Source organism: Mesobacillus foraminis, from assembly GCF_004340465.1.
GTDB lineage: Bacteria > Bacillota > Bacilli > Bacillales > Cytobacillaceae > Mesobacillus_B > Mesobacillus_B foraminis.
Genome location: NZ_SLVV01000005.1, coordinates 119,366 through 233,577, shown reverse-complemented (window position 1 = coordinate 233,577; position 114,212 = coordinate 119,366). Strand labels below are relative to the sequence as shown.

Here is a 114,212-nt window from a genome sequence, read left to right as displayed (position 1 = left end):
GAAATTGGGCGAAAAGAGGCCCATTTACTTGTAATTATGGAAAACAGAAAGGTATAGTGGGAATAGGTTCTTATACAAAGGAAAAGATAAAAATATAACCTTTGAAGGAAATACATAAGATGTATTAATCAAAGCTTTGTAGGTAAAACAGATAAACCATTCATTGCCTGCTTAAGGCACCTGAATAAAAAGGAGGACCCATATGGGAGTGATTTCTGAAGCTATAAAAGATATGAAGGGCTATAAGCTTCATATTGTAAAATCGGATAAATACAAAACAAACACAATGGTATGGAAAATGAAGGCGCCTTTATCAAAAGAGTCAGTAACCAAGCGTGCGCTTCTCCCTTATGTCCTGCAGAGCAGTACGGCAAATTATCCCTCAACTGCAGCCTTAAGATCCTACCTGGATGATTTATACGGGGCCAGTATGTTTGTGGATGTATCCAAAAAAGGAGAATATCAAATTATCTCCATCTCAGTAGAAGTTGCAAATGAAAAGTTCTTAAGCGACCAGACTCCGCTCCTAAAAAAGGGACTGGAACTGCTGGCTGAAATTATTAAGAATCCACTTATTAAGAACAATGCGTTTGACGGTGAAACAGTTGAGAAGGAAAAACGCACGTTAAAGCAGCGGATTCATTCTGTTAACGATGATAAAATGCGGTATTCCAGCTTCCGGCTTGTACAGGAAATGTGTTCAGGGGAGCCATATGCCCTACACGCAAATGGGGAGCTGGATCAGGTTGATGACATTTCTGAAGTATCCCTTTTTGAATATTATCAAAAAGCTTTTGCCGAGGATGAGCTGGATCTTTACGTAATCGGGGATGTCTCTCCTGAAGAAGTGGAAACAACAGCTGCTTCCTTGTTTGAGTTCGCAGATCGTGTTCCTCAGGATTCCAATTCACTTGATGGCGTCCGCCGCGAGGAAAAGGTCGTTAAAGAAGAGCAGGATGTCAAGCAAGGCAAGTTAAACATAGGCTATCGCACTCATATAAAGTATGGAGATCCTGATTACTATGCCCTGCAGGTCTTTAATGGGATTTTCGGAGGGTTTTCCCATTCGAAGCTGTTCCACAATGTGAGGGAGAAAGCCAGCCTTGCCTATTATGTTGCTTCCAGGTTAGAAAGCCACAAAGGATTAATGATGGTCATGTCAGGAATTGAATTCAAGAACTTTGAGCTGGCTGTAAACATCATCAAAGAACAGATGGATGCAATGCGTTCAGGCGATTTTACAGATGAAGAAATTGAACAGACTAAGGCCGTCATTGAGAATCAAATGCTGGAGACCCTTGATACGGCCAGAGGGATGGTTGAAATTTTATACCACAATGTAGTATCCAAGATCAATGTTCCTCTTGACCAATGGATGAAGGGGATGCAGGAATCAACAAAGGATGATATCATCGCAGTGGCAAACAAAGTGAACCTTGATACCATCTACTTCTTAACTGGAATGGAGGCTGGGGAATAATGGAGAAAATTGCTTTCGATCAGCTTCAGGAAGAATTGTATTATGAAAAATTAGCTAACGGACTGGATGTATATATCCTTCCAAAGAAAGGTTTTAATAAGACATACGCTACTTTTACAACGAAATACGGTTCAATTGATAATCATTTCATGCCATTTGGGAAGCAGGAATTTGTAAAGGTTCCCGATGGAATTGCCCATTTTCTTGAGCATAAATTGTTCGAAAAAGCAGATGGGGATGTTTTTCAGCAATTCAGCCGTCAGGGAGCGTCTGCCAACGCATTTACATCATTTACAAGAACAGCCTATCTATTTTCAAGTACCTCAAATGTGGAAAGAAACCTTGAGACCCTGATTGATTTCGTACAGGACCCTTATTTTACGGAAAAAACGGTGGAAAAAGAAAAAGGAATTATTGGCCAGGAAATCACCATGTATGATGATAATCCAGATTGGCGTTTATACTTTGGGGTTATTGAGAATATGTATCAAAACCATCCGGTTAAAATCGATATTGCCGGTACAATTGAATCCATATCACATATCACAAAAGATATGCTTTATGAGTGCTATGAAACTTTTTACCATCCGAGCAATATGCTGCTGTTTGTAGTAGGGGCAATTGAGCCAGAAGCCATCATGAACCAAATTAAATCCAACCAGGAGAAAAAGGACTATACAGCAAAGCCCGAAATTCAGCGCCGTTTTGGTCAGGAAATAGAAGAGTCGGCTAAAAAGAAGCAAGTCCTCCAAATGAATGTGCAGACACCGAAATGTTTAGTTGGCATTAAGTCGCCTCCTTCCACTTTGACTGGTTCCGAGATGCTGAAGCAGGAGCTTTCGGTTAACATTTTGCTAGATATTCTCTTTGGGAAAAGTTCCGATCATTATACTGAACTGTATAATGAAGGGTTAATTGATGACTCGTTTTCATATGATTACACCCAGGAACAAGGCTTTGGTTTTGCCATCGTTGGAGGAGATACGCCGGATCCTGAAAAGCTTGGTGAAAAACTCACAGCGATGCTTCTGGATGCCAAACAAGGTTCTATAATCAATGAGGATAATCTGGAAAGGGCCAGAAAAAAGAAAATTGGGGGATTTTTAAGATCCATCAATTCTCCAGAATTTATAGCGAATCAGTTTACACGCTATGCTTTTAATGAAATGGATCTATTTGATGTAGTGCCGATGCTGGAAAAGATCACGGTAAAAGATGTCCAGGAATCCGCAGGAAGCATTATTGATGAAAAACGGTTTACCATTTGCCAAGTGGTCCCAAAAAACAAATAAATGAAGCGCCGGCATGCTGCCGGCGCCATTTTAGTTTAAGTTAAAAAGAGGAGAAAAAGCATGAAGAAATTTATTCTGATCACAGGGGCAAGCGGAGCAATAGGACAGGCCATCGCCTTGAAGCTGGCAGCCGAAGGATTTTCCCTATATGTTCATTACAATCAAAACCACAAGGAAATCCTAAGCCTGCTCTCCCGGCTTGATGTATATAAAGGTGATTATATCCCTATTAAAGCGGATCTTTCCTCCCCATCTGGCTATAAAGAGCTGGCATCTCAGGTTTTCTCTCTTGACGGAATTGTCCACAATGCTGGCCATGCATTATATGGACTCCTCCAGGATGTTGAGGAAGCAGAAGTGGCCAGGTTAATACAAGTACATGTGACTTCACCGCTATTGCTGACTAAATTGCTGCTTCCAAAGCTGATCAGCAAAAAAGCCGGATCGATCGTTGCCATCACCTCCATATGGGGTCAAACCGGAGCGGCAAACGAAGTAGTCTATTCCACGGTTAAGGGTGCTCAAATTTCATTTGTAAAGGCTTTAAGCAAGGAGCTGGCACCCTCTGGAATCAGGGTGAACGGGGTGGCTCCAGGGGCGATTGAAACGCCTATGCTCTCCAGTTTTTCTCCGGATGAATTGGACGCCGTGAAGAATGAGATTCCTGTCGCCCGATTAGGGACTCCTGAAGATATTGCCCATGGAGTTGAATTTCTTTTATCTGAAAAGGCGGACTATATAACAGGGCAGATACTTTCCATTAATGGCGGGTGGCATATTTGATCCTTTGGGTGAAAATTTTTCCCCCTCTGCTCATACATGCATATTTTGAGTACAGGCAATGCAAAATAACTTTGAACACTTTAAAAGGAGGTTCAAAACATGTCTGTATTAGATAACTGGGGACAATGGAAAGACTATCTGGGTGACCGTCTGAACAGAGCCCAGGATGACGGTATGAACAGCAATGTTATTACAGATTTAGCTTATCAGGTAGGAGACTACCTAGCCAGGAATGTCGATCCCAAAAATGAACAAGAGCGCGTTCTTGCTGATCTATGGTCAGTTGCGAACAAAGAAGAACAGCATGCGATTGCCAGCATGATGGTGAAGCTTGTTCAAAATAATGGCACAAGATAATAAAAGCTGGACAAAAGAGGGGCTTGGCCTCTCTTTTTGTTTGCTGCCTTTCCTTTTCATGCTTTTTCTTTCATCTTCTACCAAAATCATTTATTATAGAAGCTAGACAAACGATGAGGTCATTGCGGCACAGGAGCCGCCTCCGCTTTATTATTAAGGAGGGTTTTGATGGAGAAGAAAGAGTGGTATTTAGAATATGAAATACAGAAGAACCGGCCCGGCCTTCTGGGGGACATCTCTTCCTTGCTTGGGATGCTTGCCATCAATATCGTCACGATTAACGGGGTCGACCAAGGCAGGCGGGGACTGCTGATTCTTGCGAAAAATGATGAACAAATTGTCAGGCTGGAGTCAATTTTACATACAATGGACACGATAAAAGTAATAAAGCTTCGTGAGCCGAAGCTCAGGGACCGTTTGGCGGTGAGGCATGGCCGGTATATTCAAAGGGATGCCGATGATAAAAAAACTTTCCGGTTCGTACGCAATGAACTTGGACTACTGGTCGATTTTATGGCAGAATTGTTTAAGCAGGAAGGACATAAGCTGATTGGCATCAGGGGCATGCCGAGGGTTGGAAAGACAGAGTCGGTTGTCGCTGCCAGTGTGTGTGCAAACAAAAGATGGCTGTTTGTATCTTCCACCCTGTTAAAGCAAACAATCCGAAACCAGCTGATCGAAGACGAATACAATGCAGACAATCTGTACATCCTTGACGGGATTGTTTCGACAAGAAGGGCCAATGAGCGGCATTGGCAGCTGGTCAGGGAAATTATGAGAATGCCCGCAGTCAAGGTAGTGGAACATCCGGATATATTTGTTCAGAATACTGAATATACAATCAATGATTTTGATTATATTATTGAACTCCGAAATGATCCGGATGAAGAAATCGTTTATGACGTGGTTCAGCAAAACAATATGTTTGCAGATTCGGATTTCGGTGGATTCGATTTTTAATTAATTGGAAGGTGTTATTGTGACAGAGTTAGGAGTGCGCTTAAAAGAGGAGAGGGAAAACAAAGGTCTGAGCCTTGATGAACTGCAGGATATAACAAAAATTCAGAAGCGGTATCTTGTAGGCATTGAGGAAGGCAACTACACAATGATGCCGGGGAAATTCTATGTCCGTGCATTCATTAAACAATATGCGGAAGCGGTCGGTCTTGATCCGGATGAAATCTTCGACCAATACAAAAATGAAATTCCGACTACTTATAATGAAGATTTGCCGGAGCAGCTTTCCCGTGTACAATCCCGGAAAAACCTTTCCCCGGGAGCTTCCAAAGTATTGGATTTGCTACCAAAGCTTTTGATTGGGATTGTGATCCTTGGTGTCATTGTATTAGTCTGGTACCTCATTGTAAAGAGTGCGGATGATGATGCGAAGAGCCCTGTAAATGAAGGCAACAACCCAGTCAACATTGAAGAAACAAAAAAGGTTGAAGAAACAGAGCCAAAGGATAATGCCAATTCGGACGAGCCTGCTCAAGATGAAAAGGAAGAAGCTGCCGAGGAGCCTGAAAAGCCGGAACAGGAACTGGCTGTCGCGGAAAAGAACGGCATTCAGACTGTTTATGAGTTAAAGAATGCAGAGGCTTTCGAACTGAAGGTGGCCTCAACCGGTGCAAGCTGGGTTGGCATAAGCAACGGCTCCGGAAAGTCGCTGTTCCAGGGAACTTTGGAAAAAGGGAAAACGGAAAGCCAAACCTTTGATTTAACGAATGAATCAGAGGCGACCATTATTGTGGGCTTTGCTCCAGATACTGAAATCTATGTAAATGGGGAGAAGCTTGAATTTGAAAATCCGCCTGCAGACAGTACCAGGCAGGATATTACCATACGCTATACTAAAAGCGAATAATAGTCATCTTCATGGTGGCTATTTTTTCGCTTGTCTTACAAGAGTCTGAAGCCCAAGCATATAGATTGGACACAGCGGCTTAAGCTCATATTTTTGTTGTGGAGGCAATTAAATGAATATACCTAATAAAATCACCATATCCCGCATCATTCTCATCCCAGTGTTTCTGGTGGTTATGCTTGCTCCTTTCAAGTGGGGACAGATTTCCCTGCTCGGAGCGGAAATGCCTGTCACTCATCTTATAGGAGCGCTCATTTTTATTTTTGCTTCTACCACAGACTGGGTTGATGGATATTATGCCCGCAAATACAATCTTGTAACAAATCTGGGCAAGTTCCTGGATCCGCTTGCCGATAAACTGCTCGTATCCGCTGCTCTCATTGTCCTGGTGGAATTGGAACTGGCTGCTTCCTGGATTGTGATCATCATCATTTTCAGGGAATTCGCTGTAACCGGCCTTCGGGCAATCCTTGCAGAGGGTGGAGAAGTGGTTGCAGCAAATATGCTGGGTAAAATTAAAACCTGGGCGCAGATCATTGCCATATCTGCCTTGCTGCTCCACAATATCATTTTTGAAATGATCTCCATTCCTTTTGCTGACATTGCCCTTTGGGTAGCGTTAATTTTCACGGTCTGGTCTGGCTGGGATTACTTTAATAAAAATAAGGGAGTCTTCCAAAACTCGAAATAAACAAGCTATAGAAGCGGGGTAGACGTATGAATGCAGAAATCATTGCAGTAGGATCCGAATTGCTGCTAGGGCAAATTAATAACACGAATGCACGGTACCTATCAGCCCAATTGGCCGGAATTGGTGTAAATGTTTACTACCATACAGTGGTGGGGGACAATCCGGATCGAGTCAAAAAAGCGCTGGAAATTGCCGATAAGCGTTCAGAACTGATTATTTTTACAGGAGGTCTTGGTCCAACAAAGGACGACCTCACAAAGGAAACCATTGCAAAGCACCTTGGGGTGGAGCTGGCGATGGACGAAGACGCAATGAGCTCGATTGAGGCTTACTTCAGCCGCAATAACAGGGTGATGACCGATAATAATAAGAAGCAGGCTTTGGTCCTGAAGGGTTCACAGGTCCTCAAGAATGATAATGGAATGGCACCGGGGATGCTTTACTCGAAAGATTCGCACCATTATATGCTCCTGCCGGGGCCGCCTTTTGAAATGGAGCCCATGTTCGCAGCTTACGGCATTCCGGCAATTATGGCCAAAATGGAACAGCAGGCAAAAATTGTTTCCAGAGTTCTCCGCTTCTTTGGAATCGGGGAAGCAGCTTTGGAGACTAGGCTGGAGGATTTGATCGAAAGTCAAAGCAACCCAACCATTGCCCCGCTCGCTTCTGAATCGGAAGTGACCATCAGACTCACAGCAATGCATGAGTCGGAAGCAGCTGCAATCAGCCTGATCGATGAGATGGAAGCAAAAATAATGGAAAGAGTAGGACATCATCTCTACGGATATGACGATACCTCTCTTATGCTGGAGCTTTCAAAGCTTTTGAAGGCAAAAGGCATGGCGGTAGCTGCTGCTGAAAGTTTGACAGGGGGCATGTTCCAGCAGGAAATGACTTCGCTGCCTGGTGCAAGCGGGCTATTTAAAGGCGGTGTGGTCTGCTATACGAATGAAGCGAAGATCAACATGCTCCAAGTAAAAAAAGAAACAATTGACGAATATGGAGCCGTGAGCGAACAGTGTGCGAGGGAGCTTGCCGAAAATGCTGCCAGGCTGCTGGGTGCTGATATTGGCATTAGCTTTACTGGTGTTGCGGGTCCTGATGAACTCGAAGGACATCCGGCTGGAACTGTGTTCATTGGCATTCATATGAATGGGAAGCCGGCGAGGGTTGAAAAACTTCTCCTATCCGGTTCAAGGGGAATCAACCGGACCAGAGCGGTAAAATACGGATGCCACCTGCTTATCAATAGTCTAAAAGGATAAGAGGCGGTCTATACAGGAAGGCTGATACAAAAGGGCAAGTTGCTTTTGATATCAGTCTTTTTCTTATGCAGGGCGTGCAGTTTTCCAGTATTTATGTAGGAAAGCCAGGGATACTTGTAAATCTGAATAGGAAACACTGTTCTAACTATTCATTTGTTCTCAAATGAATCCTTGGCGTTTGGTTAAAAAAGTCAGACTATCGGGTAAAAGCGGAATATAACGGTGGATTCCACTGGACTTTATTCTAAATGCTGTTTTAAAATTGAGCTTTCTGCCATTAACACCCTGTAAAAAAAACGAATGGATGTTCGACTTTTTACTGTACAAATCACTAGAAAAACGGTATAGTAAGGATAGGTTTTAAATAAGAGTTTTCGTGTCCGGCATTCTATATTTCGGGCATTTGTATATAAAAGGAGGAAATTGAGTGAGTGACCGTCAAGCTGCCTTAGATATGGCGTTGAAGCAGATAGAAAAACAATTTGGTAAAGGCTCAATTATGAAACTGGGGGAGCAGACTGACCGCAAAGTATCTACCTCTCCAAGCGGTTCCCTTGCACTGGATGTTGCACTGGGAATAGGCGGTTATCCGCGAGGCCGTGTAATTGAAATCTATGGACCAGAAAGCTCGGGTAAGACTACTGTTGCCCTCCATGCGATCGCAGAGGTTCAGGCAAAAGGCGGCCAGGCTGCGTTCATTGATGCCGAACATGCTCTTGACCCTGTTTACGCTCAAAAGCTGGGAGTCAACATCGACGAACTATTATTATCTCAGCCGGACACAGGTGAACAGGCACTTGAAATCGCAGAAGCCCTTGTCCGCAGCGGCGCGGTTGATATCCTTATTATCGACTCCGTTGCAGCCCTCGTTCCAAAAGCTGAAATTGAAGGAGAAATGGGAGACTCCCACGTTGGTCTTCAAGCCCGTTTGATGTCTCAGGCCCTTCGTAAGCTTTCTGGTGCCATCAACAAGTCAAAGACGATTGCCATTTTTATTAACCAGATCCGTGAAAAGGTTGGCGTTATGTTTGGTAACCCAGAGACAACTCCGGGTGGACGTGCCCTTAAATTCTATTCAAGTGTCCGTCTTGAAGTGCGCCGTGCCGAGACATTAAAGCAAGGGAACGATATGGTGGGGAACAAGACGAAAATCAAAGTCGTCAAGAACAAGGTTGCTCCTCCATTCCGGGTAGCGGAAGTAGACATTATGTATGGAGAAGGGATTTCTAAAGAAGGTGAAATCATCGACATGGGATCCGACCTGGACATCGTCCAAAAAAGCGGCTCCTGGTACTCCTACAATGATGAAAGGCTTGGGCAAGGACGCGAAAATGCCAAGCTGTTCCTGAAAGAGAATCCTTCTATTCGTCTTGAGATTCAACAAAAAATCCGTGATCACTATAATCTCGATGGAGAGAAGACTATTACGGAAGAAGCTGAGGATGATCAGGAAGAGTTCGAGCTTTCTTAATCTACCAAAAGAGCAAAGCCGCTTTCGGCTTTGCTTTCTTTTTTGCCATAATAATATGTTCATTGTCTTATTCGCCTGAACGGCCATAACATCATTCAAGGGATCCATGTTCTTTTGGCAAAACAATGCTTTTTAATGAAAGAGATGGTCTCTAAGGGGACAAACCCTTGACAATAAAAAATGCCACCTATACAATTAAAATGTATATTTTTACTTTTTATAGTAATAAAACGTTTAAAAGCCTTTGTGCTGTATGTTGATAATGAAACAATATACATGCCGACACTTTAAAAAACGTAACACAAAGTTCATAGCAAGAGGAGGTGAAAATGATGGAATTCACAATAATCATCTCCATTTTGCTTGGCCTAATTATCGGTGCAGTTGTTGGCTATTTTTATCGAAAATCCGTTGCAGAAGCAAAAATAGCAGGGGCAAGAAATGCGGCAGAACAGATTCTTGAGGATGCAAAGCGGGATGCGGAAGCATTGAAGAAGGAATCCCTGCTTGAAGCAAAGGATGACATTCACAAACTTCGCACGGAAGCAGAACGTGAAGTGCGCGAGCGAAGAAATGAACTTCAAAAACAAGAAAACCGTTTACTGCAAAAGGAGGAGAATCTTGACCGGAAGGATGAATCGTTGAATAAACGGGAAATTCTTTTGGAGAAGAAAGATGACTCTCTAAACCAAAGACAACAGCATATTGAACAGAAGGAAAGCAAAGTGGACGATATGGTTCGGGCACAGCAAACTGAGCTGGAACGCATCTCGAGCTTAACGCGTGATGAGGCAAAATCCATCATTTTAGAACGTACGGAGAAAGAGCTTGCTCACGACATCGCTGTCATGATCAAGGAAAACGAAAACAGGGCGAAGGAAGAATCCGACAAGAAGGCAAAAGAATTATTATCTCTTGCCATTCAGCGTTGTGCTGCTGACCATGTTGCTGAAACAACAGTTTCTGTTGTCAACCTTCCTAACGATGAAATGAAAGGCCGAATCATTGGACGTGAGGGACGGAATATCCGGACCCTGGAAACACTGACAGGAATCGACTTGATCATCGACGATACTCCAGAAGCCGTCATTCTTTCCGGTTTCGATCCGATTCGCCGCGAAACGGCAAGATTAGCGCTTGATAAGCTAGTCCAGGATGGAAGGATTCACCCGGCAAGAATTGAGGAAATGGTTGAAAAGGCGAGACGGGAAGTGGATGAGCATATTCGCGAGGTCGGTGAACAAACCACATTTGAAGTGGGTGTACACGGACTTCATCCTGACTTGATTAAAATTCTTGGACGCTTGAAATACCGTACAAGTTACGGCCAAAATGTCCTTAAGCACTCTATGGAGGTTGCTCAGCTTTCAGGATTATTAGCAGCTGAACTCGGCGAGGATGAAACACTGGCGCGCCGTGCAGGGCTTTTGCATGATATTGGGAAAGCCATTGACCATGAAGTGGAAGGAAGCCATGTGGAAATCGGTGTAGAGCTTGCTACCAAGTATAAGGAGCATCCAGTTGTTGTCAACAGCATTGCTTCCCATCATGGGGATTCTGAACCGACTTCTGTCATCGCAGTGCTGGTCGCTGCAGCAGATGCTTTATCGGCTGCCAGACCAGGGGCTCGCAGTGAGGCGCTTGAGAACTATATTCGACGCCTTGAAAGACTTGAGGAAATCTCTGAATCCTATGAGGGCGTTGATAAATCCTTTGCCATCCAGGCAGGACGGGAAATCCGGATTATGGTTAAACCTGATCAGATTGATGACCTGCAGGCACATCGCCTTGCCCGCGACATCAGGAAGAAGATTGAAGAGGAACTGGATTATCCAGGCCATATAAAAGTTACTGTCATCCGTGAGACGAGGGCAGTTGAATACGCAAAATAAAGCGGTGCTCATGCACCGCTTTTTATGTTTGGACTTCCTGCGGGTATAGAGAAGATAAAAGTAACAAAAGAATAAGATGAAGATACATATGGTTTTTTGACAGATTTGCCCGACACCAGAGTGGAGGGCCATTATTAATAGACTAAATCATAGAATGGGAATGGAATGACATGAGAATTTTATTTATCGGGGATGTTGTTGGTTCTCCTGGCAGAGATATGGTGAAGGAGTATCTACCAAAGCTGAAGGAGAAATACAGGCCGACGATTACAATCATTAATGGAGAAAATGCCGCCAGCGGAAAAGGGATAAACGAAAAGATTTACCGCAGTTTCCTGGAATGGGGGGCCCAGGCTGTTACACTGGGCAATCATGCGTGGGATAAAAAAGAAATATTTGATTTTATAGACTCAGCCAAATACCTTGTCAGACCGGCGAACCTGCCTCCCGAGGTACCAGGAAAAGGCATAGCTTATCTAAAAGTAAATCAGGATGAAGTAGCCGTGATCAATCTTCAGGGCCGAACGTTCCTTCCGGCCATTGACTGCCCGTTTAAAAAAGCGGATGAACTCATATCTGAGGCAAGGGAACGCACTCCGATTATCTTCGTTGACTTTCACGCGGAGGCAACCAGTGAAAAGCTCGCAATGGGCTGGTATTTGGATGGCCGGGTAACCGCAGTGATTGGCACTCATACTCACGTTCAGACCGCGGACAACCGTATCCTGCCAGAAGGTACTGCCTATTTAACTGACGCAGGAATGACGGGGCCCTATGATGGAATCCTTGGAGTCCAGCGGGAAGCTGTTCTGAAACGTTTCCTGACTTCACTGCCGGTTAGGTTTGAGGTTACCGAAGGCGGCCGCAACCAGCTGTCCGGGGCAATAATTGACCTGGATAACAAAACGGGGAAGGCCAAAAAGATTGAACGAGTGCTGATCAATGACGATCATCCATTTTATGGCTAGATCCTAATCAACTTCTCTTTTTTTTTACTGCCTGGGCATATACGGTACACTGCCTGAATATAGTAGCAGTGGAACCACTTATTCCTGAATGTAATTGTCACATTCGCCCGGGGATAAAATAAGGAGGAGCTAGGTATGGAAATATTAAAAGTTTCAGCAAAATCTAATCCTAATTCTGTAGCTGGTGCGCTTGCAGGGGTTCTGCGTGAAAGAGGCGCGGCAGAAATCCAGGCAATCGGTGCGGGTGCATTGAATCAAGCCGTCAAGGCAGTAGCGATCGCAAGAGGGTTTGTAGCGCCTAGCGGAGTGGATTTGATTTGCATTCCAGCATTTACCGATATTCTAATCGACGGCGAGGAACGGACAGCCATAAAGTTGATTATCGAACCAAGGTAAATAGGTAAAAGAAGACACAACAAGAGAAGCCCAATACCCATCTGCCCTTAGCCTGGCAGATGGGTTTTCCTTTTTCTCCGGGCCCATTTCCGGGGGCAATTTTCTATATAAATATAACAACTTAAGACTGGGAAGTGAATTGTACCTTTGCGGGAACAAGTGGGAGAATACCGTGAAATCATGGTGTACGAACCACTGAATAAGGATCCTCTTTCCCCATAAGTTTTTACAAAATGTAAAATATATAAATATTCATATTTTAGCCACTATTTTGTCTCAAAGGGTTGCATTTTTATGTACATAGGTCTAGAATTGAAAGCGTTTAGTACCCCTAAGTAGTTGATTTTAAGCCGGAAATTTGTTAATTAGATAATTTCCAGTGAATTACTTGGAATTGTGCTAAAATTTACAAAGAATATAATTACATATTTTTTAACGTACCTAAAGGGGTGTAAGAGATGATCAATCAACTTTCGTGGAAAGTTGGAGGACAGCAGGGAGAAGGAATAGAAAGCACTGGAGAAATTTTTTCGATTGCCCTTAACAGACTGGGCTATTATTTGTACGGTTACCGGCACTTTTCATCACGCATTAAAGGCGGGCATACGAATAACAAAATTCGTGTGAGCACAACGCAAGTGCGTTCCATTTCTGATGACCTGGATATCTTAGTTGCGTTCGACCAAGAGACCATTGATGTAAACTATAAAGAGCTTCACAGCAAGGGTGTAATAATGGCCGACTCTAAATTTGATCCGAAGAAACCAGAGGATACACAAGCTGGTTTGTATGCGGTTCCATTTACGGAGATTGCCACTGAGCTCGGCACATCCTTGATGAAGAACATGGTTGCAATCGGGGCAACAAGTGCTGTCCTGGATCTCGACATCCAGGTTTTTGAGGAAGTGGTCCAGGAAATCTTTGGACGGAAAGGCCAGCAGGTTGTTGATAAAAATATGGAAGCCATTAAATCAGGCTATGAATATATGAAAGAAAAGCTGGGCTCTAATGTAGGAGCCATGCAGCTAGAAAAAGCAGATGGCCAGCAGCGCTTATTTATGATTGGAAATGATGCCATTGCTCTGGGGGCACTTGCAGGGGGCTGCCGTTTCATGGCTGCGTATCCTATCACACCTGCTTCCGAGATTATGGAATATTTGATCAAGAAGCTGCCTGCAGTCGGAGGAACAGTCATTCAAACGGAAGATGAAATCGCCGCAGTCACCATGGCGATTGGTGCAAATTATGGCGGAGTCAGAGCATTGACCGCTTCAGCCGGTCCTGGGTTATCCCTTAAAATGGAAGCGATTGGCCTTTCTGGCATCACCGAAACTCCTTTAGTCATTGTCGATACACAGCGTGGAGGTCCTTCAACAGGCCTTCCGACAAAGCAGGAACAATCAGACCTTATGGCCATGATCTATGGTACCCATGGGGAGATTCCAAAGATTGTCATGGCACCAAGTACGGTACAGGAAGCCTTTTATGATACTGCTGAAGCATTCAACCTGGCTGAGGAATATCAATGTCCGGTCATCGTCCTTTCCGATCTTCAGCTTTCATTAGGAAAACAGACAGTTGAACCACTTGAGTTTGACAAGGTTGAAATTCGCAGGGGCAAGCTGCAGTCCGGGGATCTCCCTGAAATCGAAGGCAAAGGCTACTTCAAACGCTATGAAGTAACAGCAGACGGGGTTTCTCCTCGTGTTATCCCGGGAATGAAGAACGGAATACACCACGTTACAGGAGTAGAGCACGAAGAAACTGGGAAACCGTCAGAATCGGCCGCTAACCGGATTGCCCAAATGGATAAGCGTTTCCGCAAAATCAGCAATTTAAAATTCGATACCCCGGTCCATAAGAACGCTCCGCATGAGGAGGCAGATTTGCTGATTGTTGGATTTAACTCAACAAGAGGTGCGATTGAGGAAGCGATGGGACGCCTGGAGCAGGACGGATTGAAAGTGAACCATGCACAAATTCGATTAATCCACCCATTCCCGGCTGACGAGCTTCTGCCTTTAGTAGCATCGGCGAAGAAAGTTGCCGTTATCGAAAACAATGCTACGGGACAGCTGGCAAATATCATGAAGATGAACGTCGGACATCACGGCAAGATCACCAAAATCTTAAAATACGACGGGAATCCATTCTTGCCTCATGAAATTCACTCGAAATGCAAGGAGTTGTTCTAAATGGCCACATTTAAAGACTTTCGAAATAATGTTAAACCCAACTGGTGCCCTGGCTGCGGAGACTTCTCTGTACAGGCAGCCATGCAGAGGGCCGCTGCCAATGTAGGACTTGAGCCTGAACAACTGGCAGTTGTTTCCGGAATTGGCTGTTCTGGGCGTATTTCGGGATACATCAACTCATATGGATTCCACGGGATTCACGGCCGTGCGCTTCCAATTGCGCAAGGAGTAAAAATGGCAAACCGTGACCTCACCGTCATTGCTTCCGGCGGGGATGGGGATGGCTTCGCTATTGGAATGGGGCATACCATTCATGCCATTCGCCGGAATATCGATATTACCTATATTGTAATGGATAACCAAATTTACGGTCTGACAAAAGGACAGACTTCTCCGCGGTCAGCGGCAGGCTTCAAGACGAAATCCACTCCGCAGGGTTCCATCGAGCAAGCAATTTCCCCGATGGAAATGGCACTTACAGCAGGTGCCACTTTTGTCGCACAGAGCTTTTCAACCGATCTGAAAGATTTGACCGCTTTAATAGAAGCAGGCATTAAACATAAAGGATTTTCATTGATAAATGTATTCAGTCCTTGTGTAACTTATAATAAAGTGAACACATACGACTGGTTTAAAGAAAACCTCACAAAATTAAGTGAAGTTGAAGGCTATGATTCTTCCAGCCGTGAACTGGCAATGCAGACGCTTATGAAGCATGATGGTTTAGTAACTGGTCTTATTTACCAGAACACGGAGCGCAAATCGTATCAGGAACTAATCAGTGGCTATTCCGAAACGCCTTTAGCCCATGCGGACCTGTCACTCGACCAGAAATTCTTCGATAAGCTGACAGCAGAATTTGTTTAATTGATCCCCCAGCTCATATTGAACAGCACCCCATTTGTTAGACACTCTCTAACAAATGGAGATGCAGTTCAATGGCTGGGATTTTTTATTTAGACTCTTTATTTTGGTATAATAATAATTTGGGATCAAAAGGCTATTGTTCATGTTATTTGATATTGAAGAGTGAGATATTCCATTGTTTGTAAGGCCTTTAGGGGTTATAATTAGTAATTGTATGTTTACTATTTCTAAAAATTAAAGATATGTGTTTAACGATTGAAAGGAGCAATACGGTATGAATGAAAAACAACGGCTGGAAAGTCAGCAAGTACAGACTGCAAACCCTTCGGACAAAAAATCCGCCAAGGATTACAGCAAGTACTTCGAAACTGTTTTTACACCGCCATCCTTGAAAGATGCGAAAAAGCGCGGCAAAGAAGAGGTCCAGTACCATGATGATTTCGAAATCGATGAAGAATTCCGCGGGATGGGCAATGGCCGGAAGTTCTATATCAGAACATATGGCTGCCAGATGAATGAGCATGATACAGAAGTCATGGCCGGCATTTTTATGGCCTTGGGCTATGAACCGACAGATACGGTTGAGGATGCTAATGTTATCCTGTTAAACACCTGTGCGATTCGTGAAAATGCAGAAAACAAGGTGTTCGGTGAACTTGGCCATCTTAAGCATTTAAAAAAGGACAAACCTGATCTATTGCTGGGTGTTTGCGGTTGTATGTCGCAGGAAGAATCGGTTGTAAATAAAATTCTTAAAACTTATCAGCAAGTAGATATAATCTTTGGAACTCACAATATCCATCGTTTGCCAAATATCCTGAAGGAAGCTTATATGTCCAAGGAGATGGTCATCGAAGTTTGGTCCAAAGAAGGGGATGTCATCGAGAACCTTCCGAAGGTACGCCGCGGAAACATCAAGGGCTGGGTTAACATCATGTATGGCTGCGACAAATTCTGTACGTACTGCATCGTGCCATACACACGCGGTAAGGAACGAAGCCGCCGTCCTGAAGAAATCATCCAGGAGGTTCGCCAGCTGGCTGCCCAGGGATATCAGGAAATTACTCTGCTCGGACAAAACGTAAATGCGTACGGCAAGGATTTTACTGACCAAAAGTACGGACTGGGCGATTTAATGGATGAAATCCGTAAAATTGACATTCCGAGAATCCGTTTTACTACAAGCCATCCTCGTGATTTTGATGATCATTTAATTGAAGTGCTTTCAAAAGGCGGCAATCTGATGGATCATATCCATCTTCCGGTCCAGTCCGGATCTACCGATGTACTGAAAATCATGGCACGGAAATATACACGCGAGCAATACCTTGAGCTAGTCAGAAAAATTAAGGCAGCCATCCCTAACGTGTCTTTCACGACCGATATCATTGTCGGGTATCCAAATGAAACGGAAGAGCAGTTTGAAGAAACTCTTTCTTTATACAGGGAAGTAGGCTTTGAATCAGCGTATACCTTCATTTATTCACCAAGGGAAGGCACTCCTGCAGCGAAGATGGTCGACAACGTGCCAATGGAGGTCAAAAAAGACCGCCTTCAGCGTCTGAATGCGGTTGTAAACGAGCTTTCCGCGCAAGCCTTGAAAAAATACGAAGGACAAATCGTAGAAGTATTGGTTGAGGGTGAAAGCAAGAACAATCCGGATGTTCTTTCAGGCTATACAAGCAAAAGCAAGCTTGTTAATTTCACAGGTCCTAAAACAGCAATTGGCAAAATTGTAAAAGTGAAAGTCAAGGATGCAAAAACATGGTCATTAAACGGGGAAATGATTGAAGAACAACAACCAGCAGAGGTGAAATAGGATGGCAAATTATACTAAAGATGACATTATTGCACGGGCAAAAGATCTTGCACGCATGATCGCTGAAACAGAAGAAGTTGATTTCTTCAAGCGTGCCGAAGCACAGATTCATGGAAATGAAAAGGTCAGCATGCTGATTTCTTCTATTAAAGGGCTGCAAAAACAAGCGGTGAATTTCCAGCATTACGGGAAGTCTGAGGCTCTGAAGAAAACCGAGGATAAAATTGCCAGGCTTGAGCAGGAGCTGGATGAAATTCCGGTCGTTCAGGAATTCAAGCAATCGCAGCTTGAGGTCAATGAATTGCTGCAGATCATTGCATCAACCATTTCCAATACAGTAACAGATGAAGTTATCGAATCTACTGGCGGAGATGTCCTCCGTGGGGAAACAGGTGCATCCCTGGCTAAAGGACATAGCTGCAGCCACTAGGACTGAAAGGGTTCGGAATGATCAATTCCGGACCTTTTTTTGATTGGGCAAAGTTCCCGATTAAAGTTAAGGCCATTTTCCCTGAGTCGCCGTTTTTTTTCGTTAGAAGTGGAGGGACTTGAACTCAGCAACCAGTTTTACAGATGGATAAAAAAACTGATATGCAGCCCCGAAACCATCCAATTGGCTTTATCCCAGAGTGCATGGAATTTTTTTTATAGAAAATATAAACCAAAATGCGCCCTCCGGAACCTTTCATCCTTATGGGCATATCATGTTGTATGCCTTTGAATTACCTAGGGATTGGGCGAAAAAATCATCGCACACTAGTCTACTGTCCCGCATAGGATGAATTGAAAATGATTGAGGAGGGTTCGCTCGCAATGGGAGATTACAGAGAGATTATTACGAAAGCCGTCGTAGCGAAAGGACGGAAGTTTACTCAGTCCAATCATACGATCAACCCAGGGCATCAACCGAGCAGTATTCTTGGCTGCTGGGTAATAAACCACAAATATAAAGCTAAAAAGTCAGGAAAAACAGTTGAAGTCACTGGTTCTTATGACATCAACACATGGCACTCCTTTGATGATAATACAAGAACTGAAGTTGTTACCGAGAAAGTAACCTATTCAGATGTCATCAAATTAAAGTATCGCGACCCGGATGCATTGGATGATCAGGAAGTAATGGTCCAGGTTCTTCAGCAGCCTAACTGCATCGAAGCAGTGATTTCTCCGAACGGCAACAAAATTATTGTTCATGTTGAGAGAGAATTCATGACAGAGGTAATTGGCGAAACAAAAGTGTGCGTTGCCGTCAACCCTGATGGATGCGATTGTGATGATGAAGAGTGGGGCTTAGAAGTCGATGACGAAGAGTTCGAGGAACTAAATCCTGACTTCCTGTTTGGAAGCGAAGAGGAATAACAGAGAACTAGGAAGGTAGTGCTTCCTAGTTTTTTTTAATTTAAGGCTTTGCCTCTAAATGCAGTTATTTTAGCACAGACGGAAGACTCCAGAGGGGAAGAGGATTGAAGGGCCCTCCTCTGGCGCATCAAGATTCAAAATAGCTCCGGGCGCTGGTCAAAATGCCTGGAGCAGAGTTTGCCACTAGTATAAAGAGCTTTCTCTAATAAGGCCAGGTATAAGCGTCCTCACCCGGCCTCCTAGCTGAACAACAGCAGCCTGAAGCAAAAAGGAACCAAAGCCATTGAAATGCCAGAAAACAATAAATATCGAATCGCTTTTCTTTTGGCAAGAAGAAAATCATGGTCTTCTCGAAACCTTTTGGTTAAAGGGTGCGAAAAAGTCACCTTTTCCCAAATCATGGACAGCCAGGAATGCAGCATGATGATAAAACCGGCTAAAACAGCTCCTTTTAACCAGTAGGGGGGAACGAACATCAGGGCAGCCGCAGTGACGGACACCAGCTGGAGAAAGCTGGACCAATGCTGGGAATTCCTTAAAAATATTTTAAGAAAAAGCTCTAGAAACCCGTTTTCAGGGGTCCTGTCTTTATAGAGCCGTTTAGACTTTTTGAACAGAAATGGCCGGGACCGGGAAGTAACAGGTATTTTTTCAACCTCCGGAGAAAAGGTGAAAATGAAATGGATGTATTTGTTCCTTTCTCTCTTTTCAAGGAGCTGTTCCTCTTCAAACCTTGCTATCTTTGACAGCAGCGGAATGTGAAGGATAAAAGAAATTCCCGAAAACAGGATTCCCGCCAAAATGATGACTGGGTACATTTTGGCTTCCCATGCGAGGAAAACAAGCTGGATCATCCAGCTGCCAGCAATAAAAGAAAAGAAGCAGGCCAGTCCTCTTGCCAGTTTGCCGTTGATTGAACCCAGCCTGTATTTATTTGCCATGATCAGCCATTTTAGAAGAGAGAACGTGATGAAGAAGGCTAATATTTGATCATAGGCAAGATGATAGGTGTAACGGAAAAAGGGCATCAGCAGGATGGAAAGCAGTCCGATTCCCGAGCTTTGCAGCACAAGGGAGTATATATAGCCTGCCTTTTTTAGTCCAATGAACAAAGCAGGATGCTTAATCAGAAACACCTTGTCAGCTTCCAGTATAAAAGTGCGATAGTTTCCCATCCAGGCTGCGAAATAGCCAGAATAGAAAAGAATGAGTAATGGCAAATCTTCAATCCACCCGGGCTGCTCCAGCCACCATGAACGGTAGATGAAGCTAAAGATGACCAGTCCGGGGAGAAGAAGGTAAACGATGATGGTCCAGTCGAAAATGGAACGCAGCACGCCATATTGGAATTTCACTTCCTGAGACCACCGGTGAAAAAACAAACTACTCATGTTCCAGCCCCTTCCGCTATCATATGAAAACAATCATATAAAGAGCCATTAGGCAGCTTGCATTGCTCGCGAATTTCTTCTAATGTTCCCTGTGCGGCCATTTCCCCTTTATTCACCATCACAAAACGATCACATACTTTTTGTGCTGTATCCAGCACGTGGGTGGACATCAGGATGCCCGCTCCCCTCTCCCGCTCCTTTTCAATGGAGGCTAAAAAGAGCTTCATGGCATTGGGGTCCAGTCCGATAAATGGTTCATCGATTATGTAAATGGAAGGTTTTACAATAAGCGAAAGAATCAGCATCGCATTTTTCTGCATCCCCTTGGAGTATGTGCTTGGGAGCTGGTGGGCGTATTCTGAAAGCTTATAAACTTCTAAAAGCATCCCTGCATGGTTTTTATATTCTTTGTCATTTAAACCTTCAACAGCTGCAACAAAATCTAGATGCTCCCAAAGGGTCAGTTCATCATAGAAAATTGGACGCTCCGGGACATAGGAATAGGTGCTGCCTTTCTTGAACGTGATACTCCCTTCCATGAATGACATCAATCCCAGTATTGATTTGATTGTCGTACTTTTCCCAGCTCCGTTCGGTCCGATCAGTCCAATAAGCTCGCCGGGCTGAATGGAGAAGTCAATATTTCTTATGGCCGGTTTATTTTCTTCATATCCAGCGTTAGAGATAGCAGTTGTCAGCAGTTTCATCTGTTGCCCTCCTTTTGGATATATACGAATATGGAAGACATTGGTTACAAAAATCAGGAATCTATTTTATCAATTTTTGGCAGACTTGTGCTCCTTGTAAATCGATCTTTGTCTCAAAATGAATAAAAAAATTATGTTATAATAGATTTTTAGATGGAAGTCGAAACACATGATTCTGGAGGATTTATATGGCAGCTTATACGCCTATGATAAAACAATACCTGCAAATTAAGGCAGACTACCAAGATGCCTTTTTATTTTTTCGTCTCGGAGATTTTTATGAGATGTTTTTTGAGGATGCGATCAAAGCATCACAAGAGCTGGAAATCACATTGACGGGCAAGGCCGGGGGCGGAGAAGAGCGCATACCGATGTGCGGCGTCCCTTATCATTCAGCCCCGGGCTATATTGAACAATTAATTCAAAAAGGGTACAAGGTAGCCATATGTGAACAGACCGAAGATCCCAAAGCAGCAAAAGGAGTCGTCAAACGGGAAGTCGTCCAGCTGATTACGCCTGGCACTGTAATGGAAGGCCGCGGACTGAATGAAAAAGAAAATAACTTCATTGCAACGATCTCTGTATTTGAAGATGGTACGTATGGATTTGCCTGCAGTGACCTTTCAACCGGGGAAAGCCGGCTGACGATGCTGGCTGGCAGCTTTGACGAGGTTCTGAACGAACTCTCTCTTTCAGGTTCGAAGGAGGTTGTACTGGATTCTTCCACAACAGAAGAGATTCGCAAAAGATTGGCTGAACGATCCGTCATCGCCATCTCCCTTGAAGATCATACGGAAATAAAGGCGGAGCACCAATCACTTATAGCAGGGGTTGCAGGAGAAAAAGAGCGCATTACGGCAGCAAGACTATTTAATTATCTGCACCGGACACAAAAACGCAGTCTAGATCATCTGCAGCCAGTTTCGATTTATGAAACCCAGCAATATATGAAAATTGATTATTTTTCAAAGCGCAATCTGGAGCTGACGGAGACAATTCGGTCTACGGCCAAAAAAGGATCGCTCCTATGGCTCCTCGATGAAACAAAAACCGCAATGGGTGGCCGGCTGCTCAAGCAATGGATCAACCGCCCATTGATTAAAGTGAGAGAAATCGAACGCCGGCAGGCAATCGTTGAGCTGTTTATGGAGCGTTTCTTTGAACGTCATGAAATCAGAGAACAGCTAAAGGAAGTATATGATCTTGAAAGGCTGGCTGGCCGGGTTGCTTTCGGTAACGTCAATGCGCGGGATCTTGTGCAGCTGAAAAGGTCCCTTCTGCAGGTTCCGGTCTTAAGGCAGACGCTGGAATCCCTGGGAAGCAACGAGACCGATGAGCTTGCTGAACGCCTCGACCCGTGTGAGGAAATGACCGGTTTGCTTGAACAGGCACTGGTTGAGAATCCGCCGGTTTCCGTTAAGGAAGGGAATATCATCCGTGATGGGTATGATGAGAAGCTGGACCAATACCGGGACGCAAGCCGGAACGGCAAAACCTGGATTGCGAGCCTTGAACGCCAGGAACGGGAAAAGACAGGAATCAAGTCTTTAAAAATCGGATACAACCGGATTTTTGGCTATTATATCGAAGTGACAAGAGCCAATCTTCATCTTCTGAAGGAAGGCCAGTACGAACGGAAGCAGACGCTGTCAAATGCTGAGAGGTTCATCACTCCGGAATTAAAAGAGAAAGAAGATCTAATTCTTGAGGCCGAGGAAAAGATCGTTGAACTTGAATATGATATTTTTGTAAATATAAGAGAAACGGTAAAAGAATATATTCCGAGACTTCAGGCACTGGCCAAGGCGGTAAGCGAGCTTGACGTTTTGGCAAGCTTTGCGGAATTGAGCGAGCAGCGCCGGTACGTTAAGCCTGTCTTTTCAACTGAACGCAAAATCATCCTGAAGGAAGGCAGGCATCCTGTCGTCGAAAAGGTTATGGCTGCACAGGAGTACGTACCGAACGACTGCTATATGGACCGCGAACGGGAGCTGCTGCTCATAACAGGTCCGAATATGTCGGGTAAAAGCACCTATATGAGGCAAATTGCCCTGACAGCCGTGATGGCTCAGGTGGGCTGCTTTGTTCCAGCTTCGGAAGCCATTCTTCCAATCTTTGATCAGGTATTTACAAGGATTGGTGCAGCTGACGATTTGATTTCCGGACAGAGCACCTTCATGGTTGAAATGCTGGAAGCCAACAATGCAATTGCCAATGCTACGGAAAACAGCTTGATTTTATTCGATGAAATTGGCCGTGGAACGTCCACCTATGATGGCATGGCTCTTGCACAGGCGATTATTGAATATATTCATAATCGGATTGGCGCAAAGACCCTTTTCTCGACCCATTACCATGAGTTGACGTCCCTTGATATGGAATTGGATAAGCTGAAAAATATTCATGTTTCTGCAGTTGAACAAAATGGAAAAGTGGTGTTCCTTCATAAAATCAAGGAGGGAGCAGCCGATAAAAGCTACGGAATTCATGTCGCTCAATTAGCTGATCTCCCTCTTGAATTGATTGAACGGGCGGCCGAAATCCTGCAGACCCTGGAAAAGAAAGAGGATTCTCCTCATACAGCTGAACCTGTCCGGAAGGAAGAGGGGGCAGAGGCAAGCCTGACTATCAGGGAAAAAGCAGCTGAGACTGCCTTGGCGCAGCTGTCTTTCTTTGATGAAGTGCCAGTCGCAAAGCCTGCGGCTGCGAGCAAAAAGGAAAAGCGTGTACTCGATAAACTCAATGAGCTAGATATTCTGGATATGACGCCGCTTCAGGCGATGAATGTCCTATATGAACTGCAACGGAAACTCCGAAGCTAAGAATGTACGAAAACAAGGGGTGAAATAACGGATGGGGAAAATAAAACAGCTTGACGATGCATTGTCCAATAAAATTGCAGCAGGTGAGGTCGTTGAACGTCCGGCATCCGTTGTGAAAGAGCTGGTGGAAAATTCGATTGATGCTGGCAGTACGGTAATCGAAATTGACCTTGAAGAAGCGGGGATGACCAAAATCCGCATCACGGACAATGGAGACGGAATTGAAGAAGAGGATGTTTTAGTAGCTTTTCAGCGCCATGCCACAAGCAAAATAAAAGACGAAAACGACCTGTTCCGGATCCGGACGCTTGGATTCCGCGGAGAGGCCTTGCCGAGTATTGCTTCGGTCTCAAGGCTGGAATTGAAGACCTCCACGGGCATGGACGCAGGGACCAGGGTGAGTATTGAAGGAGGCAAGGTTATCACTGTTGAGAAAGCAGACAGCAGGAAGGGAACAGACATTACTGTAATGGATCTGTTTTTCAATACACCGGCACGCCTGAAATATTTAAAGACCATCCATACTGAGCTTGGAAATATTACGGATGTAGTCAACCGCCTTGCCCTTTCACATCCGGATGTTTCATTCCGCCTTGTTCATAATGGCAGGAGGCTTCTGCAGACAACGGGAAATGGAGACGTCCGCCAGGTTCTTGCCGCTATATACGGCATGAATATGATTAAAAGCATGGTTCCGATCGCGGGGGAGTCACTCGATTATAAAATTAACGGATGGGTCACGCTGCCTGAAATAACCCGTGCCTCGAGGAATTATATCTCAACCATGATTAACGGGCGCTTCATCAAGAATTATCCGCTTGTGAAGGCCATCCAGGAAGGCTACCACACCCTGCTTCCAATCGGAAGATATCCCATTGTGCTTCTCGATATCCAAATGGATCCGCTGCTGGTTGATGTCAATGTTCATCCTTCTAAAATGGAAGTGCGTCTAAGCAAGGAGCAGGAATTGAATCAGCTTGTAAGTGAATCCATTAAAAGTGTTTTCAAAACAAAGGTGTTAATTCCGGCAGGCTTTACGACCGCCAAACCAGCAAAGGCAAAAACAGAACAAACCTTTTTTGAGCTCGATCATTTACCGGAAGCGGCTCCTCAGCCAAAACCCGGATATGAAGAGAACTGGGAGGAAACTAAAAGCGGTGAAACGGGACAAGGCCGGGTATCCGAAAGTGAACCAGTTATTCGAAATGAATATGTTCCTCAAACACCAGCTGATCTTGTCAAAGAGTTATCTGCGTTCGGGGCTCCATCGGGAACTGGCGCAGAACATCTCCAGACAGCGGTAGATGTTCGCAGCGGCGGATATGTAAGATCCGAGGATGATAATGAGATCGATTTTACAGAAGAATATTCACAGGATGGCGATCATAGTCACAGGGAGAGTGAAGCTCAAGGTGAGCGGACGCCTTCCTATATTCCGAAAGCCGACACCTCTTCACGAGTGCCGCCTCTTTATCCGATTGGGCAGATGCACGGGACCTACATCCTTGCACAAAACGATAAAGGCTTGTACATCATTGACCAGCATGCAGCACAGGAGAGAATAAAGTATGAATACTTCCGGGAAAAGGTTGGCCAGGTGGAAAGCGAGCTGCAGGACATGCTAGTCCCGCTGACCTTTGAATATTCAGCGGATGAGTGTATCCGGATCAATGAATACCTTTCCGAGCTTGAAAAAGTGGGTGTTTTCCTGGAGCCATTTGGGCATAACAGCTTTATTGTCCGTTCCCATCCCCAATGGCTGCCGCAGGGTGAGGAAAAAGAAACAATCGAAGAAATGATTGAACAGCTGCTTTCCATGAAGAAGGTGGACATTAAAAAGCTGAGGGAAGAAGCGGCCATCCTGATGAGCTGTAAAGGATCCATCAAGGCGAACCGGCATCTTCGGAATGATGAAATTCAATCCCTGCTGGACGAACTGAGAAGGTCCTCCGATCCATTTACCTGTCCGCACGGCCGTCCCATCATCGTCCATTACTCTACCTATGAGATGGAGAAGATGTTTAAACGGGTCATGTAGTCGAAAACAGGATACGTAATAGACTTCGAATGGCCGAGTCATTCATATAGAAGCACCCTTAATCGGGTGCTTTTATTATTATAGTTTTCAATTAAGTTGATAACAAAGGTGCTTTACATTCCATATCGCACTCTTTAAAATGTTATCCTTTCGGGGGATGTGGATCGTTCCCATAACTGTTAGCCTGTTTTATCTGTCCGTTTTTATTATGAATCCGGTGCTCTGTATGGTCCTTTATTGCCTCCTGTCTGCCTCTCTCAACCGCCTCATCTTTAATACTGTGATGGCTAATGGTTTCTCCGCCTTGCTTGTTGTCCCAGCCTCCATTTTTATTTGGAACGGTATGGACTGGCCGCTCTTTATTTGCAGACATAATTCCCCTCCTTTAACAGCATGCTTTATGTCACTTATCCCCTTTTTAAGAGGATAAAAAACGCACCTTGCAGAGCATGCAGGTGCGTTCTCAGTAATAGCTTATTTTGCGACTGGCTGGAGTTTATGGATATATTTTAAGGCCTGTCCAGTCCCGATTGCCACTGATTCCAGCGGGTTTGGTGCGAGGTGGACTGGTACCACGATTACATTGCTTAGCCAATCCTGCATTCCGTTCAGTAATGCTCCGCCGCCGGAAAGGATGACGCCGCGGTCAACAATATCGCCGCTCAGTTCTGCCGGGCAGTCTTCCAGAGTCTTTCTGATTGTTTCCAAGATTTGAAGCAATGATTCTTTCATGCAATCTCTGACTTCGTATGAATTAAGGGTGATTGTGCTTGGCAGCCCTGTAACCAGGTCTCGTCCGCGAACTTCCATTTCCATTTTTTCATGATCAATCAAAGCATAGCCAATCTCCATCTTGATCTTTTCCGCAGTGCGTTCACCGATCAGGACATTATAGGCTTTCCGGACATATTGAATGATATGTTCATCAAGTCGGTCACCGCCGATGCGGATGGAATGGCAGGCGACAACTCCTCCATAGGAAATGATCGCAACTTCTGTTGTACCTCCGCCGATGTCGACGACGACGTTTGCGACAGGCTCATCGACCGGCATACCGGCACCGATGGCCGCAGCGACAGGCTCCTCGATGATATGGACCTTTTTGGCTCCGGCATTCCTTACTGCTTCATGGATGGCACGGCGTTCTGCACTCGTTGCGCCAGAGGGCGTGCAAACCACTACATTTGGCTTGCGAATGGAAAAGCCGCCTTTTTTGGCTGCCTTCTTCATGACTTGCTTTAGCATATCTGTTGTAATATCGAAGTCGGCAATCACGCCATCCTTCAAAGGCCGAATCGCGATAATTTTCTCGGGAGTTTTTCCGATCATTTCTTTTGCATCTGTTCCTACAGCCACGACATTTTTTGTTTCGGTGTCAATGGCCACGACAGATGGCTCATTCAAAGCAATTCCTTTATTCTTACTGTAGACTAATGTATTAGCAGTACCTAAATCGATTCCAATTTCAGTTTGTGATAACATCGTATTCACCCAATTCTCCTAAAATAAGTAATGACTACATATACTTCTATAAAAATTAACACGTTTAAGGGGGTAAAATGTCGTTTGTTATCGAATCGTTACCCAATTGTAAAAACGGTGGAAAATTATATCAAAATCCGGCAGAAGATTGGAATTTATCTAGGGAATAAGGAATAGACGGAGGGAAAGCAGGGAATAATAATTTGATGTTCAACTGCTTTTAAAGGTATGATACGTTACAAGAGGTATAATTAGATTATAAGGTGGAACAGCCGGTGCCGGTTGATGACAAGCCGGGTGCTGAGCGGACAATGATAAAGGCAGTGTGAAAAGTTTGGAACGAAAAGAGAAATTACTGGTGCTGATTGGTCCGACTGCGGTAGGGAAGACGAAGTTAAGCATTGAGCTTGCCAAACAGTTTAATGGAGAAATTATCAGCGGAGATTCGATGCAGATCTATAAAGGAATGGATATTGGCACGGCAAAAGTGACGCCTGAGGAAATGGAAGGAATTCCTCATCATTTAATTGATATTAAATTTCCAGAGGAGCCTTTTTCTGCCGCTGAATTCCAGGAGCTGGTCCGGATGAAAATCACGGAAATCTCCAAGCGGGGAAAATTGCCTATGATTGTGGGCGGCACGGGATTGTACATTCAATCTGTTATCTATGACTATCAATTTACTGAGGCGGCTTCTGACAGTGAATTTCGGAAAGCGCTGGAAGAAACAGCTGCAGAGGGTGGAAGTGAAAAACTCCATGCCCAGCTTAGGAAGGTTGACCCTGAAAGTGCTGAAAGGATTCATCCCAATAACGTCCGGCGTGTGATTAGGGCGCTTGAAGTCTACCACTGCACCGGGAAAACCATGACAGAATACCAGCTGGAACAGGTGCCTGAGCTATTATATGATACATGCATCATTGGTTTGACAATGGAAAGGGCCCTTTTATATGATCGGATCAATCATCGTGTCGATCTTATGATGGAACAGGGATTGCTGGAGGAAGTGGCGTCATTGCACCAAAAAGGGATCAGAAACTGCCAATCCATCCAAGCTATCGGCTATAAAGAGCTGTATGATTATCTTGACGGCAAGGTGGATCTAGATGTAGCAGTAGAGAACCTGAAACAGAATTCCAGGCGTTATGCGAAAAGGCAGCTGACCTGGTTTAGGAACAAAATGAATGTGGAATGGTTTGAAATGATGCCGGAAAAGAAAGTTTATGAAAAAAAATTCGCTGAAATTTCCAGTTTTATTGAAGGAAAGCTCAACATAAAGGCGAATAGTAATACTTAGAGATAAAAAGGAGGACTTGCAATGAAACAAATTAACATTCAAGATCAATATTTAAATCAGCTGCGTAAAGATGGTACCAATGTGACTGTCTTTTTATTAAATGGCTTCCAGCTCCGCGGCCAAATCAAGGGCTTTGATAATTTTACCGTGCTTTTTGAATCGGAAGGAAAGCAGCAGCTTGTCTATAAACATGCTATTTCTACTTTCGCTCCTCAAAAGAATGTCCAAATTGACCTTGACCCTCAACAATAATATATATGTTATGAGAAGTCCGCTTTAAAAGCGGGCTTTTTGTATGCCCTCATTCGTCTCAAAGCTAAAATCCTTTTAATGAATTTCACGCTGATGGAATACATATAGTTAAAGAAGTTATTTACGGCAAGCTGTATAAGGCTGCCGAAGCAGAAAGACCACTGAAGGTTTAAAAGAATAGGCATTTATCACTATAATAGCTTCTTCGCGTATACTGTTTTCGAGAATAGAGGTGAGAAGTCTTGGACCAGCCAATCAGGATGAAAAATAATGGGCAGATCAGCATTGTGCTAAATGCGCAGAAGCGGAAAGCAGAAACGAAGGAACTGCCCGACTTGCCGATGGGCATCAAAACGGTCCCCGCAGAGCATGCAGCTTTAAAGGACATTGAAGAGGAACTGGGAACACTTGTCGGCATGGAAGAAATGAAACGAATGATAAAAGAAATATATGCCTGGATATATGTCAATAAAAAGCGGGAAGAAATGGGCCTGAAAGCAGGCCGCCAAGCTTTGCACATGATGTTCAAAGGGAATCCCGGGACAGGAAAGACCACGGTTGCAAGACTGATCGGCAAATTATTTCAAAGAATGAATGTTCTATCTAAAGGCCATCTTATTGAAGCGGAAAGAGCCGATTTAGTCGGAGAGTATATTGGTCATACCGCCCAGAAGACCCGGGACCTGATTAAGAAGGCTATGGGGGGCATCCTATTTATTGACGAGGCGTATTCATTAGGAAGAGGCGGGGAAAAGGATTTCGGGAAAGAGGCAATTGATACCCTCGTTAAGCATATGGAGGATAAGCAGCATGAGTTCATTCTCATCCTGGCAGGATATTCCCGTGAAATGGAGTATTTCCTTTCTTTAAACCCCGGCCTTCATTCAAGATTCCCTCTTGTGGTGGATTTTCCCGACTACTCAATAGATCAGCTGATGGATATTGGAAAGCGGATGCTGGATGAAAAAGAGTATCATCTTAGCCATGAGGCAGAAAGGAAGCTTCGGGAGCACCTGGCTGCTGTTAAATCAAGCTCGGGATATACAAGCTTTTCAAATGGACGATATGTCCGGAATATCATTGAAAAATCAATCCGTGCACAAGCGATGAGGCTGCTGATGCAAAACCAGTTTGACAGGCATGAGCTCATGACCCTTCGAAGCAACGACCTGATGCTGAATGAGCAGGTAAAATAGATTCCTGAATGACAGATAAAGTTGAAAACAATAAAGATAAAACAAAGCATGAATTCTGAAAGTGGATTCATGTTTTTTATTCGGGCAGAAGGGGAAATTAGTATAGATTTGGTTAACGTGCTGAAGGAATCCTTATTTAGAATTGGAACCTGATATTATTTTGGTTCATGGATATTATTTGGTATGATGGGGTGAGAACCATCAGAAGGGAGGCATTTGCTTGGAACAGAAAACAGTTTCTGAAAAAGCTATTCTCGTAGGGTGTCAAACCATCTTATATGATGATTTGCGATTCCAGTATTCAATGGAAGAATTGGCTTCGCTGACTGAAACAGCCCAGGGCGAAGTATTGATTTCTGTTGTTCAAAAAAGGGACAGAATCCACCCTTCCACCTATATCGGAAAAGGGAAAGTGGAGGAGCTAAAAGCGCTTGTCGACGAAATGGAAGCCGACATTGTGATTTTTAACGATGAGCTATCCCCAAGCCAGATCAGAAATCTCTCCAGGGACCTGGATGTGAGGGTAATAGACAGGACTCAATTGATCTTAGATATCTTTGCCCGCAGAGCAAGATCTAAGGAAGGGAAGCTGCAGGTTGAGCTGGCCCAGCTCCAATATTTGCTCCCTCGCCTTATGGGGCAGGGGACGGCTTTGTCACGTCTTGGTGCCGGAATTGGAACAAGAGGGCCGGGAGAAACGAAGCTGGAATCGGACCGCCGCCATATTCGCCGCCGCATTGATGACATTAAGGGACAGCTGGACGTTATTGTCCAGCACAGGGACCGCTACCGTGAACGCCGCAAAAAAAACAAGGCTTACCAGATTGCGCTGGTCGGCTATACGAATGCGGGAAAGTCGACTATTTTTAACAGACTGACTGAAGCCGATTCTTATGAAGAAAATCAATTGTTTGCGACCCTTGATCCGATGACCAGAAAAGTCATCCTGCCAAGCGGATTTACAGTGCTTTTGACCGATACAGTCGGATTTATCCAGGACTTGCCGACCGCCCTGATTGCCGCTTTCCGTTCGACACTAGAGGAAGTGAAGGAAGCGGATTTAATCCTGCATGTGGTGGATATGTCCAATCAGGACTATTTCTCCCATGAAAAGACGGTCAACAAATTGCTGGAGGACATGGGTGTTGAGCAAATACCCCAGATCACCGTCTATAATAAACGGGATGCCGCCCACCCGGACTTTGTCCCGACAGCAAAAACCGAAACAGCTTTTATCAGTGCCTTTGAAGAAGAGGACAGGGCTGTCCTGAAGCTCAAGATGGAACAGTCCATCATTGAAATGATGGAGCCTTTCCATGTTCTGGTTCCATCGGGTGAAGGAAAACTGCTTTCCCAGCTGAAAAATGAAACGATCCTGAGGGAGCTTTCCTTTGATGAAGAAAAGCAGGGATATATATGCAGGGGATACGCATTAAACGATCACCAGGTCTCTGGGCAACTTAAGAAATACAGAATTTAGAATGGAGCAATCAGCATGTTTACGCAATTACAGTCCGGCGAGAAATTGGAACCTCTGGTAAAAGTGGCAGAGGAACAAATCGCCGGTATACATAAAATGATCGATCAGCGCATTGATGTGAATCAATTCAGAGTTCTGAAGAGCTTTCAAAAGCACCGGGTAAGTGATTCGCACTTTATACCGACAACAGGATATGGGTACGATGATGCTGGAAGGGATACCCTCGAAAAAATCTACGCGGATGTATTTGGGGGAGAAGCCGGATTAGTGAGACCGCAAATTATTTCAGGGACCCATGCGATTTCTATTGCCCTCTTTGGAGTCCTGAGGCCCGGAGATGAACTTTTATATATGACTGGTAAGCCCTATGATACCCTTGAGGAAATTGTGGGAATCAGGGGGACAGGCAATGGATCCCTTAAGGAATTCGGGATTAGCTATCAATCCGTTTCCTTAACAGCAGAAGGCCATATTGACTGGGAAGCTGTTAGAAACGCAATTAAGCCAAATACAAAAATGATCGGGATTCAGCGATCAAAAGGCTATGCTACAAGGCCATCCTTTACCGTCTCGGAAATCAAGGAAATGGTCGCTTTTGTGAAGGAGATAAAGCCTGATGTTGTTGTCTTTGTGGACAATTGCTATGGAGAGTTTGTAGAAGAGCAGGAGCCGTGCCATGCAGGCGCTGACCTGATGGCTGGTTCCCTGATCAAGAACCCCGGCGGCGGAATAGCGAAAACTGGAGGATATATCGTTGGCAGGGAAGACCTGGTTGAAGCCTGTTCCTATCGGATGACATCACCGGGAATTGGTGCCGAAGCAGGTGCCTCCCTCTATTCGCTTCAAGAAATGTATCAAGGTTTCTTCATGGCCCCTCATATAGTGGGACAGGCTTTGAAAGGTGCTGTGTTTACGGCGGCCATGCTCGAACGGCTGGGAATGAATTCGCAGCCTAAATGGGATGCGGACAGGACAGATCTTATACAGTCTGTTCAATTTGATGACCGGGAGAAGATGGTAGCATTCTGCCAGGCGATCCAATTTGCATCGCCGATCAACTCACATGTCACTCCTTATCCCAGCTATATGCCAGGCTACGAAGATGATGTCATCATGGCAGCGGGCACTTTTATTCAGGGGGCAAGTATGGAGCTTACCGCTGATGGGCCGACAAGGCCTCCGTATGTAGCCTATGTCCAGGGTGGGCTGACATATTCCCATGTGAAAATGGCTGTATGCATCGCAATTGATCATTTAATTCAGAAAGGTTTAATTGAGCTAAATTAGGCAATCAACCTATAAGGATACCAAAAAATAGCCTGTGCAAATTTTAAAAAAGTTTTATGTAAGAAAATCTAACATTTAATTGACATGTAAGATAACATTACATATAATAAAATTATCAACAGGGGAGAGGAGGAGAACTCAATGGCCGGAAGTGAAATACGTCGGAACATGCCGCTTTTTTCAATCGGGATTGTAATGCAGCTGACAGATCTGTCCGCCAGGCAAATCCGTTATTATGAAGAGCATGGCTTGATTTCTCCGGCAAGAACTGAAGGCAAAAAACGTCTCTTTTCCTTAAATGACATTGACAAACTACTTGAAATTAAAGACATGATTGATCAAGGCGTCAATCTCGCGGGCATTAAACAAATCTATAACGTGAAGAAACAACAGGCGGCCATGACCGCGGATGAGAAAAAGCAGGCGGAAAAAATGCAAAATGAGCTGTCAGATGCAGAATTGCGCAAGCTGCTCCGAAAAGAGCTGCTCCGTGCGGGACGGTTCAACAGAAATTCCCAGCAGGGGGATCTGACAAGATTCCATTAAAAAAATACTCATTAATACAGGGGGAAGAAGAGCATGGCAAAGTATACAAGAGAAGACATTATTCGTTTATCAAAAGAAGAAAATGTAAAATTCATTCGTTTGCAGTTCACTGATATTCTTGGAACAATCAAAAACGTTGAAATTCCAATCAGCCAGCTAGAAAAAGCGTTAGACAACAAAATGATGTTCGACGGTTCTTCCATCGAAGGTTTTGTTCGTATCGAGGAATCTGATATGTACCTAATTCCCGATTTAAATACATGGGTGGTCTTCCCGTGGACAGCTGAAAAAGGGAAAGTGGCACGCCTGATCTGCGATATCTCCAATCCAGATGGCACTCCATTCCTTGGAGATCCACGCTCAAACCTTCGCCGCATCCTTAAAGAGATGGAAGACATGGGCTTTACAAACTTCAATGTTGGTCCTGAACCAGAATTCTTCCTGTTCAAGCTGGATCAAAAAGGCGAACCAACTCTTGAGCTGAATGACAATGGCGGATATTTTGACCTGGCTCCAACAGACCTTGGCGAAAACTGCCGTCGTGATATCGTTCTTGAACTTGAAGAAATGGGCTTTGAGATTGAAGCGTCCCACCATGAAGTGGCACCGGGCCAGCATGAAATTGATTTTAAATATGCAGATGCCTTAACAGCTTGCGACCAGATCCAAACCTTCAAGCTGGTTGTTAAAACCATTGCACGCAAGCATGGTCTTCATGCTACATTCATGCCAAAACCATTGTTCGGAGTTAACGGTTCTGGTATGCACTGCAACCTTTCATTATTCAAGAACTCTGAAAATGCATTCTATGATACTTCCAATGGCGAATTGGAATTAAGCGAAACAGCTTATCAGTTCATCGCCGGAATCATTAAAAATGCTTCTGCATTCACAGCAGTTACAAACCCGACAGTAAACTCCTACAAGCGTCTTGTACCTGGGTATGAAGCACCTTGTTATGTTGCTTGGTCTGCTAGAAACCGTTCACCATTGATCCGTATTCCTGCATCCCGCGGATTGAGCACACGTGTAGAAGTCCGCAGTGTAGACCCTGCTGCCAACCCATACCTGGCAATGGCTGTGCTTCTGCAAGCAGGACTTGATGGAATCAAGAACAAGCTTACACCTCCAGCGCCAATCGACAGAAACATCTATGTCATGGACAAAGAAGAGCGCGAAGAAGCAGGAATCACTGATCTGCCTGCAACTCTTGCATCTGCCCTTGACCAATTAAAAGCAAACGAAGTTATTTCCGCTGCACTTGGTGAGCATATTCTGGAGCACTTTGTTGAAGCAAAAGAAATTGAGTGGGATATGTTCCGTACACAAGTACATCCATGGGAAAGAGAACAATACATGAGCATGTATTAATTAGTAGGACCCTTGACACTTTCAGGTGTTAAGGGTCTTTTTATTTCTATCTTTTCAATAGCATAATTGTATTTATAATCGTGTGATCATGCATATGTACGTACAAGATACAATTGTTCTAAAACTAAGGGTTATATATAGGGGAATTTATGTGAAACTTAAATTCTTGACAGTTAAGGCTGCATTCTTTTAATCTGGATGTACGTACAATTAGAAAGTCATACTGGATTTTTGGCCGTTCTTAACAAAAGGGGACCTGGTCTGTGACTTTCTGAGAAAAGAATTACATACTTTATCTGGTACGAAAATCTTTTTTTTATTTGGAGGGGATTGTTTTGGCAAAGGTAGCGTTTTTGCTGGCAGGGGGATTTGAGGATTCCGAAATGGTAAATCCTTATGAAGCCATTAAAGAAGCCGGGCATGAGGCAGTGATTGTCGGTTTGGAAAAAGGAATTGACTGTCCTGGAAAACAGGGAACTGTCTCCTATACTGCTGATATAGGTGCATCGGAAGCCAATGCTTCGGAGTTCGACGGAGTTGTCATTCCAGGCGGTGGAGCTCCAGAAGCATTGCGTGTAAATGAGGACGTTGTCCGTTTTGTAAAAGAATTAAATGATCAAGGCAAACTCATTTCGGGTATATGCCACGGGCCGCAAGTGATGATTAGTGCGGATGTATTAAAAGGGAAGGAAGCGACAAGCTATATCGGAATCCGGGACGATGTAAAATTAGCAGGGGCAATCTACAAAGACGAAGAAGTAGTTGTAGGCGATAATATCGTTACATCACGGACTCCTGTGGATGAGCCTGCTTTTATTCGGGAAATACTAGCAAAGCTTTCCTGATGCCTTGCCATTGAATAGGCAAGTTCCTGGTCATTTAAAAGATTAAAAGTCTTTTATTTTCGCAGCTCATCTATATAGCTGGGATACCCTATAGTCATAAAGAAAACCTCGATACGGATATCGAGGTTTTTTGTTTTGGTGCGGATTCCCGGGAATTTCCTGCAAAATCTTCCTTGATTTTTAATTGCCTTTCGGTCAATTCTTAACGGGAATAAAGAATGGGCGATAGCTGGGATCATAATAAGGGAGAGGGTGCGTAAGGTAGAGGCAAAGAAAAATCAAGCATTGAGAAGCTGTTTGAAATGATGGAAGCAATCTTCTGTTTAGATTAAGGCTGTGTACTTTTATTCGTTTTTTCTTCGGGAAGAGGGTCCTGGCAAGAATTTTTCTGTTCTTCACGGATAAATTCAACACCTCTCAGCAAGGCGTCACCTCCAAATCCGGCAATGATGGAGACAAAAATCACCCTTAGAGTAGAATCTGTCCCTGAAGTAACAACCAGAAGCAGGGAAGCGATAGAACCTGTGATAACCTCTTCAAGGAAGCCCAGGTAAATAAATTTTTTTGTCTTTCGGGGTTTTATAATCTTTCCCCGTTTTCGTACATGTGCTGCCAACCCGACGAACCCACCAATAATGATAGCGAAAAGAATGTCCTTTAACATTTTTCCTCACACTCCTAAAGTCGAAAATTTTTGTAAAGCGACCTTAGGTAGATCATGGTGTAATTCTATTATAATAGGAAAGGAAAGGAATGAAAATGTGCTATTTTACCGAATTTTCAATATATTGTAAATAGTACTAAACTATCATAAAAATAGTGAAATTAGAAAAGCAAGCGCCAAGACGCTTGCTTTTCTAGTCCTTAATGCATATGGCGGTATACTCCAATGACTTTTCCAAGGATGGATACGTTTCGTAGAATAATAGGATCCATGGTTGGATTCTCCGGCTGCAGCCTGATGAAATCCTTCTCTTTAAAGAATCTTTTAACTGTTGCTTCGTCCTCTTCCGTCATGGCTACTACAATTTCACCGTTATTGGCAGTCTGCTGCTGTTTCACGATCACATAATCGCCATCAAGGATGCCAGCTTCAATCATACTGTCTCCCATAACCTCAAGCATAAATACCTGCTCGTCAGAAGGAACGAGCCTGTCCGGCAGCGGGAAGTACTCTTCTACGTTTTCAATGGCAGTAATAGGCTGTCCGGCCGTTACCTTACCGACAACAGGGACATTCACAACGTTATATTTGGGTATATGTGTTTCTGCTTCTAATTCAAGAATTTCAATTGCCCGCGGTTTCGTCGGATCACGCCTGATCAGTCCTTTGCTTTCAAGCCGGGCAAGGTGGCCATGTACCGTGGAGCTCGAAGCCAGGCCAACCGCTTCCCCAATTTCGCGCACGGAAGGCGGATACCCTTTTTTCTTGACTTCGTGTTTTATAAATTCAAGGATGTCTTGCTGCCTTTTCGATAATTTTGCCATATTCACGCACCTCATCTTAGAATCTTACTGATATTATAACACGTATGTTCGCATGGTACAAACATAAGTTCGAATATTTGTTGACACAAAACAAATGTTCGATTTATAATAAAAATCATAAAAGCGAACATACATTCTAAGGGGTGCGTTTGAATGAAAAAAATCTGGAACAATTATTCTTATGCTCTTATACTAATTGCGGTAACATTTATTTTTTCAATTCTCTTTGCTGGACAGCTTAAATCCGTTGAAAAAGAATACATAACAGTAACTGTAAAAGAAGGGGACTCGCTGTGGGTCCTTGCAGAAGAACTGGCAGACACCCATAATCAGCCGGTTAATGAATTTGTGGCCTGGATTGAAAAGGAGAACCGGATATCGGATGGGAGAATTTATGCCGGTGACGAGCTCGTCGTGCCGATTGTTCAAACCGAGGATGGTTCCACGGAACTCGCTGGGCTGGATCTGTATGAATAATAGTTAGTCATAGTAAGGAGAAATTATGAAAGCAATCATCTATTGCCGAGTAAGCACCACAAAAGAGACTCAGGAAACTTCGCTGGCCCGGCAGGAAGAAGAACTGTCTGCGCTGGCAGCGCTTAAAGGCTTCGAGATAGAAAAAATCATTAAGGAACAGGCAAGCGGCTACGATTTGGAAAGGGAAGGAATATTGGACCTGCTTTCTACAATCAAAGAGAAAGACATTAAGGCTGTTCTCATTCAGGATGAAACAAGACTTGGCCGGGGAAACGCCAAAATTGCCCTCCTGCACTGCATTGTCAAGGAAGATGTAAAACTGTACAGCATTTCCCATCATGGAGAGCTCCAGCTTTCTGAATCGGATTCAATGGTGCTGCAAATTGTCTCAATGGTGGAAGAATACCAGAGAAAGATCCACAATATCAAAATTAAACGCGGCATGCACCGGGCAATTGAACAAGGCTACCGTCCGGAAAAAAACCTGAAAAATCATGGAGACCATTCTGGAAGAGAGCGGAAGGAAGCACCGATTATGGAAATTGTCAGGCTTCGCGGAAATGGTTTAACATTTGCAGAAATTGCAGCCACTCTTAGAGGGTTTGGATATCAGGTATCTAAAGCGACGGTTCATCGAAGATACCAGGAGTACATCGAGTCACTGAAAGAATAAGGTTCGTTCCTTCCTTTTAATTACTGTGTTTTGGTAGAGGCCCTTCCCTTGTAAATATAGTAGATATTTAGTAATATGGCTTCTATCCGAACATCTAATAAAGGAGCGTTCAAATATGCTTTCTAAAGATAAAATTGCGAGAATCAACGAGTTAGCCAATAAGGCGAAAACCTCTAAACTGACTGAAGAGGAAGCTAAAGAGCAATCTGCTCTAAGGGCTGAGTATCTTCAAACTTTTCGTTCATCCATGCTTAATACTTTGAAAGGCGTTACCATCATGGATCCCGCCGGGAATGATGTGACACCAAGAAAGATTAAGGCAATGAGAAAAAATAACAAACTGCACTGATCATATTTGTATTGAATTTGAGAAGGACTGATAAATTTCAGTCCTTGTTCCCATTTGTCTACGCTTACATTTTCCCGATACATAGAGTGTGTAAGTTTGTGTCAAAATAAATTGAAGGTTTTGCATTTTTTTGTCCTTAATCGATGCAATTTGTTGGATAAAAATGATATTATGGGTGAAGTAAGTCTCAAATAGAAAGGATGTATTTCATGCTCGACAAAATTGATGCTCTCTCAATTGATTCGATTCGTACTCTATCAATAGATGCGATTGAAAAAGCAAACTCTGGACACCCTGGAATGCCAATGGGTGCTGCTCCAATGGCATATACGCTTTGGACGCGCTTTATGAACCACAACCCAAAGAATCCTGAATGGTTCAACCGTGACCGTTTTGTTCTATCAGCAGGTCATGGCTCTATGTTATTATACAGTCTCCTTCATCTTTCTGGATATGGACTCGATCTGGATGAGATCAAACAATTCAGACAGTGGGGAAGCAAAACACCTGGACATCCAGAGTACGGCCATACTGTTGGTGTAGAAGCAACCACGGGTCCTCTTGGACAGGGTGTTGCTATGGCAGTAGGAATGGCAATGGCAGAACGTCATTTAGCAGCCGTTTACAACAAAGACGATTATGAAATTGTTAACCATTTTACATACAGCATATGTGGAGATGGAGACCTGATGGAGGGTGTATCAGCGGAAGCAGCTTCCCTTGCAGCCCATCTAAAGCTAGGTCGACTGGTTGTACTCTATGATTCAAATGATATCTCTTTGGATGGTGAGCTTAACAAATCATTCTCAGAGAGTGTCGAAGGCCGTTTTAAAGCTTATGGCTGGCAATACGTCCGTGTTGAAGACGGAAACAACCTTGAAGAAATCTCCAAGGCAATTGAAGAAGCGAAAACCGATCTTGACCGCCCTACTATGATTGAGGTAAAAACAATCATTGGCTATGGTTCTCCAAACATGGCAGGCAAATCTTCCGTTCACGGGGCTCCACTGGGCGAAGCTGAAATGAAGCTTACAAAAGAAGCCTACAAGTGGACCTTTGATCAAGATTTCCATGTACCGGAAGAGGTTTATGAAAACTTCCAGAAGCAAATCGTGGAAAAAGGCCAAAGCACCGAAAAAGAATGGAACGACCTTTTTGATAACTATAAAAAAGCTTATCCAGAACTGGCATCCCAGCTAGAGTCAGCAATTAAGGGTGAACTTCCTCAAGGTTGGGAAGAAAACCTTCCTGTTTATGAAGAAGGCAAGAGTCTTGCGAGCAGGGCTTCTTCTGGGGAAGCACTTAACGCAGTTGCCCAAAGCCTTCCATATTTCATTGGCGGTTCTGCAGACCTTGCGGGATCCAATAAAACCATGATCAAAGGCACTGGAGATTTCTTCCCGAACTCTTATGAAGGACGCAATATCTGGTTTGGTGTCCGTGAATTCGCAATGGGTGCGGCAATGAACGGTATGGCGCTTCACGGAGGCCTTAAGGTTTTCGGCGGTACGTTCTTTGTTTTCTCGGATTACCTTCGTCCGGCGATCCGCCTTGCAGCTCTAATGGGGCTTCCGGTAACATATGTATTTACACATGACAGCATTGCTGTTGGGGAGGACGGCCCGACTCATGAACCAGTTGAGCAGCTTGCCGCCCTTCGCGCAATGCCTAACCTATCCATTATCCGTCCTGCAGATGGTAATGAAACATCTGCTGCATGGAGATTGGCAGTTGAGTCTAAAGACAAGCCAACCGCTCTTGTTTTAACTCGCCAAAATCTGCCAACGATCAAGGACACTGATAAAAATGCTTACGATGGTGTTTCTCGCGGAGCATATGTGGTTTCCCCTGCGGGAAGCGAAACACCAGATGCCTTGCTGCTAGCTTCAGGTTCTGAAGTAGGGCTAGCTGTCAAAGCACAGGAAGCACTTGCATCTGAAGGCGTTCAGGTATCTGTTGTCAGCATGCCTTCATGGGATCGCTTTGAAGCACAATCCAAGGAATATAAGGAATCAGTCATTCCTAAATCCGTCAAAAAGCGTCTAGGCATTGAAATGGGTTCTTCTCTTGGCTGGCACCGCTATGTTGGTGATGAAGGCGAAGTACTTGCCATTGACCAATTCGGGGCATCTGCACCGGCTGAGAAAATCCTGGCTGAATATGGCTTCTCTGTAGAGAATGTTGTATCTCGCGTCAAGGCTTTATTGCAAAACTAAATAGATAAAAAGGAACGAAGCTCTTGCTTCGTTCCTTTTTTTTGTCTTGCTGTAATTATTTTGCTTCTGCTTCCCATACTAAGTATAAAGAGGAGGTGGAACGATGTTTGAGTACCGAAGGGATATACCGCTGGACCAAGTTTCATATCAGCCTGACAGTGCTTCTGAAGGTGTGCGCCAGGAGGAGAGCACACAGGCGGAAGTATTTGCTTATGATTACAGGAGGGAAATCCCGTTTGCTGGCATGGTGAATTAAGAAGACCAAATAAAAAGCAGTCTAAATGCCATTAAAATGCATTTAAGACTGCTTTTGTATTAATAAAGCCCATAGGGTGTATTTGGCCAGCATCCTTTTTCAAAGGAGAATGGTGCCGCTAGCTGTCAAATTCTGTTTAGAATTCCTTTGCCTGTTGTTTGGCTTTTTCGATTGCGTTTTGTTTGATTTCACCTGCTTTATCCGGTGTAGCAGCCATTCCTTCAACAGCAATGGTCTCGATGGAAGGGACACCCATAAAGCTAAGGATTGCCCTAAGATAACGGTCCCCAAATTCTAATTCCGCTGCAGGACCCTCTGAATAAAATCCGCCTCTAGCTTGAATATGCAGAGCTTTTTTATCTGTCAGCAGACCTACTGGGCCTTCGGCAGTGTATTTGAAAGTCTTTCCAGCAATGGCAATGTTGTCGATATAGGCCTTAAGCATTGGAGGTGCGCTTAGATTCCACATAGGAGTAACGAAAACATACTTGTCCGCTGCTACAAACTGATCCGTTAACTGGCTGATCAAGCTGACCTTCGTTTTTTCTTCCTCATTTAACTCGTCAAACGCCTTCCCTTGCTGCAATTTCCCCCAGCCATTAAAAACATCAGTATCAATGTGGGGAACGGTCATTTTATAGAGGTCAAGGCGAACTACCTCATCATTTGGATGTTCTTCTCTGTAAGCATTGATGAATTCTTCGCCCACAGACAGGCCGAAGGATTCCTGAATTTCCTTTGGGTTAGCTGTTATATACAATACTGTGGCCATACAATCATATCCTTTCTCTTAATCGAATAAGGTTACTATTCCCTGAATTAACTCCTGACATGTTAAAATTTTGTTGACTTTTTTATCTTTCCAATCTTTTTTCGTGACAATAAATGTTCGGAATATTATAATAAAAGAAAGAGATTGACTATTCGACAAAAATAGTGTATAAATTCTGCAGCTTTAGACAACGGACCGAACAAAATTTTTTTATAATAATAAAAAGCTTGTCTAAAGAGGAGGGGATCGAATGAGATCCTATCAACTTTTTTTGATTGAAGAAGAATTTGCCAGCCACTATTTTGGAAGGGAAAGAATGTTTTACCAGCTTTTTCGGGAACACAGTCACTCTATGGGGGAAATCAAGTCGATTATCTCCAGGCAAATTGATTATATTACAAAACCGATTCCTGTCCTCAGGATCCATCAGTTTCTTCATCAACAGATGTCTAAGCTGAAAGGGTTCCGTGCTGAACAGGGAATATATTATTATGTTATGCCTCATTCTAAAAGTACAGCAACATTGAAAGTTCATGATCGGTGGCTTTTGGTGGAATCTCAAGGGAACCATGATGCTGAGACCGTCTTCTTTGAGGTACTCCGGAAATGTGAAACCTCTTTCCTGGCTATGGATGTAAGCGCTGAACGCTGCGGCTGGCTGAAGCCTATAAAGGAAAGAAAATTTGTCTAAAACAGAGGAAAAACTCCCGCAAATATTGTATAATAGCGAATGGTTTAGTACACTGTATGTTAGACAACATGAAGGAGGAAATTGGTTATGTGGATGTATATTCTAGTTGGTATACTGGCACTTTTGGCCGGTGTAGCGCTAGGATTTTTCATTGCTCGCAAATATATGATGAGCTACTTGCAGAAAAATCCGCCGATTAACGAACAAATGCTAAAAATGATGATGATGCAGATGGGTATGAAGCCATCCCAGAAGAAAATCAATCAAATGATGGCAGCTATGAATAAACAGCAAGGTAAATAAAACCCAGTAGTATCAAGGGTTTGACAACTGTTTTAAAGTAATTTTACCGATGAAATTTTCCTTATTTTCGTTAAAATTGGTGAATCTGTCATCGTTATTTTACTCAGAAATGCTTAATTTTTCTTCTTACCTTTAAAAACCCACTTTTTCTGTTGATAAATTCAGCAGGGAAGGTGGGTTTTTTATTGTTTTTAGACGATGTCATGCAAGAATATATCTACCATTGTCTAGCTAAAGGATTTACCAAAAAGACAATGATAAACAAACGTCAGGAACTAAAACAGCTAAAGTCTTTCTTAGAAGAGAAACGAGCAATTACCGAACTAGAAAATATCACAATCCATGATCTTAAGGCGTATGTGAGAACCAAACAAAGTAGTGGATTAAAACCACAATCGATTGTATCAATGTTTAAAATGATAAAGGCATTTTTTTCATGGTGTGAGAAGGAGGAGTATATAAAAGAGAACATAGCAAAAAAAGTGGAAACTCCTAAGCTGCCAAAAAAGATCTTAAAGGGATTTACAATACAGGAAGTCGACAAAATGATAAATTCGTTTACTTATAAGAATTATTTTGAGGCGAGAAATAAAGCGATTATAGCTATGCTCAGTGACTGTGGACTCCGTGCAATGGAAATTCGAGGTTTAAGAACCGTTAATGTTAAGGAAACAACCATTCTTGTCAATGGGAAAGGTAATAAGGAAAGGTATATTTTCATTAGTCCAGCACTCAAGAAGATTCTTATTAAGTATGAACGAATTAAGAAGGAATATTTCAAAGGGAAAACAGTTAGTACAGATTGCTATTTCTTGTCTTATAAGGGTAGTGAGCTCTCACATGTTGGTCTAGATAATGTAATCAAAGAGGCAGGTAGAAGGGCTGGAATTGAAGATAAAAGAGTATCACCTCATACATTTCGCCACTTCTTTTCAGTTCAATGTATCTTAAACGGAATAGATATTTATACCTTATCTAAACTTCTCGGACATTCCGAGTTACAAACAACCCAGACCTATTTACAGTCGCTAGAAGACTTAGAACTTATAAATAAAGCAATGGCTTCGAGCCCATTAATGAATTTGGCTAAATAGGATTTGAAACAATCAGAACGTTATGAACAACTCGAAAGTGAATTATAAAAGGCTCAGAAGGGCTTTTGAACTGTAAATGTACACAAGTAAACGGAATTGTATACAAAAAAAAGACCAGTGTTCGCTGCACTGATCTCACAATGTACATCCAATAAAGGACATACCGTCTATTCGATAAATAAAGTATATTCCATTTGTAAAAAAATTTCAACACAAATGGTTTATTAAGTATACCCAAAAACGGTAAATGTCCTCATCTTTCAGGGGGCTATTTTTTATGGAATCAGGTAAAGTTGAGCAATTTAAACAACAATCTAAATTCGAATCACTTAAGAATTTTAATTCAAATATGGAACAATGGTGGATTGATATTCATCAGAATAAATTGCTAACCAAATCAGAAATAATTGCCCTTAAAAGGCTAATTCGATTTGCTTGTAAGATACCTGGGATCTGCTACGCCAAGATTCAAACAATCGTTGCAGCTACACATGAATTTGATGGTATAGGCATCTCCAGAAGGACGTTTGAGCGCATGTTAACTAAAGTTAAAGACTTAGGTTTAGTTGAAGTAATCAATACTTACAAGGCAAATGGTAAACAATCACACAATGTCTATGTTTTCTTGCCTTATCAGCCTGTCATACCAACCAATGAGAAAATTGACGTAGCTAATAAATCTATTAATCTTTCTAAATCTAGTATTCATGATAAAGAAATACGTACAGAGGGCAAGCCTGTAATTATTCCAGATTGGGTTAATAAAGAGTTTGCTAATTTTGCTACATACTTTTTTCAACCTAATCAAATCGAGGAATTATGGAAAGTAACTTACATTCACTCTAAACAGTTCGCTATACCTTCTAGCAACCTCTCAGAACTGTCCATTAATTCGTTAAAAGTACTTATAAGCAAGATGAAAGGTAAAAGTATTCTTAACCCTATAGGCTTCTTTAATGGCGTTATGAAGCGTAAATTTAAGGCTTATTACATGCGTGAATTATTCGATTCTGTATTTGATACGTAATAAAAAAACTGCCGAAATCATTCAGCAGCATCTTTTTTAACATGTTCAATTATGTCAGAAATATCACAATTTAAGGTTTCACAAATACTATCTAGAGTATCAACATTGATTGACTTGATTTTTTTATCAATCTCTAACTCCTCATTATTAACCCATTGACTTATCGTGTTTGGCCTTATACCAGACTCCTTTGATAACCAGTACATTGTCTTATTTTCTTGTTCTAGTCTTTCCTTTAGCTTAAATCGGATCAATAAAACTCACTCCCAAAAAACTTATTAATAAATTTATTATAACATTATTAATAACGCTTGACGATAATAACTCATGGTGTTAGTATTAACTCAAGAAGTTATTAGTAACGTTACGAGTTAACAGAAGGGAGGGTGAAAGGTGAAGGATGTAAGATTAAAAATTGATCTAGATGGTGAGCAACAAATTGTCATAGGTTATGGAATTGGTAACAATATCTTGTACATTTGCGAAGATAATTTAGTTTGGTTGGTACCTAGTACAATCAAACAAAATGAATTCTATGAAATTAATAAGCGAGTTATCAATTTAGGGAGGGTACAAAAACGTATTACAAACCCAACCCAGTACCTAAATACCATTTCTAATATGCTTCAGTCAATTACCCTGTTTGATTACCTTGTTGATGAGTCATTTGCGTTTAATGTAGATTTTGATTTCAATCTAACCAAGGAGATATAAAAATGATCTGGTTTCTCTTTTCAGTAATCACCTTTATTGTCGGGCTGTTTGTAGGTATGGATAGGTCAGGAGCGCTCAAATAAGATCCCAAAATGGGGAGAGGGGTTTTACATAATGATGAAACTTATGAACGGTAAATTGGTTGTTGATCTAGCTGCTTTTGTCCCGGAGGAAATGAACACTCAAGAATTTAGGAATCAATTTCAATCATATATCCAAGCCTCATTAAAACTAATAATGCCGGACGGTTCAGAGAGAGAATTAGAAATAGGGGAAATTATCAGCGAAGATGTTCAGGCTTATGACATGGAAACTGGTGTAATTATTCAGGTTGCCGATGCTGATTTAACTATATAAACAGTGGGGCTGAAAAGCCCTGCTGATTAATTCATTCAAAATTCAGGAGGTTACATGTAATGTATTCTAAAACAGATAACAGCCATCAAAGTGGTGGTTTAAAAAATTACAAAAAATTGATGGTTGTTACCCATTTCCTTTTAGCATCGGATTTGGAAGATCAATACGTGGACTTCTTAAAGGATCTGTTGAATGAAAATGATCCAGAATGGGCTGATTTTACTGAAGAAATATTAGAGGATATTCAGCTTTATGAAATTACAGATGAGGACATCAAAAATGCACTAAAGGTACCTTGTATTTGCTAAAAATTTTAATCGGGGGAATAGAGAAAATGAATCCAGTAACAATTACACCTTCACAGGATCTTTTAAATGACTTTGCGGCTCAATGTGTAGACTTAAATAAGCAGGCAATTATTCACGCTTTACAAACTATGCCCGGTGATCCCATTTATATCATTGAATCATTTGTATTCAGTATTATTAAAGCCCTTATGGAGAGGAAGAGTAAGTTGGATATTTTGGATGACATTGGTGGAGGAGTTTTTTATAAACTTGCTTCGTTGTTAATCGAATTATTTCAGAAGGATGAAGATATAATAAGGTGCCGTAATTGAGAATAATTCTTATCCAATTTTTCAAAAATCAAAAATTGGAATGAAAACCGAACATTTCAAGGGTAAATTCATAAAATAACGATGTTTTTACCTGAAAATCACTTATTTAGCTATTGTAATTGTTCGTTACAGGTAATATATTGGAAATAAGAAATTATTAAATTATTTACAAATAAAAAAGACCCACTTAAATAAATAAGTGAGCCTTCTAAATTAAAGGGGAAAACTTAAAAAGCATATACGAAAAAGAGGTGCTATTTTTGGGATGGTAGCATCTCAACTTCAATTTGGTTTTATAGACTCGGGGGAGTCTCGTTAGCTATCACTAGCTTGTTTATAATATAGCATCATTGTTAATTAACGTCAATAAAAATCTATGTAAACACGTACTTATACATAGATTGTAAATAATCAAATAACGAAAGGGGTGATGCTTACACGATAAAACAACTGTTTTAAAGGGAATTCGAAGGGAGGAGGATTAAAAATGGAACTAACGAAAAGGAACTTACTATTTGTTTATGATGTTTTATTACATAAGAAAATCCAAAGAGCAGGACATGAACTTCTATGCTCTGCAATTAGTTTAGCAGACCGCAGATTCTGGTTATACCCAAGAACACCAGAGATTGAACAGATAATGCAGGAACATGTTAAGCATAATTAATCAAATAAACTTAAACAAATAACCAACTATACAAGGAGAATGATGTGATGGCAACTGAAACAGAAAGCAAGAAAAAATTACATGTGCAAGTCCCTACATATATTGTAAGAAATGATGGAATCTTTCTTAGTAACAGTGAGTTTGTAATATACGTTCGCCTATGTTTCTTACATTTTAGGAACGCTAAAGAAGATAAAGCAGTACTTGAAATAGATCACAGAGAATTGATGCGCTTATGTCAAATATCAGATACAAGGACACTTAGAAAACGACTTAAGCAACTGCATAAATTAGATTTGATTAAAAACGAAATAGAAAAGTTACCAACAAAAGGTAGATTAAAAATAATATTCAACCCAGATAAACTCGAATCTGATCATTTTACTATGATGTCAACAAGTATATTTACATATTTAGCTAATGGACAAATTGATGAGTATGCATTTAGACAGGTCTTTTATTATAAAAGTCACATTAACACTAAAGAAGATAAAAAGTTCTGCTTTGTTGGCTATGACACATTAGTTGAACGATTAAAAATATCTAAAACTAACATTAAGGCTGCAAACGATAAGTTAAAAAAAGCAAAGTTGGTCAAAATTACAGTACATAAACTTGAGTGGTCAGGTGGATACACTGACGCAAATGAACTTTATTATGAGAAGTTTAACAATCATTATACTGTAGACAATTCCTTGTTTTAATAGCTTTTTTGTCTAAGTACTGAACATGCAGAAGTAGACTTATTTTATGCAGAGGTAAGAGGATGGAAATGCAGAGGTGATGTACTCCTAATGCCGCACACACAGTACAGTATATAAAAGTTAATTAAATATATATATACATAAGATACATTATATACAGTATTTACACTTAGCAAAACGAGTTTGCCAAGTGACATTAAATTTTTATTGTTCAAGTTTAATTTACATAATCAAATTTAATGTATTACATACCATATCAAATTATTAATTTATTAATCAATTAACCATTTAGAGGAGAATGATAATATGGCAAAAGGTCTAGAAAATCAAGTGTATATTTACTCTTTAGGAACATATTCCTTTTTCACGGATGAAGAGAATAAGTTATTTCGCCGTTATCAAACCTTAAAAGGATATAAAAAGTATTTGAGAAATTTAAAAGACAATTTAAAAAATGATGCTTCCCTGAGTAAAAAGGAAATAAGAAGTAAGAAAAAGGATATTAATGCTGAAATTAAACGGGTCATAAATGGCTCAGAAGTTGAAAAAGGGATGGATGAACTAAAGGTTGAATTGTATAAGATGATTGATAATTATAACGGCATTAGAACGCTTAGGGTTGAAGAGCTAAAGAGAAGTAATGTTATCTCTGTTTTTGATTCTGTGTTAACTAGGACGTTAAATTTAGAGATTGATGAAATTTCAGAGGATATTATTGTAATCCAGTCTTACCATGAAAAGGTACTTGAGAACTTGATAAAAGATGGGTTCCTTAATCAAGCAGGACAAAAATACATTTATCTTTCCTCTAGTGCCGGAATGATCCGACAGAAACGTGGAGTATGGATTAAAGAATCATTATGGACTAAGCATCAAGATTCTTTAACCTGTGGACTCTCTGTTGGTGAGATCAACCGTAAAGGTGGGATGAACATCAACAAATTTCTTAGTTATAAATCGCTTATCTTTTCGGCCTCAGAAGAGTTTGAAGGCTTTAATATAAGAAATTGTATAGTTGTTGATGATTTAGAATTAGAAGTTGAGTCTAATGTTGATTACATAAATCGAGATACATACGAGATTGCTGAAAATGTTAAAAAGCCAGTACCAATTACTGCTACAGATGGTTGTGGAATGATTTTACCTTCGGTTTCCGAAAAGAATTTTATGGTACGTCTTCCCTACGTAAAAGGGTTATTAGCAAGCTATGATTTCACTAAGCATGGACGATATATCACGGACATAGATGGAGAAGTAAGGGATGTCATTGCAGAAAACATAAAAATCATCTTTACTAAGTCCCAATGGAAAATGCACGCCTACTTTGACTCATGGAAAGATTATCAATCCCGATTCGAAATGTATAATTGTAAAGCTGCTAAACTTAATGAAGAGGAAGATGAGTTGAATGATGGAAAAATCAGTTATCAGATGCTTCAGAGCTTAACAGATGTCACAGATGATGAATTAAAGGAAATTGCTGTACCTACTTCACATGATATTTTAAGCCTCGGAGAGAGTCAGGAAACGATGTTAAAGGTGCTGGGTGCTACTACCTCAAATAGCCGTAAAGGCAGCCTACAGAAGGCTCTTATGATGTATCCGGAATTATTAAATGACAAGTATTCAAAAGAAACCATTAAAGCTAAGAAAAAGTCATTAGTAAATGAAGCCAGGACAGGAAAACTAAATGTAAATGGTGCTTTTACATTTATTATTCCAGATTTATATAGCTTTTGTGAATATCTCTTTAAAGGGGAAATTAAAGCTTTACTTAGTGAAGATGAAGTATATTGTAAAATGCATGATGAAGGAAGAGTTGCCATTCTAAGGGCTCCTCATTTAAGTCGAGAATGGGGATTGAAAAATAATGTTGATAGAAGCGAACATTTTAAGACTGATGCTTTATACGTTTCAAATGAAAGCTTGCTGTCCAAACTTATTCAATGTGATTGGGATGGTGATCGTGTCTTAGTACTATCTGAACATAAGGATAAAACGCTCTTAGACGTAGCAGAAAGAAATATGCAAAACGATAACATTTTACCTTTGTATTATGAAATGGAAAAAGCAAAAGCTGTTAGTATTGATGACAATAATATTTACTATAGCCTTAAGGCAGCTTTTGATACAAACGGGGCAATCGGAGAAGTTTCAAACAATATAACAAGAGTATGGAATTCTGAAAAAGTTGATCTTGATGTAATCCGTTGGATGTGTATGGAAGTAAACTTTGAGATTGATTTCGCAAAAACTTTATTCCGTTTAACCAGGCCAGAACATATTGATCAAAAGGTTAAAGAGTACGTTAATATGAAGTTACCTTATTTCTTTAAGTACGATAAAAGAAAAAATAAGAAAAAGGGTAAATTGGTAAAAAGAGCATCAACAGAAGAAAAAAACACTAGCACAGTAAACCGACTTGAAGATGTAATACCTACGAAGAATATTTATTTTAGACAAGTGGCAGGTGGCAAGTTTGACTATAAAATGCTTATGCGAAGAAAGAAAGTAAAGTTGGATGATGCCATTATAAATAAGTATGACAGCTTGAATAAAGAGAAAAAGGATTTTATTAAAGTTGAGGATAATAAGAAAAAAGGTAAGCAGTACTTCTATAAACATGTAAAAACAGAATTGCTCAAAATTAACCCGAATCCAACTTACATTACAGATGTATTAATTGAGTATTTATACGGGGTAGAGGATAGCACCTATAAGGATACACTTTGGGGAAGTTTTGGAGAGATTATTGAATATAACTTAGTGAATAATCTCGAAGAAGCATGTGAATGTCAAATTTGTCAAAGTAAATTTAGACAACAAAGAAAAACTCAAGTTACTTGTAGTGAGTCATGTCAAAAAATAAGAGAGAGCAAACAAGCAACAATTAGAAAAAGAAAACAAAGAAATAAGGATATTGCATAAGCGTGACATAATAACAAATAGGCACTGGGAATCTTGATAAATCAAGGTTTCCGGTATTTTTGTATTTTAATAGATAATGGTCTCTTAGGGAAGGAAAAAGAAGCTACTTTATACGAGTAAGGGCAAATTTTTCCCTCTTTCATCATTAAGATGAGTGGTTTGAGGGGATCATTCATCTCTCTTTTTTTAAAAAAGTCTATAAAACCCCTGATTATTAACTTACATGATTATGATATCACCTAAAAAAGATTAATTCAAGTAATAAATGAAAAAAATTTAAAACACCGCATTAGATGCTAATTGAGTGAAGACTGTCTCTCCCCAGTTTTTTATTTGGTTAGCATCTATTGGAGTGTTTTAAGAACGCCATGTCGTGAGACACGCTTCCATAATAATTATTGATGGGAGAGATAAATATTGGGAAGGAAAAGACTTCAACCAAATGTGTTTGTTATCGATACAACAAACCACTTAGTATATATTCATTTATCGGGTAGGCATGGTATGGGGAAAATAGCCTTAACTGATATGAGGAGCTTTAGGAAACATAATATTTCTGCTCATACTTGGAGATGTACAAAGGATTTTTATGTGTATACAGTGATCGAGGGGAAAATGGAGTTTTTACATAGAGTTGTTTCAGGTAATAAAGATCCAGAAATGCACACTGACCATATTAATGGTTCTGAAGGTGAAAAGACATTAGATAATCGTTTTTCAAATTTAAGGATATGTACGAATCAAGAAAATCAAATGAACAGTAAAGTAAGAGCAGATAATAAGACAGGATATAAAAATGTAAATGAACTCAATGGGAAATATCGCTGTATGATTAGGATTGATAAGAAAAAGCAATATTTTGGTTCATTTAACAGTCCCGAAGAGGCTGCTTATTGTTATAACATAGTAATTCCAAGGTTAAGCGATGTTTACCAATTAAATGATATTCCTGAAGATTCCCTAACAGAGGAACAAATGGAGTTAGTACATAATACAGTCGTGCAAAGATTTAATAAGATTAATAGCAAGTATCAATTGATTGTACATAATAAGTTTAATAAGTGGACTGAAAAGGTTAAACGGGAAAGCATTTAATACATACATAAATTTACATTTTGCCTTATAAGTAATATGATTTATTTATGGGGTGAATCATTTGAATGATAAATACATACTGAGTACAAATGAATTAGAGAATGCAATTGATTACTTAGATAAAGCAGCATATTACTTTAACAACAGAGATGATAAGTATTGGTTCAAATGGTTAATGATTTCACTACATGGTGCTTTATACGGGTTTGGTGTATGTGCTGTAAAAGGTATTGTACCTGAGAGAGTACTTGAGATGAGATTAGGAACAAAGAGATTTGAACAAAAGAGAAAAGAAATTATTGATTTCTATAGAAATGATTTGAGGTTTGATCTTGAAGGTAATGAAAAAATTTTAGACAGAACTGTTGAATACAATCTCAGTCAATTATTAAGCATCCACGAAATATTAGAGAAATGCCAAGATGAGTCTATTATGAAGCAAAAATTGAGTAGTAAAACTCTTAAAATTACTGACCTGCAGCAAGAAGCCATAAATCGAATGGTTTCATATAGAAATGATTTTGCACATTTTAAACCAAAAGATATTTCAGTGATTACTGCAAGTGAGGGATGGATTGTTAAAGAAGTTGTTGGTGTAATTAAGTTTCTTGCTCTAGAATCGTGTAATATCCCATACAATAATAATTACTCGCTTCAAAAAGTAGTAAGAATTCTAGAAAAGTTTGATTTGTAAAAAGTCAGAGATAAATAACTGAAACACGCCTGAACCAAGTCTCGTTTGTTTCAGCTACGTCATTTAGTGGTAAAAACATTTCAACAGGATTTGTGAAAAATTAGGAAAGCCTTAAAGGAATATCAGGTTTTTAGTCGAACTGTTACTTTATACCCTTATAATATGACAATTAGTACGGAAAAATCCTACTCAACCTTGATAATTTGCAACTTTTTGGTATAATTTTTTTATATACTCACACGCTAATCCTGTTTAACATTAACTTAAGGGGTGATGTTTGTGGGTGAAAAGGAGAATCGAGATATGGCAACAGCTACTATTTATGACACATTCACATTAAATGAAGATGCAATTAGAAAAATTATTTCATCACCACGGACAAAAATTAAAGAATCTGGAGTTTTTAACGATTTGAAAGTTAGCGAAACAGAAAGATTGGCAAATGCACAACGCATTTTAAATTCTAGAAGAAAATGCAAATAACCAGCTTACAAAGTTTAATTGAAATAAGCAAACAAGATGAGGAAGTAACTGAGTATCTGTCATCTTTTTCAACCAAAAATAATGAAGATGTGGAAAACTTTCTGAAGAATAATGCCATTCCAAATGAAAAAAGGTCGTTAACTAGGACTTTTTTAGTAGTAGATGATGAAAATGATAATGAAATTGTTGGTTATTTTACAATATTAGTTAAGCCTTTTGATATTATCGAAGGCGTTTCTCAAGGATTAAGAAAAAGGTTAACTGAGAATAAAAAAGCCACTGTATTTAATTCAATTCTTATTGCTCAGTTAGGTAGATCTGACAGTTATAAGGGGTTAGTACCTGGAGATATTATTTTACAATTTGCGTTAGAAAACTGTAAATTAATTTATGATTTGTCAGGCTTACGTATAGTCTGTGTAGAGTATGATGATAATCCCTTTTTAAACGATTTCTATTTGAAGAATGATTTTAAGATTCTGCAATTAAATGATAATGGTAAACTACTAGCTTATATAAGATTCTAAAAAGACTTTTACTAATAAATGTGAAAGTCTTTTTACTTTTTGTAGAGGATTTTTAATCCTTTCATTGAATATAATTGTTATTCGTGCTAAGGAGATGAGGAGATGGCTTATTTTGAGGATGAAATCAAGAAAGACTTAGTATTAGGTGAAATATACACTTCAAGAGAAATTAGTAGTTTATTATCATTCTCTAATGTTGTTGTCTTGTGTGAAGATGTGTCATATTTTAACGATACTAGTGATATGAAATTTAAAGTTATAAATAAGACGGAATCATACATACATAGAAATGAGAATCACTCTTATCATTTTTCAAACAATAGATCAAGAGTTTTTACTGTTAAAAGGGTGAAGTAAATCTCGGTTTGAATATTGTATAATCCTTCCAAGGAACGTTTGTTTGTAGTATCATTATTCTTGGGAGGTAAGGTAAATGAAAACAAAAAAATCAACAAGCCTTCAAGAAATTGCAGATCAGTTAGAAGAAAAAAGAAAGCTTGAACAATTGGAAAGTGACAAGAAAAAGGTTTTAGCTTATTTAGAAAAAGTAAAATTGCCTCTAACAGTACTACAAATATCATCTGAAATTAACATTGGGAACATCCAAGTGTTGAAATCCGTTAATTCCCTCATGGACGAACATAAAATAAGGCTTATTGTTCAAAAAGATAAGGATTTAGAAGTAAATCAGCCACATTATTATGTTTCATTTAAATAATTAACTTTTACAGGAATTCCCTTTAAACATGCCGAATGTAATAGGCAGAAGGGAGGGATACATATTATGAAAATGAAATACCACTTTAATAATGGTGAAACCATTACTAATAACAGTTTTAATGGTGTAGATCCAAGACAAACCGCAAACGAAATGTTTGCTGCTTTAGAAGAAATAAAAAGAAGAAATTCTCCAATCGTTTTGACAGAAAACACAACTGGAGAGCAAATTAGAAAAGAAGGTAAGGACTTAGTGTCAATTGAATTTATACTTGAATAAGATTTTACCTTGGGGCACTCATTATTGGGTGTCTTTTTTATTTAACCAATCTACATTGTTGGGAGAGTGTTATTATGACTGATTTACAATTTATCGTTACATTTGTTGCTGCAGAGATTGTTATTTTATAACAGCAACCGATGAATTGAAGAAATGTATGTATTTTTAATAAGTAAATAGTTTAGGGTTTTTTTAAATTCATTTTTAAATTGTGTTTTTGTAATATAAGAAGAAGCCCTAAAAATATGGGCTTCATTCTTTAGATTATTAACCCTTATTTTTTACTCGAATATCATTTACTAAATCATTAATGTAGTTAATAATTATTGCGATTACGGTAAGATCAAGTATCTTACTTAATATAAGTTGAACAACCTCTAATATTCTTAAAGACCTGCTTGTATCAATTTTGTTGAAAATTTCCATTATTTCTCCATTAACAGGTAATGTATAATTTATAACAAAACTCAAATAGGCTGCTTCCCAAAAATTGAGTACAATGTTATATAATGTTGCCAAGATTAATGAATAACATATACCAAAAACAAAAATTGGAATGATAAGTGATAATATAAGACGAGCGAATAATTTTATAAGTGATAAAACTTTCTCGCGAGTATTTTTTGGGTTTTTTAATTCTGACATACTTTTTACTAATCTTAAAAAATAATCGAGCATAAAAAGAATAAATAAAGTAATTACAAAGAATAATAATATAAAAACTATATATTCCTCAATTACTTCGTTGCCAGTAGCTTTGATTAAGTGTTCAACAGCAGATGTTAAACCCCCTGTAAAAACGAGAATAAAGGTAAATACAAATATGATTCTACTTAATAATATTAATGTTAAGGGAGTATCCGGGAACAGGTGGACAAAAAAACTTGGGATTAAAAACAAGCTGCAAATGGCAGTGAAAATAGCGAACCTAGTATAAATGTTATCCGGGATTAGAGGTAGAAGAGCATGTATTATAACGACTACATATCTGTGTTTAATTATTGTCTTAATTATTATTTTAAGTATTTTTTTTATAACCTGCATAAGTGGTTCTAGAAGAAAAGTAATAACAACTACATAAATGAATTGACTCATTATCTTAAGTATTTTTTTTATATGCTTCATAAGTACTCCTTAAAAATCAGCGAAAAGTCACTTTTTTAAGTGGCTTTTTTTATAAACAAATCTTAGGTACCACATAGACGTTTAAAGTTATGTTTATCTTACCAAATATGTAAATAAAATGGTTCGAGAAAAGGGGTGTAAATATTGACTGTATTCCAATTATTTTCCGCATTGATTGTTGCAGAGATTGTTTTATTAATGGCCTATAAATATGGAATAGCTAAGTATAAACAATATAAGAATAAGAAAAATTTAAAGGTAATTGGATCAACTCTTAAAGAAAGGATTACTAAAACTGAGGAAACTCAAAGTTTAGCCAAGGCAATTATAAATGACATGGGAACATTTGAAGTTAAAGATGAAGTTGATATTGAGAAGATTGCTAAAGGAATAAAAGTGGCACTAAAAGCAAGAGGATTAAGGTGAAATTAAACTATTTTAATGTCAGTGTGTAAGGGGTGAAATAGAGGGTGCTTGATGATACTTTGAATAATCAACAACAAGCTGCTGCTCAATTATTAGCACAGGGAACGCTTGAGAAACAAGAGATTGCAAAGAGGGTAGGAATAAGTAGGACAACATTATACCATTATATGAAACAGGCTAAATTTATTGCAGAAGTTGACAGGCTCAAACAAGACTTTAAAACTTTTGGTAAAGGATTAGTTGAGTCAAAATTAACTGATGCTGTGAATGGTTACTGGAAGCTGCTTGAACAGTCTAATAATGACATGGTAAGGGCTAAGGGTTATGAGTTCTTTATTGAGAGATCACTGGGAAAGCTAACGAATAGCCATACAATAAGCACTGAGGTAACTAATATTAAACAGGTTGATGAGGATATTCTAGAAGCTGAGCAGGAACAGTGGGCTAAGGAGTTAGAAGAAGGGGAATAAAACGTTTATTTTATGGTGTATTTTATGCATTATTCCCTGTTCAATCCAGAGAACAAAGGAAAGAACAATGCTGTTAAATCAACGTTTGTTAGATATGTATAAGAATTGTATAACAATACTGAATGTGGGTAGTTGAAGAATGCTGATATATCAACGTTTCTTTAGTTTATATGGTTTACATAATAAATCTTTTCGGTAGTCTAATTTTGTCGAACATGAATTATCTATACACCATTATACATTAGTTGTTTATGGGAAATTCAAGCCGATAACCATTGAAAATTAAGGGTAGGGGTACTTCTAATTTTGGAAAATGGAAAAGTGGGCTAGGGAACCTACATAATTTTTTATAATATTTTTTTAAAGTTTGGAGGTGGTCACTATAAACCAAGCTACTATTGAACTTATCAATACTGAATCGAATCGTAACTTATTACGTAAATATCTCTTCAAAGATTTCGTTAAAAATGGTCTAACTAAAGATAAAGCTATTCAACGTGTTAATCATTTAATGAAACAATATAAGGATGATTTATTTGGTCAAAATAGCCTTGCTTATTCATTAGGTAAACGGTCATTTGAATTCTTCTGCCAATATTACTTACAGGATACTTTTGTTCCTAAAGAAACGAATCAAGCACGTAAACTGGCTCCAATTCATTTTAAAATATGGGATAATCTGCAGTCAATGTTTATAGATGATGCCTTTGACAAACTTGAATTAATCATGCCAAGGGGAGCTGCTAAAACAACTGTATGCGACTTTGCATTATCTGTATGGGCACACTGTTATAAACTATCCATCTATACACTTGTAGCAGGTAAAACTGAACAGGATTCCATTGAATTCATACGTGAAACAAAACGGGCATTTGAAGAAAGTATTTATATTATACATACGTTTGGTGAGTTAATTGATACACGTAAATTTACAGTCAATAAGCTGGAATTGGAATTATCCAATGGTACTAAAATACAGGCCATTTCATCTTCATCTTCTATGCGTGGTAAAAAGTATAATGGTACACGTCCATCATTGATCATTGCAGATGATTACCAGTCTAAAGCAGACGTAATAACCCAAGAGGCAAGGGATAAGAAATACGATACATGGCAGCAAGATAGTGTTTATGCTGGTGATAAGGCGGTTATTCGTCAAGGTAAAAAGGTTAAAATGGCTACAAAATTTATTGTCTTAGGTACAATCTTACATAGGGATTGCTTCATATCACGACTGTTAAAGGATAGCTCATACAAACACATAGTTGAAAAGGCAATCTTAGTTGATGATATAGATGAAATGTTTAATACAGGCTTATGGGCTGAATTTAAAACGATCTATTTCAACTCTAAAGATTCTCATGCTCAAGATAACGGGAAAGAATTTTATTATCAGCATGAACAGGAAATGAAATACCCTGTACTATGGGAAGATAAATATGACTGTCTCGACTTGGCATTAGATTATTACTCCAATCCTACTGCATTTAAGCAGGAAATGATGAATGATGCATCTAAGATTGGTGAAAAAGCATTTCATCAAATTACAACTGTTCCTAGAGCAGATATTGAAGCTGAAAAAGACAATTTTGTTAATACTATCCTTTGTTGTGATCCTGCTGTTGAAACTAAGGCTAATAATGACTTCACTGCATTGTTAGTTGGTTCTAAAAGTGCAAATAACTTTAGATGGATACGTAAGGGTATTGTTAAACGGCTAGATTTTGACCAGTATATTGATAATGTAATTAAGTTACTAAAGGAATTTCCTGATATTAAGGCTATCTGGATTGAGAAAAACACCTTCAACGGTGCTGATGCAAGGGAAATTAGAAACAGAATTTCTGAGGACAGGGAATTATCCAGACGTAATATAGACATCCTTAATGAGCGACAAAATAAGAATAAAGAAGCTAAGATACGTGCCATATCAGGTAAAGTGGATAGTGGCTTTTTTGTGTTTGCTGAAGAAGATAAGGAATTTACTGATCAAATAATGGCTTATGAAGGGGATAAGTATTCATTACATGATGATGCACCCGACGTAACTGCTGAATTTGATAGGTTAATTGATGAAATTGAAGTAATGCAGCCAATGAAGTTATTTGACCGTAACAAGATTGGAGTATAGGGGGTGGGAAATTGGCTACACAAGACTTATTAGAACAATGTCTTAAAGCATTTAGGGAACAACAGGCAAAATATCAAGTCTATAAGAATTATTATGAAGGAAAACATGATATCTTAAAGAACTATAAGTTCTCCGAGAGCAGAGCAAATATGAAAATTGTTGTGAACTGGTTTAAGAAATTCCTACATGATGAATTAGCTTACAGTTTGAATAATCCAGTAAACTACATTGATAAAACTGGTAATGGTAAATACATTGACCGTATTGATACTGATTTCTCTACATGGGAAAAAGTACATAATCACAAGTTAATGCTTAAAGCTAGTACATTTGGTCATGCGTATGAACTAAGGTATTTAAAAGATGGTGTATTTAGTGCAGGGGTATTAACACCACTCAACACCTTTGTTTTAGAAGGTAATGATGTTGATAAAACTGTTCAATTAGCTATGCACTTTTATAAGGAAAATCAATTTTCAGACAAGGAAAAGGTTGATGTTTATTTACCTAATAAAATAGTCCAGCACTATGAGGTTGAAGAAGGAGATAAACTAAAAAATCTTGGTCATAGTGAACATGCTTTCTTAACTGTACCAGTTAAAGTTGTTGAAGCTAATCTGGAACGTATTAGTATGTTGGATGATTTAAAACCACTGATTGATTCCTATAATGAAACACTTAGCAATATGGTCAATGAACTATCTGATTTCCGTATGGCTTTACTTAAACTGGTTGGTACTAAGTTTGAAGGTGAAGATGACGTTGCTTTAATGATTAAACAAGGCGTTATTCAATTAAATACAGGTTCAGATGTAGACTATATAATTAAAAATCTACCTGATCAATTCGCAAATAGCACATTGAAGGAAATTAAGGAAAATATCTATAAACAAGCATCCCAAATAGATACAAATGAAAAAATGCAGAGTAATACAAGTGGTTCAGCCTTACAAGGACGTTTGATTACACTAACTAATAAGTGTGCAACAATACATACCATGCTTGAACAATGTATTAAATCAAGGCTTAAAGATTATTTTTATTTCCTTAATGTAAGTGATGGTATTGTTTATGATTATCGCTTTATTAAGCAGAAATTTACAATGAATGTACCTACTGACATTCTTATGTTGGCAGATGCTTTCTCTAAATTGAAAGATGGTTTTGCTCTGACAACTCTTTATTCATTGTTCCCGTTTGTTGAGAATCCGCAAATGGAATATAAGAAATTCTTAAAGGAACGTGAAGACATGATGGGGAATGAAGAAGACTTAGATGCAATCAAGGTAGATGATCCAGTTGCTTAAATATCTACTGTTAATTAAAACACTACTTGAACAACTGGTAACGGGTAATATTACTGGCCTGTTACAAGTGTTTAAATCCTCTTTAAATACAGTACAAAAGGATATTGCTGCCTTATTAATGCCTTATATGGTTGATGGGAAATTAAACGTTCCTTTGAAACAAAGAGGAAAATTGATTAAGCAACTTGATAAGACATTAAGGGAACAAGCCAATGTAATTGGTAAAAAAGATATTGAGGTAACAAGTAAGATTCTAAATCAGTCTGCAACTGAATCATATTATCGTACTGGTTTCTTGTTAGAAGCAGGATTGGATGAAGCAATTAAACTAAATCCACTAAAAGCAAACGAATTACGTGCAATTGTTAATACTCCAATTCATGAAGATATGTTTTCAGATAGGATATGGAAAAACAAAGCTAAATTAGTTAAACAAGTCAGGTACAGTTTTGAACAAGCAATGATAAATGGGACTGATCCTAGAAAATTGGCTAAAGAGGTTCAACGTACATTCAATGTATCTGCTTATGAGTCCAGGCGATTAATAAACAATGAGGTAGCTAGGGTATCAAGGCAAGCTCAAGATCAAGTGTATGAACAAGCAGGAGTTAAGGAAGTAATGTTCGATGCGACTTTGGACAAGAAAACTAGTCATTTTTGTCGAGAGCATGATGGGCAGTTTTATAAATTTGGTGAGCACCCTAAGATTCCAGAAGAAACACATGTACAATGCAGGTCTGACATTATTCCCATTGTAGATGGATGGAAACCTAGAGTTAAAAGGGAAAACATCAAAAATGAAGATGGGGTTAAACCGATTATTGACTACTCGAACTATAGCCAATGGATGAAAGATAAAGGATTTAACTAAGCACCTATTTTGTAGGTGTTTTTTATTTTAAAAATAATCTTGCACTTCTAGGGCTGATTGGTGTTAGAAGGGCACAGGAGGAAAAACAAAATGGAATTTAAAGAAATTAAAGATTTTATTGAAGCTAACAAAGAAATCAATGATGAGGTGAAAGCATATCTTCAGGGCTTTAAGCAATTTGGCGTTGATGAGGTGTCTAAGTTTGTTGGTGAAAATGAAGAAGGTAAGAAATGGTTTGATTCGCAAAAGGATAAGTTTTTCAGTAAGTCACTTGAGACTTGGAAAACAAATAACCTTGAAAAGATCATTAGTGATGAACTAGCTAAACGTAATCCGTCTGAAACTCCTGAGCAAAAGAGAATCAGGGAACTTGAAGATATGTTCAAACGGATGGAATCAGAGAAAGTTAGGGAGTCATTGAAAAATAAAGCCCTTACCATTGCAAATGAAAAGAAAATTCCTAGTCAAATTCTTGATTTCTTTATTGGTCAAGATGAGGAATCGACTGTTTCTAATTTAGATTTATTTGAAGAAGCTATGCAGGCATTTGTTAAGTTACAAGTCGATGAAAGACTAAAAGGTTCTTATACGCCTCCTGCTGGTGGTCAAGATCCACAAGGTATCACAAAAGAACAGTTTCAAAAAATGGGTTATTTAGAAAGGGTTAAACTTCAACAAGACAACCCTGAATTATATGAAAAACTAACAAAAAACTAACATATTAAAAGGAGATTGAAAAATTATGGCACAAACTAAAGTAGCAAACCTTATTAATCCACAGGTAATGGCAGATATGATTTCTGCAGAACTTCCAAAGAAAATTAAATTCGCACCACTTGCAAGAATTGATACTACTCTTGAAGGACAACCGGGAAATACAATTACTGTTCCTAAATATGCTTACATTGGAGATGCTGAAGATGTGGCAGAAGGTGTAGCAATGGGTACAACTGTACTAACTGCTTCTAGCACTCAAGCTACTGTTAAGAAGGCTGGTAAAGCAGTTGAAATTACTGATGAATCCGTTCTTTCTGGATATGGTGATCCTGTAGGTGAAGCAAATGGTCAACTTCTAAAATCTATTGCGGCTAAAGTGGACAATGATGCTGTTACTGCTCTTGGAAATGCTACACTAACTCATACTGCTGCAAGTGTTATTTCTTACAATAACGTTGTTGATGCTGTTGATAAATTTGCAGAAGAAGACGATGAAGCTAAGATCCTTTTCGTTCACCCACTTCAAAAAGGAACATTGCGTAAAGATCCACAATTCATTGCGAACGTCCCTAATGCTTACATGACTGGTGTTATCGGTGAACTTGCTGGATGCCAGGTTGTTGCTTCAAGTAAAGTTCCTGCAGGTGCTACTACTTACACTAACTTCATTGTTAAAGCTGGTGCATTGGACATTTACCTCAAGCGTGATGTACAAGTTGAAACTGATCGTGACATTCTTGCAAAGACAACTGTTATTTCTGCAGATGAGCATTACACTGCTGTTCTTGCTGATGATAGCAAAGTTGTTAAATTGACTGTAAATAAGTAATTAAAGAATGATTAGAGGGGTTATTATTAACCTCTCTTTTCGTTTTTCTTAGGGGGTATTTTAATGTTATTACGCAGAAGGCATAAGAAAGATGAAGTTAAAACTGAACAGGTAACTAAGAAAGATAAGCCTAAAAAATCTGATAAACCATCCCAGAAGGGGTGATTTAATTGGCTGATGTATTAACTATTTCAGAAGCTAAGGATTTATTAGGAATTACTACAACTAAGCATGATGTTTACCTTGATACAATTATTCCGTTATTTGTTGAGTACATACAAGATTACTGCAATAACAGTTTTATAGACGAGTATGGGCAAGTTGTATTCAAAGGCGGAGCAAAAATTGCTCTAGTCAAAATGATTGAATTTAACATGAATAAATCCGGTATTTCCTCACGTTCATTTGGTGAAGTTTCTTATTCCTATACAACTGACTTTCCACCTTCCATCCTTACTTTGCTTCAACCTTATTCAAGGATTCGATTGTTATGATTGAGTTTCCACATACGATAACATTTGAAAAACAATCTAAAGTTCCTGATGGTGCTGGTGGGAATGTTCTAAATTGGGTAACAGTCAAAACAGTTGATGCTTTTGTTCAACCTATCTCTGGTAATACTCTTTATTTTGCTCAACAAAACCAATCCAAAATTACACATAAAGTCTTCATGGAGTATGATGAAACGATTAATTCAAATCTTAGGATTAAATACGGTAGGAAAGTTTTAACTTTTCATCCTCCTATTGATCAAGGTGGACTTAATGAAATTTTGGTATTGATGTGTGAAAGTGGTGAGTAAATGAAACTTAAAATGAATATTCAAGGTTTGAATGACTTAGTTAAAAACATTCAGGATTATACAACTGAAAAAGAGGATGCGTTAAGCGAAGTTGTCAAAGAAACGGCTTTGAAGATACAGGTATCAGCAAAACAAAGAGCACCAGTGGACAGTGGGCATTTGAAAAGGAATATTGTTGTTCAATTAAATTCTGAAGGAACTAATGCAAAGATTGGTACTTTAGGTAGTGATGTTAAATATGCACCACACGTTGAACATGGTACTAAGAATACACCGGCACAACCTTTCTTATTTCCAAGTTTTGAAGAAGAAAAACCAGAATACTTAAGGAAAATTGCTGACATTTTAGGTGATGTGAAATGAGTAAAAGAAAAACATCCTTATTTCCATTGCAAGATAGCATTTTTGAAAGATTGAATAATGATTCTGCAATTAAAGCTAAAGTTACTGGTGTCTTTGATTCAGTTCCGAAAAATCAGCCATGTCCATACATAGCATTAGGTGAAGATACAGTTAATGACTGGTCAACGAAATTAGAATTTGGTGAGGAAATAACACATACACTTCATGTTTGGTCTGAGTATGACGGTAAAAAAGAAGTTAAGGAAATTATGAGTTTAATATTGGAAGCAATGACTGACCCACTATCTCTTGATGGTGGTTTTTCTGTTGAGATTACTAATCTTGATTTTATGCAAGTCCTAGATGATCCTGATGGAATTTCTAAGCATGGGATTATTCGATTTAGATTTAAAATATTGCAATAGGAGTGATAATGAATGGCTAAAAACGTAAAAATTTTATTGGAAGTAAACACAGGCACTGATGTAGCACCAGTTTGGACTCCAGTAGGAGGTCAAAGGAATGCGAATTTATCAGAAAGTGTTGAGGAATTAGATCTTACTACAGAAGATTCAGAAGGTGCTCAAGAATTTGAAGCAGGTCTTTACAGTGCTGAAATTACATGTGATGGTCTATATGTCCCTACAGCTACTGGTTACACAGCACTGAAAACAGCTTTCCGTAATAAAGAAAAAATTAAAGCCCGTCTTCAAGAGGATGGTCAGCCAACTGAAATGGCAAATTGCATCATTACCTCAATGGAAACTGATGCTCCGTATGATGGTGAATCAACTTACAGCGCAACATTGCGTGTAACAGGAAAAATTGAATCAGTCTAATCCTTAAAAAACAAACCAAAAATGGTTTATTTTACCTTCCTTTGAAGATATAATTTTTTCAGAGGGGGGATAGAATGACAAGGTATATGAGTACTAACATTTTTGGAAAGGAAGAATATTATTGCAATACGTGTAATAAGGACTTATCCAAAAAGGAAATAGACCAATGGTGTTGTATACATTGTAATGACCAGGTAGAAATAGATGCTGGGTTATCGCATACTATTATGAGGAAATTACCTGAAGATGTTACAAAAGATGATATTTATGTATTTCCTAGCGGCGAATTTCATGAGATTTATGAAGTCGGAAAGAAAAAAGGGGAAATATACTATAATATAAAAGGATATCGCCAACACCCACAATACTCTAATGAATGGGTCAATTGCAAATACCAGTAGAATAATGAAGTTTTATTGTTAAATGGTAAATTAAGAGTCCAATTTTGGGCTCTTTTTATTTGAATTTGGGAGGCTATTAGTATGTCAGATATGGCAACGTATAAAAAAGTGAAGATTAATGGTGAAGATCACATTTTAAAATATGGATTTAACGCAATTTCAGACCTTGAAGCATATTACGACAAGGGAATCTGGACAATTATCAATGAAGAGAGAATGGGTTTTAACCTTATTCGTACTATTCTTTGGGCAGGTATGCTCTGGAATAATCCGCAACTAAAGGTACATCATGTTGGTCAATTGCTTGAAAAAGAAATGGAGGAAAATGAAGAGTTTGATTTTACTACAGTTCAACAAACTACACTTGAAGCTCTAATAGAATCCAAAGCAATGAAACTGTTAAGTAAGAAAGCTAAAGGTGACGACCCAAAAAACTAAATATTGGCTTAGATTGGGATTTCATTAAAGAAATTGGTTTTGGTGCTCTCAATCTAAGTCATAAGGAGTTATGGGAATTAACGCCTTCTGAATTTCTTGATTTATATGACGGCTGGAAGTGGCGAGAAGAAAGAAGGATTAATGAAATTAAAGGTATGCATGAATTAAGAATGAGGGAATGTTCAGTCCTTGCGAGTTGGCTAACTGCACCTCATGTTAAGAAGGCATTGAAACCAACTGATTTCTATAATCCTGACAAGAAAGAAAAGGTTAAAACTACTCCTCTTGAAAGTAAACGTGTCCTAGATGAACTGTCGAAGGAAATGGGGGTGGATTAATTGGCTGCTCAAACAATAGCAGATTTACTTGTAGAAATTGGAATTGATACAAGTGGTTTAGAACAAGGTGCAAAAGAAGCAGAAAAAACAGTGCAAGGCATGGGTTCAACAGTATCAGGAATGGCTAAAGAAATGGGCGATAATGTTCAAGGTTTTTCTGATAAGTGGGGCATGATGTCAAATGAAATGAAAACTGCATATACCAGTGCAAAATCCGTACTTGATCCTTTCAAGAAAGACTTGATAGAGGTTGAGTACGGATATTTTAAAATGGCACAAGGTATGAGTACATACAAGGGTAGCACAGATGATTTTATGAGTGCTATTGGTGAAATGGGTAAACGTCAAAAGAAAATTAATGATGAAATGATCAAAAGTAATGACTTCATGAAGCAGAGTTTTATTGAAGGCATTGGGGCAATGATGGCACGAAGTAGTCAGAGTGATAAAATTGCTGCTAACTTTGACAGGATGAATAATCCTCTATACAGAGTGAATAATGGTCTTTTGAAAATTTCTGCTGGTTTAGATGGAATTGCTAAAAAGGGTACACCAGCTTATTTAGCATTGAAACAACTAGGCACTGGTGCAAACATGAAGGATCTTCAAGAGCATATGAGATTGATTAATGGGGGTTTATTACGTTTTCAGTCTTTAGCTTTAGTTGCGGCAGTTGGGGCAGCAATTTTTTATGGTGCTTTACATGAAGGTGCTAAATCAGTTCCCGGTTACACAGAATCATTTGAAGGCATGTTATCTAGCTTGCGTGAAGCGTTTCAGCCAATGGTTGAGGTGTTCGCTGCAGTAATGTCTAAAGTGTATGATTTCATAACTGCTGTAGCAAACTTAATTATTAAATTTAATGAAGCCCATCCAATGTTAGCAAAACTAATACAAGGTTTCTTAATGTTGATTCCTGCACTAATCCTCATTTTATCTCCTCTTGCAATTGGTATTGGACTGTTCGGAGGACTTGCGGCAGCATGGGCAGCACTAGCACCATTAGTAATGCCTTTGGTAACTGGTTTTATGTCAGTTTTTGGAACTGTTCTTTTAGTGGCAGGGGTAATAGCTTTATTAGCTGCAGGGTTTTACTTGCTTTGGACTAGGTGTGAATGGTTCAGAAATGGGTTAATTACTGCATGGGAAATGATAAAATCAGCTACACAAACAGCATGGAATTTCATTCTGAATAGCGTACTATTACCAATCTGGAATGCCATTGTTGCATTTGCTCAACAAATCTTTGGCAAATTCCAACAATTTTGGGCTGAAAATGGTGCTCAAATTATGGAGATTGTTAACACTTATATGACTGCTGTAAAGCAACAGATTCAACAGGGTATGGAATTTATCAAAGGTATTTTCCAAATTGTGTGGCCTATCATTCAGGGAATTGTAAAAATTGCTTGGAACTTAATAAAGACAATAATCAATACAGGTTTAGATATAATTCTTGGACTTATTGATGCAGCAATGTCACTTCTACAAGGGGATTGGCGTGGTGCTTGGGATGCTATAAAGGGTATTGCTGAGGACATTTGGCACAATATTGAATCTTTCTTTGAAAATATTGACCTACTTCAAATTGGTAAAGACATCATTCAAGGATTGATTAACGGTATCGGTTCAATGGCTGGTGCTGTAGCAGACAGAGTTGCTTCAATAGCAAATCTAATTCCAGATGGATTAAAGAGTTTCTTGGGTATTCATTCACCTTCAAGATTGATTCGTGATCAAGTAGGTAAGTGGATTCCATTAGGCTTGGCAGAAGGTATTGACGATAATTCAGGCTCGGTTGAAAAATCAGCAATGAATTTAGCTAAATCAAGTATTCCTTCTGTTTCTGACATTGAAATGGGTGCTAAGCTTACTACAAGAAGTGTAAGTATTCCTGATGAAAATAGGGTTAGTACAATGAATGGAACAGATCCGAATGGTGGAAATACTTTCAACTTTGAGAGGTTACTTGAAGGAGCTATCTTTAATGTTCGTGAAGAAGCAGACATTAAGAAAATAGCTAAAGAATTTTACAATTACTCTAGAATGGCAGCACGTAGTAAAGGGGTGGTAATGCCATGATAACGTTAGACGGATATAAATTAGATCATTTTGGTTTAAGGTTACTAACTGGTCATGAGCATGCTACTCCTGCAACTCGTGATAAAACCTTAGTTATTCCAGGGAAGGATGGAGCATGGGATTTTGGTTCTGAGTTAGATGTCCGTTCATTTAGCTTCCCATTGGCTTTTGTCGAAGAAAATAAAAGTGCCTTACAGAAACGGATTCGTACATTCGTTTCTTTTTTATTTGATTCAAAAGGGAAAACCAGAACATTTAAATTAACTTTTGATTATGAGCCTGAAATATTTTATTATGTCCGATTTTCAGGGCAAATAAGTCCAGAGAGATTGTTTAGAATAGGTCGATTTGAATTACCATTAACAGCTTACGATCCTTATGCTTATGCAGATTTCACTTATAAGCAAGAAGGGATTGTAACTAATACTAGATATGATTCAGGATACTATTATGCCTATGATCCTAATGAAATTTTCTTAAGTTCCGACATGTATACATTTAGCGACCCGATTTCCTTCTTGGAACCTTTTCATGGAAATTATTACGAAAATCCTTCTTCCTTTAAATGGACATATACTAAGCATTTGAGCGGAATACATAATCACTCATTCTATGATACATCCTTCATTGTTGAAGTTAGTGGAAGTGTAGTTTTCCCAAGAATCATAAATCAAACCACTGGTAAAACTTTGTATCTTCCTACAATTAAGAATCAAAAAATGAAGGTTGATACTGGTAAATTTACAGTGAAAATTAACGATAAAAACAAACTCACAGACGTTGAAGGAATAGAGGATTTCCTACTGCAATCAGGTGACAATTCTTTGTTATTTGAATGCTCTGGAACTCCTTCTTGTACAGTGAGTTACAAATGGAAGCATAAATTTATTTAAGTGAGGTGTGAACATGGCAGATGCACCAAAATTAATTGAAAAGGATAATTTGGTTACAGCTTATCCTAAAATAAACGCATCAATAGACAATGCAAATGAAGCATTAAATAAAGCAAGTACAGCAGAGACAAATGCTACCTCTGCTTTAAGTAAATCAAATACAGCTTTGACTCAATCAGGCGAAGCTAAAACAACTGCCAATGGAGTAAAGGACGAGTTTGATAGAGTGGTTGCTGAAGCTGGTTCAAACAATCCCGAAGTAGTTCAAGCACGTGGAACAGCAGTGAATCTTAATGCAAGATTAAATGGTGTTGATTCGCTTTTGGCGGAAACTGCGAAGAAAGAAACTGTTTCAACCACTACTGGCCAACGATGGACTACAACGAAAGAACAAACAATTGTAACTTTAGACAATGAAGGTTATACCGCATTAGTTGCACCGAAGAGTTACAGGAAGAGAATTGTGTTTTACGGTTCATCTACAACTTCCGGATACGGACCTACGGATATATTAAACTCTTATGTAGAGCGTTTAAAAATAAAGTTAGGCGCTTTAGGATTCGATGTTATAAATCGAGGCAAAGGTTCGGATACCACTCAATTAGGAATAGACCGTTTTTTTAAAGATGTGGTTCCTGCTAAACCTGATTTTATAACATTGGCATTCACTATTGGTAACGAAGGGATAACCTCAGCAAAAACAACTGTAGAGAATCTAGCACTATATAAGCAATTCCGGGATAATTATATAAAACTAATTAATATGGCGAGACAAAACGGGATTGTACCTATCGTTTTTACTCAAGCGTTGACAACTCAATATAATGATTTTGTTTATTCTCTAGCATTGAAATTGACTGAGGAAATAAAGGCTATGGGAGTAATGACAGTTGGATGGACAGGGATTACTGATAATCTTAGTAAAAGAGTCATTTCTGGTATGCTAATTGACTCGGTGCATTATAACGATGCAACTCACCTTGAATTAAGTAATGCAATTCCACCAACGCTATTTGATAAGGTGAGGTATAATCAGGTTACTGACTTGAAATCTCCCAACACCCGTAGGTATGCACGGATAGGGGCCTATTTTGTAGGTACCCCCATTTATTACACACCAATGTCAACTACTGACATCACAACATTTTCAATCTTTCTAAGATTTCGTCGACAAGCTGTTGATAACACTTTAGGAACTATATTATCAGTTAATGCAAATAATCGGGTTTATTTTCAAGCGCATGGAGGATTAGCGATTAATTTTACAGGAAGCAATGAGAGTGGAGTAGAAACATTCCTCGACAGCAATAAAACAAAAGCAGATGGAATATGGCATAGTTTAGGCTTAACTTTCAACAATTTCGATAAAAAACTTAGAGTTTATATTGATGGAGTGTTTCAAGTAGAATTAGCTTCCCCGAATGTCTTTGTTGATAAAATTACAATTGGCGGAAGGGGTACCACTACATATACCTCAAGTAATACTGACATTAAAGATTTTGCTTTATACCGTACACGGTTAACTGATAAAGAAATTAAGAAACTGCATGAAGAGGGAGTTTTCACTCAATCAAGCTTGGAAATTTATTCACCCTTTCATGATGATGAATTATTTCCTGGCGGCAATGTAGTAAATTTGGCGTGTACGAGTGTAAATCTTGTTGTTAATGAGCTACAAACTGATATTAGTATAAATAAGGATGCTTAACTTCGTTCTTGGACAAAAAAGCGTAGTAAGCAGTTCAAATAAGATATGTCTTTCTTGGGAAAATAATAATTGAATAACAAAAGAAGACTACTCCTCTCCCCTTGCCTGAGTTTGGAATAAGGTTATAGAGAGTAAAGAGTATAGGGTTCTTTTATTGACTTTTCTGTATCAAAATATTACCATTCATTTTAAAAGGGTGGTATTATTTTGGATATTTTAGATCAATTATCAAAGTCAACTGTAAAAATTCATTGTGACAATAATTCATCTGGAACAGGTTTCTTTTTTAACTTCCATATTAGCGCTAACACTTATGTACCCACAATAATTACAAATAGACATGTTATGGAAAATGTCCGAAGTATTAAATTAGTATTTTCATTAAACGATTATTTTTCTTCGTCACAAAAAATTGTTGAAAAACATGAAATAAATTATACAAATGTTCAAAATCAAGTAATTTACCATAGTGATCCTGATATAGATCTATGCGCTATAAAGATAACTCCCATTCTCCAGTTCCAATTAGATAATAAAATGGATTTCGAGAAAGCTAGTCTTGATATGAGTCATATTCCTAGTGATGAAGTTCTAGAGAATTTAAGGTTTGTAGAAGACGTTCTAATGGTGGGATATCCTAATGGTTTGTCCGATGTCAGAAATAATTTACCAATATTCCGCAAGGGCTTTACTGCGACACATCCCGGAGTAGATTTCGAAGGAAGACCAGAGTGCGTTATTGATATGGCAGTAACTCCTGGGTCAAGTGGTTCTCCTGTATTTATCCATAACTCTAATGGTTACATGGACAGAAAAGGTAATGTAAACATTGGTTCTGAAAGACTAATATTCCTGGGTATAAATAAAGCTGTTTATACAATGAGTACAGTAGGAGAAATTATTGAAATACCTTCCCCAACTAGATTGGTGACAACATCAAATATCGGTATAAATTTAGGGATTATAGTGAAGTCCAAAGCTATTAAAGACTTAGAGAAACAAATTATTGAATTGATACAGAATGAACAATAAAAACAATATACTGATTCAGTTAAGAGCTCACTTGTTGTGAGCTCTTTTATTTTGGAGGTGGAATTATGTCATTAAAAGCTGTAGGTGGAGAAATTAATTCTCAAGTACTTAATGATAATTTTAGTTATCTTGAGAGTAGTAAAATGAATCACCATGGCCTAAAAGAATTTGACATGGCTAATGCACAACAGGTTTATTTATATGACTTAAATTTAGGAATAGGTACTGTTAACCAAACAATATCTGTTGATGAAAATGTCAATGAAATATACGCAACTCAAGCTTACACATTTAGTGGTGATAAAGAGGAGTCTTTTGTAATATCTCGATTAACACTAAACGGAAATCTTTTGGATAGTATGACTGTTAGATTTGGTGGGCATGGTACAACAATTGGATTAGAGCGTGTTGGGGGCACAATGTACATTTGGTCGAATATGTTAAAGGTTGATTCAAATGGGAATCAGGTGACTCAATATCTAACAAGATACCCTTATCGTGGTGGGACAGAAATAAACATAAACAGCAGTAGCGTTGAAAAGTTTACTGAGTTTCCAAACTCAAAAATTTACATGAGTCCTTTTACGGATTCTAAAAACGGTTTAATTGCTTTCCGTCACACAAATACCACTAGTGGAAGTCCAGTAAGTTATGTTGAAGTACGAAAGTTATCAGATGTAAAGGCAAGGATAGAAAATGTTCTTTATCGGTATGATTACCCTTCTTCAATGAATAACCAAGTAATACAGGGAATGTGTTTAGATGGGAATAATCTATATCTAACATTTGGTCAAGTAGCTAATGATTTTACATTGTATCAAATTGACGTAAGTAAAAAGCAAATAGTTGATGTTTTTCAGAATCCTGTTGGTAAAAGTGGTACTAATTCATATGAAGAGGATTTTGGAGAACCTGAAGGACTATTCCTTTACACTGATCCTTATACAGGATATAAAACCTTGCTTTGTGTTGTTGTAACCGATGCAACAGGACGAAGGAGACAGAAATTATTTGCCTTTTCGTCTAATGTTGGAGTAGACAAATTTATAGGTTATGCTGCTGAAAGAACGCAGAATATTAAGCTTACAAGAGATGATGGGAAGTGTCATAGAATAACATCGACAGGCGTTACTGCACTTAAAGATTTAAGGGTTCCCGGTTTGTATTATGCAGCCACAAATGAAGCAGATGCACTCAGTGACTTTCCATCAAGTCGAAAAGGTTTAGCAGGATGGTGGATTACTGTTTCAGGAAAAGATACTGATTCAGGTGTTTATCAAGAACTCACACGTAATTCAAGGGCAACACCTGAGAGGATTTTCAGGACAGTGGGTTCTGATGGAGCTGTTTCTGATTGGATACTCATTTCAGGAACGGTGATTGTATGATAAAAATTTTAAATCAGGAATTAAAACCCTTAGCTATTTTAGAAAATGCATATGGAGTAAGTTATGAGAGGTCTTTCAATGAATTATGGAAAGCCTCTTTTTCTTTGCCTTTAAATGATGAGAAAAACGCAGAGTGTAAGCCATTGAATTATGTGGAAATCACTGATGATTCAAATGATGAATATATTGGCCTTTTTCGAATTATCCCTAAAACCATAAGCAAGGATGAGAGCAATAATAACATTACATATGAATGTGAACATGTACTAGCAACCTTACTGGATAGTTCCTTATTTAAATACCATCAACTTGATAATTTACCTACTAAGGAATCACTTCAATACTTAATGAACAGACAAAAAGAGCAGCATTGGAAGTTAGGGAAAGTTGAAATTACCCGTTATTTTTCTTACAAATGGGAAAATGACAACCTTTTGTCGGCTATTTTTAGCATACCTCAACCATTTGACGTTCAATACCAATGGACTTGGGATACTAAAAGCTATCCTTGGACATTAAATTTAGAGATAGCTGAAGATATAGTGACATGTGAAATAAGGGAAGGTAAAAATCTTAAGGGATTGCAAATTGTTGAAGATCCTATGGGTATATACAATCGAATTTACCCTTTAGGTTATGGTGAAGGGGATAATCAATTAACAATTGAATCAGTTAATAATGGCATCCCTTATGTCGAGGACAAAGCATCAATTGCTGAGTTTGGTGTTAGGGAATACATATGGGCAGATAAACGGTTTGAAGATGCTGCTACACTCAAAGCAAATGCTGTCGCACTTATGAACAAATGGCGTGAAATTATTGTTTCATGGGATGTTTCAGCAGCAGACCTTTCTTCAATCACTGGTGAGGACATTGATAAATTTAAAATGGGTCGAATTGTACGATTAGTTGTACCGAGTGTTGGTAAAACAGTTGATCTTAGGATTATGAAAGATTCAAAGTCCGATATGATAGGTAATCCCGGTGATATCTCGTTAGAAGTAGGTAATAAAACTGATGATTTAGGGGCTACTCAATCAGACATGCAAAGAAGACAACAAATTAATGATCTTTATGCTCAGGGTGCAACTAATATTGATTCACATGATTATAACGATAATGCTGATAAAAATAATCCGGCTACAATTCGGTTTTATTTACCTGAAGAAATGGTTAGGGTAAATAAACTGCTTTTAAGCTTTGAAACTTCTGAATTTAGAACATATGGTAAAGCAACAGAAGGTGGGGGAGCAACTTCAACTACAACTAAAGGTGTGGAGGAACCACGGCCTCTAGCTCTAGTGGTGGAGGAGTAAGCACTTCTACTGCATCAGGTGGAGGTAGTTCACAAACCTCAAGTAGTGGTGGAGGTACAACAGCAACAAGTACATCTGCAAGTCCTGGATTTTACATGTATACGTCGACTCACTTGCCAAATCATGAGTATGATGAACACACTCACGCACTGGAAATCACTGATGAATTAACACACAATCATAGTGTAACGATTCCGAACCATACGCACAGTGTCTCAATTCCGTCACATACGCACAATTTCAGTACGCCTAATCACTCTCATGATGTCACCATCCCTGATCATACACATGACTTTACCCTGCCAGACCACACCCATGAAATACAGCATGGGATTTACAAATTAAATAGAACATCTTCTGCAGTTACAATTAAAGTTGATGGGAATACAGTACCTCATACATCTACTTCAGGTGACAATATTAATTTAATTCCTTATCTAAAGCAGGATAGTGGTGGGAAAGTTGTTCGTGGATGGCATTCAGTTGAAATAACTCCTAATGATCTAGGAAGAATTACAGCTCAAATTACAACTCAGTTCTTCATTCAAAGTAGAGGAGATGGAAATTATTAATGGAATTAAGAATCATTACACACAGTGGAAATGTCTACAATGCAGAAGTGGAAACCTTTGATGCCATTCAGATTAATGACCTCTTAAATGATAATCAAATTAATACTGTAGCTTTTGGAGAGTTAATTTTATCTCGAATTGATGTTAAAGCCGTCATACCAGTTGTACCTACGTTAGAAGTTTTATCAGAAGTTTAAAAAAATATTGCATTCATTTCCAAAAGGATTATACTATATTTACATAATCAGGAAATGGCGGGATTACTTTGAAAAAGTTAATTATATCTGGTGTAGCTGGAGCAGCAATACTTGGTGGAGTACTTTTTAGTCTAGGTGATAAAGAAGCTAGTGTACAAGAAAAGAAACCAGTTGAAAAAATTGAGAAGGTTGAAACGAAGAAAGAAGAAGTGGAAAGTACTCCTGTAGAAAGTGAACCAAAAGAAGTTGTAAAGGTTAATCATCCAACTGAAAGAACTGTTTCAATTCAAGGTATGCCTTGGGATGTTTATAAAGGAACTGATCTAATTGACAAAGTAAATAAAGCTGAGATTGTTTATTTATTTGATGATTGGGATCAATTAGACATTAAATTAAGACAGTTAGCTAGTGATAAAAATGACAAAGATTGGTGGCACACTCAAGTGATGCTTTATCAGGCAAACTTACAAGAATTCTATCCTGATAAGGTTACATTCTTTGAGAAGTTAAAAGAAATTCAGAATGCTATTACTGCAGAGAATTATGAAGCATTACCTAGCTTGTTAGATGAAACGAAAAAATTGAAGAATGAATAAGTGAAAGCTCTGATAATTCAGGGCTTTTTTATTTTGTCTTAAGAAAGTGGGTGCAAAAATGGAAGATCAAATTTTAAGTATGTTTATAAAAGAAGGCGGTTTTGCAATTCTGTTCGTGTGGCTATTGTTTTCGACTATGAGAAACAACAAAGAACGTGAAGCGCAATATCAAGAAACAATTACAAAAAACCAGCAAGTGATTGAAGAACAAGCTAAGGCATTCTCTTCATTATCTAAAGATGTAACTGAAATTAAACAAATCTTGGTCGATAAATAAAGGGGTGGTAAGTAATGGCTAATTGGAGAGAGGACATTATAAAGGTTAATCCGTATAGTCATCCTAATTTTAAATTGTTGTCTGTAAAAGGAATCATTCTACATTACACTGCTAATCCCGGTGCAACAGCAAAGAATCATCAGAAATATTTTAATAACCTTAAAGATAGGTATGCTTCAGCACATATCTTTGTTGATAAGGATGAAGCAATTTTAATCCTTCCACTGGATAAGGTTGCTTATCATGCTAATGACCGTTCGTGTAAAATTGAGAAATTCAAGGCTACTGCATCGTATTACAAAGGTGGAAATGCTAATTTAACTACAATTGCTGTGGAAATGTGCATTGAGAAAGATGGATCAATTCATCCTGATACATTCAATAGGACAGTTAAAGTAGTTACAGATTTATGTAAAAAGTTCAAATTAGATGAGAATGATTTATACATGCACTATCAAGTCACAGGAAAGCCATGTCCTTTACCTTGGGTTAATAAACCAGCAGAGTTCAACAGGTTCAAATCATGCGTAAATAACGCTCTAAAACCTGCTCAAAAGACTTCTGAAGGGGTAAGTAAGGCGGCTGTAAATACCTACAAAATAAAGCCGGGGGATACATTGTGGAGCATTGCAAATGACAATGGTATTACTGTAAATGAACTGAAAGCATTAAATAAAGGTAAGAATCTTGAACCACTTCAAATTGGAGTGGTTTTAAATTTGAAAGAACAAAAAGCTAAAACTGATGCAGTTGGAACAGTTACAGTATTAGTTGATGAGTTATGGTATTACAATAAACCTGACTGGAATGCAAAAGAAGATACAGTTGATAAAGGTACTGTACTTACAGTGGTTGAAACTTTGACTGTTAATGGAAGTAAGATGTACAAATTAAAATCAGGTACATACATAACCTCAAACACTAAATACGTTAGATTTAAAAGTAGATAAGTACATAAAAAAGCCCTTCTCTACAAGGAAGGGCTTAGTGTTATTTTCCTTTATTTTGGGTTTTGTAGCTAGTTATCTTATAGAAAGAAACTTGTGTTCCGTTTTCTATAAGTTTTTTAACAGAGAAAATTACTCTACCACTTTCATTTAAACTAGCTATATGGGCATTTAGTGTATCAACCAGGGGCTCTCCTAAATGACTGAACTTGTAGACTTCTTTCCACTCATCCTGCAAGAAAACCATAGAAAAAGCATTATCGTAAAGAGCATGGCATAAAACGACTTCGGTTAATTTACTGCCTTGATTAGTTGTTTTGTAGGGTGTGTAGTAATTTCCGTATTCATCAGTTACTAAATCAATTAATCCTTGAATATTGTTAACATCTTGATTTGATTTCCAACGTGCTTCTACTTCTTCCATATCCTCTCACCCCTGTTTAAATATTCAATTTTCATTATAGAACATATTTTCGTACAGGTCTATTTTAAACCTAGAGATTTTACTTTTTCTGTTATGTCTTCTTCATCAACAGTAACTTGAACAAATCCTTCATAATTCACTTCACGTTTTATTTCCTGCAGCCATTCATATGCAACCTGCTCTGGTTTTCTTCTCTTTAGTGGAAATGTACCACCTTGAGTTACGATACCGGCAGGAGAGTTATATCTTATCTTTAATGTCACGTTCATACAGATCATCTACCTTACATTCTAATAAGTCGGCTAACAAAAATGCCTTTTTTAACGGGGGATAATTATTGTCGTGAATCCAATTTGAAAGCTGAGTTGGAGTTATTCCTAATTGCTTGGCAATATGTTTTTTCATAAAACCTTTTTCCTCAATTAATTCGCCTATCCTACTTTTCATACTAACACCTCAAGAATATATTCCACATTATAGTACAAATCCCTTTAAAGTCATACTTTGAAAATTATTCAGAAATTTTATGAGTACAAGATAACTTTTTAGTCATATGCCCATACACTCTACTATACGCAATAACATTACAGGGCAAACGCACTAGAGCGAATAGTAACAAAGCCAGTAAATCCCTTACCAATTCTACCTTTGTCGCATTCGTATTCGTGTTCGTTAAGCAAGGGACTATATCTATAGATATACCTAAAGGAGCGTGGTGGGATGCTGTTTGAGATTGTAACTACTGGAAGTATGTTGGGAGTGCTTGGAGCTAGTTATTACAAAAAGAACAATTTGAACAGTGATCATGACAAAATTATAAAAATTGCAGATAATTGTGGACTTTATACAAAGGAAGAAAAAATAAGGCTTTACAGAAGACGATACAACAAAGAAAAGAAATTTACCGAATACGTGTATAAAATTCCACTTGGATTAGAACTTGAAGATTTTCAAGATAAGTATGGAAAGTTTAAAGATGGCTTGAACAATCGAAGTGTAAGGAAAATCAATTTGAAGGATTTTAAAGAGTTGAAGTTAGACAAAACCATACTGAAACAAATTCAAAATATCATTAATAATCGTGAACCAGTCAACAAGGAAATCGAAATGGAATATGACGGTATGTTAATTTTCAGGGTTTTTGATGAAGGCTTGACTAAAGATTTACCTTACACAAAAGAAATGCTGGATAACTGCAAAGGATGGGAAATTCCATTAGGTGTGACTTATAAAGAGTTCGTAAAGCACAATTTTGAAAAGATGCAGATATTAGTCGTTGCAGGTCAAACAAGATACGGTAAAACTGTTTTTCTAAAGAATGTCATTACCAGCTTAATTAACAATCAGCCTGATAATTTAAAACTAACCTTGATTGATTTGAAGGGTGGTCTTGCCTTTAGTCGATATTTAAACTGCAAACAGGTTAATACAGTTGCTAAAAACAGTAAGGAAACACTTGAAGCATTGGAAGCAATTCATACTGAAATGGTTAAAAGACAGGAACATTTCTTATCTAAAGGTTGGGAAGACATAGGGGAAGCTGGATGGACTGAAAGACACTTCGTGATTGTAGATGAAGGTGCTGAAATCAATGGATTTGAAAAGAAGGATCAAGCGGATAGAGCACTTTACTTACTTGGAGAAATCGCACGAATGGGAGCTGGAATTGGCTATCGACTAATATTTGCAACTCAATATCCAACTGCTGATGTATTTCCAAGACAGGTTAAAGCAAATACAAGTGCTGCTTTATGTTTTAGGTTGAAAAATGCAACTCAAAGTATGGTTGTATTGGATACGAAAGGTGCTGAATCATTACCAGTGGGTTTGAAAGGTAGAGCAATTTACCAAACAGATTGTGATAGGTTGGTTCAAACACCACTGATTAAAAATGGTTTTATTGATGGGATTATTAAACCGCACATTGTCATGAAACCAAGGAGTGAAAGTAGTGAACCACAAAACAGTAAAGAGGATACAAAGGCAGGAGAATATACTACTGAGTTTAAAGAAATTTGATTATTTAACCAGGTGGCAAATACAACAGATACATGATTTAAAAAGTGATGCAATGCTCAACGTGTATTAAAAGCAATGGAAGAATATTTAAACGTTTATAAAGATGGTGAAAACATTTATTACCTAAATTCAAAAGGAAGGGAAGCAGTTAATTGTTTAAAGGTAAGAAAAAAGACTACAACTATAGAGCATTACTTAATGAGAAATTACCTATATATTACTTTGGGTTGTCCTGCAAATTGGAGAAATGAAATTCAGATTATCAATGGAAAAGACAAAGATAAAATCATCTGCAGAACTGATGCCTTAATTGATAATAGTGGAGCTTATACAATTATTGAAGTTGATAATGAACAGAAGATGAATGAGAACATAAAGAAAATTGACCGTTACAGGGAGTTAATAAAACGTAAAGCGTTTGGAAGGTTTGCATCAGTACCTAAGTTTATCTGGATTACTAAAACAGAATATAGAAGGAATGAGTTATTAAAGGCTAGTGAGGGTTTAAACGTAACGGTTTATTTACTATCTGATTTTAAAAATAGGGGGAAATAACATCATGTTTAAACGGAATAAGGAGCAAGTTTATTCAATTAAAGAATTCATGTCAGGTAATAAATCATTAACAGTCGAAGTTGAGAAAAATGGTTTTGAATTTAAAGAAGAAGTTAGAGAATCATTAGGTGTTCTTGGTGCTTTAAGTGTCATTCCTTTAACCACAAAACAATTTTTTTCTAGCACACCTGTATTTGCTGCTGAAAATGCTATACCTGTAGTTGCTCCAACAGATGTAATGTACGATAAAATGCTTCATGCTTTTGATCCTCTAATTACAATGATTCAAGCCTTATCTTATCCAGTTGCAATGGTGGTCTGTTTGGGTGGTGCAATAATGGTCATGATTGGTAGAGATAAAGGTTGGGATATGATGCAAGGTGCTGGATTGGGTTATGTGTTAGTTCAAATTTTGCCACTTGTATTAAACATCTTAGTTGATGCTATGAAAGCAGTGTAAGAGAGAAGTTCACAGTGAACCTCACAAAAGGGTGATCTTATGATAGTACGAATTACGTCTAAGTTTGGTGAAGTAAGCTCTATCCATCCTAAACCCCATACCGGAATAGACATTGGCTTAAGTGAAGGAACACCATTCAGAAGCGTTTATAATGGCGTTATTACAAAAGTTTATGATGGTAATGGGGCAATAGGCAAAGGAGTTAAAATACGTTTTGAGGACTCTACAGAAGGTATATATGGTCACATGAATCAGGTCTATGTAAAAGTAGGGGAAACAGTTAAAAACGGTGAAGTAATTGGCTTGTCGGGTAATACAGGGAATTCAACTGGTGGACATTTACACTTTGCTTTGCAGAAAGATGGAGTGTTTATAAATCCAGAATTAATTGTGGATAAAACAGTTAATCACTCTTGGTTTGAAAACTTCATTAATAATGGAAAGGTTGGTCAGGTTGAATACTTTACCTTTAAAGACTGGATACAAGGCAAACTTACGGAAGTTACCCTTAACAATCTCACTGCTTTTATTGAGGATTTGGCTATGGCGTTCCCTATCATCTCCGTTGTTAGCATTGGTGTGTATTGTTTTCTTAACATGTTCAGTAAGAGCATTGCTAAACTTGGTGCAATAGGAAATGGTTTATATGGCATCTTGATTACACAGGGAGTGGTTTAAATGATCGTTAAAACTAAGTATGACATTGAAACCTTTAAATTAAACTATTGTCTATTTGCTGAATGGGATGGAATGAAGTATTACATTACTGTGCCTGATACAAAGAATGATGGAACAATAACCTTTATCCAGTATGAGTCTGGGGAATTTAATATATATAGAAAGAACACGTCTTATTGGTACATTAGAGAGCAGCCATTAAGTAATTTAGACATATGGCATTGCAGGAAGGTGTTAAATGAGTACTTAAAAGATAAAAAGGAGTTTGTACCTGTATAATCTTACAACAATAAAGCCCACCTTTACGTTTGGTGGGCATTTTTTATAAATATTTCTCAGAATAATGATGAATTAGTTGCGTAAATTCTGATTTGTTAATTTCTCTATTATAGTTATTAGGAATAGAGCCGAACTCTTTATTGTTTTTATAGACATAAATTATAGAGTGCGTACTATCAATTTTAAAGTAATATTCGCCTGTAATATAATCGTATTCTTCAAAGGTCATTTCAAACCCACCTTCTTATTTGTTTTATCTATATATAGCTTTCTTTGCTCCCTTAAACTCAACTTCTGATACATCTTTGAAAACTTCTCTCCAAAGGTTAAATACATTGTGATTCTTCCCTTTACCATCCTTGGATAATTTAACAATATGGAATCCATATTCATCGTTGCACCTAGTCATAAATCTCTGACGCTTAACAGAGAAAATGCGACCTGATTTTGTAATTTCGTATAACCCTTTATACCCTGGAACATCTTTGCTGATTTCTTCCATAACTCATTTTGCCCCTTTAATTTATCTAGTTGTTTTAATTATCTTCGTATATTGAATTTTTAACAAGCTGTTATTAGTTATTATTAAATTATTTACATTTAAATATTTTCATAGATTGATGGTATAAAAAGAAACAATTTGGACATTGCTGTTACCACTAATAAAAAGGTGGTATGAGCTTGGGAATGAAGACATGGAGCAAAAAAGAAGATGAAATACTGATTAATAACTTTTCTACAATTAAATGGGAAGAGTTATTAGAAATGTTGCCTGAAAAAACGGAAAAACAGATTTTGAATAGAGCAGATAAATTGTGTTTAACTAGGGAGGATGAATTAATTGAAATTTACTATGATGAAGATAGAGAGGCATGGGTTGAAACATGGGATATATATGCAGCAAAGTTAAAAGGAACAGTTAGTTCTGTTATTCCAGCTAAAAAGGGTACAACTTTTGAAGAGGCAAGAAAGGCTCTTGGAAAACGGATTTGTAAAGCGTTCTTCAAGTTATTTAAACCGAGATATGATTTGTTTCTAAAGGAAGTTGGCTTGGAACACGATAAAGAGATAGCATCAAAGTTCTTTGATATGGAAATGGAACTATTTGCGACCAGCGATGAAAATAAACAGCATGAAATCAAGAAACAATTCATGGAAGAGATAATGGAGATACTTAAGAAGAAATTCCAACCGAATAAAGGAAAAGAAAAATGAATGAACAATTCGTAAGGTGTTTTGATTTATTCGGGACTCATTCCAAATGGTCTATGAATATGCTTTGAATGTTAAAAATTAGAAGCGTGAGCGTAAATTAATCGATAGATTAACCATAAAATCCATTATTTTGGTAGACAGCAATAGCTAAATAAGGTATATTTTTCTTAACAGAATAAGTGGGCGTTTTTAATGTTAAGAACCTTAATCAATCAACGTTTTTCAATGATGATGATGCAGATGGGTATGAAGCCATCACAGAAGAAAATCAATCAAATGATGGCAGCTATGAATAAACAGCAAGGTAAATAATAAAGGACAAGCACTCATCATAGAGTGCTTTTTCTATTATATATGTTTTTACAAATAGTAATTAGGGTATATATTCATTAATATGGTTATTTTTCTATTTCTTTGTTCATGCAATAACAAAATCCCTGTAAAAGAAGGAGAATAGTCACCAATGGTGAATAAATACATATAACGCATTTTAATAGGATAGGAAAGGAGAGGCAATATGATTAGGCGAAAATTGGATATTTCCAGTACTTTCATTCCGAGTTTTGAACAATTGGCAGAATGGGATGGAACCAAATACTATCTGCTTTTAGAGGATGCTATGAACGAAGGTTCGCTCACGATCATGAAGTATAAGGATGGTCATTTTACCTTGCATCGAAAAAATAACCTTTTTTGGGACCTGGATGAACGTTCGATTACAAATGACGAACTCATTGATATCATATGGAAAAATCGAAAGGCAGTAAATCGATTCCTAAAACAAGATAATAAAGTGCTGGTAGTGAGTGGCTGACATGTCACTCTTTTTTTATTGCTGATTTATGTTCCAATAATGGAAGTTTTGTCGCAAATTGTAACATTAATGTAATTTTAGTGTTATTTGACTGTAACCCTTTCCAATTATACTAGGTTTATCATCTAGCAATCGGGGGTAAACAAACTTGTTAAAGAGAATACTAGCAGTGCTTCTACTATTTGCACTGGTAACAACTATTGTACCGTCTCTGGATAAAGCATCTGCCGCTGGAACAAGTTATTATGTAAAAATAGACTCTGGAAGTTTAAATGTAAGAAAAAGTCCATCTACCAAAGCTGCCATTGTGACAAGACTAGCCAAGGGCAAAACAGTAACAGTTTCTTCCCAGTCAAAAGGATGGGCAAAGGTGACTGCGAACGGCAAGAAAGGCTATGTCAGTTCAAAATATATTGCAAAGAAAACGACAACACCTGCGAAAAAAACAACAAAGAAGGCAACAACAACCAATTATCGTACAAAAGCCATCTCGGTTGGCAAAGGCCAGCTCGGTGTTAAATATCGCTGGGGAGGAACGACTCCAAGCGGATTTGATTGCTCCGGATTTGTAGGATATTCCTTCAAGAAAGCTGGAAAATCACTGCCTCGCACTGCCGCTCAAATGTACAATACAGGCACTCGCGTTTCTAAGCCGGCACCAGGAGACTTAATGTTCTATGCAACCAGCGGCGGGAGAAAAGTGACCCACGTTGCGATTTATATCGGAAATGGACAAATCATGCATGCAACTACTTCAAAGGGCGTTGCGATTGACTCTATCAACAATACTTATTGGAAGCCAAGGTTCATCGGGGCTAAAAGAATATAAAAATAAAGGGCAGCTAAGGCTGCTCTTTTTTTGTCTTACTAATTAAGGAAAAGGTCAGTGACTGGCCTTTTTTTATTTCCTCAAAAAATATCTTCCTTATTTTAGTAATATCTGGTAAACTATTGGAGCATTTTAGATACGGTTTCATGGAGGATGGAGTCATGAAAGTATTTTTAGAGTTAATGTGGTTTTTTAAACAAGAGAAAAAAGCGTATTTAACAGGAATCTTTTTGCTGTCATTTGTGGCCTTAATTCAGCTCATCCCCCCGCGGGTCATAGGCTATGTCGTAGATGGCATTGAAACGGGAACGCTGACTGGCATGGGTCTTCTGAAATGGATCATCCTTGTTATCATTGTGGGGCTGGCGATGTACATTCTCCGTTATTACTGGAGAATCCTTATATTTGGATCTGCCGTTAAATTATCGAGGCTCCTGAGAAACCGGCTTTATTCCCATTTCACACGGATGTCCCAGTCCTTTTATCAAAAGCGCAGGACGGGTGACCTTATGGCCCATGCGACGAACGATTTGCAAGCAATCCAGCAGACGGCAGGGGCCGGGGTCCTGACTCTCGTAGACTCACTGGCAACAGGAGGATTCGTCATCATTGCCATGGCCGCAACCATCAGCTGGAAATTAACGCTCATATGCCTTATTCCCATGCCGATCATGGCTATTCTAACAGGCTGGTATGGAGAATTGCTACATGCACGGTTCCATAAAGCCCAAGAAGCCTTTTCAGCCTTGAATGATAAAACACAGGAAAGCATTACGGGAATTAAAGTAATCAAAACCTTTGGGCAGGAACAAGAAGATATAGAAGATTTTCGCAAACAATCAGAGGATGTGGTTGCTAAAAACATATCGGTTGCCAAAGTTGATGCCCTGTTTGATCCAACCATCTCCATTATTATTGGAATTAGTTTCTTCCTGTCAGTTACGTTCGGCTCCCGCCTGGTCATCAATGGTGAACTGACGATTGGCGAGCTTGTTTCCTTCACCACTTACCTTGGCCTGCTGATCTGGCCGATGCTTGCTTTTGGATGGCTGTTCAATATTGTGGAACGGGGAAGGGCCTCGCTGGAGCGGGTCAATCTGCTATTGGAGGAGAAAGTTGAAATCAAAGATGATGGCAGCGCCCTTAATATTGTCCCTGCTGGGGACATTGCATTTGACTTAACTTCATTTGCTTATCCAGGAGAACAGGAACCTGTACTCAAGGATATTCGGTTTTCTCTTCCGCAGGGGGCCACTCTTGGGATTGTCGGCAAAACGGGTGCGGGCAAAACGACCCTGCTCAAACTGTTGATCCGTGAATTTGAGGGGTATGAAGGACAAATTACCATTAACGGCATTCCATTGCAGGAGTATTCATTGGATAAACTTCGTCAAGCAGTCGGCTACGTCCCGCAGGATCACTTCCTTTTTTCTGCCACTGTAGGTGAAAATATTGCCTTTGCAGAGCCGGCAGCACCAGAAAAGGTTATCCAGGAGGCGGCAAAGGTTGCCCGCATCCATGATGATATCCTCCAGTTTTCAGAAGGCTATGACACAGTTGTCGGTGAAAGGGGAGTTTCTTTATCTGGAGGGCAAAAACAGCGAATCTCCATTGCCAGGGCACTTTTGCTGGACCCGGAAATCCTTATTCTTGATGATTCGCTGTCTGCAGTTGATGCGAAAACGGAGGAAGAAATCCTTGGGGCATTGAAGAACAACAGGAAAGGAAAGACGACCATTATCACTGCCCATCGTTTAAGTGCGATACAGCATGCTGATTTGATCCTTGTGCTCGAGGACGGCAAGATTATTGAGCGCGGAACCCATGGACAATTAATGGAGTTTGCCGGATGGTACAAAAATATGTATGTTCACCAGCAGCTGGAAGAATTAGTGGAGCAGGGAGGGTAAAAGGATGAATAAATTACAGTCATTAACAGGAAAGCAGCAGCGGGCTGTGCTAACAAGGCTCCTTCGCTATGCAAAGCCGCACAGTAAAACAATCCTGCTGGCATTTGCCCTCCTGCTGCTTACTACAATCGGAGATGTAACAGGACCAATCCTGGTAAAAATATTCATCGACGATTACCTGGCGCATGGGTCGTTTCCATTTGAGCCATTGCTTCTGCTCGGTTCCGCCTATATGGGCATCCAGATTGTAAATGTTTTAATATCGTATTTTCAGCTATATAAATTCCAGGAAATTGCACTAAAGATCATTCAGCAGCTGCGGATAGATGTCTTTTCAAAAGTGCAGTCACTTGGTTTGCGCTATTTTGATAAGACACCCGCAGGTTCCATCGTTTCAAGGGTGACAAATGATACGGAAGCGATCAAGGATATGTTTGTCAGCGTGATTGCAACTTTTATCCAAAGCTGTTTCTTGCTGATCGGAATCTTCGCAGCGATGTTTTTGCTCAATGTCAAGCTCGCGCTGTTTTGTCTGCTGGTGCTCCCGCTGATCATGGCGATTATGGTTACGTACCGGAAAGTGAGCTCTAAATTTTATCAGGACATGCGTGAACGGCTTAGCCAGTTGAATGCGAAGCTGAGTGAGTCCCTTCAAGGGATGTCCATTATCCAGGTGTTCCGGCAGGAGGAACGGCTGAGGCAGGAGTTTGGAGAAATAAATGAACAGCACTTTCAGGCAGGCATGAGGAATATAAAAGCAGATGGGCTCCTCTTGCGGCCGGCCATTGATCTTGTCTATATATTTGCGCTTGTTATGGTATTAAGTTATTTTGGAATCAGTTCGTTTGAAAATCCAATTGAAATTGGAGTGCTTTATGCCTTCATCAATTATCTGGACCGGTTCTTTGAGCCAGTAAACAATATGATGATGCGCCTCTCCATGTACCAGCAGGCCATTGTAGCTGCATCGAGAGTATTTGACCTTCTGGATGACAAAGAATTGGCACCGGTACAGCCTCTAGACTCGAAGAATGAGATAAAAGAAGGGGAGATTGAAGTCAGGAATCTGAGCTTTTCGTACGACGGAAAGCGGGATGTTCTGAAAAATATAGAATTTACCGTTGGCCAGGGCCAGACCGTAGCGCTGGTCGGGCATACTGGGAGCGGCAAAAGCTCGATTATCAATCTTTTGATGAGGTTTTATGAATTTGACCGCGGTAACATCCTTATAGACGGCATCTCCATAAGAGAGTATTCTGCAGAGGAAATTCGTAAAAAGCTGGGGCTGGTTCTTCAGGATCCATTTTTATTTTACGGGACAATCAAGGAAAACATCCGGCTGCACAATGAGGAATTGACGGATCAGGATATTGAGGAAGCAGCGAGGTTTGTCCAGGCAGATTCCTTCATCGCGAACCTTGAGGGGTGCTATGAACACCAGGTGGTTGAAAGGGGAGCCACATTGTCGAGCGGTCAGCGACAGTTGATTGCCTTTGCAAGAACCATTGCAGCCAACCCCAAAATATTGATCCTAGACGAAGCCACAGCCAATATTGATACAGAAACAGAGGAGGCAATCCAGTCTGCTTTGGCAAAAATGCGCAAGGGCCGAACGACCATTGCGATTGCGCATCGGCTTTCCACCATACAGGATGCCGACTTGATCCTTGTCCTTCATCAAGGTGAAATTGTGGAGAAGGGAACGCATCAGGAACTGCTCACATTAAAGGGGCTATATTATAAGATGTATTTATTGCAAAACGGCTTGGCGGAAGGGCTTAAAGATGTGGTAAGCTAAAAGCGGGCATAAAAAAACAGCTGGCACATGTTGCTACTAGCTGTTTTTTTTAATAAGTATTCACTTTTTTTAAGTATTGGCTGTTATAGGTATTTAATAAGTGGTCAAGTTCCTGGCTGTATCGGATTGCAATCGACGAGGTGAATCCTTTCGTGGATGCCACCTGAATAAGCTCTGCCCGTTTTTTTTCAATTTGATTCATCAATTCTTGTTTCGACATGGCGGCCCTTTCCAGGATCGAGAAATACATCCTTATTATTTAGTAATCATTCAGTTAAAAGGTTTAGTAAAAAATGCAAGCAGACAAACTCTAGTATAAATGAATTTCCAGTATATTTCAAAAGATAATTATTGGGTTTGATGGTTTCCTGCTGGTTTTTAAATTTATTAAGATTAATATTTTGTTCACAGTTCTATTCGTATATTTTTCCAATAAGATTTGTTAGAATGGAAACGAACTGAAGTTAAACAGGAGTTGTTATCATGACAGATGTAAATGTATTGCTGGCGCTGGCTGCGGGCTTTCTTAGCTTCATCTCTCCATGCTGTCTGCCGCTGTATCCCGCATTCCTTTCTTATATTACCGGAATGTCAGTAGGGGAGATCAAGAGTGAAAATGCGATGCTGCAAAAGCGAAGCATGCTTCATACGCTCTTCTTTTTAATCGGGTTTTCATTAATTTTCATTGCTCTAGGGTTTACCACCTCTTTTATCGGAAAGATTTTCAGTGCCTACGATGATTTAATCCGCCAAATCGGCGCGATTTTTATTGTGATATTCGGTTTAATGGTTGTTGGCCTTCTTCAGCCAAAATGGCTGATGTCAGACCGGAGGATCGAGTTTAAGAACAGGCCGTCCGGTTATTTCGGCTCCATCCTGATTGGTATGGCATTTGCGGCAGGCTGGACTCCCTGTACCGGACCGATTTTAGCTTCTGTCATTCTGCTGGCCGGATCAAACCCAGGTTCAGGGATGGTCTATATGATCGCCTATATCCTTGGATTTGCTGTTCCGTTTTTTATCCTTTCCTTCTTCGTCGGGAAAATGCAATGGATCAAAAAGAACAATGCGAAAATCATGAAGGCCGGCGGTTACTTGATGATCATCATGGGGGTTGTCCTGTATTTTGATTGGATGACGAAAATTATTGCCATCGTTTCTCCTTTATTTGGAGGGTTCGTCGGTTTTTAACCATGATAGAGCATTCGAATCGGCTGGAAGTTATTTGGGGGTTCAATGGTTTTTTTTACTAAAAATTTTTACGAATGACCATTTGCGAAAAACGTCACGGGTATTTTTTTGGAGAACGGCTGACCAGGAGGGTCCATATGGCAAGGATTTTAATCGTAGATGATGCAAAATTCATGAGAGTGACGCTAAGGAATATTCTCAAGCAGGCAAACCATGAGATTGTCGGGGAGGCAGAGAATGGCCGTGAAGCTGTGGCGCTGTATCGCCAGCTGCAGCCAGACCTGGTCACAATGGATATTACCATGCCGGAAATGAACGGGCTGGACGCGGTGAGAGAGATCAAGCGGAATCATCCTCAGGCAAAGATTATCATGTGCTCGGCAATGGGGCAGCAGAAGACGATTATTGAAGCCATTGAGGCAGGGGCGAGAGACTACCTTGTCAAACCCTTTGACGAGTCCAGTGTGGTTGATTCAGTTAAAAGTGTGTTAAGATGAGTTCAGAGCCATTTACGGATAAAAATTCCTAAATGGCTTTTCCTTTGCTTTAATCAAGTTTATTATATAAAAGACAGAAGAAATTTACTTACTTTTAAGGGATGAAAGATATGAACTATGTTTTGCTCTCTACGATAGGGGCCATCGGCATGGGGATGCTTGCAATGGTCATCCGCATGAAAGCGGCCAAACGTCCTGCTTCTGCGAAGAAAATTATCCTTCCGCCGATTTTTATGAGCACAGGGGCGTTGATGTTTATATTTCCGGTCTTTCGGGTTCATCCGATGCAAATTGTGGAAGCTCTTGTGGTCGGAATGCTGTTTTCCATCCTGCTAATCAAGACTTCCAAGTTTGAAATCAAAAACCAGGATGTTTATCTGGTCCGTTCGAAAGCCTTTATTTATATTTTGTTTGGACTGCTTGCAGTCAGAGTGGTTGCCAAGCTTGTGCTAAGCAGTTCAATTGATGTCGGGGAACTAAGCGGAATGTTCTGGATTCTTGCGTTCGGGATGATTGTTCCCTGGCGGATAGCGATGTATCTTCAATACAAAAAGCTTCATGACGAACTTAAAGCCACATCTAATACAAGGCTAATTTAAAAAATCCCCTAAATGGGGATTTTTTCATGCAGCCAGCTTGAGCCCGATGGCCGAACTTAATACAATGGCAATAAAGAGGATTCGTTTCCAATCTTTTGATTCTCCAAAAAACAGCATCCCGATGATCGCTCCGCCAGAAGCACCTATTCCGGTCCAGATTGCATAAGCGGTCCCCATTGATACGGTCTCCATCGCATAGGAAAGTAAAACAAAGCTGGCGCCAAATCCGAGGATAAGGAGCAGGAGGGAGTGCCACTTTCTGTCGTTATTGTATTTATTCATCATGGCGACTCCGCCTACTTCACAAAAGCCTGCAATAATTAAAGAGATCCATTCCATTAGGAATCAGCTCCTTCCTCAGTCTTTTCATCGGTCACTAGCTTTAAGCCGATGACTCCCGCCAATAAAAGGATAATCAGCAGAACTTTTTCCAGTTTAAAGGGCTCACCAAAAAAGAGGAAATCTGCCGCAGTCGTTCCTGCTGTTCCCAATCCGACAAAGACAGCATAAACGGTCCCGACAGGAAGACCACGTCCAGCAGTAATTAATCCGTAAAAACTGATGACGATAGACAAAATAGTTCCGGACCACTCCAGAAAGCTGTCCGCATGTTTTAGTCCTATGACCCAGAAGACTTCAAACAAAGCGGCGATTAAAACTTTAATCCAGTTGCGGTTCATATATGTTCACTCCTTAAGCTGTATTATTCCCTGAAAAACAGAAAAACCCGAAAGACCACTGTTTAACAGGTCTCCCGGGCTTTTATCCCTCCGTGTCACAGACAAAGCTGCGAGTTTTCTCTCGGACCAGCCCAGGCATTGCCTGCGGAACCCTAGAAAACATTTTATATGAAGCAATCAGTTTGTAATTATACTAGGTTATCAAAATTTTTCAACCCCCAGGGTCTGCCAATAAAAAAACCGCCCACTCAGGAGCAGCCTTTAAAATAAATGTTCGTATGGTTCAATGCTGATCTTGTTCTCAGACAATTTTTTACGCAGGAATTTATGATCCCGTTTCGGTGTCGCAAGGATGTAGCCGCGGATCACAAGATCCTGGCCAATCTTCGAAACCTTTTCTTTCAGGGCAAGCTCCCCGATCTTCCCGGCAATTTTATGCCTCGCCACATCGCGGAATAACTCCGGCACAGGACTGACCAGATCCTCCAAAAGCTCTTTCTGCTCCTGGGTCCAGAGATGGCGCGTCTCGTTCACATAATGCTCTTCCCAATCCATGTCGGACCTGCCATCCTGTTTCGGCATCTTCTTCAAGAACTTGCGGAACATAAAAAAACCGCCAATGGCCATCAACCCGGCAAACACAAAAATCCACAGCAAAATAAACCACAAAAACCATCCACTGAGCATCTATTTCACCTTCACTATCTAATTTCTCATACCTCATTATAGTATTAACAGGCAGTTTTAGACAACCCCAGATGGCAAGGCGGGAGGACGAAACAGCAAGGTTGATAAAAACAGGATGTCGAAGTATAATAGAGCATGTTCATTTTACGGGGCTGAATGGGGTACTGGTGTCCCCCACGGTCTTCAAAACCGCTTGTGACCTGCGTGCCAGGTCAGGTGGGTTCGATTCCCACGCAGTCCCGCCAAAACCTTCGATAAATGGATGTTAGTAATGAATAAAGTCAATTTTTTATACATATCGGTTGCTTAGGTATTTCTATAATTAAACGAAACGGTCTCGAATCTAATATGTTCATTAAAGCTCGCTTAATATTATTTAAGTGGGCTATTTATGTGGAAAATCCAGTTAATTTATGTAACGTAAATGCTTGATTGATCTCCGATTTTTAAGTAATAAGATATAGTTAGCTTTCTAAATAAACCAAGTCTGGTAAAATTAACTTATGCAAAATGAAGGCGCTTCCTTTAATAAAAAGAGAATTGCTTCTTGTAGGGAGCACTCGTAAATGAGGTTTCATTCAAAATTGAATATGAACTGAAAATTAATTTGGGGAGGTAAGTTAAAATGAAAGCACTATTTATCGGAGGAACAGGAACGATCAGTACGGCCATTACAAAGCAGCTGCTAGAGCAGGGTTGTGAATTGTATTTGTTAAATCGGGGAAATAGAAACAATCAATTGCCAGAGGGCGCCATTATCCTGGAAGCTGATATTAACGATGAAGCATATATAGCTAGTCTAATAGAATCGCATGATTTTGATGTAGTTGCTGACTTCATCGCTTTTGAGCCATCACACCTTGAACGTGACTTCCGCTTGTTTAATGGAAAAACCAAGCAATTTATCTTTATAAGCTCGGCTTCCGCTTATCAAACACCTTTATCCGATTATCGTATAACAGAAGGAACGCCATTAGCTAATCCTTATTGGAAATATTCAAGAAATAAAATCGCTTGTGAAGATTATTTATTAAAGCAGTACCGGGAATATGGGTTTCCTATTACCATCGTAAGGCCAAGTCACACTTATGATAAACGTTCGGTCCCACTTGGGGTACATGGCAGAAAGGGATCATGGCAGGTAATCAAGCGCATGATGGAGAACAAGCCGGTGATCATTCACGGGGATGGGACTTCTCTCTGGACGATGACTCATAATCGTGATTTTGCTAAGGGATTTATTGGGTTAATGGGAAATATACATGCGATTGGCGAGTCCGTACATATAACGTCAGACGAAACCGTCACATGGAACCAAATATATGGAATTATCGCTGATGCCCTTGGAGTAAAATTGAACGCTGTTCATGTTGCTTCTGAATTTTTGGATGCTTGCAGTTCAGAGGATTTTAGAGGCGGCTTAATAGGAGATAAAGCCAATTCTGTCGTTTTTGATAACTCTAAATTAAAGAGACTGGTCCCAGAATTTGTAGCCACAACAAGGCTCGATCAAGGAATTAAAGAGACCTTACAATTCATCATGGCACATCCTGAGTATCAAGTTGAAGATCTAGAATTTGACCTATGGTGTGACCGGGTGATTGAGGCATTACAGGATACCTTAAATCGTCTTAATGGTTAAAAAGGTAAAAGTTCTAATGGAAAAGGGGAGTTATTTAGTAAAAGACTCCCCTTGTTTTTATCTATACGCTTTTCCCTGAATTTTAAAAAACAGTAAAATAAAGCGGAAGGCCAGTTCTAACACTGTTTATAGACGATCCATTATGAATTCAAAAATCATATCCAATAATTCCTGACTCCAGAATGTGCCTTCGTGCGGTCCATTATTAACTTCAATCATATTGGCGTCCGCTCCAGTGTCACACAATTTATGGAACATATTAAGACTTTGCTCATACGGCACTACCTCATCATTATTCCCCTGCACTAGTAAAAATGGCGGATATGTAACTCCTTCTTTTACTTTATAAATTGGGCTCATATCCATGATAACATCCATATTCTCTCTTGGATTTCCACCTGCCAGAGCAATATCGGCTGGAGACGGATTATCTAGACGAGATTCCCGCTTTAACAAATCTGTGGGACCAAAGCAATCCACAACCAACTTAACCCGATCAGAAAAATCGGGATATTCCTCTGTTCGATACTTTGGATCATCACTGGTAAGCCCTGCAAGCAGCGCCAAATTTCCTCCAGAGGAAGTACCCCAGATACCTATCCTATCAGAGTCTATATGAAATTCTTCACTCTTCGATCTCATGAACCGGATGGCTGTTTTCACATCCTGTAAGCATGCTGGCCACGGATAGCCATCTAAACTATTACGGTGTGTGATGGTCGCAATCACATATCCTTTTGCGGCAAGCTGAGAGAGCTGGGGAATTTGGTAATACATATTTGGAAAAGTCCAGCCACTGCCCTGAACGAATATGATGCAAGGATATTTTTCCTGCGAGTCCTCAGGTATCTGTGGAGAAATTATTGTCATCTTCGTACCGACCCGTTCTGCCAGTGAAAAGACGATGTCTGGATAGATCTCTGCCAAGCCCTTCAAAGTCGGATTATCACTTATTTTCTTAATTGCCGGATATGCCATAGCCATTCACCCTCTATTCATTTTTGGTACATTTTAAATTCCTGTATTTATTTTACATCCTTAAAATTAAGACATCTTTTTAAGAAAGCTTTCAATGATTTTAAGCAGTTTCCCTCCTTGTGAAGCATTTCCACCCAGATAGGTAAATGATACACCGATCTCACCATTTATTGTTATTAGCAGCAAGATTCTATGAATAGATCAAGAGGTATTAAAACCGAAATTTTTTTAGTCATGAGTACTGTGAAGGCGCTCTTTTTTTTACGGGAGGCCTAAATGAATTTTCTCTCAGATCTTTATCACTAGAATCTTAGAATAGATCAATAACATATATGAAAAGGTCAATGCAGAAAAGTGGTGAACGTCATAAAATTTAGTTAAATATTTCGAAAACGCTTTATTTATTTAAATCTACTCTTTAAGTTAATGCCTTGTTGGGCAAATTTTTAAGTAAAAGCACCAATTGTGGTAAAAGTAACCTAATTTAATAACATCCAGGGAGTGTAATTCTATGAAGCTAGGATTCAATCCGTATTTACCGTCATGGGAGTATGTCCCTGATGGGGAACCATATGTTTTTAACGATAGAGTGTATGTTTATGGTTCTCATGATCGTTTTAACGGACATGTTTTTTGCCTAAACGATTATGTGTGCTGGTCGGCGCCTGTGGAAAATTTAGGAGATTGGCGGTATGAAGGCACCATATATAAAAAAACAGATGACCCGCTTAATCCTGATGGCAGGATGTGTCTGTATGCACCTGACATCACCGTAGGCCCGGATGGCCGGTATTATCTCTATTATGTGCTTGACAAAGTTCCTGTTGTATCAGTAGCCGTCTGTGATTCGCCGGCAGGCAAATACGAATTTTACGGTTACGTTCGATACCTGGACGGAACACGGTTGGGGGAAAGAGAAGGCGATCAGCCTCAATTCGACCCGGGAGTTTTGACTGAGGGGGAGAAAACCTATTTGTACACTGGCTTTTGTGCAGCAGGCGACAAATCCAGAAAAGGTGCCATGGTGACGGTACTTGGTCCGGATATGCTTACAGTCTTGGAAGAACCAGTTTTTGTTCTGCCAAGTGAGCCATACAGCAAGGGCAGCGGGTTCGAAGGGCATGAGTTTTTTGAAGCGCCGTCCATAAGGAAAATTGGAGATACCTATTATTTGATCTATTCCTCTGTCGCCATGCATGAGCTTTGCTATGCGACTAGCAAACATCCGACAGAAGGCTTTGTCTATCAGGGGGTGATCGTCAGCAATAGCGACCTTCATATCGATACATACAAACCGGCAGACAAACCCATGTACTATGGACATAATAACCATGGAAGCATTGTTGGAATTAATGGGAAATGGTACATCTTTTATCATCGGCATACCAACGGAACAGTTTACAGTCGGCAGGGCTGTGTTGAACAGATTGAATTTCGGGAGGATGGCACCATTCCCCAAGCAGAGATGACATCCTGCGGGCTAAATGAAGGACCATTAGAAGGTCGCGGAGAATATCCGGCTTATGTGGCATGCAATCTATTCTGCAACGAGGAGGAATTATATTCGGGTTCTTACGGTGCATGGATGGACGGACGGTTTCCGAAGATTACACAGGATGGAAAAGACGGGGATGAAGAACCAGGATATATAGCGAATATGAGGGATTCTGCTACAGCCGGTTTTAAATATTTCCAATGCGACGGTATTCGAAAAGTCAAAATCAAGGTGCGTGGGTATGCGAAAGGGACATTTGAAGTCAAAACATCGTGGAACGGGCCGGCCCTCGGAAGAATACCGGTTGAATTTACGAACATATGGACAGAATATTCCGCAGATATTATCATTCCGGACGGGATACAGGCATTGTACTTTACTTATACAGGAATCGGTAACGCGAGTCTCGCTTCTTTTACTTTGAAATAATGGGCAACAATTTCTTTTTTGGTCTCAAGACGCTATTCCCCTTAATACTAAAATCTTCCCTTGATTAATCTAGCCTTACTTGGATCAATCAAGGGGGACAAGTGAAAAGGAAAATTCTATATATGGCAGGCTAACTTTTAAACCATCTTTATTCGCTGGTCTTTAGCAGTTCATCGTGTCGACTGGCAACACGGTTGCGAAACTTGCCTGGAGTATATCCTGTCTTTTGTTTGAATTGTCGGCAAAAGTGTTCTGCATTATTATACCCACAGCGGAATGATATCTCAGCAATTGTATAGGACCCATGCATCAAATATTCTTTTGCTAACCGGATTCGGCTGATAATTACGTCATCAATGCAGGAGATACCAAAAGTGTTTTTATAGAGTGTTTGCAAATAGCCAGGACTAAGGTGGACAAATTCTGACATTTTAGGAACCGTCCAATTGATACTGGGATTCGTATAAATTTCTGTACGAAGTTTTACAAGATTATAATATTGCGGGGAAATTTCAGTCTGGAAGTAAGATTCCAACAGTTTATTAAATAGAATTCTTAATAAATAGTCTATGGATGATTCTTTAAAGTCTTTATTAAAAGAGTGCTCTGTCACAAGCAAGTGAAATAGATGATGGCAATATTCGGGATCACCCAGTGAAAAAGGGATGCCGCGCGGAAGCATCGTTTCAGTAACATAAGGTTCATCGGAATCGAAACGTATCCAGTTATTTATGTATTGTTCAGCACATGCCCGATAATATATTTTCTGATGAGGCTGGTACAATATGGCACTGTGTGCCGGATACTCCTTAATTTCACCATTGACCCAGAAAAGAGCTGGGGTTTTGGTGATAACGAGAAGCCAGCAGTCATGACCTTTAGGAATATCAAAAATAAAACTTTCTGTGTGAGTAGCATCAGTACCTACATAGTAAATATTTGTCATAGTCTCTCCTAAATTTTTATGATGCTTTATAACAAAGGGGAAGATACACTTTTGCATTCCCTATACAATCAAAATTTCACCTGGCAATCTTAGAATATATCCATTATATATTGAAAAATTGTAAAACTTAAAATTTTTTAAGGAATATTCTTATGAGAACGAAAAGAGTCACTATAAAACCTACTGGGAGGATGTTGAATATGGGCCAAAAGGCAAAAATGGTACTTGAAAAGGATTTTAAAATTTCGGAAATTGACAAACGGATATACGGTTCTTTTCTTGAGCATCTGGGACGTGCTGTATACGGAGGGATCTACGAACCTGGTCACCCGCAAGCAGATGAAAATGGTTTCCGCCAAGATGTGATGGAAATGGTAAAAGAGCTGCAGGTTCCCATCATTCGTTACCCCGGCGGTAACTTTGTTTCAGGTTACAACTGGGAGGATGGCGTAGGACCGGTTGAAAAACGGCCGCGCAGGCTTGATTTAGCGTGGCGGACGACTGAAACCAATGAAATTGGTACAAATGAGTTGATGAGTTGGGCTAAATTGGTAAATGCGGAAGTAAACATGGCCGTTAACTTGGGAACACGCGGAATTGATGCAGCAAGAAACCTGGTAGAGTATTGCAACCATCCAGGCGGCTCTTATTATAGTGACTTACGTATTTCCCACGGTTATAAAGAACCCCATAAAATTAAAACATGGTGTTTGGGAAATGAAATGGATGGTCCTTGGCAAATCGGCCATAAAACGGCTGATGAATACGGAAGGCTTGCTTTGGAAACAGCCAAGGCCATGAAGTGGATTGACCCAACAATTGAACTTGTCGCATGCGGAAGCTCAGGCCGCGGCATGCCGACCTTTGCAGATTGGGAAGCAACAGTTCTGGATCACACCTATGATCATGTTGAATTTATTTCGCTTCACCAATATTACGGCAATCGTGACAATGACATCTCCAACTACTTGGCAATGTCCGTTGAAATGGATGACTTCATCCGTTCCGTCATATCGATTGCTGATTATATAAAAGCGAAAAAACGAGGGAAGAAGAATATCAATCTATCTTTTGATGAATGGAATGTTTGGTACCACAGCAATGAAAGTGACAAGAAAATTGAACCTTGGAGCATTGCACCTTCACAGCTGGAAGATCATTATAATTTTGAGGATGCACTGTTGGTTGGATGTATGCTGATTACGTTATTAAAGCATGCTGACCGCATAAAAATAGCTTGTCTTGCCCAATTGATCAACGTGATTGCACCTATTATGACGGAAGAAAATGGGCCAGCCTGGAAGCAGACCATTTTCTATCCATATATGCATGCCTCCGTATATGGACGCGGCGTTTCTCTGAAACCCATTATTTCAAGTCCAAAATACGACAGCAAGGATTTTACGGATGTACCTTATTTAGAATCTGCAGCTGTATATAATGAAGAAAACGAACAGTTAACGATTTTTGCGGTAAACCGCCATTTACAAGAAGGCTTGGAACTAGAGTGCGATATTCGTAATTTTGATGGATATGAGGTTGTGGAGCATATCGTGCTCGAAAACGATGACTTAAAACAAACCAATTCAGCTAAAGGCACACCGGTAGCTCCACACTCAAATGGTAATGCAGTGATGGAGAATGGATTGGTTTCAGCTGTCTTGCCGAAATTATCCTGGAATGTAATCCGGCTTGCAAAACGTAAATCGTCTTGAATTGGTCTTTACGCTGGTTGGAAAATGAGTTAATGAATCGTGTAAATGAATAATTATAAAAAACTGGAGGGTCCAAATGAATAACAGATTACTTGGAAAAACAGGTTTGAAAGTTTCAGAGATTGGATATGGCGCCTGGGGGATAGGAAATACGGGATGGCGGGGAGCAAATGATGAAGAATCCATAAAGGCACTAAATAAAGCAATTGATCTTGGCCTGAATTTTATTGATACAGCCTTAGGTTATGGAAATGGTCACAGTGAGCGCTTGGTTGGACAAGTATTAAGAGAACGCCCGGAAACGATTTATGTATCAACCAAGATTCCTCCGAAAAATTTAAAATGGCCTGCTCCCGCTGGTATTCAAGCAGAAGAAGCATTCCCGGCAGATCATATTATTTCCTGCACGGAAGAGAGCTTGCACAATCTTGGTGTCGATATAATTGATGTTCAACAGTTTCACGTTTGGTCTGACGAATGGGTAAACCAGGGAGACTGGCTTGAAGCGATTGAAAAGCTGAAAAAGCAAGGGAAAATTAAATTTTTTGGTATTTCCATTAATGATCACCAGCCTGAAAATGCCATTAAGCTGATTGAAACAGGCCTCGTTGATACCGTTCAAGTCATCTATAATATTTTTGAGCAAAGCCCGGAAGATAAGCTTTTCCTTGCTTGTGAAAAACATAAGGTCGGTGTTATTGCCCGTGTACCATTGGATGAAGGGGGCCTTACCGGCAAAATTACCCCTGAAAGCACGTTCGAAGAGGGAGATTTTAGGAACCATTATTTTAGAGGGGAAAGAAAACGTGAAGTCTCCAACCGGGTACAAGAAATCGTAACAGATCTTAACATCTCGGTTGAGGATATGGCAGAAACCTCACTAAGATACGTTTTAAGCTCCCCTGCAGTTTCTACCGTTATACCCGGGATGCGTACCATCAGAAATGTCGAAAGAAACTGTCAAGTTGGGGATGGAAAAGGGCTTTCTCAAGAGTCGGTTAAGAAGCTGAAAACCCATAGGTGGATTCGGAATTTCTATCAGGCATAATCTGTTTACCTATAAAAGCGTCTATTGACAGGGCTCCAGCTCTCAATGTCCCGAGGATAGCAATGAAGACCAAATCTACTTATCAGAAGAATGAAGGAGCGGAGCCCTGCAACAAGGGTATGGCTTGAAAGTGTAGCAGTAGATAACATAATAAAGCAATTTTTCAGGTGTATTGCCCATATTTTAAAAACCAGAAATCACAAGGAATATCAGAAAACAAGAAAGCTTAGAAAGATTACAAATGGATGTATAGGTCGAATAAAAAATCTCATTTCAAGGATTATTGCGTTTCCAAAAAAAGGAGGTATCTGTACATAATGAAAAAAACCGCTTATATAACAGGCGCAGACAGAGGGCTGGGGCTTGCTTTGACAAAAGTTTTCCTTGAATCCAATTTTAAAGTTTTCGCCGGACGTTTTATGTCCGATTGGCCTGAGCTTGATGAATTAAAAAAAGAGTATGATGAAGATTTACACATTCTCTCATTAGATGTAACCGATCAACAATCAGTCAATGCAGCTGCTGATTATATAAAAGAACAGGCAGGACAGTTAGATATTCTTATTAATAATGCAGGGATTCTCAAAGACCGATCCGAGGATCTATTCGGAGAGTTTAATTACGAAGACATGATGAAGCTAATCGATACGAATACATTTGGACCATTGCGTGTTTCCAAGTCTGTCGCTCCATTGCTGATAAAAGGAACTAGCAAAATCCTTGCCAATATCTCATCGGAAGCGGCAAGTTTAACCGATTCCTGGAGAGAGAAGGAATATGGCTATTGCATGTCCAAGACCGCATTAAACATGCAATTAACGATCTTACAGAATCAATTAAAAGAGTATGAAATCAAAGTTTTAGCGTTCCATCCGGGTTATGTGAGATCGTATATCTTTGGCGAATTTAATCAGGATGCAACGATTGATGCCATCGAATCTGCAACGGGAATCAGGAACCAAATATTAAAATCTCCAGCGATTGAAGAGCATATGTTCATCGATTATCAAGGGAATAAAATGGCCTGGTGAAGGGTGATACAGCATGGAAATAAAGTCGCATTTTTAGGAGATTACGATGAAATGGCAGCGGTTTCATTAACGAGTCTAGTATTCAATCAACTTAATTCTTATTAAAGGAGATGTTGGGATGTTCACAGGGAAGGTTTTATCTCAAAATGATATTGAACAATTCATTGAACTAGGATGGGTTAAAGTACCCCAAGCTTTTGAGCGAAAGGCCGCATTAAAGGCCCAGGATTATTTGTGGGAACAACTGGAAAATAGAGGGGTTAAAAGATTGGATGAAACAACCTGGACTGAGCCCATGCTACGATTAAATGAAAATTACGATACGGAGGAATTCCGTGCTTGTGATAACGAAAGACTTTCCAATGCCATCGAGGATTTAGTAGGAACAGGTCGCTGGGTCGGCCGTGGCATACCCAATAATTGGGGATGGTGGCCTGTTAATTTTTCAGAAGGTTCCCATCAGGAATGGGACGTGCCAACTAATGGATGGCATTGGGATGGGATCCATTTTAAACATCGCGTAAATAGTCCTGATCAAGGTCTGCTTTGTTTATGTATTTTTTCGGATATTGGTCCCCAGGGTGGAGGTACATTAGTGGCAGAGGGATCACATAAAGTGGTAGCCCGATACTTGGCTGACCAGCAAAATGGTGTCACTCTCGAGGAAGGAATCCAAGCGGTGAATAAAGCTCATGAATGGTTTGGCATCCTTACAGGTCAAGAAGAGACCTCTTCATCAATCAAGGATACAAACCGAATTGATTATTTTATGAATAAAACCGTTAAGGTGGATGGGGCAAACCTAAGAGTCGTCGAAACGATTGCAGAAGCAGGAGATGTATTCCTTTGTCATCCTTTTCTCTATCACTCATCCTCTCAAAATCATTCAGGTATTCCTCGTTTTATGTGCAATCGGACAACTCCGTTAGCGGAGAACTTGAACTTAAGAAGAATAAATGAGAAAGACTATTCACCTCTGGAAATTAGTATTCGGAAGGCCTTGTAAACTCAGGGAAAAGCCCGACTATGTGGTATTCTATCCATTAAAAATAGGCTATTTTTCTTATTTGAATTATTTCACCCTATTATACTAAAGTGCACCACTCAGCTGTATATCGAATGTATGTTGGTTTCATACATTTTAGACCGATTAAAGAAGTGTATTAATTACCCTGGGAGTAAAGCAAAAAGAAAGTAAGAACATACAATGTAGGTAAGGTATCAAGAAGAAAAATGCGAAATGCTAACCTAAGATACAATGAAGATATTAAATCTGGTGGCAATTTTGTACAGTATTGAAGACCTATTTCGGGAATAGGAAAAACAGGCTAATTCAGCCTGTTTTTCATTTTATAATTCCGAATACCGATTATTTGTTCTGTTCGATTCCTAAGGAAACGGTGGCCAATGGAGCTACACCCTCTCCTTCTTCAAGGATAACAAGGAACGTTCCTGGCTTGTCTCCCCTGAAGCTTTCTTCGCTGATAGTGTTCTTTAGCGTCTCGCTCTTATATTGAATGATCTGCTGGTTGGAATTCAGGTCGTTTGTCGTCCTTTCAACTTCCTTTGCATCCTTCGGGATTACCTTCTCGATAAAGGCCATCATCTCTTCTTGTGATTTAGGCCCATCCGGGTTCGACCCGAAATGAAGCTCCATGTTCACCGCCCGGTGGTTTTCGAAGGTGACGATGAGAAAATCTTCCTGGTAATTGGCGATTTCTTCGTCTCCCTCCGGCTCTCCGTATTCTTCGTTAAAGTTTTCCCGCGTGTCCCCAAGGCCAGCTGTTTCGGTAATTCTCTCCTCATCCGGAGGTGGGGCCTCGGTTTCCGCTTTTTGCTCTTCCAGGGATGGATTGGTGACATCCTCATCCTTCACAATCTTCTCCTTGTCCGAATTGCATGCCGACAGGGTCAAGAGAATGGACGCGAGTAACGGAATCGCTAATCGTTTTGCCAATATTCATCATCCTTTCTGAATCTCCCATTAATGTGAAAATACCCTCCTGCCACGAAGATTAATCAGGTGAATGAAAAGAAAATTACTAAAGGGCTTACGAACCACGGCCGGAGGGTTTAATTATGTTTAAAAAACAAAACCCAAGTATTAGATAATACAGTGTTCTCAGCATTATTTTTATAAACCTTTAAGCAAGATGAACACTCAATAAGTCATCGGTAAATGATTCATTCACACAATGTAATTTGATAACGTAATTCACTTTTCCCTAAAAAAGATGTGAATGCTTAGTTATTGTTTATTTATAAATCCATTATTACATTGGATCATTTCTTAAATAGAGGGGTTCGTCAGGTGGCCAGATCTACGGTTCAGGATAGCTTCCAGTTGTAGAGAAAAACTTCCCGTACTCATATGGTTTTTATTTTTGGGCCATTGTATCATGAAATTGTTTATTAAAAATATATACATATTGTGAATTATGTAATTTGAAAGGCGGTACCTTTCATTCGCTAAAATTCTTTATATTTTATGTTTTTAAAAGTAGGCCCATAGGAATTTGAGACCCGTCGAAAGGAGAGGGAATGTAATGAACAAAGACCTCATTGCGGATATATCACACCACCAGCTATCCCATGATATTGACTGGGCCGAAGCGGCCAAAGAGGTGGCATTGATGATCATTCGCGTACAATATGGCTCGAATACAATTGATCGTGAATATAAGAAACATGTGGCGAATTGTAAAAAATACAAGATTCCGTTTGGTCATTACGCCTATGCCCAGTTTGTCAGTGTGGCTGATGCCAGAGTTGAAGCAAAACATTTCCTGGAACGAATTGATAATGATGCGAAGTTCCTGGTACTTGATGTGGAGGAATGTACTACGGGCAAGGATCAGATCGTTCCAGCAACACAGGCGTTTATTGATGTCTGCAAGAAGGCCGGATGGAAAATCGGCCTGTACACCGGACATCACTTTTATAAACCTTACGGGATGGACAGGGTAGCTGCGGATTTTTTGTGGATTCCACGTTACGGCAAGAATGAAGGAAAACGAGATTTAAAGCCTGACTATGACTGTGATTTATGGCAGTACACTGACAGGGGCAGGGTCAACTGGTACGGAGGTAACCTGGATTTAAATCATATTCATAGCCCGAAAACACTTCAATGGTTTATTGGAAAAGAGGAGAATGTTTCAGGACTTCAACTGGAAAAAGAACAAACTTTCTCAAATTACTCAGGCATGGAATCCGTAAAAATGTATAAGGTGAAGCCTGGGGATACATTGGGTGAACTAGCTGTCCGCTTCCATACGACTGTCAGCAAGCTTCAAAAACTGAATGGCATTGCCAATCCTGACAAGATATATGCTGGGCAAAAGTTAAGAGTAAGGTAACATAACTCCAAACAATAATTTAGGATATTAATAATAGTAGAAGAATCACCAGCTTCTCCTTAAGCTGGGCCGGCCCCCCTCCCTATACTATAAGAACAACATTCTGGAAAAAATAAGGCATGTGCCTTCGAGCGTTACCCTCCGCGAGAACGGAGAGTGGGCGTTCCTCCTCTATGTTGACGAGGCATTGTTCGATACCCTTGTAATGGACATCAGGGAATGAGAAAAACCGCGCTACTTGGGCACGGCTTTTTTGGTGGCTTACTTTCTTTTCAACTATCATAATGAGGAATATGATCCCCATTATGAAGCCTAGCAGGTATGTAACAAAGGACTTTGATAATGTAATGTAGATACTAATGGATTGGATTGATATTCTTGTTGATACTTCTTTAGCTTTTATTTTAAAAAAACATAAAAACTAAATTAATGTCTGAAGGGGAGGTTTGCCCATTCAGGAGTTGTAGCACCATTTTAATTCGAAAATAAGTATTCAATCAGATTATCCGCAGCAAAAAACATTATTCGGCGTGTTTGAACTGCAGCATGAATCTTTGCTTTCTTCTCCTTCTACTTCTACTTCTTTGATTTCCACTCCGCAGCACTCAGAATCAGCCTTTTTTCCTGATATCTTTCTAATGAAGTCGAACATTTGGAATTCACCTCCTTTCAAGGACATTTTTCAATTTCCAAGACTTAAGTGATGCCAGCAGTGATGACAGTCTTGCTTAACTATTTTACATGCTGTTTTTTACTTAAATGAGATAGAAAATGAATCCGGAAACGGTGCTCATGGTAATGACAGAAAGGATAAAGGCTATGACTAGCTGCTTTTTGAAAATTGATTTTAATAGAATCACTTCAGGGAGGCTTGCTCCGGCGGATGAGATCATCATAGCCATCACAGGACCAAGGGCCATTCCTTTTAAAATCAATATTTGGGATATTGGGATCATGCTTGAAAGGCGGATATATAACGGGACCCCAACCACGGCTGCAACCGGGATAAGCCACCAGCTATCGTGCCCCATCCATTTTGCGATGAATTCTGAGGGCACCAGTCCGTGAATGGCAGCGCCAATGGCGGCCCCGATCAATAGATAAGGATAAACGCTTTTCATCAGTGACCATGTTTCATTGAGAGCATAAGACCAGTTGAATTTCTGCTTTGAATCATCGTAACCCGTCATGACTACGTTTTTTACATACTTTTGGAATCCTAATTTATCCAGGGTGAACCCGATTGCGATACTAAAAACAGTTGTGGCAATCGTGTAAATCGCTGTTACTTTCCATCCCATGACAACTCCCATTACCGTCAGGATGGTTGGATCGAGAACAGGTGAGGCAAATAAAAAGACCATCGTTATCGAAAAGGGAATCCTGTTCTTCAGCATATTTACAACCACCGGAATAGTGGAGCAGGAACAAAAAGGTGTAATAAAAGCGAAGAAGATAGCAATCATGCTAGCCAGCAGTTTATTGGACTGTGCCAGCTGGATTTCAATTTTTTCATAGGGGATAAATCCCTGAAGCAAGCTGATGATGAATGAAATCAGAACAAACAAGGCAGTCAGTTCAAGCGCAATTCACAAAAAGCTTTCGATAAATTCAAACATTTTGATTTACACCTCCTTTATTAAGCTTCACAAACGCAGACGCAGCATGGGGGTTTATGGTCAGGCAATGGCTGTGGCGCTTTTTCCACTTGCCTATTTTCATAGAACCGCCAAGCACTTTTTGCCCTGTTTTCGATTTCTTTTGCTTCAAACCAAACATAACCTTCACGAAATAACATTTTCAACACTCCTTTATCAAAATAAGTTGATGTATTAATCAAAAAAAATTGATTAAATGGGTAAAAGTTAAACCTAACATGAGCTAGGTCTAAACAGGCAGCAAAGCTCTGGTGATAGCAAATGATTAATTTCTTGTTCGTTGATTTTGTAATAACTCCAGGTTCCCCGGGTTTCTTTCAGGATGAGGCCAGCATCAAGTAATATTTTTAAGTGGTAGGAAAGCTTGGACTGCGGCATCTCGATCATTTCGCTGAGATCGCACACACAGATTTCTCCCTGGCAAAGAAGGTTTAATATATGCAGCCTTTTTTTATCGGCGAGGGCTTTGAATTTACTTTCGTAAGCAGAAAACGTGCTCTCTAATGAAATGTCTTTTAACGGAATGTTATTTTCCAATTGAATTACTCCTTTAATCAAAATTATTTGATGTACTGTATTATATATCCAACATTTCCAAATATGCAACTTATTTAATCAAAAAAAATTGATTTTATAGAGATCGCTTAAGTGAAAGTCTCCAAAAGAAGAGGGGTAAAGTAACTTAAGCATGGCATTCCGAAGCCATTCACGGAAACTGTATCAAAATCGAAGAAAATGGATTTTGGGTATATGTAAAAGGAATAAAAGCTGATTGTACAGAATTAGTTAATATGCTGGCCAATAAACCCAGGACCAATGGAAAGGGAGGTTAGGGAGCATGTATAAAAAAATCCTATTAGCTGCGGATGGTTCTGAGCATAGCAAAAGGGCTGCAGATAATGCGATCAACCTTGCGAGTTGCAACCCCAATTCCAAACTGGAAATCGTCTATGTTGTTGATCATGACAAAGTAAAATCAGAGGTTTTAAGCAATTGGAATTCGGCGGAATATAAAGACAAGCGGAAAGATCGAATGAAGTATGTGGAAAAGATGGCCCAAAAGGCAGGAATCCACTATGAAATTAAAATGCTGCAAGGGGATCCTGGACCTGTCATTGTTGATTACGTGAATAAAAATCGATTTGACCTCGTTGTTATTGGCAGCAGAGGTCTTAACGGGCTTCAGGAATTCGTATTGGGAAGCGTCAGCCACAAAGTCGCTAAACGGGCGAATTGTCCGGTTTTAATTGTTAAGTAAAGGACAGAATACCCTTTCCAAATCTGTCCTTTTTTCAATTGAATAAGGTTCTTTCATGCTTTCAAGAGAGGCTTTTATGCTTGTAAGATGTATAGCACTTTGTCCTGATCGGGATAGTAATATAATGTTGACGAACGTATATAAGCAATTTATTATATAAGCAGTTGATTATTTGATTATATGGAGGTGGAATCATGGAAAAGGACTCCTTGGAGAGTACTGCCAATATTTTAAAGCTTCTGGGCGATAAAACACGGCTCGCCATGATGGGGCTTCTGATTAAGAATGATTGCTGTGTCTGTGAATTTGTGGAAATCTTCAAGATGACCCAGCCAGCCATCAGCCAGCACCTCCGGAAATTAAAGGATGCCGGTTTAGTGAAAGAACAAAGAAGGGGACAATGGATCTTCTACTCCCTGAACCGGGATCACCGTTCTTTCCCATTGGTTCAGGATGTGATAAGGCATATTCCTGACCAGGAGGAGAAGATCATCCAGCTGGAACAGCAAGGTTTACGAATTACATGTAATTAATGGAGGTTCTTATGTTACAAACAGTTTTAGCATCAGCCATCTTTCTGGCGACCCTTGTCCTGGTCATTTGGCAGCCAAAAAACCTTTCAATAGGCTGGTCAGCATGTGGCGGGGCGATTTTAGCGTTGCTTGTCGGAGTGGTTGATCTGCAGGATGTATGGGATGTAACGGGCATTGTCTGGAACGCAACGCTTGCCTTTATTGCCATTATCATCATTTCACTGATCCTGGACGAAATTGGTTTCTTTGAGTGGGCGGCGCTTCATATGGCCAGGGGAGCTAAAGGAAACGGAATTAAAATGTTCGTCTATGTTTCCATCCTGGGAGCGCTTGTGGCTGCCTTTTTTGCGAACGATGGGGCGGCACTGATCCTGACACCAATTGTCCTTGCGATGGTTCGTGCATTGAAGTTTGACGAAAAGATGGTCTTTCCGTTCATCATCGCAAGTGGATTCATTGCCGACACAACCTCGCTTCCGCTTGTTGTCTCCAACCTGGTGAATATTGTATCAGCAGACTTTTTTGGAATTGGTTTTGCCGAATTTGCATCTAGAATGATTGTACCTAACCTCTTCTCATTGGCAGCAAGCATCCTGGTTTTATATCTTTATTTCCGTAAAAGCATTCCGAAAAAGTATGATCTTTCCAACCTGAAAAAACCGGAGGAGGCCATCAAGGATAAAAAGATGTTCTCCCTCTCCTGGATTGTGCTTGGAATCCTGCTAATTGGTTACTTTGCAAGTGAGTTCCTTAATATTCCTGTTTCCTTTATTGCTGGCATTGTGGCGATCTTCTTTCTGTTCATGGCAAGAAGAAGCCGTGCCGTCAATACAAAAACAGTCATCAAAGGCGCGCCATGGGCCATCGTATTTTTCTCCATCGGAATGTATGTAGTGGTCTATGGACTCCGGAATGTCGGACTGACGAATGTTTTGGGAGACCTGATCCAGGTTGCAGCAAATCAGGGATTGTTTGCAGCGACAATTGGTATGGGCTTCATCGCCGCCATTCTATCATCAATCATGAACAATATGCCGACTGTTATGATTGACGCACTGGCGATAGCGGATACTAATACAACCGGAGTGGTAAGAGAGGCACTTGTTTATGCGAATGTGATTGGTTCTGATCTGGGGCCTAAAATTACTCCGATCGGTTCATTGGCGACCCTATTATGGCTTCACGTACTAAGTTTGAAAGGCGTGAAGATTTCTTGGGGAACTTATTTTAAAACTGGCATCGTCCTGACGATTCCTACCCTGTTTATCACATTAGTGGGTCTCTATGTCTGGCTTTTGATTATTTCATAAAATTTAACTTTCAAAGGAGCAATCAACTATGACTAAGAAAACAATCTACTTCCTGTGCACAGGCAATTCTTGCCGAAGCCAAATGGCGGAAGGCTGGGCGAAACAATATCTTGGTGACGAGTGGAATGTAAAAAGTGCCGGACTTGAAGCGCACGGATTAAACCCTAATGCAGTTAAGGCGATGAACGAGGCAGGAATTGATATCTCGAATCAAACCTCAGATGTAATTGACCCGGAAATCCTGAATAATGCCGACCTGGTTGTCACACTTTGCGGTCATGCAGATGACCATTGCCCAACGACTCCGCCACATGTCAAGCGCGAACATTGGGGATTTGATGACCCGGCAAAGGCGGAAGGGACAGAAGAAGAAAAATGGGCCTTTTTCCAGCGTGTTCGGGATGAAATCGGTGACCGCATCAAGACGTTTGCTGAAACTGGAAAGTAAGACGAAACAGCAGGCAGCGGTCTGGTGTCGACGAAAACACACGATGAACTTATATTCTTAACTGTAATGATATCCGTGGACAATCCTTCACAGGAATGAAACAGTGATGGAGGTATTGCCGCACAGTATTTTTCGCATTAAGTTGAGAATTGAAGGGACCGTAAAAACATAATGTAAATGACAGGAACCGCTGGGCTGTGAGGCTCAGCGGTTTTTCGTCGTGCAGCTAGAGTATCGTTATTAAAAGCTGAATCTCTCTATATATAAATTGACACCTGGGGGGAGTTAAACAATCAAAAGGTAATTTTGCCAAGTTCATTCTAAAAGCTAGTAGCCGGGAAAGCCGACTTTTTCTATTCCCTTACAGGGATAACGGAAAAATAAATTCCTGTAGATGGATCGATTTCTGCCTGAATGGAACCTTCAGGTGTTTCAAGGGTAATACTTTCATCCTTTGTGTACCCTGCGTAAACTAAAAAGTCTCTCCCTGAGTGGGTTTTGGTGTCGTAACTGACTTGCCTGATATTGTGCTGGGGATTTTTATCCGTTATTTTTACATATGAATCTGCCCGATACCAGGCATACTTGCCGTTTTCTTCAGCGATGTTCACTGTGGCAATCGCAATTCCGTCTTCATCAGGTACCGGGTCTTTGTAAACGACAAAATGCTCCCCGCCATTTTCCATCTCGCCTAACACATCGGATTGTTTTGCGTCTTCAAGCTTCAAGCCATATTCTATTGCTTCATTATCAGTATCAAACCATTTCAGTTTTTCACTATCCTGTGAAGCGCATCCAGACAGAGCAATAGTTAGCAATAGGATTAGCACCCGCATAAAACTCCTCCTTTTAACATGATTATATCGTACAGTAGATGGTAAAATATACAAATTATTGCTAAAAACTTCAAATAAATGTCACATGTGATCCCTTAGAAAAAGAAGCCAGGCAATATAAATCAGGCTGGAGAAATTTCAGATAGAATCGTTTTGTAAAGTGTTCATCCCCTGATAAAATTAAACCTAAAGCAATCAAAGGAAAGTACCTTCGAATTATACATAGTAAAATGAATTTAAAGATAATTCAGAGAAACGGGTGATATTATGGCGATTTATAAAAGCGGTGAAGAATTAATGAAAGAGGTGAGGGAGACAAAAGGTTTTGGAGACGCTGTTTCTTTTTGGAGCTTAGGACAAGCGGGGATTCTCTTAAAAGGGAAGGAAGAGGATGGGCTCCTCTGTATCGATCCTTATTTAACTAGCAGTATTGAGGAATCGAATCCTGAGACAGAATTTAAGAGGGCATTTCCACCGGTTCTTAATCCGGCCATGCTCCAGGACTTAGACGGTGTACTGGTTACACACGGGCACGACGATCACCTGGACCTATCAACTATTAAAGAGATTGCAAGAGTTTCAGAATCCCAGTTTGGAATCCCGGCGCCCCTTGTCACGTTTGTTCAAGAACACCTCAAAAACAAGGATATTTATTCGGCCAAAGATGGTGAAGTGTTTAAAATTAAAGGGTTCAAGATTACGCCTATCCCTGCTGCCCATACGGAATATGAGAAAGATTCTTCAGGAAATCATTTATTTCTAGGCTACTTAATCGAAGTGAATGGAATTAGAATCTATCACAGCGGGGATACCATCGTTACGCCTGAACTGATAGAAGTAGTAAAAGCGTTCAAGCCTAATGTTGCTTTCTTGCCAATAAATGGCGCAGACTTTTTCCGCACATCACGGGGCATTATTGGAAACATGAATTCAAGAGAAGCAGCGGATTTTGCTGCAGCGGTAGGGGTGGATCTCCTAGTTCCGATTCATTATGATCTGTTTCCGAATAACCGCGAGAATCCGGCTTATTTTGTCGATTACTTATTTCAACACTATCCATGTCAAAAATTCCACATGATGGTTCCAGGTGAACGATTTATTTATCATAAATAATCAATTTTAAATTTTTGACCGGGATGCTGCTATGGATTTTAAAAGTATTTTGTAATTCTTCAGATAACATGCTTGTGGTTGAAAACAATAGAGGAGGAACCGAACCTGTTAGGGGTTAAGACCAAGGATCGGTTCTTTTCTTTTTCAAACAATCACAGGTCACCCCTGGTGAAAATGCTCGTATCAAAACCATGAGGATGTTAACGAAAAACAGAGTGACTCACTGAAGCATTTTGCAGGAACTCCGTCATTACAGGAAAGGTAGTTATGTAACGAACATGTTTTTAACACCACATTATAAGACCATTATCTTCATTAAGCTAATAAAAAAAGGTTTTATTCTATAAATCCCTCCCCAAAAACATCCCTGACATCATGAACTGAGACAAATGCATTCCTGTCAACGGCTGTGATAATTTTTCGAAGCTGGGTGAATTCTTGTTTGTTAATAATAATATACAAGATATTTTTTTCGGTTTTTGTATAATACCCGTAACCGGTTAAGACGGTAACGCCCCTTTTCATTTTATTATTTACCTCGTTTGCTATCTCATCGTATGACTTGGAAATAATCGTAACAGCCCTTTTAGAATTTAAACCAACAATAATAAAGTCTGTTACTTTTGTTCCAATATAAAGCATGACGAGGGTGAACATAAGTCCTACTATTCCAATGATAAAATAAGAAGAAAAAACAACAATTAAATCAAAGAATAGAAGCCCGTAACTTATATTCCATCCGAGGTATTGATTTGTTACTTTGGCTAGTATGGTTGTGCCGGCACTTGTGCCACCTGCACGAAAAATCAATCCTAGTCCTATTCCCGTAAGAATGCCTGCAAAAATACTATTTAAAATTACTTCATCCGAATTAATCGACCATGACTCGGTTAAGTATAATGATAATGAAATGCATGTAACAGCAATAATCGTGTATATAGTTGTGGTTTTGTTTAAAAATTTATATCCAATAACAATTAGCATTCCATTTAAAATAAAACTTGTTATACTAGGGGCCCATCCGAACAGGTGATAAAGAATAATGGAAATACCCGTCACTCCGCCTTCTCCAAAATGATTGGGAATGACAAAAATGTTAACCGATAATCCAAAAAGAAAAGATCCTAATCCAATAAGGAAAATGTCCATTAATGTTTTTTTCATCCTATATAGGTCCTTTCTTTGCCGAGGTTGTTTACTATTTTATTTATTCCATTAAAGAGTCGTTTTCATGAAAAATAATTGCCTCATAATTAGGGCCATTTGCCTGAAAAAAATAATTAAAAATATGGAGTACTTAAAATCAATTGTTTTGATGGGATCTAAGCGGATAATCGGAAAAGGTTTTTAGAGGAACAAAAAGCCCATTTCACTATAAAAATGCCCATTTGACCAATAGTTTCCATTTGACTGCCTCAATAAAACAGAATGAAAGGGGAAACCTAACAGCGTTATTGGGATGTAAAACTTAGCTTTTCAGGGAGCCAAATCATCCTGATATGAAAAATAATGGAAAAGGGGCAAGGCTTGTGAAAGTAGTAGTAACAGGAGCAGCAGGCAAAATTGGCAGGTGGGCTGTCAGGACAATTATGGAAGCCGGTCATGAGGTTATTGCATCAGATAAAAAATTGAGAGAGGAATCAAGATCAAAAAACTTTATTCAAGCTGATCTGCGTGATTATGGCCAGGTATGCCAGCTTTTAAAGGGAAGTGATGCAGTTGTCCACCTTGGGAATATTCCTACCGATGTAAGGAATACTTCTCAGGCGATATTTGAAAATAATATGATGGTTAATTTTAATATCCTTGAGGCTTGTAAAGATTTTAAAATTCCTAAGCTGGTCTGGGCATCGAGTGAAACGGTATTAGGTTATCCTTTTGTTCCCGAAGAACTCAGCTATCTTCCATTAGATGAGGAACACCCAAACAAATTGAAATCATCCTACGCTATGGTAAAACGGTTGACTGAAAACCTTTCAGAAATGTATCACAGTCTTACAAAAGGACAGATTGTTGCTCTGCGCTTTGCAAATATATATGAGCCAGATGAATATGAAAAAATTCCTATCATGCACTGGCACGATGAGAGACAAAAGGATGTTCAAAAGAAAAATGCCTGGGCTTATTGTGATGTTAGGGACGCAGCAATGGCATGCCTTCTTGCAATAGAAAAGAGTAATTTAGGAAATGATATCTTCCATATTACGGCTCCGGATACCATTATGCCTGAACTTAGCAAGGACTTGGTGGATCGGTATTTTCCAAATGTGACGATAAAAAAATCAATAGAAGGCCACGAGACCCTTATGTCAATTGATAAGGCTAAAAAGATCCTAGGATATGAACCGCGATATACATGGCGTAAGGTACTAGATAAAGAAGGCATCACCAAGCCGCTGCCTGAAGATCAGCTTTCTTTATCAAAAACAAATATATAAATTAGCATACAGGTATGAAGGAAATCCTTTTTTCGAAAGATATAAGAGTTTGTGAGACCTTTCTCCCGAATTATTATGAGGGAAATTTAATTTAGGATAATTCAACAGCATTATTTAGTGACACATTATGACCAGAGGATTTTATTAACTTATAAATACACGCTTTTAGCTGCTCATTAGTTGAGCGGCTTTTTTGTATAATCGGGAAAGCGACTATAAGTGTGTACATGTGCGTACATGAGGATCGTTCTTTTGCTTAAAAGGTAAAAGCAGAACGTAGTGATCTCGGGTTTTTTTGGAGGACTTTAAAAAAATATTAGAAATCTGTTGGAAGATAAGATATTAGACATTATAATAGTTGTAAGTACAAGAGGTAATTGTTAAATACATATTATACGTACAAGTTTTGGTGTGGGTGAAAAAGATAAGGCTTACATTATATTATTCTTGCAAGGGAGAGCATACATGAAACGAACCAGCAGAAACATTTCATTTGAGGACCGCCTCATTGCCCAATATCATTTTGATGATCCTGAAAATATCGGCAGGGACAGCTCGGGGCACGGCTATGATGCCCTACCAGAGGGGATCGCTTTACCAACAGTAGAAACTGTAGGCGGAAGATCAGCTGTTACGCTAGCCGGCGGAAACAGCGGCACTTCTTTTATGAAGCTTCCTTCCGGCTTGCTCAAGGATATCAGCGATCATACTGGTATTACCGTTAGTACGTGGGTTTACCTGAAAAAAGGTAC

Annotated in this window: 130 protein-coding genes, 1 tRNA gene, 1 pseudogene and 1 riboswitch (1 of these 133 cut by a window edge); of the genes and pseudogenes, 105 read left to right on the top strand and 27 right to left on the bottom strand. The window is 39.5% G+C overall.

The window, feature by feature from the left end:
- The first annotated feature begins 202 nt into the window (after positions 1 to 202).
- From yfmF to EV146_RS09920, 17 genes are all read left to right on the top strand, one after another.
- Entirely contained in the window at positions 203 to 1,480 is a 1,278-nt protein-coding gene (gene yfmF, locus EV146_RS10000; protein ID WP_132005412.1) for an EF-P 5-aminopentanol modification-associated protein YfmF, read from the top strand.
- Positions 1,480 to 2,772 (top strand): EF-P 5-aminopentanol modification-associated protein YfmH, encoded by a 1,293-nt coding sequence (gene yfmH / locus EV146_RS09995; RefSeq protein ID WP_132005409.1) that lies wholly within the window; start codon positions 1,480 to 1,482, stop codon positions 2,770 to 2,772. The genes yfmF and yfmH overlap by 1 nt, the downstream gene beginning before the upstream one ends.
- A gap of 60 nt (positions 2,773 to 2,832) precedes the next feature.
- The gene (gene ymfI, locus EV146_RS09990) at positions 2,833 to 3,555 is read left to right on the top strand and encodes an elongation factor P 5-aminopentanone reductase (protein WP_121609198.1); all 723 of its coding nucleotides are present in this window, start codon (positions 2,833 to 2,835) and stop codon (positions 3,553 to 3,555) included.
- Between the two features lie 99 nt (positions 3,556 to 3,654).
- A complete protein-coding gene (locus tag EV146_RS09985) occupies positions 3,655 to 3,912 on the top strand; it encodes a DUF3243 domain-containing protein (protein ID WP_121609197.1) in 258 nt (85 codons plus the stop codon).
- Between the two features lie 168 nt (positions 3,913 to 4,080).
- Positions 4,081 to 4,872: a DUF3388 domain-containing protein gene (locus EV146_RS09980; protein ID WP_121609196.1), complete on the top strand. Its 792-nt coding sequence runs from the start codon at positions 4,081 to 4,083 to the stop codon at positions 4,870 to 4,872.
- Between the two features lie 19 nt (positions 4,873 to 4,891).
- A complete protein-coding gene (locus EV146_RS09975) occupies positions 4,892 to 5,776 on the top strand; it encodes a helix-turn-helix domain-containing protein (protein WP_132005406.1) in 885 nt (294 codons plus the stop codon).
- A gap of 112 nt (positions 5,777 to 5,888) precedes the next feature.
- Positions 5,889 to 6,467: a CDP-diacylglycerol--glycerol-3-phosphate 3-phosphatidyltransferase gene (gene pgsA, locus EV146_RS09970; RefSeq protein ID WP_132005403.1), complete on the top strand. Its 579-nt coding sequence runs from the start codon at positions 5,889 to 5,891 to the stop codon at positions 6,465 to 6,467.
- A 26-nt stretch (positions 6,468 to 6,493) separates the two neighbouring features.
- The gene (locus tag EV146_RS09965; protein WP_132005400.1) at positions 6,494 to 7,732 is read left to right on the top strand and encodes a competence/damage-inducible protein A; all 1,239 of its coding nucleotides are present in this window, start codon (positions 6,494 to 6,496) and stop codon (positions 7,730 to 7,732) included.
- A 427-nt stretch (positions 7,733 to 8,159) separates the two neighbouring features.
- Positions 8,160 to 9,203 (top strand): recombinase RecA, encoded by a 1,044-nt coding sequence (gene recA, locus EV146_RS09960; protein WP_121609192.1) that lies wholly within the window; start codon positions 8,160 to 8,162, stop codon positions 9,201 to 9,203.
- Between the two features lie 332 nt (positions 9,204 to 9,535).
- Positions 9,536 to 11,095, top strand: a complete 1,560-nt coding sequence (gene rny, locus EV146_RS09955; RefSeq protein ID WP_121609191.1) for a ribonuclease Y — start codon at positions 9,536 to 9,538, stop codon at positions 11,093 to 11,095.
- Positions 11,096 to 11,265: 170 nt separating this feature from the next.
- A complete protein-coding gene (locus EV146_RS09950) occupies positions 11,266 to 12,063 on the top strand; it encodes a TIGR00282 family metallophosphoesterase (RefSeq protein ID WP_121609190.1) in 798 nt (265 codons plus the stop codon).
- Positions 12,064 to 12,198: 135 nt separating this feature from the next.
- On the top strand, positions 12,199 to 12,459 hold the full coding sequence (gene spoVS / locus EV146_RS09945; RefSeq protein ID WP_029281188.1) for a stage V sporulation protein SpoVS: 261 nt from the start codon (positions 12,199 to 12,201) through the stop codon (positions 12,457 to 12,459).
- Positions 12,460 to 12,917: 458 nt separating this feature from the next.
- The gene (locus EV146_RS09940; RefSeq protein WP_132005397.1) at positions 12,918 to 14,654 is read left to right on the top strand and encodes a 2-oxoacid:acceptor oxidoreductase subunit alpha; all 1,737 of its coding nucleotides are present in this window, start codon (positions 12,918 to 12,920) and stop codon (positions 14,652 to 14,654) included.
- The gene (locus tag EV146_RS09935; protein WP_121609188.1) at positions 14,655 to 15,521 is read left to right on the top strand and encodes a 2-oxoacid:ferredoxin oxidoreductase subunit beta; all 867 of its coding nucleotides are present in this window, start codon (positions 14,655 to 14,657) and stop codon (positions 15,519 to 15,521) included.
- A 274-nt stretch (positions 15,522 to 15,795) separates the two neighbouring features.
- A complete protein-coding gene (gene miaB, locus EV146_RS09930) occupies positions 15,796 to 17,340 on the top strand; it encodes a tRNA (N6-isopentenyl adenosine(37)-C2)-methylthiotransferase MiaB (protein ID WP_132005394.1) in 1,545 nt (514 codons plus the stop codon).
- 1 nt (position 17,341) lies between these two features.
- Positions 17,342 to 17,770, top strand: coding sequence for a YlbF/YmcA family competence regulator (locus EV146_RS09925; protein ID WP_132005391.1), 429 nt, complete (start codon positions 17,342 to 17,344; stop codon positions 17,768 to 17,770).
- Between the two features lie 383 nt (positions 17,771 to 18,153).
- Positions 18,154 to 18,699, top strand: coding sequence for an outer spore coat protein CotE (locus tag EV146_RS09920; protein WP_121609184.1), 546 nt, complete (start codon positions 18,154 to 18,156; stop codon positions 18,697 to 18,699).
- A 239-nt stretch (positions 18,700 to 18,938) separates the two neighbouring features.
- Here EV146_RS09920 and EV146_RS09915 read toward each other — a convergent pair whose 3' ends face one another.
- Both EV146_RS09915 and EV146_RS09910 read right to left on the bottom strand, forming a co-directional pair.
- A complete protein-coding gene (locus EV146_RS09915) occupies positions 18,939 to 20,090 on the bottom strand; it encodes an ABC transporter permease (RefSeq protein ID WP_132005387.1) in 1,152 nt (383 codons plus the stop codon).
- Positions 20,087 to 20,797, bottom strand: a complete 711-nt coding sequence (locus EV146_RS09910) for an ABC transporter ATP-binding protein (RefSeq protein WP_132005384.1) — start codon at positions 20,795 to 20,797, stop codon at positions 20,087 to 20,089. Before EV146_RS09910 ends, EV146_RS09915 begins: the two co-directional genes overlap by 4 nt.
- Positions 20,798 to 20,985: 188 nt before the next feature.
- Here EV146_RS09910 and mutS point away from each other — a divergent pair, with 188 nt between their 5' ends.
- Both mutS and mutL read left to right on the top strand, forming a co-directional pair.
- Entirely contained in the window at positions 20,986 to 23,619 is a 2,634-nt protein-coding gene (gene mutS, locus EV146_RS09905) for a DNA mismatch repair protein MutS (RefSeq protein ID WP_132005381.1), read from the top strand.
- Positions 23,620 to 23,650: 31 nt separating this feature from the next.
- Entirely contained in the window at positions 23,651 to 25,657 is a 2,007-nt protein-coding gene (mutL, locus tag EV146_RS09900) for a DNA mismatch repair endonuclease MutL (RefSeq protein ID WP_132005378.1), read from the top strand.
- A 142-nt stretch (positions 25,658 to 25,799) separates the two neighbouring features.
- Here the strand turns inward: mutL and EV146_RS09895 are convergent, their stop codons facing one another.
- A complete protein-coding gene (locus tag EV146_RS09895; RefSeq protein ID WP_132005375.1) occupies positions 25,800 to 26,030 on the bottom strand; it encodes a DUF2188 domain-containing protein in 231 nt (76 codons plus the stop codon).
- A 101-nt stretch (positions 26,031 to 26,131) separates the two neighbouring features.
- A complete protein-coding gene (gene mreBH, locus EV146_RS09890) occupies positions 26,132 to 27,139 on the bottom strand; it encodes a rod-share determining protein MreBH (RefSeq protein WP_121613718.1) in 1,008 nt (335 codons plus the stop codon).
- Between the two features lie 334 nt (positions 27,140 to 27,473).
- Here mreBH and miaA point away from each other — a divergent pair, with 334 nt between their 5' ends.
- From miaA to EV146_RS09850, 8 genes are all read left to right on the top strand, one after another.
- Positions 27,474 to 28,436, top strand: coding sequence for a tRNA (adenosine(37)-N6)-dimethylallyltransferase MiaA (miaA, locus tag EV146_RS09885; RefSeq protein ID WP_132005371.1), 963 nt, complete (start codon positions 27,474 to 27,476; stop codon positions 28,434 to 28,436).
- 21 nt (positions 28,437 to 28,457) lie between these two features.
- On the top strand, positions 28,458 to 28,688 hold the full coding sequence (gene hfq / locus EV146_RS09880) for an RNA chaperone Hfq (protein WP_121609177.1): 231 nt from the start codon (positions 28,458 to 28,460) through the stop codon (positions 28,686 to 28,688).
- A gap of 242 nt (positions 28,689 to 28,930) precedes the next feature.
- Entirely contained in the window at positions 28,931 to 29,884 is a 954-nt protein-coding gene (spoVK, locus tag EV146_RS09875; protein ID WP_132005368.1) for a stage V sporulation protein K, read from the top strand.
- 220 nt (positions 29,885 to 30,104) lie between these two features.
- On the top strand, positions 30,105 to 31,364 hold the full coding sequence (gene hflX, locus EV146_RS09870; protein WP_132005365.1) for a GTPase HflX: 1,260 nt from the start codon (positions 30,105 to 30,107) through the stop codon (positions 31,362 to 31,364).
- 15 nt (positions 31,365 to 31,379) lie between these two features.
- Complete coding sequence (locus tag EV146_RS09865) at positions 31,380 to 32,651, top strand: methionine gamma-lyase family protein (protein ID WP_132005362.1); 1,272 nt, start codon at positions 31,380 to 31,382, stop codon at positions 32,649 to 32,651.
- Positions 32,652 to 32,792: 141 nt separating this feature from the next.
- On the top strand, positions 32,793 to 33,197 hold the full coding sequence (locus tag EV146_RS09860; protein WP_121609173.1) for a MerR family transcriptional regulator: 405 nt from the start codon (positions 32,793 to 32,795) through the stop codon (positions 33,195 to 33,197).
- Positions 33,198 to 33,230: 33 nt separating this feature from the next.
- Complete coding sequence (gene glnA, locus EV146_RS09855; RefSeq protein WP_132005359.1) at positions 33,231 to 34,568, top strand: type I glutamate--ammonia ligase; 1,338 nt, start codon at positions 33,231 to 33,233, stop codon at positions 34,566 to 34,568.
- A gap of 335 nt (positions 34,569 to 34,903) precedes the next feature.
- Positions 34,904 to 35,413: a type 1 glutamine amidotransferase domain-containing protein gene (locus EV146_RS09850; protein WP_132005356.1), complete on the top strand. Its 510-nt coding sequence runs from the start codon at positions 34,904 to 34,906 to the stop codon at positions 35,411 to 35,413.
- Between the two features lie 328 nt (positions 35,414 to 35,741).
- On the opposite strand, the gene EV146_RS09845 is transcribed toward EV146_RS09850, so the two are convergent.
- Both EV146_RS09845 and lexA read right to left on the bottom strand, forming a co-directional pair.
- Complete coding sequence (locus EV146_RS09845; protein WP_121609170.1) at positions 35,742 to 36,077, bottom strand: DUF4257 domain-containing protein; 336 nt, start codon at positions 36,075 to 36,077, stop codon at positions 35,742 to 35,744.
- A 200-nt stretch (positions 36,078 to 36,277) separates the two neighbouring features.
- Entirely contained in the window at positions 36,278 to 36,901 is a 624-nt protein-coding gene (gene lexA, locus EV146_RS09840) for a transcriptional repressor LexA (RefSeq protein ID WP_121609169.1), read from the bottom strand.
- A 153-nt stretch (positions 36,902 to 37,054) separates the two neighbouring features.
- On the opposite strand from lexA, the gene yneA reads away from it, so the two are divergent.
- The 5 genes from yneA (at position 37,055) to EV146_RS26975 (ending at position 40,872) form a co-directional block, all read left to right on the top strand.
- Entirely contained in the window at positions 37,055 to 37,378 is a 324-nt protein-coding gene (yneA, locus tag EV146_RS09835; RefSeq protein ID WP_132005353.1) for a cell division suppressor protein YneA, read from the top strand.
- A 25-nt stretch (positions 37,379 to 37,403) separates the two neighbouring features.
- Positions 37,404 to 38,051 (top strand): YneB family resolvase-like protein, encoded by a 648-nt coding sequence (locus EV146_RS09830; RefSeq protein WP_132005350.1) that lies wholly within the window; start codon positions 37,404 to 37,406, stop codon positions 38,049 to 38,051.
- Positions 38,052 to 38,166: 115 nt separating this feature from the next.
- Positions 38,167 to 38,400 (top strand): DUF896 domain-containing protein, encoded by a 234-nt coding sequence (locus EV146_RS09825; protein ID WP_132005347.1) that lies wholly within the window; start codon positions 38,167 to 38,169, stop codon positions 38,398 to 38,400.
- Positions 38,401 to 38,609: 209 nt separating this feature from the next.
- Positions 38,610 to 40,616, top strand: a complete 2,007-nt coding sequence (gene tkt, locus EV146_RS09820; RefSeq protein WP_132005344.1) for a transketolase — start codon at positions 38,610 to 38,612, stop codon at positions 40,614 to 40,616.
- 103 nt (positions 40,617 to 40,719) lie between these two features.
- Entirely contained in the window at positions 40,720 to 40,872 is a 153-nt protein-coding gene (locus EV146_RS26975) for a hypothetical protein (RefSeq protein WP_158287069.1), read from the top strand.
- Positions 40,873 to 41,008: 136 nt separating this feature from the next.
- On the opposite strand, the gene EV146_RS09815 is transcribed toward EV146_RS26975, so the two are convergent.
- A complete protein-coding gene (locus tag EV146_RS09815) occupies positions 41,009 to 41,644 on the bottom strand; it encodes an FMN-dependent NADH-azoreductase (RefSeq protein WP_132005341.1) in 636 nt (211 codons plus the stop codon).
- 250 nt (positions 41,645 to 41,894) lie between these two features.
- Here EV146_RS09815 and sirA point away from each other — a divergent pair, with 250 nt between their 5' ends.
- The 4 genes from sirA (at position 41,895) to EV146_RS09795 (ending at position 44,759) form a co-directional block, all read left to right on the top strand.
- Complete coding sequence (gene sirA / locus EV146_RS09810) at positions 41,895 to 42,335, top strand: sporulation inhibitor of replication protein SirA (RefSeq protein ID WP_121609163.1); 441 nt, start codon at positions 41,895 to 41,897, stop codon at positions 42,333 to 42,335.
- 87 nt (positions 42,336 to 42,422) lie between these two features.
- On the top strand, positions 42,423 to 42,638 hold the full coding sequence (locus EV146_RS09805) for a YneF family protein (protein ID WP_371862494.1): 216 nt from the start codon (positions 42,423 to 42,425) through the stop codon (positions 42,636 to 42,638).
- A 185-nt stretch (positions 42,639 to 42,823) separates the two neighbouring features.
- Positions 42,824 to 43,732: a tyrosine-type recombinase/integrase gene (locus EV146_RS09800; protein WP_132005338.1), complete on the top strand. Its 909-nt coding sequence runs from the start codon at positions 42,824 to 42,826 to the stop codon at positions 43,730 to 43,732.
- A 277-nt stretch (positions 43,733 to 44,009) separates the two neighbouring features.
- Positions 44,010 to 44,759, top strand: coding sequence for a hypothetical protein (locus EV146_RS09795; protein ID WP_132005335.1), 750 nt, complete (start codon positions 44,010 to 44,012; stop codon positions 44,757 to 44,759).
- Positions 44,760 to 44,776: 17 nt separating this feature from the next.
- Here the strand turns inward: EV146_RS09795 and EV146_RS09790 are convergent, their stop codons facing one another.
- Entirely contained in the window at positions 44,777 to 45,013 is a 237-nt protein-coding gene (locus EV146_RS09790; protein WP_132005332.1) for a helix-turn-helix domain-containing protein, read from the bottom strand.
- Between the two features lie 139 nt (positions 45,014 to 45,152).
- Here EV146_RS09790 and EV146_RS09785 point away from each other — a divergent pair, with 139 nt between their 5' ends.
- From EV146_RS09785 to EV146_RS09720, 14 genes are all read left to right on the top strand, one after another.
- Complete coding sequence (locus EV146_RS09785) at positions 45,153 to 45,473, top strand: hypothetical protein (RefSeq protein ID WP_132005329.1); 321 nt, start codon at positions 45,153 to 45,155, stop codon at positions 45,471 to 45,473.
- A gap of 114 nt (positions 45,474 to 45,587) precedes the next feature.
- Entirely contained in the window at positions 45,588 to 45,830 is a 243-nt protein-coding gene (locus EV146_RS09780; RefSeq protein ID WP_132005326.1) for a hypothetical protein, read from the top strand.
- A gap of 59 nt (positions 45,831 to 45,889) precedes the next feature.
- Complete coding sequence (locus EV146_RS09775) at positions 45,890 to 46,138, top strand: hypothetical protein (RefSeq protein WP_132005323.1); 249 nt, start codon at positions 45,890 to 45,892, stop codon at positions 46,136 to 46,138.
- A 26-nt stretch (positions 46,139 to 46,164) separates the two neighbouring features.
- Positions 46,165 to 46,449: a hypothetical protein gene (locus EV146_RS09770; RefSeq protein ID WP_132005320.1), complete on the top strand. Its 285-nt coding sequence runs from the start codon at positions 46,165 to 46,167 to the stop codon at positions 46,447 to 46,449.
- 487 nt (positions 46,450 to 46,936) lie between these two features.
- Positions 46,937 to 47,116, top strand: coding sequence for a hypothetical protein (locus tag EV146_RS09765; protein WP_132005317.1), 180 nt, complete (start codon positions 46,937 to 46,939; stop codon positions 47,114 to 47,116).
- A 47-nt stretch (positions 47,117 to 47,163) separates the two neighbouring features.
- Positions 47,164 to 47,820 (top strand): hypothetical protein, encoded by a 657-nt coding sequence (locus tag EV146_RS09760; protein ID WP_132005314.1) that lies wholly within the window; start codon positions 47,164 to 47,166, stop codon positions 47,818 to 47,820.
- Between the two features lie 306 nt (positions 47,821 to 48,126).
- Positions 48,127 to 50,748, top strand: a complete 2,622-nt coding sequence (locus tag EV146_RS09755; protein ID WP_132005311.1) for a hypothetical protein — start codon at positions 48,127 to 48,129, stop codon at positions 50,746 to 50,748.
- 417 nt (positions 50,749 to 51,165) lie between these two features.
- Complete coding sequence (locus EV146_RS09750; protein WP_132005308.1) at positions 51,166 to 51,843, top strand: hypothetical protein; 678 nt, start codon at positions 51,166 to 51,168, stop codon at positions 51,841 to 51,843.
- A gap of 61 nt (positions 51,844 to 51,904) precedes the next feature.
- Positions 51,905 to 52,537: a hypothetical protein gene (locus EV146_RS09745; protein ID WP_132005305.1), complete on the top strand. Its 633-nt coding sequence runs from the start codon at positions 51,905 to 51,907 to the stop codon at positions 52,535 to 52,537.
- A 279-nt stretch (positions 52,538 to 52,816) separates the two neighbouring features.
- A complete protein-coding gene (locus tag EV146_RS09740) occupies positions 52,817 to 53,020 on the top strand; it encodes a hypothetical protein (RefSeq protein WP_132005302.1) in 204 nt (67 codons plus the stop codon).
- Positions 53,011 to 53,547, top strand: coding sequence for a GNAT family acetyltransferase (locus EV146_RS09735; RefSeq protein ID WP_132005299.1), 537 nt, complete (start codon positions 53,011 to 53,013; stop codon positions 53,545 to 53,547). The genes EV146_RS09740 and EV146_RS09735 overlap by 10 nt, the downstream gene beginning before the upstream one ends.
- 102 nt (positions 53,548 to 53,649) lie before the next feature.
- A complete protein-coding gene (locus EV146_RS09730) occupies positions 53,650 to 53,904 on the top strand; it encodes a hypothetical protein (RefSeq protein WP_132005296.1) in 255 nt (84 codons plus the stop codon).
- 76 nt (positions 53,905 to 53,980) lie between these two features.
- Positions 53,981 to 54,265 carry a hypothetical protein gene (locus EV146_RS09725; protein WP_132005293.1) on the top strand — a complete coding sequence of 95 codons (285 nt, stop codon included), beginning with the start codon at positions 53,981 to 53,983 and terminating at the stop codon, positions 54,263 to 54,265.
- Between the two features lie 66 nt (positions 54,266 to 54,331).
- On the top strand, positions 54,332 to 54,544 hold the full coding sequence (locus EV146_RS09720) for a hypothetical protein (RefSeq protein WP_132005290.1): 213 nt from the start codon (positions 54,332 to 54,334) through the stop codon (positions 54,542 to 54,544).
- A gap of 267 nt (positions 54,545 to 54,811) precedes the next feature.
- Here EV146_RS09720 and EV146_RS09715 read toward each other — a convergent pair whose 3' ends face one another.
- Entirely contained in the window at positions 54,812 to 55,669 is an 858-nt protein-coding gene (locus EV146_RS09715; RefSeq protein WP_132005286.1) for a hypothetical protein, read from the bottom strand.
- Between the two features lie 144 nt (positions 55,670 to 55,813).
- Here EV146_RS09715 and EV146_RS09710 point away from each other — a divergent pair, with 144 nt between their 5' ends.
- From EV146_RS09710 to EV146_RS09595, 26 genes are all read left to right on the top strand, one after another.
- Positions 55,814 to 56,095 (top strand): hypothetical protein, encoded by a 282-nt coding sequence (locus EV146_RS09710; RefSeq protein WP_132005283.1) that lies wholly within the window; start codon positions 55,814 to 55,816, stop codon positions 56,093 to 56,095.
- 44 nt (positions 56,096 to 56,139) lie between these two features.
- Positions 56,140 to 56,565, top strand: coding sequence for a phBC6A51 family helix-turn-helix protein (locus EV146_RS09705; RefSeq protein WP_132005280.1), 426 nt, complete (start codon positions 56,140 to 56,142; stop codon positions 56,563 to 56,565).
- A gap of 367 nt (positions 56,566 to 56,932) precedes the next feature.
- A complete protein-coding gene (locus tag EV146_RS09700) occupies positions 56,933 to 58,696 on the top strand; it encodes a hypothetical protein (RefSeq protein ID WP_132005277.1) in 1,764 nt (587 codons plus the stop codon).
- Between the two features lie 11 nt (positions 58,697 to 58,707).
- Positions 58,708 to 60,003, top strand: a complete 1,296-nt coding sequence (locus EV146_RS09695) for a phage portal protein (protein ID WP_158287068.1) — start codon at positions 58,708 to 58,710, stop codon at positions 60,001 to 60,003.
- Entirely contained in the window at positions 59,987 to 60,874 is an 888-nt protein-coding gene (locus EV146_RS09690) for a minor capsid protein (RefSeq protein ID WP_132005271.1), read from the top strand. Before EV146_RS09695 ends, EV146_RS09690 begins: the two co-directional genes overlap by 17 nt.
- A gap of 90 nt (positions 60,875 to 60,964) precedes the next feature.
- Complete coding sequence (locus EV146_RS09685; protein ID WP_132005268.1) at positions 60,965 to 61,591, top strand: DUF4355 domain-containing protein; 627 nt, start codon at positions 60,965 to 60,967, stop codon at positions 61,589 to 61,591.
- Between the two features lie 25 nt (positions 61,592 to 61,616).
- Entirely contained in the window at positions 61,617 to 62,420 is an 804-nt protein-coding gene (locus EV146_RS09680; protein ID WP_132005265.1) for a N4-gp56 family major capsid protein, read from the top strand.
- A gap of 170 nt (positions 62,421 to 62,590) precedes the next feature.
- The gene (locus EV146_RS09675) at positions 62,591 to 62,914 is read left to right on the top strand and encodes a phage head-tail connector protein (protein ID WP_132005262.1); all 324 of its coding nucleotides are present in this window, start codon (positions 62,591 to 62,593) and stop codon (positions 62,912 to 62,914) included.
- Positions 62,911 to 63,222, top strand: coding sequence for a phage head closure protein (locus tag EV146_RS09670; RefSeq protein WP_132005259.1), 312 nt, complete (start codon positions 62,911 to 62,913; stop codon positions 63,220 to 63,222). The genes EV146_RS09675 and EV146_RS09670 overlap by 4 nt, the downstream gene beginning before the upstream one ends.
- A complete protein-coding gene (locus EV146_RS09665) occupies positions 63,223 to 63,585 on the top strand; it encodes an HK97-gp10 family putative phage morphogenesis protein (protein ID WP_132005256.1) in 363 nt (120 codons plus the stop codon).
- Positions 63,582 to 63,989: a DUF3168 domain-containing protein gene (locus tag EV146_RS09660; protein WP_132005253.1), complete on the top strand. Its 408-nt coding sequence runs from the start codon at positions 63,582 to 63,584 to the stop codon at positions 63,987 to 63,989. Before EV146_RS09665 ends, EV146_RS09660 begins: the two co-directional genes overlap by 4 nt.
- A 12-nt stretch (positions 63,990 to 64,001) precedes the next feature.
- Positions 64,002 to 64,403 carry a phage tail tube protein gene (locus EV146_RS09655; protein ID WP_132005250.1) on the top strand — a complete coding sequence of 134 codons (402 nt, stop codon included), beginning with the start codon at positions 64,002 to 64,004 and terminating at the stop codon, positions 64,401 to 64,403.
- 74 nt (positions 64,404 to 64,477) lie between these two features.
- A complete protein-coding gene (locus tag EV146_RS09650; RefSeq protein ID WP_132005247.1) occupies positions 64,478 to 64,804 on the top strand; it encodes a hypothetical protein in 327 nt (108 codons plus the stop codon).
- A gap of 81 nt (positions 64,805 to 64,885) precedes the next feature.
- Entirely contained in the window at positions 64,886 to 65,242 is a 357-nt protein-coding gene (locus tag EV146_RS09645) for a hypothetical protein (protein WP_132005244.1), read from the top strand.
- 155 nt (positions 65,243 to 65,397) lie between these two features.
- Positions 65,398 to 65,580 carry a hypothetical protein gene (locus tag EV146_RS26970; protein WP_199232674.1) on the top strand — a complete coding sequence of 61 codons (183 nt, stop codon included), beginning with the start codon at positions 65,398 to 65,400 and terminating at the stop codon, positions 65,578 to 65,580.
- Positions 65,581 to 67,662 carry a phage tail protein gene (locus tag EV146_RS27535; protein WP_181215844.1) on the top strand — a complete coding sequence of 694 codons (2,082 nt, stop codon included), beginning with the start codon at positions 65,581 to 65,583 and terminating at the stop codon, positions 67,660 to 67,662.
- On the top strand, positions 67,659 to 68,555 hold the full coding sequence (locus EV146_RS09635) for a distal tail protein Dit (protein WP_132005241.1): 897 nt from the start codon (positions 67,659 to 67,661) through the stop codon (positions 68,553 to 68,555). Before EV146_RS27535 ends, EV146_RS09635 begins: the two co-directional genes overlap by 4 nt.
- Before the next feature lie 13 nt (positions 68,556 to 68,568).
- Positions 68,569 to 70,263: an SGNH/GDSL hydrolase family protein gene (locus EV146_RS09630; RefSeq protein WP_132005238.1), complete on the top strand. Its 1,695-nt coding sequence runs from the start codon at positions 68,569 to 68,571 to the stop codon at positions 70,261 to 70,263.
- Positions 70,264 to 70,470: 207 nt separating this feature from the next.
- Entirely contained in the window at positions 70,471 to 71,295 is an 825-nt protein-coding gene (locus EV146_RS09625) for a S1 family peptidase (RefSeq protein WP_219916280.1), read from the top strand.
- Between the two features lie 65 nt (positions 71,296 to 71,360).
- Complete coding sequence (locus EV146_RS09620; RefSeq protein WP_132005232.1) at positions 71,361 to 72,683, top strand: phage baseplate protein; 1,323 nt, start codon at positions 71,361 to 71,363, stop codon at positions 72,681 to 72,683.
- Positions 72,680 to 73,999, top strand: a complete 1,320-nt coding sequence (locus tag EV146_RS09615) for a phage tail spike protein (RefSeq protein ID WP_241993881.1) — start codon at positions 72,680 to 72,682, stop codon at positions 73,997 to 73,999. Before EV146_RS09620 ends, EV146_RS09615 begins: the two co-directional genes overlap by 4 nt.
- Before the next feature lie 113 nt (positions 74,000 to 74,112).
- Entirely contained in the window at positions 74,113 to 74,571 is a 459-nt protein-coding gene (locus tag EV146_RS27860; RefSeq protein ID WP_241993880.1) for a hypothetical protein, read from the top strand.
- Positions 74,571 to 74,768: a hypothetical protein gene (locus EV146_RS09610; protein ID WP_132005229.1), complete on the top strand. Its 198-nt coding sequence runs from the start codon at positions 74,571 to 74,573 to the stop codon at positions 74,766 to 74,768. The genes EV146_RS27860 and EV146_RS09610 overlap by 1 nt, the downstream gene beginning before the upstream one ends.
- Before the next feature lie 68 nt (positions 74,769 to 74,836).
- Positions 74,837 to 75,364: a hypothetical protein gene (locus EV146_RS09605; RefSeq protein WP_132005226.1), complete on the top strand. Its 528-nt coding sequence runs from the start codon at positions 74,837 to 74,839 to the stop codon at positions 75,362 to 75,364.
- Between the two features lie 58 nt (positions 75,365 to 75,422).
- Positions 75,423 to 75,641 (top strand): BhlA/UviB family holin-like peptide, encoded by a 219-nt coding sequence (locus tag EV146_RS09600; protein WP_132005223.1) that lies wholly within the window; start codon positions 75,423 to 75,425, stop codon positions 75,639 to 75,641.
- A 14-nt stretch (positions 75,642 to 75,655) separates the two neighbouring features.
- Positions 75,656 to 76,591, top strand: coding sequence for an N-acetylmuramoyl-L-alanine amidase (locus EV146_RS09595; RefSeq protein WP_132005220.1), 936 nt, complete (start codon positions 75,656 to 75,658; stop codon positions 76,589 to 76,591).
- Between the two features lie 40 nt (positions 76,592 to 76,631).
- Here EV146_RS09595 and EV146_RS09590 read toward each other — a convergent pair whose 3' ends face one another.
- From EV146_RS09590 to EV146_RS09580, 3 genes are read right to left on the bottom strand one after another with little or no spacing between them, the layout of a single operon-like run.
- Positions 76,632 to 77,012, bottom strand: coding sequence for a hypothetical protein (locus EV146_RS09590; protein ID WP_132005217.1), 381 nt, complete (start codon positions 77,010 to 77,012; stop codon positions 76,632 to 76,634).
- 59 nt (positions 77,013 to 77,071) lie between these two features.
- A complete protein-coding gene (locus EV146_RS09585; protein WP_132005214.1) occupies positions 77,072 to 77,281 on the bottom strand; it encodes a hypothetical protein in 210 nt (69 codons plus the stop codon).
- Entirely contained in the window at positions 77,253 to 77,459 is a 207-nt protein-coding gene (locus EV146_RS09580) for a helix-turn-helix transcriptional regulator (protein WP_132005211.1), read from the bottom strand. The genes EV146_RS09585 and EV146_RS09580 overlap by 29 nt, the downstream gene beginning before the upstream one ends.
- 273 nt (positions 77,460 to 77,732) lie before the next feature.
- Between EV146_RS09580 and EV146_RS09575 the strand changes: the two genes are divergently transcribed.
- The 5 genes from EV146_RS09575 (at position 77,733) to EV146_RS09555 (ending at position 81,003) form a co-directional block, all read left to right on the top strand.
- On the top strand, positions 77,733 to 79,031 hold the full coding sequence (locus tag EV146_RS09575) for an FtsK/SpoIIIE domain-containing protein (protein WP_132005208.1): 1,299 nt from the start codon (positions 77,733 to 77,735) through the stop codon (positions 79,029 to 79,031).
- A gap of 75 nt (positions 79,032 to 79,106) precedes the next feature.
- Entirely contained in the window at positions 79,107 to 79,586 is a 480-nt protein-coding gene (locus EV146_RS09570) for a replication-relaxation family protein (protein ID WP_132005205.1), read from the top strand.
- Positions 79,587 to 79,590: 4 nt separating this feature from the next.
- Positions 79,591 to 80,046 (top strand): hypothetical protein, encoded by a 456-nt coding sequence (locus EV146_RS09565; protein ID WP_132005202.1) that lies wholly within the window; start codon positions 79,591 to 79,593, stop codon positions 80,044 to 80,046.
- A gap of 39 nt (positions 80,047 to 80,085) precedes the next feature.
- Complete coding sequence (locus EV146_RS09560; protein WP_132005199.1) at positions 80,086 to 80,724, top strand: M23 family metallopeptidase; 639 nt, start codon at positions 80,086 to 80,088, stop codon at positions 80,722 to 80,724.
- Positions 80,725 to 81,003 (top strand): hypothetical protein, encoded by a 279-nt coding sequence (locus EV146_RS09555; protein WP_132005196.1) that lies wholly within the window; start codon positions 80,725 to 80,727, stop codon positions 81,001 to 81,003.
- 43 nt (positions 81,004 to 81,046) lie between these two features.
- Here the strand turns inward: EV146_RS09555 and EV146_RS09550 are convergent, their stop codons facing one another.
- Together EV146_RS09550 and EV146_RS09545 are read right to left on the bottom strand one after the other, a co-directional pair.
- Positions 81,047 to 81,232, bottom strand: a complete 186-nt coding sequence (locus tag EV146_RS09550) for a hypothetical protein (protein WP_132005193.1) — start codon at positions 81,230 to 81,232, stop codon at positions 81,047 to 81,049.
- A 24-nt stretch (positions 81,233 to 81,256) separates the two neighbouring features.
- Positions 81,257 to 81,505, bottom strand: coding sequence for an NUMOD4 domain-containing protein (locus tag EV146_RS09545; protein ID WP_132005190.1), 249 nt, complete (start codon positions 81,503 to 81,505; stop codon positions 81,257 to 81,259).
- A gap of 179 nt (positions 81,506 to 81,684) precedes the next feature.
- Between EV146_RS09545 and EV146_RS09540 the strand changes: the two genes are divergently transcribed.
- The 6 genes and pseudogenes from EV146_RS09540 to EV146_RS09515 all read left to right on the top strand — a co-directional run bounded on the left by EV146_RS09540 (position 81,685) and on the right by EV146_RS09515 (position 87,569).
- Positions 81,685 to 82,218, top strand: coding sequence for a hypothetical protein (locus EV146_RS09540; RefSeq protein WP_132005187.1), 534 nt, complete (start codon positions 81,685 to 81,687; stop codon positions 82,216 to 82,218).
- A gap of 213 nt (positions 82,219 to 82,431) precedes the next feature.
- Positions 82,432 to 82,530, top strand: a pseudogene (locus tag EV146_RS09535) (YneF family protein); the annotation flags it as partial.
- Between the two features lie 205 nt (positions 82,531 to 82,735).
- Complete coding sequence (locus tag EV146_RS09530; protein WP_121609160.1) at positions 82,736 to 83,032, top strand: hypothetical protein; 297 nt, start codon at positions 82,736 to 82,738, stop codon at positions 83,030 to 83,032.
- 148 nt (positions 83,033 to 83,180) lie between these two features.
- Positions 83,181 to 83,861: a C40 family peptidase gene (locus tag EV146_RS09525; protein ID WP_132005184.1), complete on the top strand. Its 681-nt coding sequence runs from the start codon at positions 83,181 to 83,183 to the stop codon at positions 83,859 to 83,861.
- A gap of 161 nt (positions 83,862 to 84,022) precedes the next feature.
- Positions 84,023 to 85,771, top strand: a complete 1,749-nt coding sequence (locus EV146_RS09520) for an ABC transporter transmembrane domain-containing protein (RefSeq protein ID WP_132005181.1) — start codon at positions 84,023 to 84,025, stop codon at positions 85,769 to 85,771.
- A 4-nt stretch (positions 85,772 to 85,775) separates the two neighbouring features.
- Positions 85,776 to 87,569, top strand: a complete 1,794-nt coding sequence (locus EV146_RS09515) for an ABC transporter ATP-binding protein (protein ID WP_132005178.1) — start codon at positions 85,776 to 85,778, stop codon at positions 87,567 to 87,569.
- Positions 87,570 to 87,618: 49 nt separating this feature from the next.
- Here EV146_RS09515 and EV146_RS09510 read toward each other — a convergent pair whose 3' ends face one another.
- Positions 87,619 to 87,789, bottom strand: a complete 171-nt coding sequence (locus tag EV146_RS09510) for an aspartyl-phosphate phosphatase Spo0E family protein (RefSeq protein ID WP_121609156.1) — start codon at positions 87,787 to 87,789, stop codon at positions 87,619 to 87,621.
- 263 nt (positions 87,790 to 88,052) lie between these two features.
- Here EV146_RS09510 and EV146_RS09505 point away from each other — a divergent pair, with 263 nt between their 5' ends.
- From EV146_RS09505 to EV146_RS09495, 3 genes are all read left to right on the top strand, one after another.
- Positions 88,053 to 88,760 (top strand): cytochrome c biogenesis CcdA family protein, encoded by a 708-nt coding sequence (locus EV146_RS09505; RefSeq protein WP_132005175.1) that lies wholly within the window; start codon positions 88,053 to 88,055, stop codon positions 88,758 to 88,760.
- Positions 88,761 to 88,897: 137 nt separating this feature from the next.
- Positions 88,898 to 89,257 carry a response regulator gene (locus tag EV146_RS09500; RefSeq protein WP_132005172.1) on the top strand — a complete coding sequence of 120 codons (360 nt, stop codon included), beginning with the start codon at positions 88,898 to 88,900 and terminating at the stop codon, positions 89,255 to 89,257.
- Positions 89,258 to 89,367: 110 nt separating this feature from the next.
- The gene (locus EV146_RS09495; RefSeq protein ID WP_121609153.1) at positions 89,368 to 89,856 is read left to right on the top strand and encodes a CcdC family protein; all 489 of its coding nucleotides are present in this window, start codon (positions 89,368 to 89,370) and stop codon (positions 89,854 to 89,856) included.
- Between the two features lie 24 nt (positions 89,857 to 89,880).
- Here EV146_RS09495 and EV146_RS09490 read toward each other — a convergent pair whose 3' ends face one another.
- The 3 genes from EV146_RS09490 to EV146_RS09480 form a co-directional block, all read right to left on the bottom strand.
- Complete coding sequence (locus tag EV146_RS09490) at positions 89,881 to 90,195, bottom strand: DMT family transporter (protein ID WP_121609152.1); 315 nt, start codon at positions 90,193 to 90,195, stop codon at positions 89,881 to 89,883.
- On the bottom strand, positions 90,195 to 90,536 hold the full coding sequence (locus tag EV146_RS09485; protein WP_121609151.1) for a DMT family transporter: 342 nt from the start codon (positions 90,534 to 90,536) through the stop codon (positions 90,195 to 90,197). The genes EV146_RS09490 and EV146_RS09485 overlap by 1 nt, the downstream gene beginning before the upstream one ends.
- Positions 90,537 to 90,605: 69 nt before the next feature.
- A riboswitch (guanidine-I (ykkC/yxkD leader) is annotated at positions 90,606 to 90,703 on the bottom strand.
- 94 nt (positions 90,704 to 90,797) lie between these two features.
- Positions 90,798 to 91,223 (bottom strand): DUF2621 domain-containing protein, encoded by a 426-nt coding sequence (locus EV146_RS09480; protein WP_121609150.1) that lies wholly within the window; start codon positions 91,221 to 91,223, stop codon positions 90,798 to 90,800.
- Between the two features lie 148 nt (positions 91,224 to 91,371).
- Between EV146_RS09480 and EV146_RS26965 the strand changes: the two genes are divergently transcribed.
- Positions 91,372 to 91,468, top strand: a tRNA-Sec gene (locus EV146_RS26965).
- Positions 91,469 to 91,848: 380 nt separating this feature from the next.
- Positions 91,849 to 92,865 (top strand): SDR family oxidoreductase, encoded by a 1,017-nt coding sequence (locus EV146_RS09475; protein WP_132005169.1) that lies wholly within the window; start codon positions 91,849 to 91,851, stop codon positions 92,863 to 92,865.
- A gap of 126 nt (positions 92,866 to 92,991) precedes the next feature.
- On the opposite strand, the gene EV146_RS09470 is transcribed toward EV146_RS09475, so the two are convergent.
- A complete protein-coding gene (locus EV146_RS09470; protein ID WP_132005166.1) occupies positions 92,992 to 93,843 on the bottom strand; it encodes an alpha/beta hydrolase in 852 nt (283 codons plus the stop codon).
- A 511-nt stretch (positions 93,844 to 94,354) separates the two neighbouring features.
- Here EV146_RS09470 and EV146_RS09465 point away from each other — a divergent pair.
- Entirely contained in the window at positions 94,355 to 95,767 is a 1,413-nt protein-coding gene (locus EV146_RS09465; protein ID WP_132005163.1) for a family 43 glycosylhydrolase, read from the top strand.
- A gap of 148 nt (positions 95,768 to 95,915) precedes the next feature.
- On the opposite strand, the gene EV146_RS09460 is transcribed toward EV146_RS09465, so the two are convergent.
- Positions 95,916 to 96,713: a helix-turn-helix transcriptional regulator gene (locus EV146_RS09460; protein WP_132005160.1), complete on the bottom strand. Its 798-nt coding sequence runs from the start codon at positions 96,711 to 96,713 to the stop codon at positions 95,916 to 95,918.
- Between the two features lie 191 nt (positions 96,714 to 96,904).
- Between EV146_RS09460 and arfA the strand changes: the two genes are divergently transcribed.
- From arfA to EV146_RS09440, 4 genes are all read left to right on the top strand, one after another.
- Complete coding sequence (arfA, locus tag EV146_RS09455) at positions 96,905 to 98,428, top strand: arabinosylfuranosidase ArfA (RefSeq protein WP_373566056.1); 1,524 nt, start codon at positions 96,905 to 96,907, stop codon at positions 98,426 to 98,428.
- A gap of 76 nt (positions 98,429 to 98,504) precedes the next feature.
- Positions 98,505 to 99,476 carry an aldo/keto reductase gene (locus tag EV146_RS09450; RefSeq protein ID WP_132005154.1) on the top strand — a complete coding sequence of 324 codons (972 nt, stop codon included), beginning with the start codon at positions 98,505 to 98,507 and terminating at the stop codon, positions 99,474 to 99,476.
- A gap of 317 nt (positions 99,477 to 99,793) precedes the next feature.
- Positions 99,794 to 100,507, top strand: a complete 714-nt coding sequence (locus tag EV146_RS09445) for an SDR family oxidoreductase (RefSeq protein WP_158287066.1) — start codon at positions 99,794 to 99,796, stop codon at positions 100,505 to 100,507.
- A 118-nt stretch (positions 100,508 to 100,625) separates the two neighbouring features.
- Positions 100,626 to 101,513: a phytanoyl-CoA dioxygenase family protein gene (locus tag EV146_RS09440; RefSeq protein WP_132005148.1), complete on the top strand. Its 888-nt coding sequence runs from the start codon at positions 100,626 to 100,628 to the stop codon at positions 101,511 to 101,513.
- 363 nt (positions 101,514 to 101,876) lie between these two features.
- Here EV146_RS09440 and EV146_RS09435 read toward each other — a convergent pair whose 3' ends face one another.
- A complete protein-coding gene (locus EV146_RS09435) occupies positions 101,877 to 102,464 on the bottom strand; it encodes a hypothetical protein (protein WP_132005145.1) in 588 nt (195 codons plus the stop codon).
- A gap of 589 nt (positions 102,465 to 103,053) precedes the next feature.
- Here EV146_RS09435 and EV146_RS09430 point away from each other — a divergent pair.
- Positions 103,054 to 103,866: a GH25 family lysozyme gene (locus EV146_RS09430; RefSeq protein WP_132005142.1), complete on the top strand. Its 813-nt coding sequence runs from the start codon at positions 103,054 to 103,056 to the stop codon at positions 103,864 to 103,866.
- Positions 103,867 to 104,368: 502 nt separating this feature from the next.
- On the opposite strand, the gene EV146_RS27530 is transcribed toward EV146_RS09430, so the two are convergent.
- From EV146_RS27530 to EV146_RS09420, 4 genes are all read right to left on the bottom strand, one after another.
- A complete protein-coding gene (locus EV146_RS27530; RefSeq protein ID WP_181215845.1) occupies positions 104,369 to 104,518 on the bottom strand; it encodes a hypothetical protein in 150 nt (49 codons plus the stop codon).
- Between the two features lie 103 nt (positions 104,519 to 104,621).
- Complete coding sequence (locus EV146_RS09425) at positions 104,622 to 105,455, bottom strand: permease (RefSeq protein WP_241993893.1); 834 nt, start codon at positions 105,453 to 105,455, stop codon at positions 104,622 to 104,624.
- A 50-nt stretch (positions 105,456 to 105,505) separates the two neighbouring features.
- On the bottom strand, positions 105,506 to 105,664 hold the full coding sequence (locus tag EV146_RS26960) for a hypothetical protein (RefSeq protein ID WP_181215846.1): 159 nt from the start codon (positions 105,662 to 105,664) through the stop codon (positions 105,506 to 105,508).
- A gap of 73 nt (positions 105,665 to 105,737) precedes the next feature.
- On the bottom strand, positions 105,738 to 106,061 hold the full coding sequence (locus EV146_RS09420; RefSeq protein WP_132005139.1) for an ArsR/SmtB family transcription factor: 324 nt from the start codon (positions 106,059 to 106,061) through the stop codon (positions 105,738 to 105,740).
- A 301-nt stretch (positions 106,062 to 106,362) separates the two neighbouring features.
- Here EV146_RS09420 and EV146_RS09415 point away from each other — a divergent pair, with 301 nt between their 5' ends.
- From EV146_RS09415 to arsC, 4 genes are all read left to right on the top strand, one after another.
- Positions 106,363 to 106,782: a universal stress protein gene (locus EV146_RS09415; RefSeq protein ID WP_132005136.1), complete on the top strand. Its 420-nt coding sequence runs from the start codon at positions 106,363 to 106,365 to the stop codon at positions 106,780 to 106,782.
- Positions 106,783 to 106,976: 194 nt separating this feature from the next.
- A complete protein-coding gene (locus EV146_RS09410) occupies positions 106,977 to 107,315 on the top strand; it encodes an ArsR/SmtB family transcription factor (protein WP_132005133.1) in 339 nt (112 codons plus the stop codon).
- Positions 107,316 to 107,326: 11 nt separating this feature from the next.
- Positions 107,327 to 108,625 carry an arsenic transporter gene (locus EV146_RS09405; protein WP_132005130.1) on the top strand — a complete coding sequence of 433 codons (1,299 nt, stop codon included), beginning with the start codon at positions 107,327 to 107,329 and terminating at the stop codon, positions 108,623 to 108,625.
- A 28-nt stretch (positions 108,626 to 108,653) separates the two neighbouring features.
- Positions 108,654 to 109,073: an arsenate reductase (thioredoxin) gene (arsC, locus tag EV146_RS09400; protein WP_132005127.1), complete on the top strand. Its 420-nt coding sequence runs from the start codon at positions 108,654 to 108,656 to the stop codon at positions 109,071 to 109,073.
- 353 nt (positions 109,074 to 109,426) lie between these two features.
- Here arsC and EV146_RS09395 read toward each other — a convergent pair whose 3' ends face one another.
- Entirely contained in the window at positions 109,427 to 109,909 is a 483-nt protein-coding gene (locus EV146_RS09395) for a YdbL family probable chaperone protein (RefSeq protein ID WP_132005124.1), read from the bottom strand.
- 267 nt (positions 109,910 to 110,176) lie between these two features.
- On the opposite strand from EV146_RS09395, the gene EV146_RS09390 reads away from it, so the two are divergent.
- Positions 110,177 to 111,022: an MBL fold metallo-hydrolase gene (locus EV146_RS09390; RefSeq protein ID WP_132005121.1), complete on the top strand. Its 846-nt coding sequence runs from the start codon at positions 110,177 to 110,179 to the stop codon at positions 111,020 to 111,022.
- Between the two features lie 336 nt (positions 111,023 to 111,358).
- Here EV146_RS09390 and EV146_RS09385 read toward each other — a convergent pair whose 3' ends face one another.
- Positions 111,359 to 112,186 carry a YitT family protein gene (locus EV146_RS09385; protein ID WP_132005118.1) on the bottom strand — a complete coding sequence of 276 codons (828 nt, stop codon included), beginning with the start codon at positions 112,184 to 112,186 and terminating at the stop codon, positions 111,359 to 111,361.
- Positions 112,187 to 112,521: 335 nt separating this feature from the next.
- On the opposite strand from EV146_RS09385, the gene EV146_RS09380 reads away from it, so the two are divergent.
- Positions 112,522 to 113,460, top strand: a complete 939-nt coding sequence (locus EV146_RS09380) for an NAD-dependent epimerase/dehydratase family protein (RefSeq protein WP_219916281.1) — start codon at positions 112,522 to 112,524, stop codon at positions 113,458 to 113,460.
- A 465-nt stretch (positions 113,461 to 113,925) separates the two neighbouring features.
- Positions 113,926 to 114,212: the start of an alpha-L-arabinofuranosidase C-terminal domain-containing protein gene (locus tag EV146_RS09375; RefSeq protein ID WP_132005112.1), read on the top strand. It continues 3,469 nt past the right edge of the window; the window shows 287 of its 3,756 coding nt (coding positions 1-287); it begins with the start codon at positions 113,926 to 113,928; its stop codon lies beyond the right edge, outside the window.

What these genes read in the sequence shown, in the direction of transcription:
- yfmF (WP_132005412.1), top strand. Translation starts at nt 203, where the DNA reads ATGGGAGTGATTTCTGAAGCTATAAAAGATATGAAGGGCTATAAGCTT.
- yfmH (WP_132005409.1), top strand. Translation starts at nt 1,480, where the DNA reads ATGGAGAAAATTGCTTTCGATCAGCTTCAGGAAGAATTGTATTATGAA.
- ymfI (WP_121609198.1), top strand. Translation starts at nt 2,833, where the DNA reads ATGAAGAAATTTATTCTGATCACAGGGGCAAGCGGAGCAATAGGACAG.
- EV146_RS09985 (WP_121609197.1), top strand. Translation starts at nt 3,655, where the DNA reads ATGTCTGTATTAGATAACTGGGGACAATGGAAAGACTATCTGGGTGAC.
- EV146_RS09980 (WP_121609196.1), top strand. Translation starts at nt 4,081, where the DNA reads ATGGAGAAGAAAGAGTGGTATTTAGAATATGAAATACAGAAGAACCGG.
- pgsA (WP_132005403.1), top strand. Translation starts at nt 5,889, where the DNA reads ATGAATATACCTAATAAAATCACCATATCCCGCATCATTCTCATCCCA.
- EV146_RS09965 (WP_132005400.1), top strand. Translation starts at nt 6,494, where the DNA reads ATGAATGCAGAAATCATTGCAGTAGGATCCGAATTGCTGCTAGGGCAA.
- rny (WP_121609191.1), top strand. Translation starts at nt 9,536, where the DNA reads ATGGAATTCACAATAATCATCTCCATTTTGCTTGGCCTAATTATCGGT.
- EV146_RS09950 (WP_121609190.1), top strand. Translation starts at nt 11,266, where the DNA reads ATGAGAATTTTATTTATCGGGGATGTTGTTGGTTCTCCTGGCAGAGAT.
- spoVS (WP_029281188.1), top strand. Translation starts at nt 12,199, where the DNA reads ATGGAAATATTAAAAGTTTCAGCAAAATCTAATCCTAATTCTGTAGCT.
- EV146_RS09940 (WP_132005397.1), top strand. Translation starts at nt 12,918, where the DNA reads ATGATCAATCAACTTTCGTGGAAAGTTGGAGGACAGCAGGGAGAAGGA.
- EV146_RS09935 (WP_121609188.1), top strand. Translation starts at nt 14,655, where the DNA reads ATGGCCACATTTAAAGACTTTCGAAATAATGTTAAACCCAACTGGTGC.
- miaB (WP_132005394.1), top strand. Translation starts at nt 15,796, where the DNA reads ATGAATGAAAAACAACGGCTGGAAAGTCAGCAAGTACAGACTGCAAAC.
- EV146_RS09925 (WP_132005391.1), top strand. Translation starts at nt 17,342, where the DNA reads ATGGCAAATTATACTAAAGATGACATTATTGCACGGGCAAAAGATCTT.
- EV146_RS09920 (WP_121609184.1), top strand. Translation starts at nt 18,154, where the DNA reads ATGGGAGATTACAGAGAGATTATTACGAAAGCCGTCGTAGCGAAAGGA.
- EV146_RS09915 (WP_132005387.1), bottom strand. Translation starts at nt 20,090, where the DNA reads ATGAGTAGTTTGTTTTTTCACCGGTGGTCTCAGGAAGTGAAATTCCAA.
- EV146_RS09910 (WP_132005384.1), bottom strand. Translation starts at nt 20,797, where the DNA reads ATGAAACTGCTGACAACTGCTATCTCTAACGCTGGATATGAAGAAAAT.
- mutS (WP_132005381.1), top strand. Translation starts at nt 20,986, where the DNA reads ATGGCAGCTTATACGCCTATGATAAAACAATACCTGCAAATTAAGGCA.
- mutL (WP_132005378.1), top strand. Translation starts at nt 23,651, where the DNA reads ATGGGGAAAATAAAACAGCTTGACGATGCATTGTCCAATAAAATTGCA.
- EV146_RS09895 (WP_132005375.1), bottom strand. Translation starts at nt 26,030, where the DNA reads ATGTCTGCAAATAAAGAGCGGCCAGTCCATACCGTTCCAAATAAAAAT.
- mreBH (WP_121613718.1), bottom strand. Translation starts at nt 27,139, where the DNA reads ATGTTATCACAAACTGAAATTGGAATCGATTTAGGTACTGCTAATACA.
- hfq (WP_121609177.1), top strand. Translation starts at nt 28,458, where the DNA reads ATGAAACAAATTAACATTCAAGATCAATATTTAAATCAGCTGCGTAAA.
- EV146_RS09865 (WP_132005362.1), top strand. Translation starts at nt 31,380, where the DNA reads ATGTTTACGCAATTACAGTCCGGCGAGAAATTGGAACCTCTGGTAAAA.
- EV146_RS09860 (WP_121609173.1), top strand. Translation starts at nt 32,793, where the DNA reads ATGGCCGGAAGTGAAATACGTCGGAACATGCCGCTTTTTTCAATCGGG.
- glnA (WP_132005359.1), top strand. Translation starts at nt 33,231, where the DNA reads ATGGCAAAGTATACAAGAGAAGACATTATTCGTTTATCAAAAGAAGAA.
- EV146_RS09845 (WP_121609170.1), bottom strand. Translation starts at nt 36,077, where the DNA reads ATGTTAAAGGACATTCTTTTCGCTATCATTATTGGTGGGTTCGTCGGG.
- lexA (WP_121609169.1), bottom strand. Translation starts at nt 36,901, where the DNA reads ATGGCAAAATTATCGAAAAGGCAGCAAGACATCCTTGAATTTATAAAA.
- yneA (WP_132005353.1), top strand. Translation starts at nt 37,055, where the DNA reads ATGAAAAAAATCTGGAACAATTATTCTTATGCTCTTATACTAATTGCG.
- EV146_RS09830 (WP_132005350.1), top strand. Translation starts at nt 37,404, where the DNA reads ATGAAAGCAATCATCTATTGCCGAGTAAGCACCACAAAAGAGACTCAG.
- EV146_RS09825 (WP_132005347.1), top strand. Translation starts at nt 38,167, where the DNA reads ATGCTTTCTAAAGATAAAATTGCGAGAATCAACGAGTTAGCCAATAAG.
- tkt (WP_132005344.1), top strand. Translation starts at nt 38,610, where the DNA reads ATGCTCGACAAAATTGATGCTCTCTCAATTGATTCGATTCGTACTCTA.
- EV146_RS26975 (WP_158287069.1), top strand. Translation starts at nt 40,720, where the DNA reads ATGTTTGAGTACCGAAGGGATATACCGCTGGACCAAGTTTCATATCAG.
- EV146_RS09815 (WP_132005341.1), bottom strand. Translation starts at nt 41,644, where the DNA reads ATGGCCACAGTATTGTATATAACAGCTAACCCAAAGGAAATTCAGGAA.
- sirA (WP_121609163.1), top strand. Translation starts at nt 41,895, where the DNA reads ATGAGATCCTATCAACTTTTTTTGATTGAAGAAGAATTTGCCAGCCAC.
- EV146_RS09805 (WP_371862494.1), top strand. Translation starts at nt 42,423, where the DNA reads ATGTGGATGTATATTCTAGTTGGTATACTGGCACTTTTGGCCGGTGTA.
- EV146_RS09795 (WP_132005335.1), top strand. Translation starts at nt 44,010, where the DNA reads ATGGAATCAGGTAAAGTTGAGCAATTTAAACAACAATCTAAATTCGAA.
- EV146_RS09780 (WP_132005326.1), top strand. Translation starts at nt 45,588, where the DNA reads ATGATGAAACTTATGAACGGTAAATTGGTTGTTGATCTAGCTGCTTTT.
- EV146_RS09775 (WP_132005323.1), top strand. Translation starts at nt 45,890, where the DNA reads ATGTATTCTAAAACAGATAACAGCCATCAAAGTGGTGGTTTAAAAAAT.
- EV146_RS09770 (WP_132005320.1), top strand. Translation starts at nt 46,165, where the DNA reads ATGAATCCAGTAACAATTACACCTTCACAGGATCTTTTAAATGACTTT.
- EV146_RS09765 (WP_132005317.1), top strand. Translation starts at nt 46,937, where the DNA reads ATGGAACTAACGAAAAGGAACTTACTATTTGTTTATGATGTTTTATTA.
- EV146_RS09760 (WP_132005314.1), top strand. Translation starts at nt 47,164, where the DNA reads ATGGCAACTGAAACAGAAAGCAAGAAAAAATTACATGTGCAAGTCCCT.
- EV146_RS09755 (WP_132005311.1), top strand. Translation starts at nt 48,127, where the DNA reads ATGGCAAAAGGTCTAGAAAATCAAGTGTATATTTACTCTTTAGGAACA.
- EV146_RS09735 (WP_132005299.1), top strand. Translation starts at nt 53,011, where the DNA reads ATGCAAATAACCAGCTTACAAAGTTTAATTGAAATAAGCAAACAAGAT.
- EV146_RS09730 (WP_132005296.1), top strand. Translation starts at nt 53,650, where the DNA reads ATGGCTTATTTTGAGGATGAAATCAAGAAAGACTTAGTATTAGGTGAA.
- EV146_RS09725 (WP_132005293.1), top strand. Translation starts at nt 53,981, where the DNA reads ATGAAAACAAAAAAATCAACAAGCCTTCAAGAAATTGCAGATCAGTTA.
- EV146_RS09720 (WP_132005290.1), top strand. Translation starts at nt 54,332, where the DNA reads ATGAAAATGAAATACCACTTTAATAATGGTGAAACCATTACTAATAAC.
- EV146_RS09715 (WP_132005286.1), bottom strand. Translation starts at nt 55,669, where the DNA reads ATGAAGCATATAAAAAAAATACTTAAGATAATGAGTCAATTCATTTAT.
- EV146_RS09690 (WP_132005271.1), top strand. Translation starts at nt 59,987, where the DNA reads ATGATCCAGTTGCTTAAATATCTACTGTTAATTAAAACACTACTTGAA.
- EV146_RS09685 (WP_132005268.1), top strand. Translation starts at nt 60,965, where the DNA reads ATGGAATTTAAAGAAATTAAAGATTTTATTGAAGCTAACAAAGAAATC.
- EV146_RS09680 (WP_132005265.1), top strand. Translation starts at nt 61,617, where the DNA reads ATGGCACAAACTAAAGTAGCAAACCTTATTAATCCACAGGTAATGGCA.
- EV146_RS09670 (WP_132005259.1), top strand. Translation starts at nt 62,911, where the DNA reads ATGATTGAGTTTCCACATACGATAACATTTGAAAAACAATCTAAAGTT.
- EV146_RS09665 (WP_132005256.1), top strand. Translation starts at nt 63,223, where the DNA reads ATGAAACTTAAAATGAATATTCAAGGTTTGAATGACTTAGTTAAAAAC.
- EV146_RS09660 (WP_132005253.1), top strand. Translation starts at nt 63,582, where the DNA reads ATGAGTAAAAGAAAAACATCCTTATTTCCATTGCAAGATAGCATTTTT.
- EV146_RS09655 (WP_132005250.1), top strand. Translation starts at nt 64,002, where the DNA reads ATGGCTAAAAACGTAAAAATTTTATTGGAAGTAAACACAGGCACTGAT.
- EV146_RS09650 (WP_132005247.1), top strand. Translation starts at nt 64,478, where the DNA reads ATGACAAGGTATATGAGTACTAACATTTTTGGAAAGGAAGAATATTAT.
- EV146_RS09645 (WP_132005244.1), top strand. Translation starts at nt 64,886, where the DNA reads ATGTCAGATATGGCAACGTATAAAAAAGTGAAGATTAATGGTGAAGAT.
- EV146_RS26970 (WP_199232674.1), top strand. Translation starts at nt 65,398, where the DNA reads ATGCATGAATTAAGAATGAGGGAATGTTCAGTCCTTGCGAGTTGGCTA.
- EV146_RS09635 (WP_132005241.1), top strand. Translation starts at nt 67,659, where the DNA reads ATGATAACGTTAGACGGATATAAATTAGATCATTTTGGTTTAAGGTTA.
- EV146_RS09630 (WP_132005238.1), top strand. Translation starts at nt 68,569, where the DNA reads ATGGCAGATGCACCAAAATTAATTGAAAAGGATAATTTGGTTACAGCT.
- EV146_RS09620 (WP_132005232.1), top strand. Translation starts at nt 71,361, where the DNA reads ATGTCATTAAAAGCTGTAGGTGGAGAAATTAATTCTCAAGTACTTAAT.
- EV146_RS09615 (WP_241993881.1), top strand. Translation starts at nt 72,680, where the DNA reads ATGATAAAAATTTTAAATCAGGAATTAAAACCCTTAGCTATTTTAGAA.
- EV146_RS09610 (WP_132005229.1), top strand. Translation starts at nt 74,571, where the DNA reads ATGGAATTAAGAATCATTACACACAGTGGAAATGTCTACAATGCAGAA.
- EV146_RS09600 (WP_132005223.1), top strand. Translation starts at nt 75,423, where the DNA reads ATGGAAGATCAAATTTTAAGTATGTTTATAAAAGAAGGCGGTTTTGCA.
- EV146_RS09595 (WP_132005220.1), top strand. Translation starts at nt 75,656, where the DNA reads ATGGCTAATTGGAGAGAGGACATTATAAAGGTTAATCCGTATAGTCAT.
- EV146_RS09590 (WP_132005217.1), bottom strand. Translation starts at nt 77,012, where the DNA reads ATGGAAGAAGTAGAAGCACGTTGGAAATCAAATCAAGATGTTAACAAT.
- EV146_RS09585 (WP_132005214.1), bottom strand. Translation starts at nt 77,281, where the DNA reads ATGAACGTGACATTAAAGATAAGATATAACTCTCCTGCCGGTATCGTA.
- EV146_RS09580 (WP_132005211.1), bottom strand. Translation starts at nt 77,459, where the DNA reads ATGAAAAGTAGGATAGGCGAATTAATTGAGGAAAAAGGTTTTATGAAA.
- EV146_RS09575 (WP_132005208.1), top strand. Translation starts at nt 77,733, where the DNA reads ATGCTGTTTGAGATTGTAACTACTGGAAGTATGTTGGGAGTGCTTGGA.
- EV146_RS09570 (WP_132005205.1), top strand. Translation starts at nt 79,107, where the DNA reads ATGGAAGAATATTTAAACGTTTATAAAGATGGTGAAAACATTTATTAC.
- EV146_RS09565 (WP_132005202.1), top strand. Translation starts at nt 79,591, where the DNA reads ATGTTTAAACGGAATAAGGAGCAAGTTTATTCAATTAAAGAATTCATG.
- EV146_RS09560 (WP_132005199.1), top strand. Translation starts at nt 80,086, where the DNA reads ATGATAGTACGAATTACGTCTAAGTTTGGTGAAGTAAGCTCTATCCAT.
- EV146_RS09555 (WP_132005196.1), top strand. Translation starts at nt 80,725, where the DNA reads ATGATCGTTAAAACTAAGTATGACATTGAAACCTTTAAATTAAACTAT.
- EV146_RS09550 (WP_132005193.1), bottom strand. Translation starts at nt 81,232, where the DNA reads ATGACCTTTGAAGAATACGATTATATTACAGGCGAATATTACTTTAAA.
- EV146_RS09545 (WP_132005190.1), bottom strand. Translation starts at nt 81,505, where the DNA reads ATGGAAGAAATCAGCAAAGATGTTCCAGGGTATAAAGGGTTATACGAA.
- EV146_RS09530 (WP_121609160.1), top strand. Translation starts at nt 82,736, where the DNA reads ATGATTAGGCGAAAATTGGATATTTCCAGTACTTTCATTCCGAGTTTT.
- EV146_RS09520 (WP_132005181.1), top strand. Translation starts at nt 84,023, where the DNA reads ATGAAAGTATTTTTAGAGTTAATGTGGTTTTTTAAACAAGAGAAAAAA.
- EV146_RS09515 (WP_132005178.1), top strand. Translation starts at nt 85,776, where the DNA reads ATGAATAAATTACAGTCATTAACAGGAAAGCAGCAGCGGGCTGTGCTA.
- EV146_RS09510 (WP_121609156.1), bottom strand. Translation starts at nt 87,789, where the DNA reads ATGTCGAAACAAGAATTGATGAATCAAATTGAAAAAAAACGGGCAGAG.
- EV146_RS09505 (WP_132005175.1), top strand. Translation starts at nt 88,053, where the DNA reads ATGACAGATGTAAATGTATTGCTGGCGCTGGCTGCGGGCTTTCTTAGC.
- EV146_RS09500 (WP_132005172.1), top strand. Translation starts at nt 88,898, where the DNA reads ATGGCAAGGATTTTAATCGTAGATGATGCAAAATTCATGAGAGTGACG.
- EV146_RS09495 (WP_121609153.1), top strand. Translation starts at nt 89,368, where the DNA reads ATGAACTATGTTTTGCTCTCTACGATAGGGGCCATCGGCATGGGGATG.
- EV146_RS09490 (WP_121609152.1), bottom strand. Translation starts at nt 90,195, where the DNA reads ATGGAATGGATCTCTTTAATTATTGCAGGCTTTTGTGAAGTAGGCGGA.
- EV146_RS09485 (WP_121609151.1), bottom strand. Translation starts at nt 90,536, where the DNA reads ATGAACCGCAACTGGATTAAAGTTTTAATCGCCGCTTTGTTTGAAGTC.
- EV146_RS09480 (WP_121609150.1), bottom strand. Translation starts at nt 91,223, where the DNA reads ATGCTCAGTGGATGGTTTTTGTGGTTTATTTTGCTGTGGATTTTTGTG.
- EV146_RS09475 (WP_132005169.1), top strand. Translation starts at nt 91,849, where the DNA reads ATGAAAGCACTATTTATCGGAGGAACAGGAACGATCAGTACGGCCATT.
- EV146_RS09470 (WP_132005166.1), bottom strand. Translation starts at nt 93,843, where the DNA reads ATGGCATATCCGGCAATTAAGAAAATAAGTGATAATCCGACTTTGAAG.
- EV146_RS09465 (WP_132005163.1), top strand. Translation starts at nt 94,355, where the DNA reads ATGAAGCTAGGATTCAATCCGTATTTACCGTCATGGGAGTATGTCCCT.
- EV146_RS09460 (WP_132005160.1), bottom strand. Translation starts at nt 96,713, where the DNA reads ATGACAAATATTTACTATGTAGGTACTGATGCTACTCACACAGAAAGT.
- arfA (WP_373566056.1), top strand. Translation starts at nt 96,905, where the DNA reads ATGTTGAATATGGGCCAAAAGGCAAAAATGGTACTTGAAAAGGATTTT.
- EV146_RS09450 (WP_132005154.1), top strand. Translation starts at nt 98,505, where the DNA reads ATGAATAACAGATTACTTGGAAAAACAGGTTTGAAAGTTTCAGAGATT.
- EV146_RS09445 (WP_158287066.1), top strand. Translation starts at nt 99,794, where the DNA reads ATGAAAAAAACCGCTTATATAACAGGCGCAGACAGAGGGCTGGGGCTT.
- EV146_RS09440 (WP_132005148.1), top strand. Translation starts at nt 100,626, where the DNA reads ATGTTCACAGGGAAGGTTTTATCTCAAAATGATATTGAACAATTCATT.
- EV146_RS09430 (WP_132005142.1), top strand. Translation starts at nt 103,054, where the DNA reads ATGAACAAAGACCTCATTGCGGATATATCACACCACCAGCTATCCCAT.
- EV146_RS27530 (WP_181215845.1), bottom strand. Translation starts at nt 104,518, where the DNA reads ATGTTCGACTTCATTAGAAAGATATCAGGAAAAAAGGCTGATTCTGAG.
- EV146_RS26960 (WP_181215846.1), bottom strand. Translation starts at nt 105,664, where the DNA reads ATGTTATTTCGTGAAGGTTATGTTTGGTTTGAAGCAAAAGAAATCGAA.
- EV146_RS09415 (WP_132005136.1), top strand. Translation starts at nt 106,363, where the DNA reads ATGTATAAAAAAATCCTATTAGCTGCGGATGGTTCTGAGCATAGCAAA.
- EV146_RS09410 (WP_132005133.1), top strand. Translation starts at nt 106,977, where the DNA reads ATGGAAAAGGACTCCTTGGAGAGTACTGCCAATATTTTAAAGCTTCTG.
- EV146_RS09405 (WP_132005130.1), top strand. Translation starts at nt 107,327, where the DNA reads ATGTTACAAACAGTTTTAGCATCAGCCATCTTTCTGGCGACCCTTGTC.
- arsC (WP_132005127.1), top strand. Translation starts at nt 108,654, where the DNA reads ATGACTAAGAAAACAATCTACTTCCTGTGCACAGGCAATTCTTGCCGA.
- EV146_RS09395 (WP_132005124.1), bottom strand. Translation starts at nt 109,909, where the DNA reads ATGCGGGTGCTAATCCTATTGCTAACTATTGCTCTGTCTGGATGCGCT.
- EV146_RS09390 (WP_132005121.1), top strand. Translation starts at nt 110,177, where the DNA reads ATGGCGATTTATAAAAGCGGTGAAGAATTAATGAAAGAGGTGAGGGAG.
- EV146_RS09385 (WP_132005118.1), bottom strand. Translation starts at nt 112,186, where the DNA reads ATGAAAAAAACATTAATGGACATTTTCCTTATTGGATTAGGATCTTTT.
- EV146_RS09380 (WP_219916281.1), top strand. Translation starts at nt 112,522, where the DNA reads ATGAAAAATAATGGAAAAGGGGCAAGGCTTGTGAAAGTAGTAGTAACA.